Consider the following 115343-nt stretch of genomic DNA (forward strand, 5'->3'; position numbering starts at 1 on the left):
TCGTTGCGACTGCGGGGTTCATCTTCCTTCGCTGACCGGGCGCCCCAACAGGACCTCCCACCAGCTCCGCTTCCCCTTCCGCGCCGCGTTGCCGTCAGCGCGAAAGAGGCGTGATTCTAGGCACGTCTCGCGCCAAGCGCAAGGGGTTTCGCGAAATAAATGTAAAAGCCCCCGTGCGCTGCCGCGCACGGGGGCTTTTACGCTGATGAATCGCGTGCTCGCCCAGTATGACCGTCCGTCAGCGGTGCTTGAACACCGGCTTCCGCTTTTCGACGAACGCAGCCATCCCTTCCTTCTGATCTTCCGTCGCGAACATCGAGTGGAACAGCCGGCGCTCGAAATGCACGCCCTCGGCCAGCGTGGTCTCGTATGCGCGGTTCACCGACTCCTTGACCATCATGACCGCCGGCAATGAATACTCGGCAATCGTCGTCGCAGCCTCGATGGCCTCGTCCAGCAACTTGTCGGCAGGCAGCACCCGAGACACCAGCCCGGCCCGCTCGGCCTCGGCGGCATCCATGAAACGCGCGGTCAGGCACATGTCCATCGCTTTGGCCTTAGACACCGCGCGCGGCAAGCGCTGCGTGCCCCCCGCGCCCGGCATGATGCCGAGCTTGATTTCGGGCTGACCGAACTTCGCCGTGTCCGCCGCGAAGATGATGTCGCACATCATCGCCAGTTCGCAGCCGCCGCCCAGCGCAAACCCCGCGACCGCAGCAATGATCGGCTTGCGGATCTGGCGGATGACTTCCCAGTTCCGCGTGATGTAGTCGCCCTTGTAAACATCCATATAGGAATAGGTCGACATCATGCCGATGTCCGCACCCGCCGCGAACGCCTTCTCGCTGCCCGTCACGACGATCGCGCCGATTCCCTCGTCGGCATCGAATGCCTTGAGCGCCGCGCCCAGCTCATCCATCAGCGCATCGTTCAGCGCATTCAGCGCCTTCGGCCGGTTCAGCGTAATAAGGCCGACGCGGCCTCGGGTCTCCGCCAGGATGTTCTCGTAAGCCATCTATTTCTCCTCGATCAATGAAATGCGAAACGCCTCGCACACGCGAATAGATTGATGCTACCATTCTCCGACCAACCGGTCGGTTAATTAATCGATCCAATTCCCCTTAACGTCCATCAGGCTGCCGCCATGACCCACCCACTGTTCACGAAGCACGAAGACACGCTGAAGCACGCACTCGCCGCCATCGAGAGCCGCGGCTACTGGAGCCCGTTCGTCGAAATGCCCAGTCCCAAAGTGTACGGGGAAAGCGCCAGCGCCGACGGCGAGGCGGCGTTCAAGTCTCACCTCGACAAGACCTTCGCGCTCGACCAGCCCGCGGCCGGCGAAACGGTCGGCGCCGAGCGGTCGCCGTACGGCATCGGACTGGGCGTGCGGTACCCGAAATCGACGCCCGATGCGCTGATCGCCGCGGCGGCGGCGGCCCAGCCCGCGTGGCGCAAGGCCGGACCGACCGCATGGATCGGTGTCTGCATGGAAATCCTCGCGCGCCTGAATCGCGCCAGCTTCGAGATCGCGTACAGCGTGATGCACACCACCGGCCAGGCGTTCATGATGGCGTTCCAGGCCGGCGGCCCGCATGCACAAGACCGCGCGCTCGAGGCCGTCGCGTATGCATGGGACGAACTGCGACGCATCCCGGCCGATGCTCACTGGGAAAAGCCGCAAGGCAAGAACCCGCCGCTCGCGATGCACAAGCGCTACACGATCGTGCCGCGCGGCACCGGGCTCGTGCTCGGCTGCTGCACGTTCCCGACCTGGAACGGCTATCCGGGCCTCTTCGCCGATCTGGCGACGGGCAATACCGTGATCGTCAAACCTCATCCGGGCGCGATCCTGCCCCTGGCGATCACCGTCCGGATCGCACGCGAAGTGCTGCGCGAAGCAGGCTTCGATCCGAACGTCGTCACGCTGCTCGCGACCGAGCCGAACGACGGCGCGCTCGTGCAGGACCTCGCACTCCGCCCGGAAATCAAGCTGATCGACTTCACCGGCAGCACGCAGAACGGCACGTGGCTCGAACGCCATGCCCATCAGGCCCAGGTCTATACCGAGAAGGCCGGCGTCAACCAGATCGTGATCGACTCGGTGGACGACCTGAAGGCCGCAGCCAAGAACATCGCCTTCTCGCTGTCGCTGTACTCCGGCCAGATGTGCACGGCACCGCAGAACATCTACGTGCCGCGCGGCGGCATCCGGACTGCCGACGGGCACGCGAGCTTCGACGAAGTCGCGCAGGCGATCGCCGTCGCGGTGCAGAAACTGACCGGCGACCCGGCACGCTCGGTCGAATTGATCGGCGCGATCCAGAACGACGGCGTCACGGCGCGAATCGACGATGCGCGCAAGCTCGGCCGCGTGCTCGCGGACAGCCAGGCGCTGCAGCACCCCGCCTTCCCCGACGCGCGCGTTCGCACTCCGCTCGTGCTCCAGCTCGACGCCGCCGACCGCGAGAAATTCACGCAGGAATGGTTCGGGCCGATCTCGTTCGTGATCGCGACCGACTCGACGGCCCAGTCGCTCGATCTCGCCGGCGCGATTGCCGCGGAACACGGCGCGCTCACGCTCTCCGCGTACAGCACGGACGATGCCGTGATCGACGCGGCGCACGACGCGGCGGTGCGCGGCGGCGTCGCGCTGTCCATCAACCTGACCGGGGGCGTGTTCGTCAACCAGTCCGCCGCATTCTCGGACTTCCACGGCACGGGCGCGAATCCGGCCGCCAATGCGGCGCTCGCAGATTCGGCATTCGTCGCCAACCGGTTCCGCGTGGTGCAGAGCCGTGTCCATGTTGCGCCGAAGGCCGCGCCTGCGGAAGCCGGCCAAACGGCATAACCCGTACGGCCGACGTGCAAACGCCGCGCCGTCCTCTACCATGAACGAACCCGCCGCCCGGCGCGGCGGGTTCGCTTTCCACCGATACGCCCATGACTGACGCCTACATCTGCGATGCGATTCGCACCCCCATCGGCCGCTACGGCGGCGCCTTGAAAGATGTCCGTGCCGACGATCTCGGCGCGGTACCGATCCGGGCGCTGATCGAGCGCAACCGCGACGTCGACTGGTCGGCGATCGACGACGTAATCTACGGCTGCGCGAATCAGGCGGGCGAGGACAACCGCAACGTCGCGCGCATGTCCGCGCTGCTGGCGGGCCTTCCGACCGCCGTGCCGGGCACGACGCTGAACCGCCTGTGCGGCTCCGGAATGGACGCGGTCGGCTCGGCCGCGCGCGCGATCAAGTCCGGGGAAGCGCGGCTGATGATCGCGGGCGGCGTCGAGAGCATGACCCGCGCGCCGTTCGTGATGGGCAAGTCGGCGAGCGCGTTCGCGCGCCAGGCCGACATCTTCGACACGACGATCGGCTGGCGCTTCATCAATCCGCTGATGAAACAGCAATACGGCGTCGATTCGATGCCGGAAACCGCCGAAAACGTCGCGACCGACTACCAGATCAGCCGCGCCGACCAGGACCTGTTCGCGCTGCGCAGCCAGCAGAAGGCCGCGCGCGCGCAGCAGGACGGCACGCTGGCGGAGGAGATCGTCGCGGTGACGATCCCACAGAAAAAGGGCGACCCGCTCGTCGTATCGCGCGACGAGCATCCGCGCGAGACGTCGCTGGAGACGCTGGCGAAGCTCAAGGGCGTCGTGCGCCCGGACGGCACGGTCACGGCCGGCAACGCGTCGGGCGTCAACGACGGCGCAGCGGCGCTGCTGCTCGCGAATGCCGAAGCGGCCGACCAGTATGGCCTGCGTCGCCGCGCGCGCGTCGTCGGCATGGCGACCGCCGGCGTCGCGCCGCGCGTAATGGGCATCGGCCCGGCGCCGGCCGTGCAAAAGCTGCTGCTTCACCTCGACATGACGATCGACCAGTTCGACGTGATCGAGCTGAACGAGGCGTTCGCGTCGCAGGGGCTCGCGGTGCTGCGGACGCTGGGCGTCGCGGACGACGACCCGCGCGTGAACCCGAATGGCGGCGCGATCGCACTCGGCCATCCGCTCGGCGCATCCGGCGCGCGTCTCGTCACGACGGCGCTTTATCAACTCGAGCGCACCGGCGGTCGTTTCGCGCTCTGCACGATGTGCATCGGCGTCGGACAAGGTATCGCGCTCGCGATCGAGCGGGTGTAACCGAAGCGCGACGCGCCTATAACGAAGTCATCAAGGAGAGACTGCATGTCATATCAAGCGATCCAGCTGGATATCGATCAGGCCACCCGCGTGGCGACGATCACGCTCAACCGTCCGGACAAGCTGAACAGCTTTACGCGGGCGATGCATCGCGAACTGCAGTCGGCGCTTGATGACGTCGAATCCGGCAACGCGCGCGCATTGATCCTGACGGGCGCGGGGCGTGGCTTCTGCGCCGGCCAGGACCTCGCCGATCTCGATTTCACCCCCGGTGCGTCGACCGATCTCGGTGCATTGATCGATGAGCATTTCAATCCGCTGGTCCGGCGTCTGCAGCGCCTGCCGATACCGGTGATCGCCGCCGTCAACGGTACGGCCGCCGGCGCAGGCGCCAACCTCGCGCTCGCATGCGACCTCGTGCTGGCCGCACGTTCGAGCAGCTTCATCCAGGCTTTCGTCAAGATCGGGCTCGTGCCGGACTCCGGCGGCACCTGGTTCCTGCCGCAGCGTATCGGCATGGCGCGCGCGCTCGGGCTCGCGCTGACCGGCGACAAGCTGGGCGCCGAGCAAGCCGAGCAATGGGGACTGATCTGGCGCGCCGTCGACGACGATGCGCTCGCCACGACTGCCCGCCAGCTCGCCGCCCAACTCGCGCAGCAACCGACGCTCGCGATCGCTTCGGTCAAGCAGGCGATGCGCGAAAGCACCACGCATACGCTCGATCAGCAGCTCGACCTGGAACGCGACCTGCAGCGCAAGCTGGGCCAATCGCACGACTACGCGGAAGGCGTGAAGGCGTTCATCGAGAAGCGCGCACCGCGCTTCGAGGGGCGCTGACATGAACGGCTCAGCCGAAACGCGCAGCCCCGACGCGCTCGCACGGGCCACCGCGCAGGCGATGTACGACGCGGATGCGTGCAGCCGCGCATTGGGCATGGAGCTCGCCGAAGTGCGTCCCGGCTACGCGCGCATGCGCATGCCGGTGCGCGCCGACTTCCTGAACGGCCATCAGATCTGTCATGGCGGGCTCATCTTCACGCTCGCCGATTCGACGTTCGCGTTCGCCTGCAATTCGTACAACCTCAACACGGTCGCGGCCGGCTGCTCGATCGAATTCCTGCGCCCGGTGCACGGCGGCGACATACTGACCGCCGAGGCCGTCGAGCAGACGCGCAACGGCCGATACGGCATCTACGATATCCGCGTCACGAATCAGGCCGGCGAAACGGTTGCGATGTTCCGCGGCAAGTCGGCCCAGATCAAGGGCACGGTCATTCCGGACGACCGCTGACGCAACGGCCCGCACATAACAAATACTGGAGACACGCATGACTACCCCGCTACCGCTCGAGCCGATCGAGACCGCGACTCGCGACGAGCTGGCCGCGCTGCAGCTCGAGCGCCTTAAATGGTCGCTCCGGCATGCCTACCTGCATTCCCCGGTCTATCGCCGCAAGTTCGACGAAGCGGGCGTGCATCCGGACGACCTGAAAACGCTGGCCGACCTGGCCCGCTTCCCGTTCACCACCAAGAGCGACCTGCGCGACAGCTATCCGTTCGGCATGTTCGCCGTGCCGCAAGACCGGATCTCGCGCATCCACGCATCGTCGGGCACGACCGGCAAGCCGACGGTGGTCGGCTACACGGCGCGCGACATCGACACCTGGGCCAATCTGGTCGCCCGCTCGATCCGCGCCGCCGGCGCGCGCCAGGGTGACAAGGTGCACATCAGCTACGGTTACGGCCTGTTCACGGGCGGACTCGGCGCGCATTACGGCGCGGAACGCGCCGGGCTGACCGTGATCCCGTTCGGCGGCGGGCAGACCGAGAAGCAGGTGCAACTGATCCAGGATTTCCGTCCGGACATCATCATGGTGACGCCGAGCTACATGCTGTCGATCGCCGACGAGTTCGAGCGGCAAGGCGTCGATCCCGCGCAAAGCTCGCTGCGCATCGGCATCTTCGGCGCGGAGCCGTGGACCAACGACATGCGCACCGCGATCGAGCGCCGCATGGGCATCGACGCGGTCGACATCTACGGGCTGTCCGAAGTGATCGGCCCTGGCGTCGCATCCGAATGCGTCGAGACCAAGGACGGCCCGACGATCTGGGAAGACCATTTCTATCCGGAAGTCATCGATCCGGAGACGGGCGAAGTGCTGCCCGACGGCGAGCTGGGCGAGCTCGTGTTCACGTCGCTGACGAAGGAGGCGCTGCCGATCGTTCGCTACCGGACCCGCGACCTGACGCGCCTGTTGCCCGGCACCGCGCGCACGATGCGCCGGATGGAAAAGATCACCGGGCGCTCGGACGACATGATGATCGTGCGCGGCGTCAACGTGTTCCCGACGCAGATCGAGGAACAGCTGCTCCGGCAGCGCGCGCTCGCGCCGCACTACCAGATCGTGCTGACGAAGGAGGGCCCGCTCGACGTGCTGACGCTGAACGTGGAACCCTGCCCCGAGACCGCGCCGGACACGGCGACGATCAACGCGGCGAAGCAGGCGCTCGCGCACGATATCAAGTCGCTGATCGGCGTGACCGCGGTGGTCAACGTGCTGCCGGTCAACGGCATCGAGCGTTCGGTCGGCAAGGCGCGCCGGGTCGTGGACAAACGCAAGGGTTGACGCGGGCGTCGCCCGCCAATGCAAAAAGCCCGATCGGTTTCGAACCGATCGGGCTTTGTCATCCAGCCTCGTGCATCAAGCAACTTCCGCGAAGCGCCTGCCTGCCGCCTGCATCACGAGTTCGGGAACAGCAGCCACATCCGGCCGATCTGCTTCATCCGCCCCGCCTGGTCGCCGGCATCGTCGCCGAGCCCCCAGAAGTAGTCGGCCCGCACGCCGCCCTTGATCGCGCTGCCCGTATCCTGCGCGAACACGAGGCGATTCATCGGCGTGTTGGTCAACGGACGCGTCGTCTGCAGGAACACCGGCGTGCCAAGCGGAATCGCCGACGGATCGACCGCGATCGAACGCTCGGGCGTCAGCGGCACGCCGAGCGCGCCGACCGGACCGTCCGCGCCGCCGTGCGGCGCCTCTTCCTTCGACGGCATCTCGCGGAAGAACACGAAACGCGGATTCGTGTCGAGCAGCGCGTCGACGCGGGTCGGGTTCGCCTTCGCCCACGCCTTGATGCCCTGCATCGTCGCCTGGGCCGGCGTCAGCTCGCCGCGGTCGATCAGCCACTTGCCGATCGAGCGGTACGGCTGGTTGTTGGTGCCGCCGTAGCCGACCCGCATCACCGAGCCGTCGTCGAGCAACACGCGCCCGGAGCCCTGCACCTGCAGGAAGAACGCCTCGATCGGATCGTCGACCCACACCAGCTCGTTGCCGTTCAGGACGCCTGCGCGCTCGAGCTGCGCCCGCGCCGGCAGCGCGGCGCCCGCGCGATAGCCGGCCGGCCAGCGGTAGAGCGCGGTTTGATACGGCCCGCGCCGCACGCGCGAACCGCGCAGCAGCGGCTCGTAATAGCCGGTGACGAGGCCGTCGAGCGTGCCGTCGCTGTTCGCGAACTGGAACGGCGTGAAATACGTTTCGAAGAATGCACGCGCGCTGCTGACGTCGAGCTCGTCGAGCCGCTCGGCCGCCGCGCACGCACGCTGCCATGCAGCCTGGCGCGCCAGCCGCGCGCAGTTCTGCCGCAGCGCGACCGTCGCGCCGATCAGCGAGTCGTCCTGCCAGCCCGGCACCTGCTGCCAGGCGACCGGCGTCAGCCGCGTGGCTGCGACCTGCCCCGGCACGATCGCCGCGCCGGCCGGCGGCTTCAGGGAAGACGTCCGCGTCGGCGCACCGCCGCACGCTGCAAGCAGCGCCGCCGTCGCGACCGCCGCCGCCCAGCCCGCCAGCCGGGGGCCAAACCACATACAATGTTCGTTCTTGATGGAAACCGCCATGTCAGATCTTCTCGACCAATATCCGATGCTCATCTTCGCGCTGGAAGCCTTCCTCGCGCTCGCCCTGCTGATCTTCATCGTCGCGTGGACAGCCTCGGGCCGGAAGAAGCACGCCCGCAACAACGACCGCCCTTCCCGCTGAGTGCGCCGCGCCGTGCACGCTCAATGAAGCGTGCGCGGCATGTGCAGCGCGAACTCGTCGATCGGCGCGTCGAAGCGCTCGCCGTCCTCGGCAACGCAGAAGTACGAACCGCGCATCGTGCCGACCGGCGTCGCGATCACGGCCCAGCTCGTGTATTCGAACTGCTCGCCCGGCTGCAGCAGCGGCTGGTGGCCGACGACGCCGAGCCCCTTCACTTCCTGCACGTGGCTCTCGCTGTCCGTGATGATCCAGTGACGCGCGATCAGCTGCGCCGCGACCTGCCCGCTGTTGCGGATCGTCAGCGTGTACGCGAATGCGTATTGACGGCGTTCGGGGTCGGATTGTTCCGGCAAGTAGCTGGTTTTCACCGTCACGGTGAACTGATACTGACTCATGGTGATTCCGCTGGGTAGTGACCGGCCCGCGCCTGCATCGTCCGACGCGGGGCCGCGGACGCGCCGCTTTGGTTCGGCATTCTGCTTCATGCGGCACCGGCCCGCAACCGCGCGCGCCGCCGCCCGGCGGTAGAATGACAGTTTTGCGCCGCACCGTCCCCCGCTCCTCAGCCATGACTCAATTCCGCATCGCTCCCAGCATCCTGTCGGCCGACTTCGCACGGCTCGGCGAAGAAGTCCGCAACGTGGTCGCCGCCGGCGCCGACTGGATCCACTTCGACGTGATGGACAACCATTACGTTCCTAACCTGACGATCGGCCCGCTCGTCTGCGAAGCGATCCGTCCGCACGTGCAGGTGCCGATCGACGTGCACCTGATGGTGCGCCCGGTCGACCGGATCGTGCCCGATTTCGCGAAAGCGGGCGCGAACCTGATCAGCTTCCACCCGGAAGGCTCCGATCACATCGACCGCACGCTGTCGCTGATCCGCGACCACGGCTGCAAGGCCGGCCTCGTGTTCAACCCGGCGACGCCGCTGAACTATCTCGACTACGTGATGGACCGTCTCGACTTCGTGCTGCTGATGTCCGTGAACCCGGGCTTCGGCGGCCAGTCGTTCATTCCGGAAACGCTGAACAAGCTGCGCGAGACGCGCGCGCGCATCGACGCCTACACGGAGCGCACCGGCCGCGAGATCCTGCTCGAGGTCGACGGCGGCGTGAAGGCCGACAACATCGCGGAAATCGCGGCGGCCGGCGCGGATACCTTCGTCGCGGGCTCGGCGATCTTCGGCAAGCCCGACTATCGCAAGGTGATCGACGAGATGCGCAGCCAGCTCGCGACAGTCACGCGGAGCTGACGCCGTGAGCGAATCGCCCCTGCCCGAAGCGAAAGCGGCCGCATCTGAGCCGGCCGCGCCTAAGCCGGCCGCGCCGATCCACTTCGCCGCGCCGCGCATCGACGCGGCGCTGATCGACCTCGACGGCACGATGGTCGATACCGCCGACGATTTCACTGCTGGCCTGAACGGCATGCTGGCGACGCTCGGTGCGCCGGCGACGTCGCGCGAAGAAGTGATCGGCTACGTCGGCAAGGGCTCCGAGCATCTGATCCAGAGCGTGCTGAAGCCGCGCTTTTCCGCAGACGAAGCGCATGCGCGCTTCGACGACGCGCTCGCGATCTACCAGGCCGAATACGCGAAGATCAACGGCCGCCACACGCGCCTCTACCCGGACGTCGCGGCCGGTCTCGACGCGCTGCGCGCCGACGGCATCAAGCTCGCGTGCGTGACCAACAAGCCGCACCGCTTCGCGATCGAACTGCTCGAGCAATACGGGCTGATCGACCGCTTCGGCATCGTGCTCGGCGGCGACAGCGTGCCGCGCAAGAAGCCCGACCCGCTGCCGATGCTGACCGCGTGCGATGCGCTCGGCGTCGCGCCGGACGTCGCGGTGGCGATCGGCGACTCGGAAAACGACGCGCTCGCGGGCCGCGCGGCGGGCATGGCGACGCTCACGGTGCCGTACGGCTACAACCATGGCAAAGCTATACAAACGATAAATTCGGATGGTATAGTCGGCTCGTTGCTGGACGCAGCCTGCGCGATCGCCGCGCACAACGCCGGCCGGCCAACCGTCTGATCTAATTCTTCCATCCGCATGTTTCTGAACAAAAAACGGAGTCTGAGCAGCATCGACCGGGGAGCCTGGCCCTGGCGTCGCTGGTCGCGCTAACCTCTTCGATGAGGTGCGCTGAAGCACGTCTTCAGCGCCGTTTTTTGTCTCGCTGCGCATCCGCGCGCCGATCGCCGCACCACCTCGAGTCCTACCGCACCCGAACGCTTGCGTTCAGGGACGGTCGCAGGCTGGCGACGCTCGCGCTCCGGAGCCCGCCCGCCGGCACCAGGCACACCACGATCGACCGCCGTGTCGCCGACAGCAGCCGCGCAGCATCACGTGATCCCCGGCGCATCCCGCCGCTCGTCCAGAACAGGACCGGAACATGACCGAACTCGAATTCCAATCGCTCGCGAACGAAGGCTACAACCGCATTCCGCTGATCGCGGAAGCCCTGGCCGATCTCGAAACGCCGCTGTCCCTCTACCTGAAGCTGGCACAGCCCGAACGCACCGGCGCCAACTCGTTCCTGCTCGAATCGGTGGTCGGCGGCGAACGCTTCGGCCGCTACTCGTTCATCGGCCTGCCGGCCCGCACGCTCGTGCGTGCTCGCGCCGGCATCTGCGAAGTGGTGCGCGACGGCCAGGTCGTCGAGACGCACGACGGCGATCCGTTCGAATTCATCGCCGCGTTCCAGGCACGCTTCAAGGTGGCGCAGCGTCCGGGCCTGCCCCGCTTCTGCGGCGGCCTCGCCGGCTACTTCGGCTACGACGCGGTGCGCTACATCGAGAAGAAGCTCGCGCACACCGCGCCGCGCGACGATCTCGGCCTGCCCGACATCCAGTTGCTGCTGACGGAGGAAGTCGCGGTCATCGACAACCTGGCCGGCAAGCTGTACCTGATCATCTACGCCGATCCGGGCCAGCCCGAGGCGTACGCGAAGGCGAAGCAGCGCCTGCGCGAACTGAAGCAGCGGCTGCGCACGACCGTGCAGCCGCCCGTCACGTCGGCGAGCGTGCGCACCGAGACGTTCCGCGAGTTCAAGAAGGAAGACTATCTGTCCGCCGTGCGCCAGGCGAAGGAATACATCGCGGCCGGCGAGCTGATGCAGATCCAGGTCGGCCAGCGCCTGACGAAGCCGTATCGCGACAACCCGCTGTCGCTGTACCGCGCGCTGCGCTCGCTGAATCCGTCGCCGTACATGTATTACTACAACTTCGGCGATTTCCACGTGGTCGGCGCGTCGCCGGAAATCCTCGTGCGCCAGGAGAAGCGCGGCGACGACCAGATCGTCACGATCCGCCCGCTCGCCGGCACGCGGCCGCGCGGCAACACGCCGGAACGCGACGCGGAACTCGCGACCGAACTGCTCAACGATCCGAAGGAGATCGCCGAGCATGTGATGCTGATCGACCTCGCGCGCAACGACGTGGGCCGCATCGCGGAAATCGGCTCGGTGCAGGTGACCGACAAGATGGTGATCGAGAAATACTCGCACGTGCAGCACATCGTCAGCTCGGTCGAAGGCAAGCTGAAGCCCGGCATGACGAACTACGACGTGCTGCGCGCGACGTTCCCGGCCGGCACGCTGTCGGGCGCGCCGAAGGTGCGCGCGATGGAGCTGATCGACGAGCTCGAGCCGGTCAAGCGCGGGCTGTACGGCGGCGCCGTGGGCTACCTGTCGTTCTCGGGCGAGATGGATCTCGCGATCGCGATCCGCACCGGCCTGATCCACAACGGCAACCTGTACGTGCAAGCGGCGGCCGGCGTCGTCGCGGATTCGGTGCCCGAATCCGAATGGCAAGAGACCGAGAACAAGGCGCGCGCGGTGCTGCGTGCGGCCGAGCAGGTCCAAGACGGCCTCGACAGCGACTTCTGACCGGAGACTGACCATGCTGCTCATGATCGACAACTACGACTCGTTCACCTACAACCTGGTCCAGTACTTCGGCGAACTGGGCGAGGACGTGCGCACCTATCGCAACGACGAGATCACGCTCGACGAGATCGCACGCCTGAATCCGGCCGCGATCTGCCTGTCGCCCGGACCGAGCAATCCGCAGCACGCGGGCATCACGCTCGACGTGCTGCGCGAATTCGCGGGCAAGAAGCCGATCCTCGGCGTGTGCCTCGGCCACCAGGCGATCGGCGAGGCGTTCGGCGGCCGCGTCGTGCGCGCGAAGACCATCATGCACGGCAAGGTGAGCCGGATCGAAACCGACTGCCGCGGCGTGTTCGCGGACCTGCCGAAGCACTTCGACGTCACGCGCTACCACTCGCTCGCGATCGAGCGCGAATCGCTGCCGGACTGCCTCGAAATCTCCGCGTGGACCGACGACGGCGAGATCATGGGCGTGCGCCACAAGACGCTGCCGATCGAAGGCGTACAGTTCCATCCGGAGTCGATCCTGTCCGAGCACGGCCACGCGCTGCTCGAGAACTTCCTGAAAGACGCGCGCGCAGCCGCCGCGCACACTGCCTGACCGGAGCCTCACGATGACGATCACCCCACAGGAGGCGCTGCAGCGCACGATCGAGCACCGCGAGATCTTCCACGACGAGATGCTGCACCTGATGCGGCTCATCATGCGCGGCGACATGTCGCCGGTGATGGCCGCCGCGATCATCACGGGCCTGCGCGTAAAGAAGGAAACGATCGGCGAAATCACCGCCGCCGCGACCGTGATGCGCGAATTCGCGAACCACGTGCAGGTGGCGGACAACTCGAATTTCGTCGACATCGTCGGCACCGGCGGCGACGGCTCGCACACGTTCAACATCTCGACCGCGACGATGTTCGTCACGGCCGCGGCCGGCGCGAAGGTCGCGAAGCACGGCAACCGCGGCGTGTCGAGCAAGTCCGGCAGCGCCGACGTGCTCGAGGCGCTCGGCGTCAACATCGACCTGCAGCCGGACCAGGTGGCCGCGTCGATCGCCGAGACCGGGATGGGCTTCATGTTCGCGCCGAACCACCATCCGGCGATGAAGAACATCGCGGCCGTGCGCCGCGAGCTCGGCGTGCGGACGATCTTCAACATCCTCGGCCCGCTGACCAATCCGGCCGGCGCGCCGAACCAGCTGATGGGCGTGTTCCACCCGGACCTCGTCGGCATCCAGGTGCGCGTGATGCAGCGCCTCGGCGCGCAGCACGTGCTCGTCGTGTACGGCAAGGACGGGATGGACGAAGTGTCGCTCGGCGCCGCGACGCTCGTCGGCGAGCTGCGCGACGGCGAGGTGCACGAGTACGAGATCCATCCGGAGGACTTCGGCCTGCAGATGGTGTCGAACCGCTCGCTGAAGGTGGAAAATGCCGACGAATCGCGCGTGATGCTGCTCGGCGCGCTCGACAACCAGCCAGGCGTCGCGCGCGAGATCGTCACGCTGAATGCGGGCACCGCGCTGTATGCGGCGAACGTCGCCGCGTCGATCGCCGACGGCATCCAGCTCGCCCGCGAGGCAATCGCGAGCGGCAAGGCACGCGCGAAGGTCGACGAGCTGGTGCGCTTCACGCAGCAGTTCAAGCGCTGATCCGCCCTTTCGAACCCGAATCAAGCACGAGACTCCCATGAGCGACATCCTCGAACGAATCATTGCCGTCAAGCGCGAAGAAATCGCGGCGGCCATGCGCAGCACACCGCTCGAAGCGCTGAAGCTGGACGCGTCCGCGCGCGACCTGCGCGACTTCGTCGGCGCGCTGCGCGCGAAGCATGCGGCCGGCCAGCCCGCCGTGATCGCCGAAATCAAGAAGGCCAGCCCGTCGAAGGGCGTGCTGCGCGAGCACTTCGTGCCGGCCGACATCGCGCGGTCGTACGCGACGCACGGCGCCGCCTGCCTGTCGGTACTGACCGACGAGCAGTTCTTCCAGGGCGGCGTCCGCTATCTGGAGGAAGCGCGCGCGGCCTGCACGCTGCCGGTGCTGCGCAAGGACTTCATCGTCGACGCATACCAGATCCTCGAAGCGCGCGCGATGGGCGCCGACGCGATCCTGCTGATCGCCGCCGCGCTCGACACGCCGCTGATGCAGGACCTGGAGGCGTACGCGCACTCGCTCGGTCTCGCGGTGCTGGTCGAAGTGCACGACCGCGACGAAATGGAGCAGGCGCTGACGCTCAAGACGCCGCTCGTCGGCATCAACAACCGCAACCTGCGCACGTTCGAAACGTCGGTCCGGACCACGCTCGACATGCTCGACATGATCCCGCCGGACCGGATCGTCGTGACCGAGTCGGGCATCCTGTCGCGCATCGACGTCGATACGATGCGCGCGGCGAACGTGAACACGTTCCTCGTCGGCGAGGCGTTCATGCGCGCCGAGCAACCGGGCGAAGAGCTCGCACGGATGTTCTTCTGATGGCGATCGAAAAGGAAATCAAGCTCGCGCTGCCGGCCGGACAGGCCGCGGCCGCGCAGCAGTTCTGCGCGACGCTGACCGGCGAGCCCGGCCGCGAGATCGCGCTCGTGAACGTCTACTACGACACGCCGGATCTCGCGCTCGCCCGCTCGAAGAGCGCGGTGCGCGTGCGCCGCACGCCGCACGGCTGGCTGCAGACGTTCAAGACGGTCGGCACCGCGGAAGGCGGGCTGCATCGGCGTCACGAATGGGAACTGCCGGTGGCCGGCGACGCGCTCGAGATCGACGCGCTCGTCGCCGCGTGCGACGTGGCTGAAGCCGCCGACGCACTGCGCAGCGCGGCGCCCGCGCTGCGCGCGCTGTTCCGCACCGATTTCACGCGCACGCTGTGGCGCATCGCGATCGGCGGCGCGACCGTCGAAGCGGCGGTGGATCTCGGCGAGATCGTCGTTCAGACCGAAAGCGAAACGCGCCGCGAACCGATCAGCGAAATCGAACTCGAACTGATCGACGGCCCGGAGTCGGCGCTCGCAACGCTCGCCGCCGAGTTGCAGCAGGTGCTGCCCGGCCTCGCCCCCGAAAACATCAGCAAGGCGCAGCGCGGCTACCGGCTGCGCGCGCAATAATCACGCATGGCAACCCGCAAGACTTCCCGCGCGCCGCAGCAGGCGTCGCTGTTCGACGATCTCGTCACCGATACACCCGCCGGCTCCCCGTCACCCACGGCCGCCGCCCCCGCAGCTCCGGCGCCCGCCTCCTCGGCCGCGCCTGCCGCGACGCCGGGCGACATCCAGCATCTCGCCGCCCAATTCGATGCGCTGCCCGACACGTGGCGCGCGGTCCTCGCGCCGTTCGTCGCCAGCGACGCCTATGGCCCGCTGTGCCGCTTCGTCGACAGCGAACGCGCCGCCGGCAAGACCGTCTATCCGACCGACGTATTCCGCGCGCTGCGGCTCACGAGCCCGGACGACGTGAAAGTCGTGATCCTCGGCCAGGACCCGTATCACGGCGACGACCGCGGCACGCCGCAGGCGCACGGCCTCGCGTTCTCGGTGCCGCCGGCAGTCAAGCCGCCGCCGTCGCTGCGCAACATCTTCAAGGAAATCGCCGCGAACTTCGGCCACGACACGCCGCGTCACGGTTGTCTCGACTCATGGGCGCGCCAGGGCGTGCTGCTGCTCAACACCGTGCTGACGGTCGAGCGCGGCGCGGCAGCCAGCCACGCGAAGCGCGGCTGGGAGCAATGCACGGACACGCTGATCCACGAGCTGGCGAACCGCCATCGCGGGCTGGTGTTCATGCTGTGGGGCGCGCACGCGCAAGCCAAGCGCGCGCTGTTCGACGCCAACGCGCACTGCGTGCTCGAGGCGCCGCATCCGTCGCCGCTGTCCGCGCATCGCGGCTTCCTCGGCTGCCGCCATTTCGCGCTCGCGAACGATTACCTCGCGGCGCACGATCGCGCGCCGATCGACTGGCGCCTGCCGGACGAGGCCGAGACGTTCGCGTAATGCCGCCGCGCTTCCGGTTGTTGCCGGCCCCCATGCAAAAACGCCGCGCACCTTCCGGTGCGCAGCGTTTTTGTTTGCCTTGGCTGACGGACGCGCCGCCACCGGCCTTACACGGCGGCGATCGCTTCGCGTGCGCTGGCGAGCGCCGCACCTTGCGCATCCGGCCCCAGGTTCAGGCCTTCCGCATGAATGAAGTTCACGTCGGTCATGCCCACGAAGCCGAGGAACGTGCGCAGGAACGGGGTCTGGCTGTCGTTCGGCGTACCGAGGTACTTGCCGCCGCGCGCCGTCACCACGTGCACCTTCTTGCCCTTGATCAGGCCTTCCGGGCCGTTCTCGGTGTAGCGGAACGTGACGCCGGCGCGTGCGATCCAGTCGAAGTACGTCTTCAGTTGCGACGAGACGCCGAAGTTGTACATCGGCGCGCCGATCACGATGACGTCCGCGGCTTGCAGCTCGGCGATCAGCGCATCGCTCTTCGCGACGATCGCATTCTGTTCCGCGCTGCGCTGGTCGGCCGGCGTGAAGAACGCGCCGAGCACCGATTCGTCGAGATGCGGCAGCGCATCGGCCAGCAGATCACGGACCACGACCTTCGCGCCGGGGTTCGATTGTTGCAGCTTTGCCGTCAGCTCATTGGCCAGCAGCGTGGACTGCGCGCCTTGCGTACGCGCCGCGGAATTGATTTGCAGAATGGTCGTCATGTCGGGCTCCAGTTGGTTTGCGCTTGTTCAGCGCGAGTGACGCCATTGTGCTCGGCGCCCCCATCCCGAAAAAGCAGGCTCAAGGCGACGGATTGTTGCAGCAGCAGAACAATGCCTGATCGATCCCTCATTGCACCCTGATTGCTGGAGCCCGCCCGCTCAACCCTTCAGCCAGGCTTCCCGCGCGGTGCGCAGCGCCGCCGGTTTCGCCGCGGCGGTGAGCTTGTAGCGCGCGACCTCGGGGCCGTCGAGCTTCAGCTTCGCGGTGCGCAGCTCGTCGCGGCGAAACGCGTGAATCTCGACCTTGTCGCCCGGCCGGTAGCGCGCGAGCAGCGCATCGAGGTTCGTGCCGGTCACGCGCAGCCCGTCGAGCGCGATCAGCGTGTCGCCGGCCGACAGCCCGGCGCGGTGCGCGGCGCCGTCCTCGTAGACCGCCGCCAGCGTGCAGTCCGCGCCGCCGCGCAGGCGCGCGCCGATCGTCGGCTTCGCCTGCGCGCCGTTCGCGCCGAGATCCGGTTCGAGCGTCACGCCGAACGGCGCGAGCAGGTCGGCGAGCGGCAGGTCGCGCGTGCCGTGCACCGCATCGGCGTACAGGCGGCCGAGCGCGACGCCGGTCGCTTCCTCGATCAGAGCCTCGACCTCATCCTCGCCGACGCCGGCCTGCTTGCCGCGATAGAAATCGCGGCCGTAGCGCTGCCACAGCAGTCGCATCACGTCGTCGAGGGACTTGCGCTGGCGAGTCTGCGCGCGGATCGCGAGATCGAACGCGAGCGCGACGAGCGAGCCCTTCGTGTAGTAGCTGACGATCGCATTCGTCGCGTTCTCGTCCTGCCGGTAGTACTTGATCCATGTGTCGAACGAGCTTTCGGCGACGCTCTGCTTCAGGCGGCCGGTGCCGCGCTGCACGCCGCCGATCGTGCGGCCGAGCGTCGCGAAGTATTCGGCCTGCGACATCAGCCCGCTGCGCACCAGCATCAGGTCGTCGTAATACGACGTGAAGCCTTCGAACAGCCACAGCAGCGACGTGTAGTTTTCCTGCGCGAGGTCGTACGGCACGAAAGCCGCCGGCTTGATGCGCTTCACGTTCCACGTATGAAAGTACTCGTGGCTGCACAGGCCGAGATACGTGCGATAGCCTTCCGACGCTTCCGGGCGGCCCTTCACCGGCAGATCGGTGCGGTTGCAGATCAGTGCGGTCGATGCGCGATGCTCGAGACCGCCGTAGCCGTCGCTGACCGCGAGCGTCATGAACACGTAGCGGTCCATCGGCGCCTTCTTCGACTTCGGCTCGAACAGCGCGATCTGCGCGTCGCACACGCGCTTCAGGTCGGTGCGCAGCCGCTCCATGTCGAGCTGCGTCACGCGCCCCGCGACCACGATGTCGTGCGGCACGCCGTGCGCGTCGAACGTGCCGAGCGCAAATTCGCCGATCGTCACCGGATGATCGATGAGTTCGTCATAGTTCGATGCGCGATACGCGCCGAACGCGTAGCGCTTCGTGCCGCGCGCCTCGGGCAGCGCAGTCGCGACGCGCCAGGTGCGGAACGCCGCGCCCGCAGGCTTCGCGATCTCCACCTCGCACGGCGCGTCCTCGCGGCCGACGGCGCCCAGAAACACCGCCGTGCCGTTGAAGAAGCCGCCCGTGTCGTCGAGGTACGCGGAGCGCACCGACAGGTCCCACGCATAGACGTCGTAGCGCAGCGTCAGCGCGCCCTTCACCGGCGCGGCCTGCCAGCTGCGCTTGTCGGTCTTCGCGACACGCACCTTGCGGCCGGCTTCGTTGAACGCCTGCAGCGTCACGATGTTGCGCGCGAACTCGCGCACGAGGTAGCTGCCCGGAATCCACACCGGCAGTGAGAACCGCTGCCCTTCCGGGTCGGGATCGGCGACCGTCACCGATACCTCGAACAGGTGCGCGGCGGGATCTTTCGGGGCAATCGAATAGCGGATCGGCGTTTTCATGGTGGGAATCGGTCGGGGAGGCGGCGTCAGAAACGACGAGAGGCGCCGGGCAGGAAGCCCGTGCGCCCCTCGCCGGCCGGGCCTGGGTGCCCGGCGCATCAAGCGGTTATTTGTTCGAGGCGAGCGCCTGATTCAGCTGCTCGGCGGACACGGCGCCCGGCAGGCGGCGGCCGTCCGGCAGGAAGATCGTCGGCGTGCCGGTGACGTTCATCCCGCGGCCGAGCGCGAGGTTCTTGTCGAGCGCGCTCGTGTCGCAGCTCGCGGCGTTCGTCGGCACGCGATGGTCGAGCATCCAGCCCTCCCACGTCTTCGCGCGGTCGGTCGCGCACCAGATCGCCTTCGACTTCGCGGTCGAATCCGGCGACAGCACCGGGTACAGAAACGTATAGACCGTCACGTTGTCGACCGACTGCAGCGTCGTCTCGAGCTTCTTGCAGTACGGGCAGTTCGGATCGGAGAACACGGCGATCTTGCGCGCGCCGTTGCCCTTCACGACCTTGATCGCATTGGCGAACGGCAGGCTCGCGAAGTCGATCTTGTTGATTTCGGCGAGGCGCGCCTCGGTCAGGTTCTTGCGCGTTTTCGCATCGACGAGATCGCCGAGCAGCACGTAGTCGCCGGACGCGTCGCTGTAGATGATCTGCGAGCCGAGATTCACTTCGTACAGGCCGGCGACCGGCGATTTCGCCACGCTCTTGATCGGCGCGTCGCCGCCGAGACGGGTCTGCAGCGTCGCTTTCAGCTTGTCGGTGGTCTGGTCAGCCTGCGCGGTGCAGCCCAGCGTCGCCGCGGCGACGGCCAGCGCCAGCGAGGCGATGCGGATCGTTTTTTTCATCGAGGTCTTCCTTCAGCTCATTCGGAGTGCACGGCACAGTGTACGCCGTAACGGAACCGACTCCGACCCGGGAAGTGTACGAAGGTTCGCTCAGCCGAGCGCGGCCGACACGAGCCAGCGCTTGACGAGCGGCTGCGCGCCGACGAACGCCATGCCCGCATTGCGCACCGCCTTCGCGAACGGGCCGGGCGCCGCGAACAGCCGCTGCAGGCCGTCGGTCGCGATCATCAGCGCGCGGATGTCCTCGCGGCGCGACCGCTCGTAGCGGCGCAGCAGCACGGTATCGCCGAGGTTGCGGAAGCTCTCCTTGCCTGCGATCGCATCGGCGAGCGCGGCGACGTCGCGCAGCCCGAGGTTCATCCCCTGGCCCGCGAGCGGGTGGATCAGGTGCGCGGCATCGCCGACCAGCGCGACGCGGGGCGCGATCAGCTTGTCGACGGTCTGCAGCGCGAGCGGGAAGCCTGCCGCCGGCGTCACGCATTCGAGCGTGCCGACCTGCCCGTGCGAGACTCGCTCGACTTCGGCCGCGAGCTGCGCGGGATCGAGCGCCAGCAACTGGTCCGCATGCGCGGTGTGCGCCGACCAGACGAGCGACACGTGGCCGTCCGGCAGCGGCAGCAGCGCGACGATCTCGCCGTCGCGGAACCATTGATACGCGGTCTCGCGGTGCGGCAGCGACGTCTTGAAATTCGCGACGACGCCCGTCTGCCGATAGTCGCGCCGCTCCACCTTGGCCCCCATTTGCGAGCGGACCCACGAATGCGCGCCGTCCGCGCCGACGACCAGATCGGCTTCGAGCACCTGCCCCGACGACAGCGTGAGCACGGCCGCGTCGTCGCGCACGTCGAAACCCTGCGCGCGCGCGTCGAACCACGTCAGGTTCGGCTGGAACCGCAGCGCGGCGTCGAGCGAAGTCTCGATCAGCGACGATTCGACGATCCACGCGAGCTGCGGCACCGACGCCTGGTACGCGGAGAAATGGAGTTCGGCGTGCGCATCGCCGTAGACGCGCATGTCGTAGACGGGCGCAAGCCGCGTGTGATCGAGCGCCTGCCAGACGCGCAGCCGTTCGAGCAGCGCCTGCGAGCTGGACGACAGCGCGTAGATGCGCGTGTCGAACGCGAGATCGGCGGGGCGCGGCGTCGCCGGCTGGGCGAGCAATGCGGTCTTGTAGCCGGATTGGGTCAGCGCGAGCGCGGCCGTCTTGCCGACGAGCCCGCCGCCGACCACGGCGACGTCGAAGATGTGGTGGGCAGTCATGGCGGGCATTATAGCCGCGGGGCCAAACCCTTATGCGGCCGGACTTTGCGGGAAATCAGGGGAATCGCTGGATAGCGCCGCCGCGGACGGCCGCGCGGCGTCGTCCGTTCGGCCGACGCCCGGAAACCGGCGCGGCGGCACGGTACAATAGCGCCTTTGAATGCCGGCTCGTCGCGCGACGCGACGGCCGTCCCCTTGTCCCGCGCCGCCGCGCCCCGCCCGGCCGCGCCGCTTCACCCGTTCGAAGGATTCCATGAGCCTCAAATGCGGCATCGTCGGCTTGCCCAACGTCGGCAAGTCCACCCTGTTCAATGCGCTGACCAAGGCCGGCATCGCCGCCGAGAACTATCCGTTCTGCACGATCGAGCCGAACGTCGGCGTCGTCGAAGTGCCGGACACGCGCCTGAAGGCGCTCGCCGAGATCATCAACCCCGAGCGTGTCGTGCCGGCCGTCGTCGAATTCGTCGACATCGCGGGCCTCGTCGCGGGCGCGAGCAAGGGCGAAGGCCTCGGCAACCAGTTCCTCGCGAACATCCGCGAAACCGACGCGATCACGCACGTCGTGCGCTGCTTCGAGGACGAGAACGTCATCCACGTCGCCGGCAAGGTGAGCCCGATCGACGACATCGAGGTGATCAATACCGAACTCGCGCTCGCCGACCTCGGCACCGTCGAGAAGGCGCTCACGCGCTACTCGAAGGCCGCCAAGTCGGGCAACGACAAGGAAGCGGCGAAGCTCGTCGCGGTGCTCGACAAGGTGCGCGCGCAGCTCGACCAGGGCAAGGCCGTGCGCGGCCTCGCGCTGTCCGACGACGAAGCGGCGCTGCTCAAGCCGTTCTGCCTGATCACCGCGAAGCCGGCGATGTACGTCGCGAACGTGAAGGACGACGGCTTCGAGAACAACCCGCACCTCGACGCGGTGCGCAAGTACGCGGAAAGCGAGAATGCGCCGGTCGTCGCGGTGTGCGCGGCGATCGAGGCGGAAATCGCCGATCTCGACGACGCGGACAAGGAAGCGTTCCTCGCCGACATGGGCATGGACGAGCCGGGCCTCGACCGCGTGATCCGTGCGGGCTTCAAGCTGCTCGGCCTGCAGACCTACTTCACCGCGGGCGTGAAGGAAGTGCGCGCGTGGACGATCCACGTCGGCGATACGGCCCCGCAGGCGGCAGGCGTGATCCACACCGACTTCGAGCGCGGCTTCATCCGCGCGCAGACGATCGCGTTCGACGACTTCATCGCGTACAAAGGCGAGCAAGGTGCGAAGGAAGCCGGCAAGATGCGCGCGGAAGGCAAGGAATACGTCGTGCATGACGGCGACGTGATGAACTTCCTGTTCAACGTCTGACGATTTTTGCTGGATCTCGGTGGCGTTCAGTAGCGCTTGGTGGATTGGTCGACCTTTTTTAAATCAATGGGTTGCGTAAACAATACGGCCTACCGAGCGTTCCTATTGTTCATCGAGGTCCAGAAAATTCGGGGGTAGCGTTGGGGGTACTCGTGTTCAACCGTGGGGGTACATCTCCCCGCAGTGGAGTCCAACGATGCCCGAGAATCTACTCACAGACCTCAAGGTCAGGTCGGCCAAATCGACTGATCGAGATTGGAAACTTTCAGACGGCGGGGGCCTGTTCCTGCTGGTCAGGCCCACCGGCGGCAAGCTCTGGCGGTGGAAGTACCGCCTGCAAGGCAGGGAGAACCTCTTTGCCATTGGCGGCTTTCCTCAAGTAAGCCTTGCGGAGGCGCGCGCGGTTCGAGAGAAAGCGCGTGCCTTGGTCAAGCAAGGTATCCACCCTGCGCATGAGCGGCAGCAGGCCAAGCAGCGCAATCTGGAGGCGCTGGAGGAACGCAAACGCGCCAAGGAAAGCTCGTTCGCCAAGGTGGCGCAGGCGTACCTGGCCGAGATCAAGCCTGTCTTTGCGCTCAGCTCCTACCGGACGAAAGAATCCCGTATCAGGAAGTACCTGTCGCCGAAGTTTGATGGGTTGCCGATGAGCGACATTGGCGTGAAGCAGATTCGCCCGCTGCTGGAGGAATGCAAGTCCCACGGAGCCTGGGCGGCCATTCACGTCAAAGGCGATCTGTCGGCGATCTTTGAGTTCGCAGTGGTGCGGGGGCTGGTCGAGGCAAACCCGATTCCCAGCCTGCGCGGGCTGCTGCGCGTGCCGTTCAGCGAGAGCAAGGCGGCGATGACGCGAGAGCAAATCCAGAAGTTCTATCAGGAGTTGCGCGGCTACCGGGGCTACCCGGAAACTTCGTTGTGCCTGCGGCTGATTGCGCTGACCGCCTGCCGTCCAGGGGAAGCGGCGGATGCCGAGTGGGATGAGTTCGACTTTGAGGATGCTCTGTGGCGTCGGCCTGCGGCGAAGATGAAAGCGCGGCGTGACCATGTCAGCCCGTTGTCCACGCAGGCCGTAGCGGTGCTGAAAGACTTGCAGCACATCACGGGCGGCGGGCGCTATCTGTTCCCGCACCGGAGCGGCAAGGGCTTCACCACGCCCAATCGGCTGACCTACGCAATGCGCGACATGAACCTGGGCCGGGGTACGACACCGCATTGCTGGCGGACGACCTTTTCCACCTGGGCCAATGAGAACGGATACCGGCCTGATGCGATTGAGCGGCAGCTTGCCCACGTGGAAAGCAACAAGGTGAGGGCGACGTACAACAAGGCGCTGCTGCTGGATCAGAGAAGGACACTGTTGCAGGACTGGGCGGACTATCTGAGTGCTGCGGAGGGCAGCGGCACAGCATAGAGACGGTTTGGCCGGGTATCGCAGCAGCGAGTGGGCAGAACGGCCTTTTCTTTTCTGGATAGGGCCGTTGTCCCTTGAGTGCCATTCCCTTGCCGTTTGCCTTTGCCCTGAGTTGTGGGCCTGAGAATGGGGTAAACAATGGAGTAAATAGGGTAATTGTGAAATTATTGCCCTTTTAGGCATTTCCTTCCTGGTCGGCCATGCCAGCCCCTCGCGACCGGGCCTACTTTCAGGAAACGGGGTAATCAAACACCTTTAATGAGGTATTTATGGAGACAATGCCCCATTTAAAGGCTATGATTACCCCCTTTACACAGCCTGGACTTACATTTACATGCACTCGCTCACGCCCGAGTACCTTGCCGCGCTTCGCTTCGATGGCACTCAGGCCGCCACGTTGCGCACACTGGGCGAGTACCAGGGCAAGCAGCAACTCTACGCCGCGCAGTCGCCCGAAGCCCTCAAGGGCCTGCGCCAGATCGCGGTGGTGGAGTCCACCGAGTCATCCAACCGGCTGGAAGGCGTTGTCGTCGCACCCTCGCGGTTGAAGTCTCTGGTCATCCGCAATGCAACGCCAAAGAGCCGTTCCGAACAGGAGATCGCCGGCTACCGTGACGCCTTGGCGCTGATCCACGAATCGGCCGCGCACATGCCCTTCAGCGAGGGCGTAGTGCTGCAACTGCACACCCTGCTGTACCGCTATATGCCGCAGGCGGGCGGGCGCTGGAAGGCTACCAACAACGACATCATCGAGCGTCACCCGGATGGCACTTCGCGTCTGCGCTTCCAGCCAGTCGCTGCGCACCTCACGCCCATGGCTATGTCCGATCTGACCGGGCGCTACGCCACCGCGCTGGATCAGCACCTGGCCGACCCGCTGGTACTGGTGCCGCTGGCGATGCTCGACTTCCTGTGCATCCACCCTTTCCCGGACGGCAACGGTCGCATGTCCCGCTTGTTGACCCTGCTGCTGCTCTACCACTTCGACTATGCAGTGGGTCGCTACATCAGCTTGGAACGCATCTTCGAGGACACCAAGGAAGGCTATTACGAGACGCTGGAAGCCAGTTCGCAGGGCTGGCACCAGGGGCAGCACGACGTAAAGCCCTGGCTCGACTACTTCTGGGGTGCCTTGCTACGAGCCTATCGCGAGTTCGAGGAGCGTGTCGGCACCATTGAGCGTGGCCGTGGCAGCAAGGGCGACCGGGTGCGGACGGAAGTTCTGGGGCGCACCCTGCCGTTCTCGATTTCCGAGATTGAAGAGGCCTGCCCGGGCGTGAGCCGGGACATGGTACGGCTGGTATTACGAGCGATGAAGTCAGAGGGACTGATCGAATCGACCGGCAAGGGGCGTGGAGCAAAGTGGCTTCGCATCAATCAAGGCGGTGAGAAATGAAGACTAGAAAAAGTATTTTTAGCCTCGACATCCGCGACGATCACACTTGCGGCAACGTGCCCACGTTCCAGACCGAGGAAATGGCCGCAGATAGCCAACGCTTCCGCATCACCAGGGAGGCTAGGCATGTCTAAATCCGAGGCACAGACACGAGCCGACTTGATTGACCAGCAACTCGCGTTATCAGGCTGGAACGTCAAAGACCCCACCCAGGTTGTCGAGGAATTCGACATCCTCACTGCCTTGCCAGTGGGCGTGGCCGAGCCGCGCACCCCCTACGAGGGCCACCAGTTCAGCGACTACGTCCTGCTCGGCAAAGACCGAAAACCCCTGGCAGTGATCGAGGCCAAGAAGACCAGCCGCGATGCCGCCATTGGCCGCGAGCAGGCCAAGCAATACTGCTACAACATCCAGAAGCAGCTAGGCGGCGAGCTGCCGTTCTGCTTCTACACCAACGGCCACGAGCTCTATTTCTGGGATCTGGAGAACGCGCCACCGCGCAAGGTGGTTGGCTTTCCCACCCGCGATGATCTCGAACGCTTCGCCTACATCCGTCGCAATCGCAAGCCGCTGACGCAGGAATTCATCAACACTTCGATTGCCGGACGTGATTACCAGATTCGCGCGATACGCTCGGTGCTCGAAGGCATCGAACAGAAGAAGCGCGATTTCCTGCTGGTGATGGCCACCGGCACCGGCAAGACCCGCACCTGCATCGCCATGGTCGATGCCTTAATGCGGGCTGGCCATGCAGAAAAAGTGCTGTTCCTCGTGGACCGTATAGCGTTGCGTGAACAGGCACTGGCCGCCTTCAAGGAGCACATGCCCAACGAGCCGCGCTGGCCCAATGTGGGTGAAAAGCTGATCGCGACGGATCGTCGTGTGTATGTTGCCACCTACCCGACGATGCTCAACATTATCCGGGACGAGGCACAGCACCTGTCGTCGCACTTCTTCGATTTCATCGTCGTCGATGAAAGCCATCGCTCCATCTACAACACCTTTGGCGAAGTGCTGGACTACTTCAAGACCATCACACTGGGCCTCACGGCCACACCGACCGACATCATTGACCACAACACCTTCCAGCTTTTTCATTGCGAAGATGGCATTCCCACGTTTGCCTACACCTATGAAGAGGCCGTGAACAACGTGCCGCCCTACCTCTGCAACTTCCAGGTCATGAAGATTCAGACCAAGTTCCAGATGGAGGGCATCAGCAAGCGCACCATTTCGCTGGAAGACCAGAAGAAGCTGATCCTCCAAGGCAAGGAAGTTGAAGACATCAACTTCGAGGGCACTCAGCTTGAAAAGCAGGTGATCAACAAGGGCACCAACACCCTGATCGTCCGCGAATTCATGGAGGAGGCCATCAAGGACGCCAACGGCGTGCTGCCAGGCAAGACCATCTTCTTTTGCGCCACCAAGGCCCATGCCCGGCGCATGGAAGAAATCTTCGACAAGCTCTACCCGCAGTACCACGGTGAGCTTGCAAAGGTGCTTGTGTCGGATGACCCGCGCGTCTACGGCAAAGGTGGGCTGCTCGATCAATTCACCAACAACGACATGCCTCGCATCGCCATCAGCGTGGACATGCTCGACACCGGCATCGATGTGCGCGAAATCGTCAACCTCGTGTTCGCCAAGCCGGTCTACTCGTACACCAAGTTCTGGCAGATGGTCGGGCGCGGCACACGCCTGCTGGAAACCAGCAAGCCCAAGCCTTGGTGCCTTGAGAAAGATGTGTTCCTGATCCTCGACTGCTGGGACAACTTCGAATACTTCAAGCTCAACCCCAAGGGCAAGGAGCTTAAACCGCAGTTGCCGCTCCCGGTGCGGCTGGTGGGCCTGCGCCTCGACAAGATCGAAAAGGCCAATGACAGCGGCCATGCCGACATCGCCACGCGTGAAGTCGCCAAGCTCCGCCTGCAGATTGCCGCGCTACCCAAAGAGTCGGTGGTGATCAAGGAAGCCGCCGCTGCGCTGGCGAAGCTGGACGACGACAACTTCTGGATCAGACTCAGCCACGACCGGCTGGAGTTCCTGCGCGCTGAAATCAAGCCACTGTTCCGCACCGTGTCCGAGGCCGACTTCAAGGCCATGCGCTTAGAGCGCGACCTGCTGGAGTACTCGCTGGCCGTTTTGAGCGAAGAAAAGGAACAGGCTGACACCCTCAAAGAAGGCATTGTCGAGCAGATCAGCGAACTGCCGCTCTCCGTCAGCTTCGTCAAGCAGGAAGAGGCCCTGATCCGCGCCGCGCAAACCAGCCACTACTGGGCCAAGGCGGATGAAGACGCCTTCGACGAACTGGTCGCCAAACTCGGCCCGCTGATGAAATTCCGCGAGCAATCCACCGGCCAGGAACAAACCCACCTCGATCTGGCCGATGAACTGCACAAAAAGGAATGGGTGGAGTTCGGCCCACAGCACGAGGCGGTCAGCATCACCCGCTACCGCGAAATGGTGGAAAACCTGATTGCCGAACTCACCGCGCACAACCTGGTACTGCAGAAGATCAAGAATGGCGAGGTAGTGAGCAGCGAAGAGGCCAACGAACTGGCCGAACTGCTGCACGAAGAACACCCGCACATCACCGAGGATCTGCTGCGTCAGGTCTACAAGAACCGCAAGGCGCGCTTCATCCAGTTCATCCGCCACATCCTGGGTATTGAAGTGCTCAGGAGCTTCCCAGACGAGGTCAGCGCCGCCTTCGACCAGTTCATCCGCGCCCACACCACGCTCAGCAGCCGGCAGATGGAATTCCTCAATCTGCTGAAGGGCTTCATTATCGAGCGCGAAAAGGTGGAGAAGAAAGACCTGATCAACGCCCCCTTCACGGTCATCCATCCGCAAGGCATCCGTGGCGTGTTCAGCCCACTTGAAATCAACGAGATCCTACAGCTGACCGAACGGTTGGCTGCCTAAATAACAGAGCACACCATGCTGCAAAACAACCCCGAACTCAAAAGCAAGATCGACCAGCTCTGGAACAAATTCTGGAGCGGTGGCATCAGCAACCCGCTCACTGCCATCGAGCAGATTACCTACCTACTGTTCATGAAGCGGCTCGACGAACTGGACCAGAAACGCCAAGCCGACGCCGAATGGGCAGGTGAAAAATACATATCCAAGTTCACCGGAACCTGGATTCCACTCGAGGAACGCAACTGGCCAGCGGCGGAACAGCGCCCCATCGACAAACGTACCCTGCGCTGGAGCGAATTCAAACGCATGCAGGCCGAAGAAATGTTGCAGCACGTGCAGGGCAAGGTGTTTCCCTTCCTCAAGGATCTGAACGGCGCAGAAAGCAACTTCACCCACCATATGAAGAACGCCGTGTTCATCATCCCCAAGCCAGCCCTGTTGGTGGAAGCGGTGAAGACCATCGACGACATCTTCGAGGTGATGGAGCGCGACTCGAAAGAAAAAGGCCAGGCCTTTCAGGACATCCAGGGCGATGTCTACGAATTCCTGCTGTCCGAGATCGCCACCGCTGGCAAGAACGGCCAATTCCGCACCCCGCGCCACATCATTAAGCTGATGGCTGACTTGGTGCGACCAGATGTTTCCGCACTCCTCCGTTCAAGTCCTAGTAGGCCTTACAAGGTTGCAGACCCGGCCTGCGGGACTGGAGGCTTTTTGCTGGGCGCCTATCAGTATCTGGTAACGCAGCTCGCAACTGAATCAGGCACGAACGATATTGCTACGGACGAAGACGGATTTAAACGAACGTCAAAGGCCGCAACGCTAACCACCGCTGTGCAAGCCAAGCTTGCCAGCTCACTTTGGGGTTACGACATCGACCAGACCATGGTGCGTCTGGGCCTGATGAACCTGATGATGCACGGCATCGACGAGCCGCACATCGACTACAAGGACACCCTCAGCAAGAGCTACACCGAGGAGTCTGAATACAACATCGTGCTGGCCAACCCGCCGTTCACCGGCAGCATCGACAAGGGCGACATCAACGAAAAACTGCAGTTGGCCACCACCAAAACCGAACTGCTGTTTGTCGAGAACATCTATCGCCTGCTCAAAACGGGCGGCACCGCCTGCGTGATTGTGCCGCAAGGCGTGCTGTTCGGCTCTGGCGGAGCGTTCAAAACGTTGCGCCAGATGTTGGTGGAGCGTTGCGACCTCAAGGCCGTGATCACCCTGCCCAGCGGCGTGTTCAAACCCTATGCCGGGGTCAGCACCGCCATTCTGCTGTTCACCAAGGTCTGGGGGCCGAAAGACAAGGTGAGCAAAGTCGCCACCGAACACGTCTGGTTTTACGAAATGGCCGCCGACGGCTATTCGCTGGACGACAAGCGCAGCAAGCAGGACGGCTATGGCGACTTGCAAGACATCATCGCCCGGTACCACGCCCGCGATGCCGCCACTGACACCGACCGCACCGCCAAGTGCTTCATGGTGCCGCACAGCGAGATTGCCGATGAGAAAAACAACTACGACCTCTCGCTCTCACGGTACAAGCAGGATGTATTCGAAGAAGTGCACTATGACGCGCCGGGCGTGATTCTGGATCGGTTGATTCAAGCCGAGGTGGGCGATGTGGATGAAGCGGACCTCGCCAAGGTGCAAAGCGGCATCGTGCGCGAGCTGCTGGAGTTGAAGGGGGTGGTGGGATGACGCCTCTCTTGCTCGGTAGCTTATTCGAACTCAAGTATGGGAAATCTCTCCGCAAAGACACGCGAAACGAAGGAAGCATTCCCGTCTTTGGATCGAACGGTCAGGTTGACGTCCATAGTGAGAGCTTAGTAAATCATCCGACTATTGTTGTTGGTCGAAAAGGCTCGATTGGGGAAGTTCATCTCGTCAAGACACCCTGCTGGCCCATCGACACAACGTACTTTGTCTCACCTCGTGACGAGCACGAGTTCGACCTTGATTGGTTATATCGCCTCTTGCGCACCTTGCGTCTTCAAGACCTGAATCGATCAGCGGCTATTCCAGGACTTAACAGAGATGATGTCTATCGTATACAGATCCTCTTGCCCCCTATTGAAGACCAAATCCGTATTGCCCACCTGCTCGGCAAAGTGGAAGAGCTGATCGCCCAGCGCAAACAACACCTGCAACAACTGGACGACCTGCTCAAGAGCGTGTTTCTGGAGATGTTTGGCGACCCGATTCTGAATCCTCATGGTTTCCCTGTGAGGAAGCTTTCGGAGTTCTATGTCAATCCGAAAGAGGGCACCAAGTGCGGCCCATTCGGAAGTGCATTGAAGAAGGAGGAGTTGGTCGATGCGGGTGTGCCAGTCTGGAATATGGACAACATTGCCTCAGATGGACGAATGGCGCTTCCGTTTCGCATGTGGATCACCGCTGACAAGTACGACGAGCTCGCGACGTACTCGGTGAAGGATGGCGACATCATAATTTCGCGGGCCGGCACCGTTGGAAAGATGTGTGTCGCTCGCATGAATGGACAGCCTGCGATCATTAGCACTAATCTGATTCGTGTTCGATTAGGCGATGGGTTGCGGCCTCTGCACTTCGTTTCATTGATGCTGTATTGCAAGGGACGCGTAGGGCGCTTGAAGACAGGAGCAGACGGCGCTTTCACCCACATGAACACCGGAGTTCTCGATTCACTGGAATTTCCATATCCACCTATCGAACTTCAAGTCCAATTCGCCGCCATCGTTGAAAAAGTCGAAGCCCTCAAATCTCGCTACCAACAAAGCCTCACGGACATCGAAGCCCTTTACGGTGCCCTAAGTCAGCAGGCCTTCAAGGGCGAGTTGGATTTGTCGCGGGTGGCTTCGCCTGCCGCCCCCATCGAAGGAGAAAGGCCGGTAGCCTCTGCCGTACCTGCGCCCATCACCACGCCGGTGATCGAGCTGCCCGAAACCGATTTGCTGCCGCCCGCACTGCAAGACCGCACACAGCTGGCGCCGCTGCTGCGCTTCTGGCTGGAGGCCTATCGCACGCAGTTGGGCTATACGGCTTTCTCCCTCGAACGCTTCATCGCCGCCGCGCAAACCCGGCTGGCGGAACTTCACCCGGACAACGATTTCGAATGGGCTGCCAGCGACTACGAGTCCATCAAGGCCTGGGTGTTCGACGCCTTGGCCGCTGGTGCCCTGACGCAGGGGTTTGACGACGACGACAACCGCGTCGAGCTCAAGTCCGCCGCCGAGCAAGGCCTGGCATGAAGCTGCTGCGTCTCAAGATTACAGACCCCAAAGGTTTTCGCAGCCTGCCCTGCGGGTTTGAGCACCATTTCCGCACCGAGTGGAGCTTGCAGGACGAGCTGGCGCAAGCGAACGACTTTGCGCCCTTCGTTTGCGCTGGGCTCAATGGCAGCGGCAAATCCAACCTGCTCGAAGCGCTGGCGGCGATCTTTTTCCAGCTGGAAGTGCTGCGCGTACGCCGCAGCTTTCTGCCGGAGGCCTTGCAGGACGAGGTGCCGGATGTTTCGCCCGTCGCCTTCGAGCTGGATTACCTGATCCGCGTGCCCGCCGAGTACCGCAGCCCCGATAGCCCGCCGTGGGCGAAAGTGGGTGTGTGGAAGAAGGCCGGTGAATCGGTGCGATTTCTTTGGGACAACCAGGGCGACTTCAGCACCGATGTGTCCGAGGCGTTCAAGGGCGGACACGCCGATATCCTGCTGCCGCAGTACGTGCTGGGTTATTCCTCGGGCGAGAACGAGATCCTCAGTCTGCCCTTCTTCAAGATGCGTTTCGTGCAGTTCGACGAGTACTGGAATGCACTGACTCGGCAACTGAGCTACCCCGGCCATCCGGAAACACGGCTGGCCTACCTGGACAGCGGATTCAGCCAGGCCATCTTGTTGTGCAACCTGCTGTTTCAGGACGAGAGCACACTCCAGCCTTTCCGCGAGGATGTGGGTATCGACGCATTGCGGGAATTCCGTATCATCCTGCGCCGCCGAATTCCCATCGAGGCAGTGCAACTGGAAGCCTTCGATCCCGCTGATGAAGATCAGAAGCGCGAGCGACGAAATCGAATACAGGCGGAAGCTCGAACACGCGGACTCTCAGAGTCTGAGATTAGCCAATCAGTTGATGATTGGGTTCGCCGCGAGATCATCAAGGGCAATCCCGCGCTCTCGGAAACTGATGAGCTAGGAAGTACTCGCTATCGCCTGAACTTGCTGCAGTTGCTGGAGGGTGACGAGAAGTCCTCGCTGGTGGTGAGCGCCCTCAAGCGTTGTGCCACGCTCAATTACGTCGACGACGCCACCGATACGCTGGTGCTCGACTACTGGGTCAATGAGGCGACCCGGCAGGCATTCCGCGAGAACTTCGATGGTTCGGCGCTGGCGCTGTTCCAGGCGTTTCAGGTGCTGTTGACGCTCAACCTGTATGCCGTCAGCGATGTGCTGAAGACCGATCTCTATACCTCGACCAGCCACTACGTCAGCGAGACGGTGCCAACCCTGGCATCCGACCAGCGCATCATGCGCTTCAAGTTCGTGCGCTTCACCAAGCAGGGGGTGGCCGAGCCGATGATGCTCAAGGAGTTGTCGGACGGCGAGCACCAGTTGCTGCACAGCCTCGGCCTGTGCCTGCTGTTTCGGGAGACCAACAGCCTGTTCCTTCTCGACGAACCCGAAACGCACTTTAACCCCGACTGGCGCGCCAACTTCATCAGCCGTTTGCGCCAGTGCCTGACGGGCCAGGGTGAATTCGCGCAGGAAATGCTGATCACCACCCACACACCATTTCTGATCTCCGACAGCAAGCCGGACAAGGTGCTGGTGTTTGCCAAGGACAAAGCCAGCGGTAAGGTCAGCATCAGCCACCCGCCGTACAACACGCTGGGTGCTTCGATCAACAAAATCACACATGAAACTTTCGGTAAACGCGAAACTATTGGAGGCGGGGCTCAACAAGTGCTGGAGCAATTACTGGCTGACCCTATATCGAAAGCCGACCCCCATGGCCTTGCTCGCAGGATCATGGATACCATGGGCGATTCTGTGGAACGCACGTTAGCCGTGCATGCCTTGCTACAGACGCCAGGAGCCGACAAGGAGCCGGGCTGATGCTATTTCCCTATAAACGGCCTCGTCACCCGATGCGGGCCATGCACGGTTTCGTCACTTATGTCTTTGCCAAGGTCTGGTGCCGTGCGCCAAATGAAGAATACAGCCTCGAACTGTTCAAGGGGTTGCCACCCCTATATGCCATCATGGATGAATTACATCGGGCGGATTTGGCTGGCACAGAGAAGGGAGCAGGAGCGTTCTTTTATCGCTACGTCAACCAAATATTCCAAGAGTTCAAGCAGCTTGCTCCCGAGGACATCCACTCTTATCGAAAAATGTTCAGGGACAACAATGATATCCAGGCGCTTTGCGAGGGAAAAAAGGAACCCAGCCGCTACATCGCGGGTACTCAGAATGCACTGATGAAAACGATAGAAGCCTTTTTCAGCAAACTCTACAGCTGCGGCTTCTTTGAGCTGGCAATAGTCAAGGAAAATATTGGTGCTGGCTTAAAAGAGCACTACAAGGAATTTTCCTCTCTGAACGACATGCCTTGCTGCCCATTTTGTGGCCTTTTACCGATGGATTCCGAATATGACCCGACTCGGGAGGCTTATGATCATTATTTGCCGGCTAGCAAGTATCCATTCAATTCTGTGAATTTAAGAAATTTGGCGCCTGCGTGCTATAAATGCAACTCGCAAAACAAAGGTGCAAAAGACCCTCTGCAAGATGAAGCTGGGATCAAGAGAAAAGCCTTTTATCCATATGCCGCTGACAGCTATAAAATTCAAGTGTCCGTGCATTTCAAATCAGCTGCCCAGCTCCCGGAAAAAGAGCAGGATATTCTTATTTCCCTAAGCTGTGCAGGGTATGATGAGGAGATCGAAACCTGGGATCGGCTTTACAAAATACGCGAGCGTTATGCTGCCAAATGCCTGTCTTCTTCGGGTGCGAAATACTGGTTGCAGCGTGTGCTGGATGAAAATAAAAATTACCATCAGTTATCTCAGGATGCTTTAAATAAAGAGCTGGAGCAATGTGAGAGCTTTCCTTGGCATGAGAGCAATTTTCTTAAAGGTGCCTTTTTCGACACCTGCCGACAGGTCGGTATGGTTTGATGGCTTATTAGCGCTGACAAGCTGGCGGCGGGATTCCAGAGCCGCGAGTTTGGATACAGTAGCAGGTCCGGCAAAGTAAACCTCAGCTTCCCAGATAGATTGCTGTCACTTCCATCCTCTCATGCCCAAGTTCACGACTGATCTGCTGCCGGACTTGTTGGTCGGCCAGGCGTCGTGATAGGCCGAGTTGAGCCGTGCTAAGTCCGCCTGCTGCCGGTGACTTCCACCCCGTCAATGTTTCATATCGCATCTGTGCATACCGATGCCGCAGTCCATGCATATTGCTCAAGCCCGCCGCCTTGCACTGTCCATCGTAGACGTGCCTTTGCTGTATGTAGGTCTTGTTTGCTGGTACCAATGACCCTGTGCCCGCCAGGCGGTGTGCTGCGTGAAGCGCGTCGCGTTGCTCTGTCGTGGTGATGGGCACAGTTCGCTCCCGACCGCCCTTGGTCCACGATCCTTTGAGGGCAATGTGGTCACCCCGATCCGCGTAACTGGGCTGGAACTTGATCGCTTCCTCCCGACGCAATCCGAAGGCGGCCTGCAGCTGAAGGCTCATGCGCACGTGGCCATCGGTGATCTGTTCAAGACCTGTGCCCAGTTCCTGGGCCTTGCTGATGTTGGTCACATAGCGGCGTTCGGGCACGCCAAGCTGTGTGTTGTCCGCCGGCAAGATGCCAGCCTTGCCGATCTTTTCGGCCCACCAGCGCAGGTGAGAGAGCCGATTCTTGATGGTGCCAGACGACAAGCCTTCTCCCTGCCAGCGTTCTAGCAGCGCCTGGACGTGCTTTCCCTTGAGCGACGAGGCTTTCATCTGCCGGAAACCGGCCTCGCGCAGTTGCCGCGCGGCCAGCGACAGCGAACGCATCCGGTCGGCCTGTGTGTTGTAGCTACCGTCACGATTGCGCTGGCAAAGCTGCCGCAGGGTGTAGGTCAAGTCGTCCATTTTCCGGCCTCCATGCAAAGCGCCGTAAGTAAGCGCCCGAGCAGCACCGTAGTGCAGGTTGTTGACCGCGGAGATCCGCGACGCTATCGGATGGGCTCGACGCGAGCAGTAGACGGCAGCGACGGCGCCACATGCCACGGCAGCAGCTCATCGACGCGGTTGGCCGGATGGTCGGCGATGCGCTCAAGCACGTAGGCGAGGTACGCCTCGGGATCGAGGCCGTTCAAGCGCGCCGTGCCGATCAGGCTATACATCGCAGCCGCGCGTTCGCCGCCAGTGTCGGCGCCGGCGAACAAGTAGTTGCGCCTCCCGATCGCGACGCCACGCAGCGCTCGCTCAGCGATCAGGTTGTCGATCTCTGCGCGCCCGTCGCTGCAGTAGTAGATCAGCGACGGCCAGCGGTTCAGCGCATACTGGATCGCCTTGGTCGTGTCCGACTTCGCGGAGAGCTTGGTAAGTGTCGCGTCGAACCACCGCTTCATGTCGTCGAGCAGCGGCACCGCTCGCGCCTGGCGCATGCTGTGCCGTTCGTCGGGTGGCTTGCCGCGGATCTGCTCTTCGATCTCGTAGAGCGCACCGATCCGACGCAGCGCTTCCTCCGTCACCGCGTTGGGTCGCACGGCATGCAGGTCGTGTATCTTCCGACGCGCGTGTGCCATACAGGCCGCTTCCTGGATGGTGCCGCCGCGATACAGCTCGGCGTAGCCAGCGAACGCGTCGGCCTGCAGCACGCCAACGAACTCGGCGAGATGCTGCTGCGGATGCTCGCCGCGTCGATCGGGCGTGTAGGCAAACCAGACCGCCGCCGGCTCTTCGCAGGCGCTGGGCCGGTCATCTCGCACATAAACCCACAGACGTCCTGTCTTCGTGCGGCCGTTACCCGGCGCCAGTACCGGCAGCGGTGTATCGTCCGCGTGAACCTTGCCGCCGGCCAACGCATAGCGGCGCACGGCGTCGACCAACGGCGCGAGCAACGCCGTAATGCCGCCCATCCAATACCCCATTGCGCCCGGATCGATCTCGACGCCATCGCGCGCATACATGACTGCCTGGCGGTGCAGCGGGATGTGGTAAGCGAACTTCGACACGGCAATGTGCGCAAGCAGCGCCGGACCCGGGATGCCGCGGTCGATCGGGCGACTCGGTGACGCCGCCTGCACGATGCGATCGCAGCACGCGCAGGCCAGCTTCGGACGGTGATGACGGATTACGCGGAAGTGCGCTCGTACATACTCGAGTTGCTCTGCGACGTCTTCGCCCAGCGGCTTGAGCCGCCCACCGCAATCCGGGCAGTCATCGCCGGCTGGCAGATGGACGCGCTCTTCGCGCTCAAGGTGATCGGGAAGCGGCTTGCGGCCGGCGTTTTCGCGACGCGGACGCCTCGCCTCGGGGGCGGCCGCCATATCCGAGGCGCCTTCGTCGGCCTGCAGGTCTTCCAGCCGCAATTCAAGTTGCTCGATCTGGAGATCCAGCTTCTCTGACTTCCGGCCGAACTGCATGCGGCGCAGTTTCGCGATCGTGAGCTTCAGGTGCTCGATCTCAAGTGATCGCGACGAGAGCTGTTGGCGCAGCTCGGCGACCTGAGCATCACGCTCAAGCAGCAACGCTTTCAGTGCGTTGATGTCGTCGGGCAGCGCAGTCGAGGTCGATTCCATGAGGACAGTTTACGACTGCCCACGATCACGCGAACACCAGTTAACAATGGTTTACAGCGCGCTGCGCGGGCGCACGGTTTCGACTGGCTGCCGCCAATCGAAACCCTCAAGCAACAGCGCGAGCTGTGCGGTTGTCAGCGCGACCACGCCAGAGTCGGCGCGTGGCCATGCGAAGCGTCCTTTCTCAAGACGCTTCGAGAGCAGGCAGAGGCCGCCATCGCACCACCACAAGCACTTCAGCAAGTCACCGCGCTTGCCCCGGAACACGAACACGTGCCCGCTGTAGGGATCTTTCTCCAGCACGGCTTGCACCTTCGCGGCCAGCGAGTTGAAGCCAGAACGCATGTCCGTGACGCCCGCCGCGATCCAGATTCGCGTGTTCGGTGGAATCACTTCAGGCAGTCTCGCAGAAACTGTTCGGCGAATTCCTGCGACATCCCGCTGATGCGAATGCGTCGTTTGCCGACCTCAATCTCGATCTCGCAATTCAGCGACGTCGCGGCGCTCGCCCGCACTTTCTGTTCTTGCGGTGGGGTGTGGCTCGCCGTGCTTTCCGCAGGCAGTTCGATCACATCAACGGGCAGCAGTGTCACGCAAGGTGCTGGCGTGGCCTGTTGTGCTTCCAGCGATCTTCGTCGCCATTGGGCGACCATATTGGCATTCAAGCCATGCCTGCGAGCTACCTCGGCAATCGAGCGATTCGGATCGCTCGCCTCAGTAACGACCGCTTCTCGAAACTCCTTCGTGTAGTTCCTCGATCCCAGTTGCCGCCCATGTGCCGTTGGCTTCATCAATCTGATTCCCATTACATCTGATGGGAATCAGATTGCCTACGTCGCCCTCTCCCGAACAGACGGTACTGATCGAGTGCTTACCGCCGTAATGCGTTGTCCTGAAATTCATTGGTTAGTGTTAGTGCCAACTCGCCAAGGCGAGATCCCGTGAGGGCAAGGGCATGGTGTTCAGGAGACACCAGAGCCTCGAATGAGGCGTCCGTCTTGCTCCCTGTTGGAAGTCCAGACGGAGGTAATGCAAGACGAAAGTGTTGTGAACGTGGACGAGTCCTCCTATGAGGTGAGTGGGATGAGACATGCAGCGGGAACCCTGTGCGTCGCGCACAGGCAATTGCTGCAAAGGACAGTGCGCCAGACGGCGCGGTAGGGATGAGTTCAAACAGACGAAGAAGGCTCCGCCCTTGGGTAGGGCCGGTATGCGGTCGGAGCCTGGGCATACCTGGGGTGGCTCCACCCTGCTGGGCCAGCGCTTGCAGGAACCTGCGCTGTTGGGGGGGCCGATGTACGAAGCCCATCGGTCTTGGCAACTGCCCGGTCAATTTAGTGCGGACATCATCATGTAGGCCGCACGCAATAGGAACTGGCTTTCGCCCGCATTGTTTGCGGTGTTACGCGGGTCGTCACTGCGGCGTGCAGTGACGACCCGTTTCGCGGCAGCATTTGCTACGCAGGATGCGGCTGCCATCCCCTGGCCTGCATTGCCTGCGCTGCGATGTTCCCAGCGTTCGTCGAGGTGTTCATGATTTTGCGGATGTTAGCGATGTGCGCCAGGGCGGTTTCACGCGATGCCGGTTGCGCCGTCGGTTCTGGGCGGTCTGCGGTGCGCGGCGGAGCTGTAGGTCGATTCTCGGCAGGCCGTGGGGTGGTGGACGTCTCCTTGCGACCTGCCCATAAGCGGAACTCGCCCGCAAAGACGCGCTTCACCAAGGCGAAGAAGTAGGCCACGACATTGCGCACGGTGCCGCTCTGGCTGCGTGCCTGCAACTCGTCGAGCACTTCCTGGCGATGCTGCGGTGGCAGCCGCCGCAAGGCAGCCTGCACGTCCTTTTGCTGGTCTGCCTGGGCATTGCTCAGGCAAGGTGGCAAGCTCACCGACTGCGATGCCGGGTCGCCGTCGCCTTCGCGCGCGCGGTACGTACGTTCTTTTTTATACATATACGTCTTATACGTACTGCCTTGCTCAGTCGTCATGTGGCGAGCATGCCCGGTCTGTTGCGGAACAAGCGTGCTGCCAGCGGAATCGCCAGGCAATGGCAGTGGGGCGGCTGCCTCGTTCGCCTGCGGCGGCGGCGTCGGGGGCAAATCATCGTCATCGTCGAGCTGATCGTGGGCCGCAATGGAAGCAGCTTCAGGTGCCTGCGCCAGCATTGCCTGAGTGTGAACGGCTACCCGATCCACCTGGTTGTTTTCATGGCCGATAGAAGCTTGCAGAAGCGCGGGCAGGCTGGCATCGAGCGTGCAAGCCTGCTGGAAGTGCAGGGCGCTTTCGTGAACCTGATACAGCTCGCTGAGCACATGGCCGGTCAGAGGATCACGTTGCTGGCCCACCAGACTGATCCACCCCGTCAGCCGAAGCACGACGAGAACGCGCCGGGCCGTCTCGTACCCGGCCCTCTGCCCCAGCGGGGTAGAGGTGAGATAGCGGCGCAACTGCCCCAGATTCGCCAGCGGGCTGATGCCTTCCGTAGAGCGCAGCATGCGCAGAACTTGCCAACCATTGCGCTCCAGCGGCGTGAGGCGGGCATCGAGCATGAGCGAGGCCGGCGTGGCGAACAGGGCGTCTTGCCCCAGCGGGTTGTGGTGGGTGTGGTGGTCTGCCATGAGAGTTCTCCAAGGTCTGGGCCAAAGCGGCCCGTTCCCCTGCATCTCATCGCGTACTGTTCCAGGCGTCAGCCAACAATGCGGTCTGCGCCGTAACCGTTTTATCCGGCAGGCGCAGCGCTGGCACCCGCATCCAGACTGATCTATCATCCCGATACCCCCTTGGGGGTACAACTGGGGGTACTTCCAGCGATTCCCGCAAAGGCCGTGGCCCGATTTCCCCGCGAAACCTAATGTTCACGGCCCTTTGCCGACCGATCAACGTTTAAACGTGTGATCAACGTCTGAGCACCGCCCCGCGCCAGCCGGCGCGTCTGCGCAAGCCCGCGCACCGTTGAGGTCGCGGGCTTTTTCATGGCCGCGCCCGACCGCATGCCGGACGTGCGGCACTCAAAATATCTTCTTCCACGAGGGCTTGCCGGCGTCCCGGTCGACGAGATCCGCATCGGGAACGGCAACCGCATTGCCGGGCAGCGAAGCATCGCGCGGAACGGCGGCAGTCACGACGCCCCCGACGGCGCTTGCCCCGGATTGGTCAGTGATGTGGACCTGGAGCCTGTCGCCGGATTCCGGTGGTTCGCGCCGGACGTAGATGTTATACGGAGGCCGGCGATCGCTCGTATCCAGGAAGCGGACTTCCGCGTCCGGAGAGGCTGCTTTCAGCTGCGCCGCCATTTCCTTCCGGGTGCTGCATTCCGACTTCTCCGTACGCTCCTTGATGTCCGCAATCGGTCCCGCCACCACGAACGTCTTGCAGTCTTCCGCGCCTATCGCGTTCGACAAGGCTTTCATGTCCTCGCGCTTGAGCCCCTCGGGCGTGGTCAAATGCCCGCCGCGAAGGCTGCCTCGCCTGGACAGCCCTGTCACCGTCAGGCACGAGCTGATATTGGGGTAGCAGAGGTTCGCGTCGGGACGCGCGCCGAGATCATGGGAGATCCTGCCGAAACTGTTCTCGGCAACGACAGCGCCCGCCTCGGTTACCTGGCTCTTGAAAGCAGTCGTACCGCTGAAGCGAAAAGGGGATCGCTCCAATTGCGCGAGTATCGCCGGCGTCGAGCGTGGTGTGTGCGTGCCGGTCGCCGGCGCGGGAGGCTGCACCGGGGCAGCATCAGTCATCTGCTGCTGTACAGCGGATAGTCCTTTGACTTCGAGAGGCATCAGACGCATATAGACCGCTCCCGATCCAGCAGGATGGCGCGCAACGTGTTCCGGGCCGGAGGCTGGCTCATGACTCGGGCAAGCGCAAATTCCACCCGCCCATGCAGCCCCACCCTGTCGTCGCGCTCGACGCCTGCGTGACCTTTCGACGGCCTATCCCTTAGTGAGAGTCATCCGCCACGCGACACGCGCCGATCCGTCGATGCGGGCCCCGTGCCTGCGTGGTCCGTTCGAGGGGAAATCGCCCGTATCGCACACGGACGCCTCGCCCCAGGCAATTCACACCTGCAATCCGGAGTCTTCAGCAAGTCCGGCAAATCTGTCCGACAACCTGCGAAAACATCGCCGATCATCCGAATGCTTGCCCGCACACGTCCCTGTGTGTCGGAGCCGGGCGCCCGGGATCGGCGCCCGACTATCTCGCCATATCCGAATCGTCATTTCTCGCGCCATCTATTTATATTTTTAAAACTATGGTGCTATCAAAACGATCGACTCAATTGGAAAAAATCAGACATTTAAAACATAATCCGCCAGCACAATAACTCGCCTCCCGCGCATGCATAAATATCGGAGGCAATGAAGTCGCTTTATACGATCAAGCATCAATCATATAAGGGGCTGCCAAATGAAAAATCATCGCAACCTGTTCCGAGGCGTTTCCGTCGCACTGGCCGTGTTGTGCATGCCTACGGGGTCGCTATACGCGCAATCCCTCCCCGGGATTCCCGATCCCGCGGCCGTCGGGCTCACCCCGGGCGTCGGGCAAAACGGTGCGCCGACCGTGTCCGCGTGTTTATACAATTACCGCACCGGCGTCATCCCCGGCTTTCCCACCCAGATCGCATCGGGCTGGATCGAAACCAATCAGCTCAATAATCCACAATGCATTCCGCCCGGCGGACTCCCGAGTCCCAATTGGCAGGAAATGACGTATTTCAATAACATGCCCGTGGGATCGACCATCTCCGCCTGCTGGAATTTCTCATGGCCGGCCAACTGGCAGCCCATTGGCTATGCCACCGATCCGTCGAAGTGCGGCTACTATCCGAGCGGCCCCATGCCGGGCGCGCAGCCCAATGTCGTATTCCTGAAACGGATGCAATGACGCCCAAGGCAGCAGGACGCGAGGCATTCGCGCCGTCCGTCCTGCTGCCCCGCATGACCTGCCCCGGCTCCCGCCGGGGCTGCGCCTCTTACCGCAGGCTCGCCGACACCGTCCCCGCCGGTTCGCGCGCCACCCGCGCCCGCCGGTTGAGCCACGACGCGGCCAGCACGATCAGCGCAAGCACTGCCGTCGCGCCCACTTCCATCCGGTGATCCTCGCTCACCAGCATCACGGTCAGCGTGCCGCAGATGAACACGATCACCGCCCACGTGAGCCACGGGAACATCCACATCCTCAGCGTCAGGTTCGCGCCGCTGACGTCGAGAATCCGGCGCATCCGCAACTGCGAGATCGCGATCACGAGATACACGAGCAGCGCGATCGCGCCCGACGTCGCGAGCAGGAAGCCGAACACGTGCTCCGGCATCAGGTAGTTCGCGATCACGGTCAGGAAGCCGAACGCGGTCGACGCCAGCACCGCCGCGCGCGGCGTGCCGGTCGAATCGGTGCGATGCAGGAACGCGGGAGCATCCCGGCGCTTCGACAGCGAGAACAGCATCCGCGATGCGGTGTACAGCGCCGAGTTCAGGCAGCTCGCGACCGATACCAGCACGATCACGTCGATGATCGCCTTCGCATGCGGAATACCGATCAGCTCCATCGCGCGCTGATACGAACCGTGCGTCGGCAGCAGCGGGTCGTTCCACGGCACGATCGCCGCGACGACGAGGATCGAGCCGAGGTAGAACAGCGTGATGCGCCAGATCACCGAATTGGTGGCACGCACGATCTGGCGCTGCGGGTTGTCCGATTCGGCGGCCGCGATCGTGACGATCTCGGTGCCGAGGAACGAGAACATCGTCGTCAGCATCGCCGCGAGCACCGCGCCGGCGCCCTTCGGCATGAAGCCCTGGTGCGCGAACAGGTTCGATACGCCCGATACGCTCGGCACCGGCAGCAGCCCGGCGATCGCCGCGCCGCCGATCGCGAGGAACACGACGATCGCGACGACCTTGATCAGCGCGAACCAGAATTCGAACTCGCCGTAATGCTTGACGGAGAAGAGGTTGGTGAGGGTCAGCACGGACGTGATGCCGAGCGCGAAGACCCACGTGGCGACGCCCGGGAACCAGGCATTGAGAATGGTCGCGGCGGCGGTCGCCTCGATCGGGATCACGAGCACCCAGAACCACCAGTACAGCCAGCCGATCGTGAAGCCCGCCCAGTGGCCGATCGCGCGATCGGCGTAGGTCGAGAACGAGCCGCTGTCCGGATGCGCGACGGCCATTTCGCCCAGCATCCGCATCACCAGCACGACCAGCACGCCCGCGATCGCGTACGCGAGGATCGATGCCGGGCCGGCTTCCGCGATCGCGTGGCCGGAGCCGACGAACAACCCCGCGCCGATCACGCCCGCAATCGACAGCATCGTCACGTGGCGTTGCTTCAGGCCGGTGCCGAGCCCTGACTTGCTTCCATTCATGTGTCTCTCTCCAAAAAACGGTTCCGGCATGGCCGGGTATCGCTTGAAGGCGGCGCTGGGGATTTGTTCTCGATCCGGACTCGGCGCGGCGTGCGGCGCACGTCGGCCCGAGGCCGGATTCCCGGCCGCTCGGTCAGGGTGCGCCACGCAGGTCTGCGAAACTGCGGGTGCGATGCGTATCGACACATCGCGGCGCCCTTCCGTCGGCATTGTGTTCAGCCGCCTTCGAAGCGATGGAGTGTAAGCATCAAACGGTTCGCGACTAAGAACCAATTGATGAATTTCGATGGAACCACTTGTTGCATCGACGGGAACCGATGCAACAGACGCGCCGTCCGGCTAACATGCTGGCGCGCGCGGCCCGCCGCCATCGCGCCCGATACCAAGAACCGAGAGAGACCATGCCCTTGCCCGCCTTGCACACCACGCACGCCACACGGCTCGCGCGACTGTCGATCGCGCTGCTGATCGCGTGCGCCGCCGTCGCCCCGCACCATGCGCTCGCCTATCGCGCACCGCAGACCTACGGCAACGAAGCCGACCTCGACCGCCACGACACGTACCGGAACCGCGACGGCGAAACCGTGCATGCGCCGGCGCGCTCGAAATCGGGCCGCGCTCCCGAGGGCGCGAGCGCGCGCTGCCGCGACGGCACGTACAGCTTCAGCCGCCATCGGCGCGGCACGTGCTCGGGGCACGGCGGCGTCGCCGCCTGGCTCTGACCTCGCGCAACGGCCGCGCCGCGCCAGCGCCGGCCGGCGGCGAAGTACAATAGCCGCTCTCGTCGCCGACATGCGGCGACACCGGGCGACACCGCCGCACATCACGCGGCACGCTCCGTACCGAATCACCCGACGCCGCCACGCGAGTTCGCCGAGCGGCGGTCCCAACTTCTGACTCTCACACCCACATGGCCCAATACGTTTTCACGATGAACCGGGTCGGCAAGATCGTGCCGCCCAAGCGCCAGATCCTGAAGGACATCTCGCTGTCGTTCTTTCCCGGCGCGAAGATCGGCGTGCTCGGCCTGAACGGCTCGGGCAAGTCGACGCTGATCCGCATCATGGCGGGCGTCGACAAGGACATCGAAGGCGAAGCGACGCCGATGCCGAACCTGAACATCGGCTACCTGCCGCAGGAACCGCAGCTCGACCCGAGCAAGACCGTGCGCGAAGCGGTCGAGGAAGGCCTCGGCGACCTGTTCCAGGCCAACAAGAAGCTCGAAGAGATCTACGCGGCGTACGCCGAGCCGGACGCCGACTTCGACGCGCTCGCGGCCGAACAGGCGAAGTACGAGGCGATCCTCGCATCGAGCGACGGCGGCAGCCCCGAGCAGCAGCTCGAAGTGGCCGCGGACGCGCTGCGCCTGCCGGCCTGGGACGCGAAGATCGAGCACCTGTCGGGCGGCGAGAAGCGCCGCGTCGCGCTGTGCAAGCTGCTGCTCGAGAAGCCCGACATGCTGCTGCTCGACGAACCGACCAACCACCTCGACGCCGAATCGGTCGACTGGCTCGAGCAGTTCCTGGTGCGCTTCCCGGGCACCGTCGTCGCCGTCACGCACGATCGCTACTTCCTCGACAACGCGGCCGAGTGGATTCTCGAGCTCGACCGCGGCCACGGCATTCCGTGGAAGGGCAACTACAGCAGCTGGCTCGACCAGAAGGAAGAGCGCCTGAAGCAGGAAGAAGCGTCGGAATCGGCGCGCCAGAAGGCGATCAAGAAGGAGCTGGAGTGGGTGCGCCAGAACCCGAAGGGCCGCCAGGCGAAGTCGAAGGCGCGTATCGCGCGCTTCGAGGAGCTGAGCAGCCAGGAATACCAGAAGCGCAACGAGACGCAGGAAATCTTCATTCCGGTCGGCGACCGCCTCGGCAATGAAGTGATCGAGTTCAAGAACGTCAGCAAGGCGTACGGCGATCGCCTGCTGATCGACAACCTGAACTTCAAGATCCCGGCCGGCGCGATCGTCGGCATCATCGGCCCGAACGGCGCCGGCAAGTCGACGCTGTTCCGGATGCTGACGGGCAAGGAGCAGCCGGATTCGGGCGAGATCGTGATGGGCCCGACGGTGAAGCTCGCCTATGTCGACCAGAGCCGCGATGCGCTCGACGGCACGAAGTCGGTGTTCGAGGAAATCTCGGGCGGCGCCGACGTGCTGACGGTCGGCAAGTACGAAACGCCGTCGCGCGCGTACATCGGCCGCTTCAACTTCAAGGGCGGCGACCAGCAGAAGATCGTCGGCAACCTGTCCGGCGGCGAACGCGGCCGCCTGCACCTCGCGAAGACGCTGATCGCCGGCGGCAACGTGCTGCTGCTCGACGAACCGTCGAACGACCTCGACGTCGAAACGCTGCGCGCGCTGGAAGACGCGCTGCTCGAATTCGCGGGCTCGGTGATGGTGATCTCGCACGACCGCTGGTTCCTCGACCGGATCGCGACGCACATCCTGTCGTTCGAAGGCGACTCGCAGGTGACGTTCTTCGACGGCAACTACCAGGAGTACGAAGCCGACAAGCGCGCGCGCCTCGGCGAGGAAGCCGCGAAGCCGCACCGCCTCCGCTACAAGCCGATCAGCCGCTGACCGGGCGGCCGGGGGTTACGGCTCCCGGATCGGCAAAACGAAAAAGCGGGCCATGCGCCCGCTTTTTTTGTCCGACAGCCGTGCGCCCGCCGCTTACGCGAGCGCGCCCAGTTCGCGCAGCCGCGCCTCGGTGGCCGCGCCGCTCGTGTGGTGAATGCCGTGCCAGCCGAGCGCCGTCGCGGCGGCGGCGTTGTTCGCGTTGTCGTCGATGAACGCCAGCTCGTGCGGCGCGATGCCCGGCAGATGCGGGTCGATCCGTGCCTGCATCTCGCGGTAGATCGCCGGGTCGGGCTTCACGAGCTTCACGCGGCCCGACACGACGATGTCCTTGAAGCGCCGCAATACCGGGAAGTGCTCCCACGCATACGGGAACGTCTGCGCCGACCAGTTCGTCAGCCCGAAGATCGGCATGCCCTGCGCGTCGAGCCGGTCGACGAGCGCAACGCCCTCCGCGAGCGCGCCGCCGATCATCTCGTGCCAGCGCGCATAGAACGCGCGGATCAGCGCCTCGTGCTCCGGAAACTGCGCGATGCGTTCAGCCGTACCTTCCTCGATCGTCTGTCCGCCGTCCTGCCTGATCACCCAGTCCATCCCGCACACGTGCGTCAGGAACCGGCGGCGCTCGGCGTCGTCCGGGATCAGCTGCTTGTACAGATACTCCGGGCTCCAGTCGATCAGCACTCCGCCGAAATCGAATACGACTGCCTTGATCGTCATGCAAACTCCGTGGCGAGCACGTCGGCGAGCGTGCGCGGCGTCACCGCGTTGCCCGACAACGAGTTGTTGTTCCAGATGAAGTGGTGGTGCGCGACGATCTGCGCGGCCGTCAGGTGCGCGCGCTCGTTCGTCGTATGCAGGTCGGACACGACCGTCGTCCGGTAGCCGAGCAGCGCCGCGCGGCGGGCCGCCGAATCGACGCAGAACTCGGTCGCATAGCCGCAGATCAGCACCGAACGGATGCCGTGACGGTCGAGCTGCGCCGCGAGCGGCGTCTCATGAAACGAATCGCCGACACACTTGCGAATGCGCCAGTCGCCGTCCGCGGTCGCGAGATCCGCATGCAGCTCCCAGCCGGGCGTGCCGGGCACGATGTCGTCGTCCGCGTCGCCGTCGTGCTGCACGAAGCAGACGGGCGCGCCCGCGGCGCGCGCCGCCGCCGTCAACCGGTTGATGCCTGCCACCACGTCGTCGAGCCGGTAGGCGGGCCTTGCCCGCTGTACCAGCCCGCGCTGCATGTCGATCACCAGGACTGCCGTGTCCGCCATCTTTCGCCCTCGATGTGAGTGTCGTTCGAACCGAAACCGCGCACGCCGCGCGTCAGATCGGCTGCGTGCGCGCCTCGAGCCATGCCTTCGCGTCGCCGCTCACGTGCCGGCCGACGCGCTCGCGCACCGTCGCATGGTACGCGTTGAGCCACGCGCGCTCTTCCTCGTGCAGCATTTCGACGAGCACGCAACGCGTGTCGATCGGACACAGCGTCAGCGTCTCGAACGCGAGGAAATCGCCGAACTCGGTCTGCCCCGCCGCGCGGTTGACGACCAGATTCTCGATCCGGACGCCCCACTTGCCGGGCCGGTACAGGCCCGGCTCGATCGACGTGATCATCCCCTCTTCCATCGCGGTGTACGGCTCGGCCGGCGCGTAATGCGAGATCACCTGCGGACCCTCGTGCACGTTCAGGAAATAGCCGACGCCGTGACCGGTGCCGTGGCCGTAGTCGAGCCCGGCCGCCCACATCGGCGCGCGCGCGATCGCGTCGAGCATCGGCGAACGGATGCCGCGCGGGAAACGCGCGCGCGACAGCGCCATCATCGACTTCAGCACGATCGTGAAGTCGCGCCGCTGCAGGTCGCCGACCATGCCGACCGGCACGACGCGCGTGATGTCGGTCGTGCCGCTCACGTACTGGCCGCCCGAATCGATCAGCAGCAGGCCGTCGCCGACGATCGTCGCGTGCGATTCCGGCGTCGCGCGGTAATGCGGCATCGCGCCGTTCGCGTTGAAGCCGGCGATCGTCGCGAAGCTCCGCGACACGTAGCCCGGACGGCGCGCGCGCGCCGCCGTGAGCTGCTCGTCGATCGTCAGCTCGGTGATCGTGTCGCGGTTCAGCGCCTGCTCGAACCACGCGAAGAACTCCGCGAGCGCCGCGCCGTCGTGCTCCATCGTCACGCGCACGTGCTCGATCTCGGCGGACGTCTTGCGCGATTTAGCGAAGGTCGACGGATTCACCGCCTCGACGAGCTTCACGCCGGCCGGCACCGCCTCGAGGGTGCCGTAGGTCACGCGGCGCGGGTCGATCAGCAGCGTCGCGCCGTCGGGCAGCGCCGCGAGCGCCGCGCGCGCGGCGTCGTACGCCCGCACGTCGACGCCGTCCTGCGCGAGCGATGCGGCAAGCGCCGGCGACACTTTGCCGCCGGCGACGAACAGCGTCGCGCGCTCGGCGCCGATCAGTGCGTGCGCAACGAATACCGGGTTGAAGCTGACGTCCGCGCCGCGCAGGTTGAAGAGCCACGCGAGATCGTCGAGCGTCGACACGAAATGCCACTGCGCGCCCTGCGCGCGCATCGCGCGGCGCACGTCGGCGAGCTTGCTCGCGCGCGTCGTGTCGGCCTGCGGCGCGGCGTGCTCGAACACCGCATCGTCGGGCAACCCCGGCCGCTCGGGCCAGATCGCGTCGAGCAGGTCGAGATCGGTGCGCAGCGCGATGCCGCGCGCGCTCAGCGCGGCGGACAGCGCACGCGCCGCCGCCATGCCGAGCACCGCGCCGTCGACGCCGACGGTCGCGCCGGACGGCACGTTCTGCGCGAGCCAGTCGACGTGCGGCGCGCTCTGCTGGCCGCCCGTCATCTTCATCAACTGCACGCCGCTGCCGGCCAGCTCCGCGTCGGCCTGCACCCAATAGCGGCTGTCGACCCACAGCCCCGCGAAATCGGCGGTGACGACGAGCGTGCCGACCGAGCCCGTGAAGCCCGACAGCCAGCGGCGCGCCTGCCAGCGCTCGGGCAGGTATTCGGACAGGTGGGGATCGGCGGACGGCACGAGATACGCGGCCAGGTTCTCGCGGGCCATCGCGCCGCGCAACAGTGCGAGACGCGCCGGCGCCGACGAGTCTTCGGGAAAACGGGCATTCATGATTTCACCTGCAGGCATTCAGCGACGAGCCGCCAGCGCGACCGTCAAGGCCACGGCGACGAACGCAACGCCGGTGCAGACCGGCCATTCGAGCGTCTCGCCGTCGTAAAAGAGTCCCGAGAGATTGCCGGCCATCTTGGCGGCGGCCGCGCCGGCGATGCCGACGAGCGCCACGACCCACCACGCGGGCCGGCCGGTGCGCCGCATCGGGTGCAGCCCCCGGCCGAACAACCCGACGGCCGTTCCCAGAACGATGATTCCAAACCAGTTCATTCAACGCCCCCAGCAATTTCAGATTCGTCCCATAGGCGTGAACGACTCCTGCGGCTAGCATCGACCCATCCATCGAACCCGAGATCAGCAGGGTACTTGCCGCGCAACATTCGAGTTTAGGGGCCTACCCGACGCCATGGCAAGCGCTCACCGGCTGTCGTAATGAAGAAATTCCCATGCGAATCGCTCTGATCGATCCGGATGCGCGTCATTCAGCGCTGATGAATCGCCTCCTCTTCGCGGGCGGACACCTCTGTCACCCGTTCCCTTCGAGCGCGCGGTGCCTCGAGTGGCTCGCCACCGAAACCTGCGACCTGCTGATCACCGGCGACTGGGCCGGCGACCAGCCCGCCGAGGAAGTCATTCCCCGTGCACGCGCGCTCCTGCCCGGCCTGCCCGCGATCGCCGTGATGCGCATGCCGCGCGAAAGCGAGATCGTGTCGTGCCTGCACGCGGGTGCCGACGACTGCATCGCACGGCCGGTAAGCGGCCCCGAACTCCTCGCGCGCGTCAACGCGCTGATGCGGCGCGCGGGCGTCCGGCGCCCGCCGAACCGCTCGCGCGATATGTATGGAGAATACGCATTCGACGCCACGCACTGCCTCGTGCGCTTCGGCGACGAGGTCGTGTCGCTGACGCCGAAGGAATTCCGCTTCGCGCTGCTGCTGTTCGCGAACCTGTCCCGCCCGGTGTCGCGTGCCCATATCCTCGAAACGGTCTGGGCGCGCCGGCGCGACACAAGGTCGCGCACCCTCGACACCCACGCATCCCGGCTGCGCAGCAAGCTGCGGCTGCTTCCGGAGCACGGCTACCGGCTGCTGCCGCTCTACGGCTACGGCTATCAGCTCGACCAGGTGCCGATCGAACCCCCGAATCTCCGCCCGAGTCTCGCGGACGCCCGGTACGCATCGAGTGAGGAAATCGCTGAAACGCTATAATATGGGGCTAAACGATAGCCCTTGATATGCAACTCCTCACGATCGGAATCAATCACCACACTGCGCCTGTCGCCCTGCGCGAACGCGTGGCGTTTCCGCTCGAACAGATCAAGCCGGCTCTCGCGACGTTCAAGAGCGTGTTCCTCGGCCCCCAGGCGCCCAACACGCCCGAAGCGGCGATCCTCTCCACCTGCAACCGCACCGAACTCTATTGCGCGACCGACGACCGTGCGGCGCGCGAGGGCGCGGTGCGCTGGCTGTCGGAGTATCACCGGATTCCGGTCGACGAACTCGCGCCGCACCTGTACGCACTGCCGCAGTCGGAAGCGGTCCGGCACGCATTCCGCGTCGCGTCGGGCCTCGACTCGATGGTGCTCGGCGAAACCCAGATCCTCGGCCAGCTGAAGGACGCGGTGCGCACCGCGTCGGAAGCCGGCGCGCTCGGCACCTACCTGAACCAGCTGTTCCAGCGCACCTTCGCGGTCGCGAAGGAAGTGCGCGGCACGACCGAGATCGGCGCGCAGTCGGTGTCGATGGCGGCCGCCGCGGTGCGCCTCGCGCAGCGCATCTTCGAAAACGTGGCCGACCAGCGCGTGCTGTTCATCGGCGCCGGCGAAATGATCGAGCTGTGCGCGACGCACTTCGCCGCGCAAGGCCCGCGCGAACTGGTGGTCGCGAACCGCACCGCCGAGCGCGGCCAGAAGCTCGCCGAACGCTTCAACGGCCGCGCGATGCCGCTGTCGGACCTGCCGGTGCGGATGCACGAATTCGACATCATCGTGTCGTGCACCGCGTCGACGCTGCCGATCATCGGCCTCGGCGCGGTCGAGCGCGCGGTCAAGGCGCGCCGCCACCGGCCGATCTTCATGGTCGACCTGGCCGTGCCGCGCGACATCGAGCCCGAAGTCGGCAAGCTGAAGGACGTGTTCCTCTACACGGTCGACGATCTCGGCGCGATCGTGCGCGAAGGCAACGCATCGCGCCAGGCCGCGGTCGCGCAGGCCGAGGCGATCATCGAGACACGCGTGCAGAATTTCATGCAGTGGCTCGACACGCGCAGCGTCGTGCCGGTGATCCGCCACATGCATACGCAGGCCGACGCGCTGCGCCGCGCCGAAGTCGAGAAGGCCCAGAAGATGCTCACGCGCGGCGACGATCCGGCCGCGGTGCTCGAAGCGCTGTCGCAGGCGCTGACCAACAAGCTGATCCACGGCCCGACGAGCGCGCTGAACCGCGTGAACGGCGCCGACCGCGATTCGCTGATCGACCTGATGCGCGGCTTCTACCAGCACGCGCCGCGCTCGAACGACCAGTCAGGCCACTAGCGCCGACCGATCGCCGCGCCGCCGGCTCGCCAGCCGGCCTATCCTTTCCGAATACCTTGCCCGGGAGCGCCGCTCCACATCATGAAGACGAGCATGCAACGCAAGCTCGACCAGCTTTCCACACGGCTGGCCGAACTGAACGACCTGCTGAGCCGTGAGAACGTCACGGCCGATCTCGACCAGTACCGCAAGCTGACCCGCGAGCACGCGGAACTCGACCCGGTCGTCGGGCAATACGCGCTGTGGCGCCAGTCGCTCAGCGACGAAGCGGCGGCGCAGGAGCTGCTCGGCGATGCGTCGATGCGCGACTTCGCCGAGGACGAGATCCGCAGCGCGCGCGACCGGATGGTCCAGCTCGAAGTCGAGCTGCAGAAGATGCTGCTGCCGAAGGACCCGAACGACGACCGCAACATCTTCCTCGAAATCCGCGCGGGCACCGGCGGCGACGAGTCGGCGCTGTTCGCGGGCGACCTGCTGCGCATGTACCTGCGCTTCGCGGAGCGCCAGCGCTGGCAGGTCGAGATGATGTCGGAGAGCGCGTCGGATCTCGGCGGCTACAAGGAAGTGATCGTGCGGATCGCGGGCCAGGGCGCGTACTCGCGCCTGAAGTTCGAATCGGGCGGCCATCGCGTGCAGCGCGTGCCGGCGACCGAGACGCAGGGGCGCATCCACACGTCCGCGTGCACGGTCGCGGTGATGCCGGAAGCCGACGAGATCGGCGAGGTCGAGATCAATCCCGCCGACTTGCGGATCGACACGTTCCGCGCGTCCGGCGCGGGCGGCCAGCACATCAACAAGACCGATTCGGCGGTGCGCGTCACGCACCTGCCGACCGGCATCGTCGTCGAGTGCCAGGACGACCGTTCGCAGCACAAGAACAAGGATCGCGCGCTGAAGGTGCTCGCCGCGCGGATCAAGGACAAGCAGTATCACGAGCAGCACGCGAAGGAAGCCGCGACGCGCAAGAGCCTGATCGGCTCGGGCGACCGCTCCGAACGGATCCGCACGTACAACTTCCCGCAGGGCCGGATGACCGATCACCGGATCAACCTGACGCTCTACAGGCTCGAAGCGATCATGGACGGCGACCTCGACGAACTGATCGCCGCGCTCGTCAGCGAGCACCAGGCCGAGCAGCTCGCGTCGCTCGGCGACGCCGACTGAGGCCGCGATGCGCGCCACGACCACCGCCCTCGACCTGCTGCGCGCGTCGCCGCTCGACCCGGTCGACGCGCGCGTGCTGCTCGCCTACGCGCTCGGCTGGACGCGCACGCAGCTGATCACGCGCGGCGACGAGCCGCTCGACGCGGCCGCCGTCGAACGCTATCTCGCGCTCGAGGCGCGCCGCGCCGCCGGCGAGCCGGTCGCACAGCTGGTCGGCATGCGCGAGTTCTTCGGGCGGCCGTTCGACGTCACGCCCGACGTGCTGATTCCGCGCCCGGAAACCGAATTGCTCGTCGAAGCGGCGCTCGATGCGATCGACGGGATCCCGCATCCGGCCGTCCTCGACCTCGGCACCGGCAGCGGCGCGATCGCGGTGTCGATCGCGGCCGAGCGGCCCGATGCGCGCGTATGGGCGCTCGACCGCTCGGGCGAAGCGCTCGCCGTCGCGCGGCGCAACGCGGACAAGCTGCTCGACGCGCACCGCCCCGGCGGGCCGCTGCATTGGCTGCAGAGCGACTGGTACGCGGCGCTCGATCCGGCGCTCGCGTTCGACGCGATCGTCAGCAACCCGCCGTACATCGCGCAGCACGACCCGCACCTGTCGCAGGGCGACCTGCGCTTCGAGCCGCGCGGCGCGCTCACCGACGACGCGGACGGCCTCACCGCGATCCGCGCGATCGTCGCCGGCGCCGGCGCGCGCCTGAAGCCGGGCGGCTCGATATGGATCGAGCATGGCTACGACCAGGCCGAAGCGGTGCGCGCGCTGCTTGCCGCGCATGGCTTCGTTGCAGTCGAATCGCTCGCCGATCTCGCCGCGATCGAGCGCACGACCGGCGGCCGGTTGCCCGGCTGATGCGCGCCCAGGCCCGGCCCGCCCGGTTGAAATCCGCTATCATTTCCTTCTAACGCCCCGCTAACGCAAGGTCAGTCATGGACACCCAACAACGTATCAAGCAAATCGTCGACGAAAACCAGGTCGTGCTCTTCATGAAGGGCACCGCGCAATTCCCGATGTGCGGCTTCTCGGGCCGCGCAGTCCAGGTGCTGAAGGCCTGCGGCGTCGACCAGTTCAAGACGGTCAACGTCCTCGAAGATGACGAAATCCGCCAGGGCATCAAGGAATTCTCGAACTGGCCGACCATCCCGCAGCTGTACGTGAAGGGCGAGTTCGTCGGCGGCTCGGACATCATGATGGAGATGTACCAGTCGGGCGAGCTGCAGCAACTGTTCGCCGCCGCGTAATCCCCCTCCCCCCGATGGAACCCCGCAGCGCGCCGCCGCGCCGCCTGATCGTCGCGATCACCGGCGCCACCGGCGCGATCTACGGCGTGCGGCTGCTCGACATGCTGCGCGCCGCCGGCGGCGTCGAAACGCATCTGCTGATTTCGAGCGCCGGCTGGCTGAACATCCAGCACGAACTGAAGCTGTCGAAGGCCGACGTCGAACGGCGCGCGGATGTCGTGCACTCGGTGCGCGACGTCGGCGCGACGATCGCGTCCGGCTCGTTCGCGACCGACGGCATGGTGATCGCGCCGTGCTCGATGAAGACGCTCGCGAGCGTCGCGCACGGGCTGTCGGACAATCTGATCACCCGCGCCGCCGACGTCACGCTGAAAGAACGCCGCCGCCTCGTGCTGATGGTGCGCGAGACGCCGTTCAACCTCGCGCATCTGCGCAACATGACCGCCGTCACCGAGATGGGCGGCATCGTCTTTCCGCCGCTGCCGGCCTTCTACGCGATGCCGAACACGATCGAGGAGCTCGTCGACCAGACGGTCGCGCGCGTGCTCGACCTGTTCGCGCTCAGCGCGCCGCTGACGACGCCCTGGGAAGGCATCCGGCACGCGCAGTAACGGCGCGCGTTTCATGGCGTGCAAGGCGCGCCGATTATCAACAAACGAGAGCGAATCAAATTCGCAGGCGCGGATTTATAAACGGCAGGTGTGAGCCTATAGTCACAGGCAACCTCATCGCAGGGCCACCACCATGAACCGCTTGCCTTCGCTTTACCTGTCCCACGGCGCGCCGACGCTGCCGATCGATCCGACGTTGCCGTCCGGCGCGTTCACGCGCCTCGGCGCCGAGTTGCCGCGCCCGCACGCGGTGCTGATGCTGTCCGCGCACTGGGGCACGCAGCAGCCGGTCGCGAGCACCGCACGGCAGCCGGAAACGATCCACGACTTCTACGGCTTTCCGCGCGCGCTGTACGAGATCCAGTATCCGGCGCCGGGTGCGCCGGACGTCGCAGAACGCGCGGCCGACCTGCTGAACGCGGCCGGCATCGCGACCCAAACGGTCGAGCACGGGCTCGATCACGGCGCGTGGGTGCCGATGCTGCTGATGTTCCCGGACGCCGATGTGCCGGTCGCGCAGCTGTCGATCCAGCCGCGCGCGGATGCCGCGCATCACTTCGCGCTCGGCCGCGCGTTGCGGCCGCTGCGCGACGAAGGCATGATGGTGATCGGCTCCGGCCAGATCACGCACAACCTGCGCGCGGCGGATTTCGGCGCGGCGCCCGAGGATGCCGACCCGCGCGTCGCCGAGTTCACCGACTGGTTCGAGGCGAGGCTGGCCGCGCGCGACCTCGACGCGCTGCTCGACTATCGCCGCCAGGCGCCGCACGCGGTGCTGATGCATCCGACCGACGAGCACCTGCTGCCGGTGTTCGCGGCGCTCGGCGCGGCGGACGACGATTACCGGCTCGGCATCCAGTCGCTCGGCACCTACCAGCGCGTACTGGCGATGACGAACTACGTGTTCGCCGGCGCGAACGACTGAGCCGCGCCCGCCCAAACAAAAAGCCCGTTCGAGCCAGGCTCGAACGGGCTTTTTTCCGTGCCCTGCCGCCGCCGATTCCGGCGGCAGGCCGGCATGCGTCAGGCGCCGACCCCTTCGAGGATCTCGTCGCTCGCTTCGCGCTCGTCGAGATACTCGGTGCGGTAGCCCGTGTTCACGCCCCAGAAGTAGAACACCAGCGAGATCGCCGCCACGATGAGCATGTCCCAGCCGTACGGCAGCACACCATGACCGCCGAACTCCTTGCTGCCGATCAGCGACAGCACGGCCATCGTCGGCAGGTAGGCGACGAGCCACCATGCGGCCTTCAGGTCGCGGCCCCAGCCGCTCCAGCCCGCCTTGGCCTGGAAGTAGAAGTACACCGGCAGCGCGACGATCATCAGCAGGATGATTTCGCCGGTCAGCGGCCACTTCGCCCAGTACAGGATCAGCGACGCGCAGACGAACGCGAACGGCGCGATCAGCTTCATCAGCGGGATCGTCAGCGGACGCTCGATGTCGGTCGCCGCGCGGCGCAGCGCCATCAGGCTGATCGGGCCGGTCAGGTACGAGATCACCGTCGCGACCGAGATCACCGCCGCGAGCGAGCTCCAGCCGCGGAAGAAGAACAGGAAGATGAACGAGACCAGCAGGTTGAACCACATCGCCTGGCGCGGCACGCCGTAGAGCGGGTGCACGTTGCCGAACATCTTCGGCATCGTGTTGTTGCGCTCCATCGCATAGATCATGCGGGTCGTGGTCGCCATGTAGGTCGTGCCGGTGCCGCTCGGGCTGATGAACGCATCGACGTACAGCAGGATCGCGAGCCAGTTCAGGTTCAGCGCGATCGCGAGTTCCGCGAACGGCGACGAGAAGTTGAAGTGCGCCCAGCCCTTCGCGACGTCGGCCGGGTTCACCGAGCCGATGTACGCAACCTGCAGCAGCACGTAGATCACGAGCGCGATCAGGATCGACGAGATCACCGCGAACGGCACGCTGCGCGACGGATTGCGCGCTTCGCCCGCGAGGTTCACCGGGCTCTGGAAGCCGTTGAACGCGAACACGATGCCGCTCGTCGCGACCGCGGTCAGCACCGCCGACCAGCCGTACGGCGCGAACGCCTCGTTCGACGTGGTGCCCAGGTTGTCCGCATGGAAGCTCGACAGCATCAGGCCGGCGATCGTCAGGCCGGGGATCAGGAACTTGAAGATCGTGATCGCCGTGTTCGCGCGCGCGAACGCCTTCACGCCCCAGTAGTTCAGCAGGAAGTAGATGACGACGAGCACGGCCGACAGCAGCAGGCCCGGTGTCGTCAGCTCGCCGTTCACGAACAGGCTGTGCGCCCAGTCATACGGCCAGGTGCTCATGTACTGGATCGACGCCTCGGCCTCGATCGGAATCACCGATACGATCGCGATCCAGTTCGCCCATGCGCTGATGAAGCCCACCAGCGACCCGTGCGAGTAGCGCGCGTAGCGCACCATGCCGCCCGACTCAGGGAACATCGCGCCCAGTTCGGCGTACGTCAGCGCAATCGCGAGAATCACGACCGCGCCGATGATCCATGCGCAGATCGCTGCCGGACCGGCGATCTTCGCGGCTTTCCAGGCGCCGAACAGCCAGCCCGAGCCGATAATCGAACCCAGCCCCGTCAGCATCAGTGCAAACGGGCCGATGTTCCGTTGAATAGAACTCTTCACATCCTCTCCTATGTCTCAAAAAGCATGGTCGGCCCGCAGCCCGGGATCGGCTCGAACTGCACCGCGCACGCATTCTTGGGGGGACGGATCACTCGGTCGGAGCAACCCGGTCCACGCGGCGCGTAGTTTAACGGTTGCACCTGGACATTTGCGCCAAAATCGATCATCCCCTACAAAAAATCCGTGAAATCTGCAATGTTTGTAAGCTCTAAATTCGTAATAACCCTGAGTACATGGAAATCCGGTTGACCGCGACGCGAATTAGCCGTATAAAGATCCACGCAGGATTTCAAGCGGCGAGTGAATTGGTTCTTTCGTAGTTCGCCCATCAACGGTACTCCGGTTGGTCCCATTACCCCTTCCTTGAATTTCCGCGCCCAATGGGCTTCGGCCCCGTTTTATCTTTTTAGGAACAAGTAACATGGCAACCGGTACCGTCAAGTGGTTCAATGACGCTAAGGGCTTCGGCTTCATCACCCCGGAAGGCGGCGGCGACGATCTGTTCGCGCACTTCTCGGAAATCCGCGTCGAAGGCTTCAAGACGCTGCAAGAAAACCAGAAGGTCGAATTCGAAGTGAAGACGGGCCCGAAGGGTCTGCAAGCTGCGAACATCCGCCCGCTGTAAGTTCAGCGCGAGATTTCGTCTGAAAGAAAAAGCCCCGCTTCGGCGGGGCTTTTTTTGTTTCGTCGCCGGCGGCGCTCAGCCGAACAGGCGCTGCGCGTGGATGCCGAGACCGGTCGCCACGCTGGCCAGCCGGTCGCCGAACACCGGCTGCGCATCCGCGAACGCCGCCGCGAGCGCGCCCGACAGGAACGCCAGCCCGGTCGAGCCGCCCGTGAAGTACAGCGCGCCGACGTCGCGCGGCGCCACACCGGCGAGCCGCACCGTCTCGCGCGCGGCGTCGACGATCCGTGCGGTGTCGTCGCGGCTCGCATCGACCAGCCGGTCCGCGTCGAACGCGATCTGCAGGTCCTCCTCGACGTCGTTCAGGTCGATCATCGTCTCCCCGCCCGCCGCGACGCCGATCTTCGCTTCTTCCGCGCGCGCCATCAGCGCATGGCCGAGCCGCAGCTCGACCACCCGCGCGAGCCGCTCGAACTGCCGCGCGTCGACGTACAGATGCTTCATCAGCTTCAGTTCGCCGAGCCGCTTCGGCGTATAGACCGTGTTGATCAGGTGCCAGGTCGCGAGATCGAAATAGGTCCGGTTCGGCAGCTCGCGCCCTTCCGGGTCGAGCGAGCGGTAGCCGAACGCCGGCAGGATCGCGGACAGCTCGACGCGGCGGTCGTAGTCGGTGCCGGCGACGTGCACGCCGTGGTGCGCGAGCACGTCGTCCTTGCGCTCGAGGCGCGCCATCCGCTGCGGGCCGACCCGCACCAGCGAGAAGTCGGACGTGCCGCCGCCGATGTCGGCGACGAGCACGAGCCGCTCGTCGCTTTGGCGCGACTCGTAGTCGAACGCGGCGGCGATCGGCTCGTACTGGAAATGCACGTCGGCAAAGCCGACCGCGCGCGCGGCCGCTTCGAGCTGGTCCTGCGCGAGACGGTCGGCGCGCGGATCGTCGTCGACGAAGAACACCGGCCGGCCGAGCACCGCGCGGCCGATCGGCGCGCCCGAGCGGGCCTCCGCCTTGCGCTTCAGGTGCGTGAGGAAGCGCGCGATGATCTCCGTGTACGCGATCGCGGAGCCGTCGCCGAGATCGGTCGTCGTCTCCGCGAGCGGCGAACCGAGGATGCTCTTCATCGAGCGCATCAGGCGGCCGTCGAAGCCGTCGATGTAGGACGCGAGCGCCGCGCGGCCGTATTCGACCGCCCCCTCGTCGTTGTTGAAGAAAATGGCGGTCGGCAGCGTCAGGTGGTCGCCCTCGACGGGCGCGAGCCGCATGCCGTCGCCGTCGGGCAGCGCCACAGCGGAATTGGACGTGCCGAAGTCGATCGCGCAGTAAGTCATGGGAAGGTGCCGCCGCATGGCCGGCGCGAAAACGGAAAGGACGGGCTTTTTAACATGAAGCCCGCGGGATCACAACCGCAAGCGGCAAGTGACACCGGGCCGTGCCGGCTCGATGAATTCGGGGCCACAACGCCCGGCGGGCGGGCGTCGCGAGCCCTTGCCAGGCTTGCCCGGGCCGACGCTCGAGCGTGAGCTTCGACCCGGCCGACAAGTCTTCGCGTCAGGCCGCCGTCTCGAAGGCCTTCTTCCACGCGCCCGCGTACACCACGTCGCCGATCGGATGGCGCGTGCGCGGCGCCTTCTCGCGATCGCGCAGCACCGGATCGAGCTTGTCGGCGTCGCCATAGTGGCCGATCGAGATCAGCGCCGGAATCGCGACATCGTCGGGAATCGCGAACGCGTCGCGGAACGCATTGGCGTCGAAGCCGCTCATCTGGTGCGCCGCGAGGCCCAGCGCATGCGCCTGCAGCACCAGCGACAGCGCGGCCGCGCCCGCGTCGTACAGCGCGGTCGGTGCGGGCTCGCCCTTCTGCGTGAGCGTATGCGCGGTCACCGCGATCAGCACCGGCGCCGGCGCATTCCAGCCCTGGTTGAACGGCACCAGCGTCGCGAACGCGCGCTTGAACGCAACCTCGTCGTGCGTGCGATCGAACACGATGAAGCGCCACGGCTGCGCGTTGTAGGCCGACGGCGCCCAGCGCGCCGCCTCGAGCACCGCGTGCAGGTGCTCGGCGCTGACCGGCGCGTTCGAATAGGCGCGCGGGCTCCAGCGGCCCGCGATCAGTTCGTGAATCGAAACGGTGGTAGGAGCAGGTTTGACCGACATGCGGATCCTCGCTGATATCGATGAAAGGGCGCGAACGCCCGGCGAACCGCAAGCATAACCGGTTGCGCGCCGGCGCGCCCGCCGCTGCCGATCAATGCAAATCGCCAGACCTGCGTTGGCCCCGGACGCATCGTCCGGGGCCGACGTCAGACCGGTTGCGCCGCCGCGGGCGCCGTGCCGCGGTTGATGCGCAGCACGATCAGCGCGCCGACGATGCACAGCGCGCCGGAGACCATCGACGCGACCGTATAGGTGCCGAGGCTCGCGCGCAGCATCCCCGCGCCGAGCGCCGCGAACGCCGCGCCGAGCTGGTGGCCGGCGACGATCCAGCCGAACACGACCGGCGCGGCCGCCTTGCCGAACACGTCGGTCGCGAGCCGCACGGTCGGCGGCACCGTCGCGATCCAGTCGAGCCCGTAGAACATCGCGAACAGCGGCAGCCCGAAGAAGTCGATGCCGAACGCATGCGGCAGGTAAATCAGCGACAGCCCGCGCAGCCCGTAGTACCAGAACAGCAGCACGCGGTTGTCGTAGCGGTCCGACAGCCAGCCCGACAGCGTCGTGCCGAACAGGTCGAACACGCCCATCGCGGCGAGCAGCGACGCGCCCTGCACTTCGGTCATCCCGTAGTCGCTGCACATCGCGATCAGATGGGTGCCGACGTAGCCGTTGGTGCTCGCGCCGCAGATGAAGAAGCTGAAGAACAGCAGCCAGAAGTCGCGCGAACGGCTCGCGGTCAGCAGCGTGCGGAGCGCGACGGTGAGCGGGTTCTCCTTCGTCGCCTCGGCGGCCGGCGGCGCATCGGCCGGCTCGCCGTACGGACGCAGCCGCACGTCGGCCGGGCGCTCGGGCAGCAGGAACGCGACCAGCGGAATCACGATCGCCGCCGCCACCGCGACGACCAGCACGACCGGCCGCCAGCCGTGATGCTGCGCGATCGCCGCGAGCATCGGCAGGAACACGAGCTGGCCGGTCGCCGTGCTCGCGGTCAGCACCCCCATCACGAGGCCGCGCCGCGCGTGGAACCAGCGCGTGACGAAGGTCGCCGACAGCGTCAGCGCGACGACGCCCGTCGAGCTGCCGACCATCAGGCCCCAGATCAGCACCATCTGCCAGCTCTGCGTCATCATCGACGACAGCGCGACGCCTGCGCTCATCGTCGCGAGCGCGGTGAGGATCGTCGGCCGCAGCCCGAAGCGCTGCATCGCCGCCGCCGCGAACGGGCCGGTCAGCCCGTACAGCGCGATGTTCACCGAAATCGCCAGCGAGATTGCCGCGCGACTCCAGCCGAGCTCCCGTTCGAGCGGGACCATCAGCACGCTCGGCGTCGCGCGCGTGCCGGCCGCCGCCAGCAGGATCAGGAATACCACCGCCGCCGCGAGCCATCCGTAGTGGAAACGCCCGCCGATTCGTCTTGCTGCCCAGTTCATGTCCGATTTCTCCTGATGACCGGATCCAGTGCTTGTTCCGGTCCCATGCAAAACGGGCCACCTCCGCCGCACGCCACGTCGGCCGGCCCGGGCCGACGTCTGGCAGTTGTCATCGATCCGATCGCATTGTTACCGATCGGTCACAAGTGTGTTGCGATCGTAGTTACCAGTCGGTAACATGTCAAGCATTCAATTTAGACATCGAGGGCAACATGTCCGACATCGAGGCCGCCAAGCCCGCGTCGCGACGCGGGCGACAGGCGATCCCGGGCGCCGCCGCGCAGGAGCACCTGCTGCGCGCCGCCGAGGAGCTGTTTTACAAGGAAGGGGTGCGCGCGGTCGGCATCGAGGCCGTCGTGGAACGCGCGGGCGTCAACAAGATGAGCCTGTACCGCCAGTTCTCGTCGAAGGACGAGCTGGTGCTCGCGTACCTGGAGCGGATGGATGCGTGCTTTTTCGAGCGCTTCGACGCGAGCGTCGCGAAGCATCCCGGCCAGCCGAAGGCGCAGCTGGTCCAGTATTTCGTCGATCTCGCCGAGCGCGCGTCGCAGAAGGACTACCGCGGCTGCCCGTTCGTGAACGTCGCGGCGGAATTCCCGGACGCGTCGCATCCGGCGCGCGAACGCGTCGCGCAGAACAAGGAACAGCTGATGGCCCGGCTCGTGGCGCTGTGCGAAAGCGCCGGCGCGCGCGCGCCGGCGAAGCTCGCCGATTCGCTCGCGCTCGTGATCGAGGGGATCTATGCGGCAAGCCAGACGTATCGGCACGGCGCAACGCCGATCGGCATAGCGCCCGAGCTCGTCACGCAGCTGATCGAGGCCGCTTGCGCGTGATCAACGGCGAACGGGCCGCGCGGCACGCTGGGCCGCGCGGCCGCCCGCTACAATGCGACTCCCGCCGCCCCACCCCGCACCGCCATGACCGACGCCCGCTCCGATTCACACGACTCGCACGACGAGATCCTCGCCGCCACCCGGCACTGGCTCGCGCGCGCGGTGATCGGGCTCAATCTGTGCCCGTTCGCGAAGAGCGTGTACGTGAAGGATCAGGTGCGCTATGCGATCAGCGAGGCCACGACGCTCGAGGACGCGCTCGCCGATCTCGAGACCGAGCTGCGCGGGCTCGACGCCGCCGACCCGCAGCAGGTCGACACGACGCTCGTGATCTACCCGCATGCGTTCGCGGAATTCCTCGACTACAACGATGCGCTGTTCTTCGCAGACCGGCTCGTCCGGCAGCTGAAGCTCGACGGCGTGCTGCAGATCGCGAGCTTCCATCCGCGCTACCAGTTCGACGGCACGGAGCCGGACGACATCGAGAACTATACGAACCGCGCGCCGTATCCGATCCTGCACCTGCTGCGCGAGGACAGCATCGCGCGCGCGGCCGACGCGTTCCCGGACGCGTCCGCGATCTACGAAAAGAACCAGGAAACCCTGCGCCGCCTCGGTCATGACGGCTGGCGCGACTGGATGAGCCGCCCCGGCGACGACGTCTGAGCAGTAATTGCGTCGGCGCGCCGCGCCGGAGGAACGCTCGACCGCCGCGCCCCGGCCTAACGTGATTCAGCGGCTCACTGTGCGGCCGGCGCCGTTTCCTCGCCGCCCTGCGGCACGAAGAACCGCTCGCGCAGCTCCGCCAGCCCGAACATGTCGAGAATCTCGTTCAGCCGCTCGCTCGGCCGCCGGCGCGGCAGGTTCTTGTACTGCGCGATGATCAGCTCGTTCTTCATCGAATGCTCCCAGCCGACCAGCTCGGTCACGCTGACCTGATAGCCGTGCGCTTCGAGTTGCAGGCAGCGCAGCACGTTGGTGATCTGGCTGCCGAACTCGCGCGTGTGCAGCGGATGCCGCCACACCTCCGTCAGCGCGCTCGCGAGCGACTTGCCCTTGTTCCGGCGCAGCACGCCCGCGATTTCCGCCTGGCAGCACGGCACCAGCACGATGTGCCGCGCGCGCTTCGCGAGCGCGAAGCGGATCGCGTCGTCGGTCGCCGTGTCGCACGCGTGCAGCGCGGTGACGACGTCGACCGTCTCGGGCAGCTGCGGCGACGTGATCGAATCGGCGACCGACAGGTTCAGGAACGACATCCCGCCGAACCCCAGCCGCGCAGCGAGCTCGGTCGAGCGCGCGACCAGCTCCTCGCGCGTCTCGATCCCGTAGATGTGCGACGCGAACGCCGGCGTGCCGTGCCCCGGCTGCTGCTTGAAGAACAGGTCGTACAGGATGAAGCCGAGATACGACTTGCCCGCGCCGTGGTCGACGAGCGTCACGGCGCCCCGGTCGGCCTGCACGCCGGCGAGCAGCGGCTCGATGAACTGGAACAGGTGATAGACCTGCTTCAGCTTGCGGCGGCTGTCCTGGTTCAGCTTGCCGTCGCGGGTCAGGATGTGCAGTTCCTTCAGCAGCTCGACGGACTGCTCGGGACGGATTTCGTGGGTCTTGTTCGACATCGGGAAGCGGCGCCGGGCCGCGTGCGAACGATGCGCGCGGCCCGACGGCGAAAAAAAAACGTGAGGAATGGCGACAGTTTACCGAAAACGCGCGCTCAGCTCCGCGCGCCGAGCCGCCACAGCGACGTCACCTCGGCGCGCCGCGCCGCGTAGAGCGGATCGTCGGCGTCGGCCGCCTTCGGATGCGCAGGGCGGATGTCGTCGCGGCCGAGCACGACGAGGCCGGCGGCGTCGATCCACTGCAGCAGCGTGTCGCGCGGCCGCAGGCCGAGATGCTCGGCGAAATCGGACAGGATCAGCCAGCCCTCGCCGCCCGGCGCCAGATGCGCGGCGAGCCCGGCGAGGAAGCCGCGCAGCATGCGGCTGTCCGGATCGTAGACCGCGTATTCGATCGGCGCGCTCGGCCGGGCCGGCACCCACGGCGGGTTGCAGACCACGAGCGGCGCGCGGCCGGCCGGAAACAGGTCGGCCTCGACGACGTCGACCTGCGCCGCGCAGCCGAGCCGCTCGACGTTTTCTCGCGCGCACGCGAGCGCCCGCGGGTCCTGGTCGGTCGCGACGACGCGCTTGACGCCGCGCGCGGCGAGCACCGCGGCCAGCACGCCGGTGCCGGTGCCGACGTCGAACGCCAGCGTGTCGGCCGGCAGCGGCGCGCGCGCGACGAGCTCGACGTACTCGCCGCGCACCGGCGAAAACACGCCGTAGTGCGGGTGGATCGCCGCGCCGCCGAGCGCCGGAATCGGCACGCCCTTCTTGCGCCATTCATGCGCGCCGACGAGGCCGAGCAGCTCGCGCAGCGACACGACCGACGGCGCGCCGCCGGGGCCGTACGCTTCCTCGCATGCGGCACGCACGTCGGGCGCGCGGCGCAGCGGGATCGTGTAGTCGGCGTCGAGCGGAATCAGCAGCATCCCGAGCGTGCGGGCGCGCTGCGACTGCGCGAGGCGATGCAGGTTGAACGCGTCGACGCCGGCCGCGGCCTTCGCCTTCTTCGGCTTGCGGTCGACGCGGCGCGCCATCGCCTGCACGAGCTGGCGCGCATTCTGGAAGTCGCCCTGCCAGACGAGCGCGGTGCCCTCGCACGCGAGGCGGTAGGCGGCGTCGGCGTTGATGCGGTCGTCGGCCGGCACCGCGCGCTTGGGCGGCGCCACGCCGGCTTCGGAGCGCCAGCGCACGGCATGATCGACGCCGGCGGCGTCGGTCCAGTGGAAAACGGGAAAATCGGTCACGCGAATTCGGAACGGTTGACTTCAACAGGCGGCGGAAATGCGCCGTGCGGACGACACCTTACCCTGCTTTGCGTAACGGGCAAAGCGCGGGCGCATGCTGCAGCGCGTCGCGGCGATGCGTCACCCGCCCGACGCCGGCAGCGCCGGCAGGCGCAGCGTGCCCGCATCGGAAAAGTGCACGGCGCCGAGCGCGCCGCCCGCGAGCCGGCCGCGCAGCGCGTACGGCAGCTCGCCCGCCGACGCGGCGCCGGCCAGGCCCCACACCTGCCGCGCCGCCGCGAACGCGGACACGGATACCGGCACGTCGAGCACCGCCTCGCCGAAGCGCGGCACGACGCCCGCGCGATCGCTGACGCCGCTCGCGAACGGCTGGCCGTTCAGCTCCAGCGCCACCGCGATGCCGTCGTACTCGATCGGCGCGTCGTTCGGGTTCTGCACGCGCAGCTTCAGCATGAAGCGCATCTCGAGCCCCTGCCCGACGAGCGGATCGAGCCCGGCGACCGACACGCGCACCTGATCGCGCATCAGGCTCGCGCACCCGCCGAGCAGCAGCACGGCGACGAGGAACGACAGCACGGCGCGCAGCGGCGCGGCACGAAACGAAACAGGCGGCATCAGCGGACTCCTCGCGACAAACGATCCTCGCTGCATTGTACCGGGCACCCGCCGGCGCACCGGATTTCGTAGTCCGCGCGCATGCCCAATATGGTTAATACATTAAAACTACGAGTTTCCCGGCAAAACGGAAAAGCAAACCCTTAACTTTTATCGTGCAATGCAACACAGAAATTTGAATCAATGCAGATTCTAAATTTTTCGTTTCCTTTACTCAAAACCATCAAGTATATTGACCCATCCTTCGAGCAAGCTGACGAACCTTGTAGCTGCATGACGGCGATTTTACGGAACGGCGCACGCGCGTTCCGGTCCCGCAGCGCAAGGCCGACCGGCTTCGTGGGTCGTCGATTCGATGGGGTTGCGCGTGCGCCCGGGAAAATCGAACCGGCAAGTCAACCGACAAACGAGAATCAATAGGGGGCAACAAACCATGATTATCTTCACGTAGTCATCCGGCCGTATTTTCGAATAATCCGCCATTGGCGTTTCGCATCGCTGTTGATTAACGGCGGGGGAATGCTTTTGCCGGGCGTTTTCGCAGCACTGAACGATTCTTTCAATAACGAGGATTCAGTATGTGGATGAACATTCGCAAGATGCGTTATCTGCCGATGGTCGCCGCGCTCGCGCTCGCCGGATGCGGCGGCGATGACGGCGGCGTCGGCTCGGCGTCCGCGCTGGGCGCGGCCGGCAAACCGAACGGCGCGTCGACGCCCTCGGCATCTCAGCCGGCGGCGTCCAATGTCGACAAGAGCGTGCACCCGGTCGAGCTGCCCGACACCGTGGTGCCGGTGAACTACCGGCTGTGGTTCCGCCCGAACGACGCGCTGAACGCGTTCGACGGCCGCGCCGACGTCGAGATCAAGGTGCTCAAGCCGGTGTCGTCGATCGTGGTCGCCGGCCACCGGATCAAGTTCACGAACGGCCGCGTCACGCTGCAGCCCGGCAACATCCAGCTGATCGCGACGCCGCAGGACAAGGGCGACTTCTACCAGCTGCGCCCGGCGAGCGGCACGATCGCGCCCGGCAGCTACTCGCTGCACATGGAGTGGTCGGGCATCATCAACTTCAAGACCTACGACGATCCGGTCAACCACACGGGCGGCAGCTGCGGCGACGATCCGTATCCGGGCTGCTCGGCCGCCGAAGGGGTGTTCCGCGTCGACCTGAAGGCGACCGACGGCACGACGAGCGGCGCGATCCTCACGCAGGGCGAAACCAACCTGTCGCGCCAGTGGTTCCCCGGCTGGGACGAGCCGGCGTTCCGCCCGACCTATGAAGTGACCGCCGAAGTGCCGCAGAACTGGCGCGTCGTGTCGAACGGCGCCGAAAAGCCGTCGACGAACGTCGGCGGCGGCTACAAGCTCGTGTCGTTCGAGAAGACTCCGCCGATGCCGCAGTACCTGGTGTTCTTCGGCGGCGGCCTGTTCGACACCTACGAGGACGACTTCTCGAGCCCGCTGCCGGACGGCCGCGGCCTGCACCTGCGCGTGTTCACGCCGCCGGGCATGCGCGACTGGGCGCAGCCGGCGATGCAGCGGACCAAGCAGGCGCTCGATTTCTACTATCGCTACACGGGCATTCCGCTGCCGCTGAAGAAGTTCGACACGGTCGCCGCGAACGACGCGTTCAAGGCCGAGAAGAACCTGAACTTCGGCGGGATGGAGAACTGGGGCTCGATCCTCGAGTTCGCGGACGACATCCTGCCCGAGCCGGGCAAGCCGATGTCGCGCTACGGCAACCAGGTGCTGACGCATGAAGTCGCGCACCAGTGGTTCGGCGATCTCGTCACCACCGACTGGTGGGACAACGTGTGGCTGAACGAGTCGTTCGCGCGGTTCTTCGAAGTGAAGACGACGATCCAGTTCTTCCCGGACGAGTTCAGCTGGCTCGACCAGGTGACGAACAAGTATCGCGTGATCAACCGCGACATCGGCCCGAACGCGTTCCCGGTCGCGCCGAACTTCAACGGGTGGGCCTCGAACGACTTCGTGGTGAGCGCGAGCGCGTTCGTCTACAACAAGGGCGCCCACGTGCTGAAGACGATCGAGAACTTCGTCGGCGAGCAGCCGCTGCGTCAGGGCCTGCAGCAGTACCTGACCGACTACTCGTTCGGCAACGGCACGCCGAAGCGCCTGTGGGATGCGGTGTCGAAGTCGACCGGCCAGGCCGTCGGCCCGATCGGCGACAGCTACACGCGCCAGACCGGCGTGCCGCTGGTGTCGCTCGACACGCAGTGCGACCTGACGAAGAACCAGACCATCGTCACGCTGAAGCAGCAGCCGTTCCCGAACAAGAACCCGTATCCGGGCACGCAGTGGACGGTGCCGATCACGCTCGCGTATGGCCAGGGTCTCGCCAATCGCACGACTTACGCGCTGAAGGATGCGCAGGCGCAGATCCGGATCGACGGCTGCACGGGCGTGGTGGCGGACCCGAGCGGGCTCGACTACTACGTCGTGAACTATAGCGACGTGGCTTGGAGCGGGCTGCTCACGCAGGTCAACCGCTCGACCGATCCGGTGCTGCTCGCGAACCTGAAGAGCGAAGCCGCGCTGCTGGTCGCGAACAACCTCGCGCCGGCCTCGCGCTCGACGTCGATCGGCTCGGTCGCTTCGCCGGCCGCGACGCTCCTGCGCATGACGCCGCGGACCAACGAGCTCACGACGCCGCAGGAACGTCCGGCATTGCGCTATCAGGGCACGTTCGCGCCGCGCAAGGCGCTCACGCAGTAACGCCTGTCCGTCCGGCGCCGCGCAGCCTGCGGCGCTGGCCGGCCAACGCGCTTCCCGCTGCTTCGACGGGCCTCGCATGCGAGGCCCATTTTCATTGGCGGCCGTCCGTCATGCCCGGGCGGCGGCCGTTGCGGCTTGCGAGACGGGCCTCTCGCGTTCCGTTTGGGCTGCATGACAGCCCCGTGACGAAGCCTCAACGTTTCGCAGCGGCTGCCGATATCCCTCGGAGCGGGCGCCGAAATCGCGGCCCCCGTAGGCCACGCGCGCAGGCAGGCCGCGCGCGCATGGCGGGATAATCGCAACCGAATGGAATCGCCAGATGAAAATGAAGTGGGCAGGTTATTTGGTCATACTAATGAGTTTCGCGGCGCAGCCGGCGTGCGCGGATGAAATCTACGGCGGCGTGGCGACGGACGGGATCGGACTGGGATACGGCCACGCCGTGACGCGCTATGCGAACCTGCGCGCGGAATTCGACGGTTTCGCGTTGTCGCGCTCGTTCAACGCGGGCGACCTGCGCTACGACGCCCATCTGGACCTGTATCACGGCGGGCTGTTCGCCGACCTGTTCCCCGCGCCGTCGGTCGTGCCGTTCCATCTGACGGCGGGCCTGATCATCGGCGGCGACAACATCGACGCGACCGCGACGAGCATGACGGGCACCTACCGAATCAACGGCGTGACCGTGCCGACCGGCGGCGAGACGATTCACGCGAAGGCGAAGTTTCCGGTCGTGCGCCCGTACTTCGGGCTCGGCTTCGGCCACAACCCGAGCCATCGCGGGCTGTCGGCGTTCTTCGACGCGGGCGTCGCGTTCGGCAAGCCTCACGTGGACTTCGACGTGCCGCAGAACATCGTGGCCGCAGCGGGACAGTCGAACGTCGACGCGGAGGAGGCGAACCTGCGCGACAAGGCCAACCGGCTGCGCTTCTATCCGATCGTCAAGGTCGGGGCGACCTACCGCTTCTGAGCGGCGCGCGACGCGGGCGGCCGCCGCGCCCCCGCGTCGCCCCCCGTATTGCGCTACCGTATTGCGCCCCCGTATTGCGCCCCCGTATTGCGCTACCGTTCGCCGCCGCGCCGCCAGAACGCCCACCACGCGGCGAGCCCCGTGAAGCCGGCGACGAGCAGCACCATCAGCCAGAAGCCGTGCTTGTTCTCCGAGAACGGAATCCCGCCGACGTTCATCCCGAAGAAGCCCGCGACGATGTTGATCGGCAGCGCGATCACGGTCACGAGCGTCAGCGTGAACAGCGTGCGGTTGTTCTGCTCGTCGAGGCGCGAGCCGATTTCTTCCTGCAGCAGCTTGATCCGCTCGACGAGCCCGGCGAGATCGGCGAGCACCAGCGAGAACTCCTCGGTCGACTCGCGCAGCTCCTGCACGTCCTCCGCATGCAGCCACGCGGGCGGCTTCGCGAGCAGCCGGAAGATCGAGCCCGGCTCCGGCGCGAGCATGCGCTGCAGCCGCGTCAGCGTGCGGCGCATCGCGCCCAGCTCGACGCGGCTCGCGGTCAGGCGCTGCGACAGGAAGCGATCCTCGATGCGGTCGACGTCGACGCTTGTGCGCCGCACGATCCGGATCAGCAGGTCGGCCTGGTCGCGCAGCAGATGCACGAGCAGCTCCGCGGGCGAACGGAAGCGCTCGCCGTCCCGCACGCTCGCGCGCAGCGTGTCGACCGAGCGCAGCGGCTTGAGCCGCGCGGTGACCATGATGCGCCGCTCGACGTGGACGAACAGCGTCGCGATCTCCGACGGCGTCAGTTCGAGATTGAACATCACGTCGTTGACGATCGCGCGCAGCGCGCCGTCTTCCTGTTCAATGCGGGTCGAGCGCGATCCTTCGTGCAGGAATTCGAAGAAACTGTCGGGCAGCCCGAGGTGCGTGCGCATCCAGCGCTCGCTCGCGCCGTGCGCGAGGTTGAAGTGCAGCCAGACGAACGCCTCGTCCGGCGCAGCGGCGCGGTGCCCGCGCAGCCAGTCGGCGGCGGCCTCGGTGTCGAGCATCGCCCCCGGCTCGCCGGGCGTGAACCTGAACCCGCACACCATGCCGGAGGTATCCGCGCCGTAAGTCTGTACGATCATGTCGAAGGTCGTGCGGCGCGCGGCGGACGGGCATCATCGGCGGGCGCGCCGCACGCGCCCGGACGCCGCGCAGGGAAAGGAACCACGACGTATGCCCGACCGGCGTGACGTTTTCGTGACGACGTCACGAACGGTGGCACGGCGTCGAAAGCAACGCGCCGCCCGGCGGGCGGCGCAAGCATCGGCAACGGGGGCGGCTTACTGGCGGTTCTGCGACTGCGCGGCGGACGGGCACGCGGGGTCCGCGCCCCAGTGGCCGTCGCACACGCGCCACCGGCACAGCTGATCCTCGAAGAAGCCGCGTTCCGAACACTCCTTCACGCGCGCGGCGAGCGTCGCGCCACCCGCCGTCGCGGAGGTCTTGGTCGGCGCAGCCTGCGCGGCCGTCGCCGCGGGTTTCTTGTCGGCCGGCTTCGTGCGCGCGACAAGCGCCGCGAGCAGGTCCGCATCCGGATCGTCCTTTGCACTCGCCGTGCGCGTCGACGCGTCGCGACGCTTCTTCGCCTGCGCGACTTCGGCCTGCTGCTCCTTGCGACGCTTTTTGGCCTCGGCCTTTGCTTCGGCTTTTGCGTCGGCCTTCGCGCGCGCGGCGTCGGTCTTGCTGCGGGCGGCGACCGTGGCGGCCGAGGTCGCCTTGGCCGCCGGTTTCGCGCCCTTCGCGACGTCGGCTTTGGTTGCCGCGGCCGGCGCGGCGACGCCCGACGCAGCGGCACCCGACGCAGCGGCGCCCGACGCATCATCGGCGCCGCTCGCGAGCGCGCGCGACAGGCGGCCGTTGTCCGCGGCGGGCGCGGACGATGCGGATGCAACGGTTCGGGAAGCTGCGTCGTCGTTGACGATCGTGGCGGGCTGCGGCGCGCTCGCGGCATGCGCTACCTGCGGCGCAACGGCGCTGGCGGGCGCGGCCTTCGCCGGCACCGGCGCGGCAGGCGCGGCGGGTGCCACAGGTGCGGCAGCCACTGCCGTGGTGGTATCGTCCGCCTGCTGCATGCGCCACGCGCCCCAGCCGCCGACCGCGACCACGAGCGCGACGACGGCTGCGATCGGCGCCTTCAGCGAACGGCGCGGCGGTTCGGGCTGCGGTGCGACGCGTCCCTCCAGGTCCGCGAGAATCCGCGACTGCTGGGACCCGTCGGCCTGTTTCGTGTCGGACAGCAGGCTGGGCGGAGTTTTTGAATTCGAATTGTCCGGCGCACTCATTCAGTGTCTCATTGAATCCTGGTTTAATTCGCCGCGATAATATAGCCCGGCCTCTCAGAGCAGGCCTGATTCTAAGAGCAAGCATTGCAAAACACAATCAATTCCAATTTCCGGGGATTTCGTTGATTGCCGTCGCACTCGTCGCCTATTTCGCCCTTGCAGTCGCCATCGCGGCGCTGCTGCTTTTACCCGGCGTCCGGGCCACCGTTTTTGAATCGGTCGCCCAGTTTCACGGCCGTCTCACGCGCCGTGCGAGCGATCGCGCCAGTCGCACCCGCAGTCAGATTGTTAAATCGGCAAGCGTTACCCGGGGTGCTTTAAACGATGTGCAAAATTTACTTGTCCGGCGACGCTTGCTGATTATGGTGTCGACAGGTATTCTTGCGACGCCGCCATTGGTCGCCATTGCGTTGCGCGGCCGGCAATTATTCCAATTCGACGACACGGCGCGCGCGCCTGACGAGAAGATCGCCGCCCTGCTGGAGGGCGAGCAGCTCGTGCCGCCCCCGCCGTTGCCGCCGGAAGTCTTTGCCACCAAGGAAGTCGAGCAGGTGCGGCCGGCGCTGAAAGACGCCAGCCGCGACTGGAACCTGCTGGACCCGGATTTCCGCACGCGCTTGCTGCTGGTCTACAAGATCATGCGCGAGCAGCACGGTTACGAAATGGCATTGCTGGAAGGTTACCGGAGCCCGGAACGGCAAAACCGGCTGGCGCAAATGGGCAGCAGCGTGACCAATGCGGCGGCGTTCCAGAGTTATCACCAATTCGGGCTGGCGTCCGACAACGCGTTCCTGCGCGACGGCAAGCTGGTCATTTCCGAGAAAGATCCGTGGGCGATGCGCGGCTACCAGTTATACGGACAGACCGCCGAACAGGTCGGCCTGACCTGGGGCGGACGCTGGAAAATGATGGATCTGGGGCACGTTGAATACCATAAACCCGGTTTTAAGCTGGGACGCGGCAGCTAGCCAGGGCTGCCGGACAGGAAATAATGAGGGCGGCATGGGGCTTTTTAATATCCCGGCAGGAAACGATATGGGCTGTGCAAGCAGTCGTGCATTCCGGTGCGCGATTTTCTCGGGCCGCCGGTCCCGTTTTAAATCTCACAGCGTCCTTTCGTTAATGCGCGCGCCTTCTCCGATGCCGCGGACGCATTGATGCCGGCCTCCTTCACCCCGTTTGACAGCATGGCGACACGTCGCGGCGCCACCCTTGCCGCTCGACGCGCCTGCGTCGCCTCATCGAATCGCACCGGAACCTGAACGTCCTATGCAACGCATCCTCAACGTGCTGACTCACCCGCGTACGCTCTCGATCGTCGGGATCGTCGCGCTCGCGGCGATCCTCTTCATCGCCGCCGATACGCTGCAGCTGCCGCTCCTGTGGGCGGCGCTCGCCTTCGCGGCGATCCTCGCGCTGTGGCTCGGCGTCGCGTTGTGGCGCCGCTGGCGCGTGAAGCGCGCGAACCGCCAGCTCGGCGAGATGCTCGAGGAGCAGGCGGAAACCGGCAAGATCGCCGCGCCGGCCGCCGCCGCGGCCGCGACGGACGCGAAGACGGCCGACCTCGACGTGCTGCGCACGCGCCTGTCCGACGCGGTGAAGACGATCAAGACCTCGAAGATCGGCCAGGTGTCCGGCGGCTCCGCGCTGTACGAGCTGCCGTGGTACATCGTGATCGGCAACCCGGCCGCGGGCAAGAGCAGCGCGGTGATCAATTCCGGCCTGCAGTTCCCGTTCGCGGACAAGAACAGCGCGGTGATCCACGGCATCGGCGGCACCCGCAACTGCGACTGGTTCTTCACGACCGAAGGCATCCTGCTCGACACCGCGGGCCGCTACTCGGTGCACGAGGAAGACCGCAGCGAGTGGCTCGGCTTCCTCGGCCTGCTCAAGCGCTACCGCCCGAAGGCTCCGATCAACGGCATCATCGTCACCGCGAGCATCGCCGAACTCACCGGCAACCGCCCCGAATTCGCGATCAACCTCGCGAAAAACCTGCGCCAGCGCGTGCAGGAGCTGACCGAGAAGCTCGAAGTGTTCGCGCCGGTCTACGTGATGTTCACCAAGGCCGACCTGATCACCGGCTTCACCGAATTCTTCAGCAGCAGCGACAAGCACGAATACGACCGCGTGTGGGGCGCCACCCTGCCCTACGAGCCGGACGAGAAGCGCGACGTCGTCGCGCTGTTCGACGAGCGCTTCGAGGAGCTGTACGACGGGCTGAAGGAGATCAGCGTCGCGCAGCTGTCGCTGTCGCGCGGCAACCTGGCGTCGCCGGGCCAGCTGAGCTTCCCGCTCGAGTTCTCGACGATCAAGCCGGCGCTGCGCGCGTTCCTCGCGACGCTGTTCGAGAACAACCCGTTCCAGTACAAGCCGATCTTCCGCGGCTTCTACTTCACCAGCGCGCTGCAGGAAGGCGAGACCAGCAGCGCCGCCGCGCAGCGCATCGCGCACCGCTTCGGCCTCGACGCGAGCGCGCTGCCGAAGCCGCACAGCGCGTTCTCGAAGAACGGCTTCTTCCTGCGCGACCTGTTCTCGAAGGTGGTCTTCGCGGACCGCCAGACGGTGCGCCAGTTCGCGAGCCCGACCAAGACGCGCCTGCGCTACGCGACCTTCTTCGGCTTCGTCGCGGCGCTCGCGCTCGCGCTCGGCGGCTGGACCTGGTCGACGATCGGCAACCAGCAGCTGGTCGCGAACGTGCAGGCCGACCTCGACAACGTCTCGCGCATGCAGCAGGGCCGCAACGACCTGCAGTCGCGCCTGCAGGCGATGGACATCCTCGAGGACCGCATCGAGCAGCTCGAGCAGTTCCGCCGCGACAAGCCGGTGTCGGTGTCGCTCGGCCTCTACCAGGGCGACCGCCTCGAGCAGCACCTGCTGACCGAGTACTACAACGGCGTGCGGCAGATCCTGCTGAGCCCGGTGTCGCAGAACCTCGCGTCGTTCCTGAAGGACGTGAACGCGCATCCGGACCAGCTCGTGCCGATGACGCGCCCGCCGGAGTCCGGCGCGGTGCAGGGCGGCGCCATCCCGGTGTCGACCAGCCCGGCCGGGGCCGCACCGCAGGCCGCCGCCGCGCAGCCGGCCGCAGCCCCGCAGGGCGGCCTGTACAGCGACGCGTCGCCGACCAACGTGCAGGACGCGTACAACGCGCTGAAGACCTACCTGATGCTGTCCGACAAGCGCCACGTCGAGCAGGCGCACCTGACCGACCAGGTCGCGCGCTTCTGGCGCGGCTGGCTGGAGACGAATCGCGGCAACATGCCGCGCGACGAGATGATCCGGAGCGCCGAGCGCATGATCTCGTTCTACCTCGCGCGCGTGAACGACAACGACTGGCCGATGATCGAAGCGAACCTCTCGCTCGTCGACCAGACCCGCGAGAACCTGCGCCGCGTCGTGCGCGGGATGCCGGCCCGCCAGCGCGTGTACGAGGAAATCAAGGCGCGCGCGTCGACCCGCTTCGCGCCGATGACCATCGCGCGCATCGTCGGCGACGGCAACGGCGGCCTGATCGCCGGCAGCTACGCGATCCCCGGCACGTTCACGCGCGACGCGTGGTTCGAATACGTGCAGCCGGCGATCCGCGATGCCGCGACCAAGGAGCTGCAGGCGAAGGACTGGGTGCTGAACACGTCGACGCAGGACGACCTGACGCTCGAGGGCAGCCCCGAGCAGATCCAGAAGACGCTGGTCGGCATGTACAAGACCGAGTACGCGCAGCACTGGCAGAAGTTCATGCAGGGCATCGCCGTGCAGGGCTTCAGCAGCTTCGGGCAGGCGGTCGACGGGATGAACCGTCTGGGCGACCCGCAGGATTCGCCGATCCGCAAGGTGCTCGAGACCGCGTACGACCAGACCTCGTGGGACAACCCGTCGCTCGCGAACGCGACGATCAAGAAGGCGCAGACGGGCGTCGTGAACTGGTTCAAGCAGCTGTTCACGCGCACGAAGGCGGGCCAGGTGACGGCCGCCAACATCGACATCAACGGCAATCCGGCGGACGTGCCGATGGGCCCGGTCGGCCAGGAGTTCGTCGGCCTCGCGCGGATCGTCGCGACGCATGAGGGCACGTCGCTGCTGAAGGGCTACATGGACACGCTGTCGAAGGTCCGCACGCGCTTCAACGTGATCAAGAACCAGGGCGACCCGGGCCCGGGCGCGCGCCAGCTGATGCAGCAGACGCTCGACGGCAACGGCTCGGAACTGGCCGATTCGCTGAAGTTCGTCGACGAGCAGATGCTGACCGGCCTGACCGACACGCAACGCAAGTCGCTGCGCCCGCTGCTGGTGCGGCCGCTGATGCAGGCGTTCTCGGTCGTGATCCAGCCCGCCAGCGCGGAAGTCAACAAGGTGTGGAACGCGCAGGTCTACCAGCCGTTCCAGGGCTCGCTCGCGACCAAGTACCCGTTCGCGGCGAGCGCGAAGGTCGAGGCCGGCGCCAGCGAGATCGCGCAGGTGTTCGGTCCGGACGGCTCGATCGCGAAGTTCGTCGGCACGACGCTCGGGCCCCTCGCGGTGCGCCGCGGCGACACGCTCGCGGCCCGCACCTGGGGCGACATGGGCCTCGCGCTCGCGCCGGACTTCACGAACGGCTTCGCGCGCTGGGTCGCGCCGCTCTCCGGCGGCGCGGCGGGCGCCGGCGGCGGCGGTGCGTCGTCGGAACCGCAGACCGTGTTCCAGATCCTGCCGCAGCCGAGCAGCGGCACGACCGAGTACACGGTCGCGATCGACGGCCAGCAGCTGCGCTACCGCAACACGCCGCCGCAGTGGACCAACTTCGTGTGGCCGAACCCGCAGGGCTCGCCGGGCGCGACGCTGTCGGCGACCACCTTCGACGGCCGCACGATCCAGCTCGTCAACGAGCCGGGCCGCTACGGTCTCGAGAAGCTGATCAACTCCGCGCAGCGCAAGCGCCGCCCGGACGGCACCTTCGACCTCACGTGGACGCAGGGCAACGTGAACGTGTCGGTCACGATGCGCATCATCAGCACGTCGCAGCCGACGGGCGGCGGCGGCGACCAGCCGCAGCAGCAGAGCCTGCGCGGCCTGCGCCTGCCGTCGTCGGTCGCCGACGTCGGCGCGGGCTCGGCCGTCAACGCTACCGCCCAGCCGGGCGCGGGCGCGTCGGGTGCAGTCCCGGCCGCGGCGGCCGTTGCGGCCACCGCATCGAATGCACAGGGGGCGCAATGACGCAAACCGTTCAGGCGCAGATCGCCTACTTCGGCAAGATCCCGTCGCGCGGCGATTTCGTCAAAAGCCCGCACAACCCGCAGTTGCTGCAGACGCTCGACCGCTGGATCGCGCAGGCGCTCGAGCTGCTCGCCGAGGACCCGCGCTGGAAGATCGTCTACGAAGACGCGCAGCCGATGCATTTCGCGTTCCTCGGCTCGCGCAGCCGGCTCGCGATCGCCGGGCACATGGTCGCGAGCCACGACGTGTCGATGCGCCGCTTCCCGTTCCTCGGCGCGACCGCGCTCGAAGTCGAGCGGCCCGTCGCGTTCCTCGCGCGCAGCCCGCTCGCGTTCGCGCGGCTGTGGTCGCGCGTCGCGCAGCAGATCCCGCCGCTGCTCGGCAAGGAGGAGCCGCCCGGCGCGCTGCAGGCGCTCGGCGACACGCAGGTGCCGATCGAGGTCGGCAGCGGCCCCGGCAACGCGCACGACGGCACGTTCAACGATTTCATCGAGCACCAGTCGCTGTACGGCCTCGAGCAGATGCTGCTCGCGAGCGGCCATCCGGTGCGGCTGCGCGGCGCGATGCTCGCGCTCGGCTCGCTGCTGCGCCCGGTGATGCAGAGCGGCTCGTCGCACATCGAGCGCGGCCTCACGCTGCCGCTGCCGGTCGACCCGTTCTACCGCAGCCTCGTCGCGGCGTTCTGGCTCGAACTGATCGCGCCGTTCGTCGCGCAGGCCGACTTCGAGCTCGCGATCTTCATGGGCTCGATCGCCGAACGCGAACGGCTCATCATCGGCTTCAACGGCGCTTCGGCGAAAACGCTGCTGAGCGTCGTCGACCCGCAGACCTACGCCGCCCACAACATCGACATCGACGATCCGGAGTGGATCGACGCCCATGCGCAAAACGATCAACAGATCAGCAAGCTCGTCAGCTACCTCGACCAACCGCAACTGTCGCTGCGCTTCGCGATCGACGCGTTCCGCGAAGCGTTCATCGGAGGCTGACAGCATGCGCAACACGAATCACGTCCGCCGCGCGCGCTTCTCGCCCGTCATCGCCGCCCTCCTCGCCGCCGGCCTGCTCGCCGCCGGCGCCAGCAGCTTCGCGCAGAACAGCGGCGCGACCGTCACGCCGGTCGGCAACGGCAACGTACAGACGAGCGCGCTGCCGGCGACCGCCGCGCCCGCGCCGCTGACGTCCGGCACGGCCGCGCCGCCGGCCGCCGCGACGACGACACAGGCCCCGCCGCCCGCGAACGCGACGCCCGGCCAGGTCGTCGCCGGCGGCAAGGTGCCCGACGAGGCGACCAAGGCCGCCGTGCTGCAGAAGCTGCGCGACACCTATGGCGCCGCGAACGTCGTCGACCAGATTGAGATCGGCGACGTCGCGACGCCGCCGAACTGGAGCGCGAACGTGCAGAAGCTGATCGGCCCGCAGCTCAAGCAGATCAGCAAGGGACAGCTGAAGATCAACGGCACGCAGATCGACGTGAAGGGCGAGGTGCGCAACGAGGCGCAGCGCCAGCAGCTCGCGAGCGACATGGCGAACACGCTGAACCCGACGTACACGATCAAGAACGGGCTGCGCGTGTCGGCGTCGGAGCAGGGGCTGCTCGACCAGACGCTCGCGAACCGCACGATCGAGTTCGAGACCGGCAGCGCGACGCTCACGCCGCAAGGCAAGGTGGTGCTCGACCAGATGGCCGCGGCGCTCTCGAAGATGCCGAACCGCACGGTCGATCTCATCGGGCATACCGACAATTCGGGCAACCGCGCGTCGAACATCGCGCTGAGCCAGGCGCGCGCGGATGCGGTGAAGGGCTATCTGATCACGAAGGGGATCGCGTCGCAGCAGATGACGACGACGGGCGTGGGCCCGGATCAGCCGATCGCGCCGAATGATACGGCCGATGGGCGGGCGAGGAATCGACGGATCGATTTCCGGGTGGGGCAGTAGGCGAAGTTCGATGTTCCGGAAAGCGGGGCCGCCTGCTGCCGTCGGATGTGATCTGCGCGTTGCGCCGGCGGCTTCCTCTTCCGATGCCGTCAGGTTGACGCTGCGACCGCCTTGTAGACCCTGGGGATTTGCGTGAAATTCGCGCTGCGCTGCCTGCGATCGGCCGTCCTCTTGCTCACCGGTGCGTTCTTCCTGCTGGGGAGCGCGATCTCCGTTGTCGATTCTGCCGTCCTCCTTCGCGCGCAGGCTTGGCCTCGCGTATCGGCCGCTGTCGAACGATGCGACCTGACCCTGCGGTACGGCAAGCACGACGTGACATGGGAAGCCCACGCGGTATTCCGCTACGGATCAGGACAGTCGGCGGAATATGACACGACGTGGCAACCGACCGGGGCGCCGGTTTATTCACGCTCGCCGGACCCCAAGCTCAATCACGAGCAGATTGCCGCGTTGACAAAAACCTATTGCGACGCTGCGGCCAACGACGGGCTGCGCGTTTCGCCGATGTTCCCGGGAATTGCCCGCCGCAATGAAGCTGTCGTTACCGGAACATGGAAAAGTGAACTCGGGTTCGGTACGTTCTCGCTGCTCATTGGGTTGATGGTGAGTGCGGGAAGCATTTCGATGCTGCCTTGGGTCGAGGACCGAAAGAAGCGATCGACGAAACGAAGAGCCCGGCCGGGACTATGACCGAACATCTTTCGGGCCGCTGCAATATCAACGTCCCGAGTCTTCGAGGGTCCTCCAGACAACATCAACATCGTCAGAAATAACGACGCATGCCGCCCAACCGCATGTAATCGATCATCGATCAAAGATCACCTTCTTGCCCGTCTCACGCTCGAGTTTGAGTGGCAGGTAGATTTGAAAATAGGCAAACCGCACAAAAATTTTGCTCACGAGCCAGCAAGTAATGGGGAGACTAAAAGCCGAAAGAATGATGAACACCCCATGCGGCCCGCCGGTCTTTTCGAACACGCGGCCGGACAGCATCGCATAGCCGATGAGGATCGGCCCCACGGTGGAGACTAGCCAATATGGAACGGTGATCGACGCGCCAGGCCTTTCAACGGTGCCGATTACAGTGTCCGACTCGACCGGGTAAACAATGCGATCTGATTCCACTCTGAAGAGGCGCTCAGTCAATCCAAGCCGCCGCGTCTCACGGCCGTAAATATGCCACGTCAGCCACGCCCATCCTATCGCCGCAGCGAAGCATACAGGAAGTGCGACTGCGCGAATCGTGGAAGGCATCGGCGCCCAACAGAAATAAAACAGCCAATACGATCCCAGCAATAACCACACGAAAAAAACCGATGCATACTGACGCGCCTGCCCAGACCAGGCGCTTTGCTCGTCGATTCAGGAAATAATGCATGTACGCAAAAATTGGGCAGATAATCTCAATTGCCAACGCACACATCCATGGAAATCCGGATGATCCGAATGCGCGAAATGCAAACCAATAGAACACGACCGGAACGATCCCGATGCATGCGAACATCTTTGCGCCCAGTAGATGGCCGTCGATTCGAGTCTTTTCTATTTTTCCGCTCCGCTTTGGTGTTGTGTCGAGGCTGGCCTCACGGTATGGCTCCTGTCGAAATCCTTTGCCACGTTGATACCGAGCCGCTGCGTCTCGCTGCCTGCCTCGACAGCCTCGTCTCTCACTACAGGCGATCTATCGTTCACGGGCCAAGAATAACTTTTTTGCCGGTCTGCCGTTCCAGTCTCCGAGCGAGGTAGACATGAAAAAAGAAAGTTCGCACAAGCAGCTTACCGAACAACCAGCATGTGGCCGGAAGTGCAAACATGGATAACAAAATGAGCGGCACGTGCAGGCTGCCATTGCTGTCGCCTATATGAATAGACCATATTGCAAAACCACCCCCAACCGGACCCAGTATCGAAATGACCCACATCGGAATTACCCAGGAGCGTCCCGGTCCCTCAAGTTCAGCAGCTTCCGCATCAGAAGCACCTGCCGGATAGACAATCCTGTCATCCATCTCAATATAGAATTTTTCAGTCAAATTGAATCGAGCGGTTGCGCGTTGATAACCCCACCATGAAAGCAATACCCACCATGCGACAATCAACAGGCATGTCGAGAAACCGAGATATCGCAACCAAGTTGGCAAAGGAGCAAATCCAAAATAGAAAAAGCACCATGACCCAAACATCAACCACATCGGCCCGAACATGCCAATGCATGTCGCAATACCCGCCCACACAAGCCGCCTCGACTGACGATTGAAAGCATAATTCGCAAACAACACTAGCGAGGAAATAACCAGAATCGAAAACGCAATCCTCCACGACTGAAATGGTGATCCGACGTCTCCGAACATAACCCAATAGATACCAACAGGACCAATGCCGATCATAAAACCAAGCATCGACATCTTAAGGCTATCGTCAATCCTCGTTCTTTCCACACTTTCTCCATTGAGTCGCCCTTCCCGCACATCTTGATTCACAACATCACTCCATCGGGAATACTACCCATGACGACCCAGAGTATGAATTCCCATAATCAGCGGGAATTTGTTGCTCCAGCAGCTTTCCCGCCTCACGAATGAGATTCGACACGTATCGGTTCAACTTCTCCATGGCTTCACGAGGATTCCGGATCACCGACGTCAGCTCACTGGTCACTTCAAAATGATTGAACGCCATGGCGACACCTATGCCGAATACCCAGGTCACCGCCAACAATCCAAGGGCAATAACCGTGACTGGAAGGGCGATGGCTGTCCCGGTTGCGACGAACGCCAAGACTACGGCATACGCAATCGTTGCGAATATCGTCGTAAGTATGGCCTGCAACCCATCGGATATCAGAATTGCCAGCAAGTCCGCGAAGTCTTTATGCGCCGGACTGCCAACCGGCTCGAACCAGTAATCGTGACACCAGGCAGCCGTATCCATTGCGAGGGCAAAATAGAACATCCTGCCCGTAAGCGTCTTGAAACTAAAACCTCCTTTTACGCCTTCCCACGCAGCCCGAAACGGCGCAGATAGAGAGCCCGTACCTGCCGCCAGCGTCATGACGCGAACGTCGTGTGCCCGTGCCTGATAGGTAGTCAGGAGGTAGCCAAGGAGCTTGCGCTCCTTCGCCGAGGTCGAGAACAGCAGAGAAAATTCGCCGGCCGAATTTCTATGCATCAAGAACTTGCGGTTCCAGAATTCCCTCAATGGCCCATTCGGCCCGAATGCATCCCATGCGTATCCGATCCCGGCCGCTCCGGTGACCATCCCGACAATCCAATTCCGCGAAAGCGTACCGGTAGGATCCCAGTCGAACACTCGCGCACCACTCTTGAAAAATGCGGAAATCTCCTCTGGAACACCCGGACCGCTGGTCTGCGTGACCTTAAATGCATGGATGGTTGGCAGACCTCCTCTGGGCTTGGTCGCCTTCGCTTCCGAACGCGGGACAGGTGCAGATGCAAATTTAGTCTTGCTTACCACCAGGGCCGTGTCTTTCAGACCCGATTGCCCCGCTCGGGACTGTTCAAGCGCCTTCGAAGGCACGGGATGTTGCCCAACTGCGGGAGTCCCGCCAAGCCCCTCCAAGTCTTTCGCTAGCGCCTGACCGGCCTGACTGTCGTGCAAGATGATCAACAAAGGCGCCGGCTTATCCTTCGGATCGTCCGTACAACCCGTCGTACAGTCCATCTTGGCAATCGGATAGTGCCCCAGCACCTTTTCACCCTGCTTGAGAATCAGACTCCCCTCGAAAGTACGGCCGATCCAGAGGCAGCATCGCTCGCCATCCTTGAACGTGGTCCGGCCGGTATTCACTTTCCGCTTCGTGTCATAAAAGCGCCCGTTGGGTTGATCGGGGTGCGTCGTGGTGATGGTATAGGTCGCGCCGGCGTGAAGTTTGACGTCGAACACCACGTCCCGATGCTTGCGCAACAGCACTGTCAGTTCCGTCTCGGCCCTGCAGTTGACCGCCTCCCCCGGCAGATCGATACAAACGTTATGTTGAACAAGTGGCCTGCCCATTATCACTCTCCCGTTCGCTTGACCTGATTGGCCACGAACTCGTCAAAATCGATGTTCTTCAATTCAGCCTTGCCTTCGGCGTCGAGCGCGACGCTATGCTCGGTCCCATCCTCAGTCGTGAACTTGATCGGCTCCCCATGCGGCACATTCCCGTCCGCATCGACGTAGCGAATCCGCATATCCGCCTTCTTGCCTTCCATCTTGAACGTCTTGTGGAGGCTCGTCGGCCCGCTGAACGCGTGCTCGCCCCCCTTCACGTCGACCTTGCCCGGCGCGTGAATCTCGACGTTGCCGTCCTTGATCCGGATATACGCGCCGCCCGACGTCAGCAGGATTTCCTGCTTCGCGACGCCTTCGAGCGTCGCAGTCGCCGACAGCAGCTTGACGGTCTTCTGCGCAAGCATCTCGATGTTGTCGTTCTGCGCCTGTATCTCGACGTCGCCCTTTGCGGCAAAGAGCTTCATGCCCGCGTTCTGCACGAACAGACTGAGCTTCTGCTTGACGCTCGCCACCAGCGACTTGCCGCTGGCGATATGCATGCTCTGACCGCTGACAAGATTGACGTGCTGGTCCGCAGCCACGTGCGTACTCTGCTGCGTGGACAGCGCAATGCCCGCCGGACTGCCGAACAGCATCACGGGTTCCTTGAACGCATTCGCGCTGCCTGTGCCGCCGCCCGCGGTCCTGCCTCCCGACGACGAACCCTGCACGCTGTTCTGCGTCGCGCCGGTGAAGGCCTTTAGCGCGTCGTGACCGTCGCCGAGGCTTTCCGCCTGATGCATCTGGCTCGCCTGCGACATTGCCTCGATCAACCCCTCGGCATTGACGAGCTGCTGCTGCGTATCGCGGACGTCGAGCGGCTGACTGTTCGACTGCTTCGGATGCGTCGTGACATAAAGCCCCTGCCCGGCACGCACCGCGCCGTATGCATCCGTGCGCAGGTCGAAGCCCGTGCCGAGATACGCACCGCGCGTATTGCCGTTCTGTTCGATCAGGTAGCCGACGTGGAGCAGCGAATTCGCGCTGCTGCTGAACAGGCGCACGCGGTTCTGGCCAGTCGCGTCGTCGAGCACCATTTCGTTATAGCCGGCTCCCGAATACTCTTTCGATCGGTAGCCCGACAAGATCCCGTCGCTATGCCATTGCGGCTTCACCGCCCCGTTGTAGATGCGGTGCAGGACGATCGGCCTGTCGCAGTCCCCGCCGAGATAACCGACGAGCACTTCTTCGCCGACTCGCGGAACGTGTACGCTCCCGTAGCCGCCGCCGGTATCCGACTGCGCGACGCGCACCCAGCATGATGCGCGTTCGTTGCCCGGATTCTGCCGATCCCAGATGAACATCACCTTGATCCGGTTCAGTTCGTCCGTGTAGACCTCTTCGCCTTTCGGGCCGACCACGATCGCCGTCTCGAGCTGCATCACCGGCTTCGTGTGCTCGAACGGGCTGCGGTACGGCACCGTCGTGCGCTGCGCTTCGACTTCGACGAGATAGAAACCCGCCGAGCCGTCCTCATGCGCGACCCTGAACGCGGCCTCGTCCGCGCAACCGGCTTTGGCCTGTGCCAGCCGGTCCTGCAAGCTATGCGGGAAGCCCGCTTCCTGAGCCGACAGCGGCAGGTTGTTCTCGATATACCGCGAGACCTTGATGGCCGCGAATTCCCGTTCGCGGTCCGGATCGCGGTCATGCTCCGGATGGTCGGTCAGCACGAAGCGCCGTCCGGCATCGATTCCCCGAACGCCGCCCACGCCGAAGAATCGCTTCGCACGCGATTCCCATTCCTCCAGGCGAATCTTCGACAGGTGCTCGCCGCGATCCTGATCCAGATACGTGTAAGCGCCGGTGTACTCGTAAACTTCGGCCTGCTCGGGCAGATTGCCTTGATCGGCCTTCGTCGGCAACGTCGTCCCTTTCGGATTCAACGGTGCGGAGGGCGCCTTGTAGTCGAACGTGCGCGTCGTGTGCAGCGCGCTCTGCAGGGTCCGCGAACCTGCCCACTGCGTGAAGGCGTCGGTTTCGCTGCCAGTTCCCGCCCGATAGAATCCAACGGACTTCGGCGACATGTCGTCGACCGCATACAGGTCGTCGGTCACGACGAGCGTGTGCGCGCTGCCGTCCTCGTCATGCCGCCAGAAGCCGAACAGTCCCTCGTCTTCCATCAGGCGATGCACGAAGTTCCAGTCGGTTTCGCTTTGGCGGCAATAGGAGCGCGAAGGCAGCGGCTTCGACAGCGCAAACCGGAACCGCCCTTTGGCCTGCGGATGCGCGTTGAAAACGTCCGCGATGATGGCATCGACAGGCATGTCCTGCCAGTACCGCATGTCGCTGCGGAATTTGAGGAAGTGCAGCCACGACGCGAAAGTCAGCTGATAGCTCGACAGGCTGCCATCCGCGCCGAGCCTGCGGGCCGTATGAATGTAACCGTTGATCGGCAGATACGACTTGTTCGCCTGCTGAATCCAGAGCGTGATCGGCTGGGCGATCAGCTTCTTGAGTTCGATATCGCCGGCGGTCGACACCATGTCGAGCGTGACGCTGAAGTCGCGGCCCAGTTCGGAATGGGTCACGGCCCGTCGCGGCACGAGTGCATTGCCCGGCAACGACGGAATGTCCGTCTTCAGCAAACGATCCTGCTGGATCAGGCCGCCGCGAATCGCCTGAATCAATTCGGTGATGTTCATACGTCGTCCATCTGCTTGTTCGTCGCAATCCCGCGCTGCCTCCCGCTCTCTCGGGAACGGTTCATCACGTACACCGCCACGCCGGGGGCATCATCGATGCGTGCGGCGTGCGCCGCCGGACGCTCCCCGGGCTTACGACTCGTCCGGCTTCACCCCCAGCAGCTCATGAATATGCGACAGCGACCCGCTGTCCTTCACCACGCTCTCGAGCCACTTGTGCAGCGGCATGTCGGCCCACTCGGCCGCCTTGTCCGCGAGATACGCAACCGGGCTGTGCGGCTCGGTCTGCCGGAAATAGCGGGCGACCGCGCGCAGCTGGTCGACCGCCTGCGCACGGTTCTGAATGCCGGCGATCATCTGCGGTGCCGGACGCAAAACGGGCTGCTGCTGCACGTGGGTCTCCTCCGTGTAATGCGGGGCGCCGAAACTCGGCTCGATGCGCTCCTGCGCCGCCGGGGGCGCCGCTTGCGACTGCGCCCGCTGCTGCGCGCCCGTATAGCCCTGCTCGCGCGCGAAGCGCTCGGTGAGCCGGTACACGGTCTCGAACGCGTCGCGCGCCTGGCGGAAGCTCGGCGCCGCATCGCCCGCGCGCGCGTCGAGCGTCTCCTCGAACGCGTCGAGCGCAAATTCGAACGCCTTCAGGTTCCCGAGCAGCGCCGAATAGAACGCAAGCGACGTCACGCGCCGCGACGCGTCGATCTGCTCGACCGACGGCTTGCCGCGCGCGATGTCGTTCGCGTGCTCCGGGTCGCGCTTCACCGCCTGCGCGACGTGCTGCGCGACTTCCCAGTCGAGCGTGCTGAACGCGTTCGACGCGCCGTCCGTCACCGGCACCGCGCGCAGCAGCTCGGCGGTGCGCCCGGCGAGCCACGCGACGTTGCCGAGCCGGTATTCGGTGTCGTCGCCTTCAGGCAGCGGATGCACGGTGTCCCAGTACTGGCGGCACAGCCCTTCGAGCAACGCGTAGCCGTCGGTGAGGCCCGTGATGCCGTCCTCGAGCGCGAGCGCCTCGGTCAGCCACACGGCCAGCCGCAGGTCCTTCGTCTGCGTGCGCAGCAGCTCGCTCGAGCGCGCGACGACGAAGCTCCAGTCGGCTTCCTTGATCTCGGTCACCCATTCGCCCTGGTCCAGCGACGGGTCGTCGAAGCGCCGCGCCTCCTGGATCGCGTCGAAATCGTTCGAGAACAGCAGGTCGTCGCCGCACGGCGACGCATCGCTGATCGGCGTCAGCAAGTCGGGGAGATTGATCGGCATGGTTCAGTGAATCCGTTGATGCATGAGGTTTCGCGCGGTGCTCGTCCGAGCGCTCATTCGACCGTGTATTCGAACGCGCCCGCGTCGTCCGCGCGCACCGCGATGCGCGCGATGGCCTCGCCGTCGGCGATCCGGCCCAGCACGTGGCCGGCGATCTCCGGCAGCAGCGTGCCGTTCAGGATGTGATCGACGTTGCGGGCGCCCGAATCGACCTCGGTGCAGCGCGCGAGCACCGCGTCGACCAGCGACTCGTCCCACTCGAACACGGCCTTGTGGTTCGCGTCGATCCGGCGGCGGATGCGGTCGAGCTTCAGTTCGATGATCTCGGCGAGCACGTCGTCGGAGATCGGGTAGTACGGCACGACCTTCATGCGGCCGAGGAACGCGGGCTTGAACGTCTTGTACAGCTGCGGGCGCAGCGCTTCGGCGAGCGCGTCCGGATCGGGCAGCTCCTCGGCCGGCTTGTTCAGGCAGGCCTGCATCACGGCCGACGAGCCGACGTTCGACGTCAGGATGATCAGCGTGTTGCGGAAATCGATCTCGCGCCCTTCCGCGTCGTCCATCGCGCCCTTGTCGAACACCTGGAAGAACATCTCGAGCACGTCCGGGTGCGCCTTCTCGACCTCGTCGAGCAGCACGACCGAGTACGGATTGCGCCGCACCGCCTCGGTGAGCACGCCGCCCTCGCCGTAGCCGACGTAGCCCGGCGGCGAGCCCTTCAGGCCCGACACGCTGTGCGCCTCCTGGTACTCGCTCATGTTGATCGTGACCATCTTGCGCTCGCCGCCGTACAGGATGTCGGCCAGCGCCAGCGCCGTTTCGGTCTTGCCGACGCCCGACGGCCCGACGAACATGAACACGCCGCGCGGCTTGTTCGGGTCCTCGAGGCTCGCCGACGCGGTGCGCACGCGCTGCGCGATCGCCTCCAGCGCGTGGTCCTGGCCGATCACGCGCGCAGCGAGCAGCGGATGCAGGTTCAGCACCGTGCCGATCTCGTCCTTCACCATCCGGCCAAGCGGGATGCCCGTCCACGACGCGACGATCTCGGCCACCACGTGGCCGTCGACTTGCAGCGGCACCATCGGCTCGCCGCCCTGCAGCGCATGCAGCGCCGCGACGCGCTCGGCGAGCTTGTCGCGGGTGGCCGGCACGTCGACCGGCTCGCCGTCCTCCGACGGGCCGCGCGCGCGGTCGAGCGCCGCGCGCAATTCGGTGATCTCGGCGACGATCGCGCGCTCGCCTTCGTAACGGGCTTCGTCCGCCGCGAGCTGTTCGAGCGCCGCGTCGCGCGCGCCGCGCAGCTCGCCGAGCCGCTCGTCGTGTGACGCGCCGCCCGCCGCCTCGCGCTCGAGCGACGCGATCTCCGCGTCGATCCGCTCGATGCGCTTCTTGGTGTCGTCGATCGCGGCCGGCGTCGCGCTCTGCGCGAGCGCGACCTTCGCGCACGCGGTGTCGAGCACGCTGATCGCCTTGTCCGGCAGCTGACGGCCGCTGATGTAGCGGTGCGACAGGCGCACGGCCTCGGTGATCGCGTCGTCGAGAATCCGCACGTTGAAGTGCGTCTCCATCAGGCCCGCCATCCCGCGCAGCATCGCGGCCGCGAGCGGCTCGCTCGGCTCCTCGACCTTCACGACCTGGAAGCGCCGCGCGAGCGCCGCGTCCTTCTCGAAGTACTTCTTGTATTCGCTCCACGTCGTCGCGGCGATCGTGCGCAGCTCGCCGCGCGCGAGCGCCGGCTTCAGCAGGTTCGCCGCGTCGTTCTGGCCGGCCTGGCCGCCCGCGCCGATGATCGTGTGCGCCTCGTCGATGAACAGGATGATCGGATGCGCGCTCTTCTTCACCTCGTCGATCACGCTCTTCAGCCGGTTCTCGAACTCGCCCTTCACGCTCGCGCCGGCCTGCAGCAGGCCCATGTCGAGCACGTGCAGCGCGACGCCGCGCAACGGCGGCGGCACGTCGTCGGCGGCGATGCGCAGCGCGAGCCCCTCGACCACGGCCGTTTTGCCGACGCCCGCCTCGCCCGTCATGATCGGGTTGTTCTGGCGGCGCCGCATCAGGATGTCGATCGCCTGGCGGATCTCCGCCTCGCGGCCGATCACCGGATCGATCTTGCCGTCGCGCGCGCGCTGCGTGAGGTTGGTCGTGTAGGTGTCGAGCGCGGGCGTCTTCGACGGGCCGCCTGCGGGCGCCGCGTCGAGCGCCGGCGCGTCGTCGCCGTCGCTCGCTTCCGCCTGCCGCGGCTCGGCTTCGCTCGACCCGGCGGTGATCTCGTCGAACTTGTGCTTCAGGTCCGTCACGCGGATCTCGGCGAACTGCGCGGACATCCGCTGCGCGAATTGCGCGAGGTCCGGCGCGGTCAGCAGCGCGAGCAACAGATGCCCAGAGCGGATGCGGCCGAGCTGCGAATCGAGCGACGCGATCAGCCACGCCTGCTCGAACAGCGCGATCAGGTGCACGGAGAACACCGGCGTGCGCGTGTTGCCGGTCTTCAGGCGCGTCAGCTCGCGCTCGAGGTCCGCGCGCAGCGCGTGCGGATCGATGCGGCTCGCGCGCAGCGCCAGCGGCAGGTCGCCGGCCGGCTCGTCGAGCAGCGCGAGGAACAGGTGCTCCAGATCGACCTCGTAGTGGCCGCGCGCGAGGCACGCGCTCGCGGCGTGCTGCGCCGCCTGCCGGCACAGCGGATTCAGTTTCGTGATCAGGGTCTTCAGGGGCGTGCTCATGGCGTCGATCTCAGGTTCGTTTGCGTCGCGTGTTGTTGTGTTCGGGTATTTCAGTGGATCACGTGCAGTTCGTAGCGCGCATCCGCGCGGTCGTGCAGCGCGTCGCGGGTGCAGAGGAACGCGTCCCAGCCGAGCCGCGCGCCCGCGCCGAGCCGGCTCGGGCCGACCTCGGTGCGCTTCAGCACGAGCGACACCTCGTATTCGAGCGTGACGCCCGCGAGCAGCGTCAGCATCCGTTCGAGGCCGACCGCCCGCGGGCCGCCGGGCAGGAACGCCTCGTAGTCGCGCTTCGCCAGCGGGCCGACCACGATCCGCGCGCGCATGTCGCGCTGCCACACGCGCTCGCCGACCAGCGCGGTCCCGCCGAGCACCGCGTTGACCTCGCCGAGCACGCTCAACTGGTCGGCCGGCACGTCGTACCACTTGCCGACGAACTGGTCGATCTTCACCGGCACGCGGAAGTAGTCGGACAGCGTGCGCTGCAGGTACGCGGCCGACATCGGCCGGTGCCGCGCGGCCAGCGCATAGCCGGCCACCGCCTCGTCGAGCACGCCGCCCGCGCCCGCCTGCAGGCTGTCGCGCACCTCGTCGCTCGTCACGCCCGCGATCGAGAGCAAGAGCGGCAGGTAGCGCTCGTCGCGGTCGAGCTCGTAATGGAACGGCAGCCGGTATTTCTTCCACGCGGCGTAGAACAGCGCGGTCGCGCGGTTCGAGAACACGTCGAAGAACGCGCGCGCCGCGTGGTCGCGCTTCAGGTACTCGCGCGCGCCGATCTGCTCGGTGTAGTACAGCGGCAGCGCGCCCTGCCCGCCGAGCAGCCCGAAGAACGCGGGCGTCAGCTCGACGCGGCCGAGCTCCCCGGCCGCGAGCGCCGCGTCGCGCGCATCGTCGGCGTCGAGCGGCGCGCCGTCGTCGTCGAACGACCGCAGGCGCTCGATCTCGCTCGCCGGAAAACCGAGCGACAGCGTGTTGCGGAACGCGATGCGCTGCGCGACGACGTCGCCGTGCCGCCACGCGCCGGGCGCATCGGTTGCCTGCCGCGCGAACAGCCCTTCGAGCACGCGCACCGCCTGGAAGAACTCGAAGCGGTGCGGCTCGTCGAGCAGCACACTGACTACGCCAGGATCGATTCGCCGGTCCGGGGCTTGCATCGGATGATCTCCTCGCCGGTGCGCTTCGACACGACGACTAGTTGAACGAAACTGTTGAGGTGGACGTACAGCCCGAAGAAGCTGTCGAGCACGCGCACGAACGACGCGAGGCTCGAGCCGACGAAATGCTCCTCGTCGACCGTCACGCGGATCTCGATGCCGCGCACGAAGGTCGCGAACGGCTTGCCGGGCAGCCATTGCACGGCGCCGCGCTGCTCGATGCCCGCCAGCCCGTCGATCTGCCGCATCGACACCGCGGTGCGCCGCAGGTCGTACAGCGTCAGCATTTCCTTCAGCGGCGCGAGGCCGTGATCGACGAGCGACACGTGGTTGAGCGCCAGATGCGACACGAGCCGCCAGTGCGCGGAGCGGCCGCGCTCGAAGCGCACGCTCGGCGTCGGGCGGCGCAGCAGCGCGATGCTGCTCGTCTGCGCGCCGCCTTCCTGGAACAGGTCGCCGCCCTCGAGCCCGAACGCCAGCATCGCCGGCAGGTCGCGGTTCGTGCAGGTCAGGTCGAGGCTCAGCGTGTCGGTCTGCGGCGACGTCGGCTCGAAATCGATGTCGACGATCGAGATCTCGGTCTCGTAGCCGGGGCTCTTCTGCGCGACCCAGTCGTTGCGGCGCGCGAACCAGTAATGGCCGACCCGCGCCGATTCGCCGTGGTGCAGCGAATAGAACGGCCGGAACTCGATCACCGATTCCTCGTGCGCCTGCTGGCGCACGAGCTTCACCGAGTCGATCGAATACACCTCGTATGCGAACGCGCGGCGCGCCTCGGCGATCACCGGGTACGACACCGCTCGGTGCGTGATGCGGATCGGCTCGCCGTGCTGGCGGAACAGGTTGACGATCGGCGTGCAGAACAGCCGGAAATGGTTCGCGCTCAGCAGTTCGAGCAGGCGCGCGACGTGCGAATCGCCGCGCACGTCCTGCAGCACCAGATGCAGCGTCGAGCGCTGGCAGCGGCCCGACGCGCGCGCGATCGCGGCGAGGTCGAAATCGACGAAGTCGAACTTGTCGGGGAACGCGAAATACTCGGTCAGCAGCCGGTACGCCGGATGCGATTTCGCCGGGTAGTCGATCAGCGCGTCGCGCTCGTCGAAGCCCGCCTGCGCGATCGGCAGCTTGCGCAGCGCGGTCCAGCGGCCGTTGCGCTCCGGCTCGACGTACGCGGCGAGCACGTTGACGAACAGGCAATCGGTGAGCGCCGCGACGAACGACTGCTCGCCGTGCAGGTGCGCGCGAAGCGTCGGCAGCTTCAGCGCGCCGAGGTCGAGCTGCGCCGCGAGCGATTCGAACGTGATCGAGATCACGCCGGTCGCGTTGGGCGGCAGCACCGTCGCGCTCGGCGCGAGCGCGACCGGCGTGTAGCGCGCCTCGGAAATGCGGATCGGCGCGAGCGTCACGTCGTAGGCGGTGCGGAACCGGCACTGCACGCCGCGGATCGGGCGGCTCTTCAGCTCGGTGCCGCGCTCGATGACCACCGGCTCGGTCTGCTGGCCCGGCGCGCCGAGCGCGAACTGCGTGATCGAGCACGACGGGAACGGCCGCAGGTAGTGCGGATACAGCACTTCCAGCAGCGCTTCGGTGAATTCAGGGTAGTCGTCGTCGAGCTTCTTGTTGATCCGCGCGCCGAGCAGCGCGAACGACTCGATCATCCGCTCGACGTGCGGATCCTCGCAATGCTCGCCGGAGAGCGCGAGACGCGCCGCGATCTTCGGGTAGCGCTCGGCGAAATCGCGCGAATAGCGCCGCAAAAACGATAATTCGCGCTCGTAATACGGCAGCAATTCTTCCATCGACGACCCCGAACCTCTTTCATTGCGTGCCGCGCCGGACGGTCCGGCCCGCGCGGCGGCGTAAGTTACTGCGCTTTCGCGGCGCGCGCGCGTGTGACCGAATACTGCAGCGTCGACGGCTGCAGCATCGCATCGAAATTGACCGGCTCTTCGGCCGGATGCACGACGAGCAGCGCCTGGATCGCGAAATAGAGCGCGTTGGTCGACTGCTCGTTGAGCTCGAACGTCACCTGCACCTGCTGCAGCCGCGGCTCATGGCGCGCGATCGCCTGCTGGATCGACTTGCAGATGTAGGTGCGGTCGTAATGGCTCGCGAGGCTCAGGCCCGCGAAATCGTTCAGCCCGTAGGTCAGCACCGACTTCTGGCATTCCGGCAGCGTCGCCAGCTCGTGATCGGTGTGCGCGATACGGGTATTGAGGATCGCCTCGACATCGCGGGCGACCGTGTTCTTCAGCTCTTCCAGCGACAATTGCCGCATCGCCGCGGAAGCCGGCAGGTGCGGTTCATCGTCGAACAGCTTGTCGAGAAAGCTCGGTTCGAATCGTTTCATCAGGCCGGCATACGCTACGAAAACGGCAACGGGACGCGACGCCCCGTTGCCGCAACCGACCTTAGACCGCGTAGGTCTTGTCGTTCTTCGTCAGGCTCCAGGCGCCCTGCGTGTTGCCGCCCTGGTTGCCGCCGATCTTCTGCTGCGTCTGCTTCCACTGCACGGCAGCGTACTTCAGCGAGAAAGTCTCGTGCGGCAGGCCTTCCTTCTGCACGCTCGGCGTGACGCTCGAGATGATCACGTACTTCAGCTTGACCTCGAGGTACTTGACGCGCTGGCCTTCGCCGTCCGAACGCATGAAGTCGATCGTGACTTCATCGAACGTCGTGCCGCCCGACGCGTGCTGGTACAGCAGCGGGCTCGACGAATCGATTTCCTTCGTGAACACCATGTCGCCGTGCTCGCAACGCTCCGACGTATGGCCGCCGGCCGTCGACGCAGTCGCCGAACGCGGCTGGATGATGGAATGGTCCCACGATTTCAGTTCAATCCAGGCATCGTGGTCTTTGTCCGCAGACTCGCCCTTGATGGCCGGATTACCGAACTTCAGATACATGTCTAACATGGCCTTCGACTCCCCAAAGAGGTGGTTTTAACGTCCTACCCAGGCGGCCCGCCCGGGCGATTCTTCGCTTATGAATTTGCCGGTTTGGGCAGATCAGCGACAAGCCGCAGAGAAATCGAGAGTTCGTCGAGCTGAAAGTGCGGGCGCAGGAACGCGACCGAACGATACGAGCCCGGCTTGCCCGGAATCTCTGACACTTGTACGGATGCCTCGCGCAGCGGGAATTGCGCCTTCTGCTCCTGCGTCGCGTTGTCGTCGAGCAGGACGTATTGCGAAATCCACCGGTTGAGGAACGTCTCGACGTTCTGTGCCGATGCGAAGCTGCCGATCTTGTCCCGCATCATCGCCTTCAGGTAGTGCGCAACGCGCGATACCGAGAAGATGTATTGAAGCTGGGCGGACAGGACGGCGTTCGCGTTCGCGCTGTCGGTGCTGTATTTCTTCGGCTTCTGCACCGATTGCGCGGCAAAGAACGCGGCGTAGTCGGAATTCTTGCAATGGACGAGCGGGATGAAGCCGAGGTCGCTCAGCTCCTTCTCGCGGCGATCGGTGATCGCGATCTCGGTCGGGCACTTCAGCGCGACCTCGCCGTCGTCGGTCTTGAACGTGTGGGTCGGCAGATCCTGGACGAGGCCGCCGCCTTCGACGCCGCGGATCGCCGCGCACCAGCCGAAGTCGTCGAACGCCGCCGTCAGGCGCGCGGCGAATGCCCATGCCGCGTTGCACCACAGGTACTTGTCGTGGTCGGTGCCGTCGACGTCCTCGACGAAGTTGAAGCTTTCGGCGATCTGGCCGTCCTTCGGATTGAACGGCAGGCGGCCGAGGAAGCGCGGCAGCGTCAGGCCGACGTAGCGCGAATCCTCGGAATCGCGGAACGACTTCCACTTCGTGTATTCGACCGTGTCGAACACCTTGCCCAGATCGCGCGGCCGGCCGAGGTCGGAGAACGTCTCGAGGCCGAGCAGCTCCGGCGCCGCCGACGCGATGAACGGCGCGTGCGCGGCCGCCGCGACGTGCGACATCTGCTCGATGAAGTACATGTCTTCCGGCTGGCGGGAGATCTCGTAGTCGCCGATCAGCGTGCCGAACGGCGAGCCGCCGAACGTGCCGAATTCCTCTTCGTAGACCTTCTTGAACAGCGCGCTCTGGTCGAACTCGCTCGCGCTCTTGAAGTCGCGCACGAGCTCGCGCTTCGGCGCGTGCAGCGCCTTGATCTTGATCGTCTGGCCCGTGTTGCTTTCCTTGACCAGGTAGTCGAGGCCGCGCCACGTACCTTCGAGGCGCTGGAATTCCGGCGCGTGCATCACGGCCGAAAGCTGCGCGGAGATCAGGCTGTCGAGCTCCGCGACGCGCGCGTCGATCGTCGCCGACAGGTTGTCCGACACGATCACCGTGCCGTCGAGCACCTGGTGCACGAGTTCGCCGATCAGGTCCTTCGCGCGTGCATGCTCGGAATCGGATTTCGCGACCTTGCTCTTCTCGACGATCTCGTCGAGCAGCGAAGTCCCGGCGGCGTATTCCGCGCCGCTCGTCTGGGCCGCAGCCGTTTGCTGGTTCATCTCAACACCCCGTCGTCATTCGCCGTCTTTGTCGCCGTCTTTGCCGCCCTCGGCGCCCTTCGCGAGCTCCTGCAGCTGCTGCGTGTTCTGCAGCACCTCGGAGAGCAGGTCCTCGAGCTTGTCGTTGCCGGCGAGCTTGTTGCGCAGGTCGGCGAGCTTCGAGCGCGCCTCGAGCAGGCGGCGCAGCGGCTCGACCTGCTGGACCACGTCGTCCGGGCTGAAATCCGACAGCGCGCGGAACTTCAGGTCGACCGCGAACTTGCCGCCGCCTTCGCTCAGGCGGTTTTCCACCTGGAACACGGCGCGCGGCTCGATCGCCTTCATCACGTCGTCGAAGTTGTCACGATCGATATTGACGAACTTGCGGTCGCGCAGCTTCGGCTGCTCGATTTCCGACTGGCCCGCCAGATCGCCGACCACCCCGACGACGAACGGCAGTTCCTTCACCTCGATCGCGTCGCCCTTCTCGACCTCGTAGGTCAGCTGGACGCGCGGCGGCCGTATTTTCTGCAGGCGCTTCTGAATGCTCTCGTTCTTGGCCATCGACGGCTCCCAGGTTCAGTTTGTCATGTAGTTGTCGTGCCGATCAGCGCAGCGCGCTGAACGGGTCCGCCCCGCCACTCTTCTGCGGCGGGGTGGCGGCCGCGGCCGGCGCGGCCGGCGCGGTCGGCGCCGCGGCTTCGGCGGCCGGCGCGGCCGCGCCCTTCGCCCGGTGAACCGTGCGGCGCGTCTGCCGCACCTTCCCGCCGCGCTGCTCCGGCGGGAACAGCGAGGATTCGCCGAGCGTGTCGCGCAGCTGCTTCGCGAGCTGCTGCGCGTCCGACTTCGCGTCGCCCGCGAGCGACGAATCCTGGCGCAGCTCGCCGAGCGATTGCGTCGCGATCCGCAGGCCGGCGACGGCCAGCACGCTCTTCGCCTGACGGTCGGTCTTGTCGCGCTCCAGCGCTTCCTGCGCGGCGACGATCGCCTGGCCGTAATGGTTTTGCGCGAACTGGATCTGCGCGATGCGCGACCACGGCTCCTCGCGCGTCGGGTCCGCCTTCGCCAGCGCCTGGTACAGGCCCAGCGCGCGTTCCTGGTCGCCCGACTTCGCCACGGCGTCCGCGTCGGCCAGCGACTTGTTGAACACCTCGGCGCTCGGCGGCGTGGGCGTGCTTGCACAGCCGGCGATCACGCCGCAAGCCACCACGACCCCAGAAAGTTTTGCGAAGAGACGGTCTTTCATCGTTATATCCACCGGCGCGTGAGTTTTAAATCGTTGAGAATCTGGTTCTTTTGCTTTGCGAGAAGCGCGCGGGTATAGTACCGATCAATTTTTCATAATTCAATCGTCGCGTGCAGAGTAACTCGTTTTAAAACCGCGCGTACCACCTCGCATGACGCCGCGCGTCAGAGTGGGAAGCGTTCGCCCGGATCGGGCGCGCAAGTTTTACTCATCCCGCGGCGCGCGACCCGGAATACGGAAAAATTTGCCGGGCGACCGCCGCGGCGGATGCGCGCCTTGCTTAATAGCTGAACGATGAAATTCCGCCATTCCGACGGATGCGGCAACGGCTGATAGAAAGGCTGGTAGTTTTGACAGGGAGTAAAAGGCGGCAAGCCGGAAACAACGATGAAATCGCTCATGATTCGCTATGCGCTGCCGCTGGCCGCCTGCGCACTTCTGGCCGGATGCGTGGCCGCCCCGCTCATCGGCTCGGCCGCGAGCGCCGTGATGCAGGCCGCCGGCGTCGGCAAGCCCGAGCTGCCCGATTCGCAGAAGCCGCCGCGCAACGTCGGCATCACGCTCGCCGCGGCCTCGAACCTGAACGCCGCGAACGACAACAAGCCGCTCGCGCTCGTCGTGCGCCTCTATGCGCTGAAGGACCCGACCTCGTTCCAGCAGGCGCCGTTCGACAGTTTTACCGATCCGGACAAGGAAAAGGCCACATTGGGCGCCGACCTGCTGAACGTGCGTGAAATCACGCTGATTCCGGGCCAGCGCTATACGGCGACCGAAAAGGTGTCGCGCGAAGCGCAGGCGTTCGGCATCGTCGCGCTGTTCCGCGACCCGGCGCTGCAGCGCTGGAAATTGACATTCGATCCGGCGAAGTCGGAGAAATCCGGCATAATCATCGGCCTGCATAATTGCGCGATGACCGTCACCGGGGGTGTCGTCATCGCGCCGCAACAAGGCGCGCCTTCGCAACCGCTGAATTTGCTTTCGTCGGTCCGCTGCGGTTAAGCATGACGCATGAATGTCAATTAACAAGAGTTAACAAATTGGCGATTTAATTCGGGCGCGACCAATCGATTACTTCGCATCACGACATTAACCGGGTTTGACATGAGTTATTCGGCCAAGGTGCTATGGGGAGAGGGGCTGTTCCTCCGGCCTCAACACTTCCAGCGACAGGATGCGTACCATGAGGCGCGCCTGTTCGAATCCATCCAGGCGATCCAGCCGTACAACTGGGGCGTGCGCACGGTGCGCTTCGACCGCGACGCGCTCGGCAGCAACGTGCTGCGCCTGGCCGAGCTGTCGCTCGTGTTCCCGGACGGCGTGCTGTACGCGGCGCCGCAGGCGGACGACCTGCCGCCGCCGGTCGCGCTCGACACGCTGCCGGAGGGCATCAACGAGTTCGTGTTCTACCTCGCGCTGCATCCGCTGCGCGAGAACGGCGCGAACTACAACGACGATCCGGCGACCGGCTTCACGACGCGCTTCGTCAGCGAGCAGACGAGCGTCGCCGACAACTTCACCGACGCGGCCGAGGCCGACGTCACGTTCCTGAAGACGCAGGTCAAGCTGATCGCGCACAGCGAGCCGCGCGACCAGCTGCTGTCGGTGCCGCTCGTGCGCGTGCGCCGCACCGCGACGTCCGGCTTCGAGATCGACGACAGCTTCGTGCCGCCGTGCCTCGCGATCGAGGCGTCGCCGATCCTGCACCAGCGGCTGCGCCAGCTGATCGACGCGCTGCAGGCGAAGGTGAACGCGCTGTACGGCTTTCACCGCGAGCCGTCGAAGAACATCATCGAATTCCGCTCGGGCGACATCGCGTCGTTCTGGCTCCTGCACACCGCGAACGCCGCGTTCGCGACGCTCGCGCACCTGCACCAGCATGCCGCGCTGCATCCGGAGCGGCTGTTCCAGGAACTGCTGCGCCTGGCCGGCCAGCTGATGACGTTCTCGAAGGGCTACACGCTCGCCGACCTGCCCGCGTACCGCCACGACGACCCGGGCCCGGGCTTCGCGCGCCTCGACCTGATCCTGCGCGAGCTGCTCGACACCGTGATCTCGACGCGCTACTTCGCGATCACGCTCGACGAGGTGCGTCCGTCGTTCCATCTCGGCCGGCTCGATTCCGGCAAGATCGACGAGAAGACCGCGTTCTACCTCGCGGTGTCCGCGGACCTGCCGAGCGTCGAGCTCGTCGAGGCCGTGCCGGCCCGCTTCAAGGTCGGCGCGCCCGACGACGTCGACAAGCTCGTGCTGTCGGCGATGCCCGGCGTGCGGCTGTCGTATACGCCGCAAGTGCCGCCCGCGATTCCCGTTCGGCCGGGCGCGTGCTACTTCGCGCTCGATACGCGCGGCGCGCTGTACGAGCGCATGCTGCAGGCCCAGTCCGCGATGATCTACGCGCCGACTGGCATCAATGACCTGAAGTTCGAACTGATCGCGGTCACATCATGAGCTACGCGCCTTCCCTGTTCGGCGACAACGCGCCGCCTCCCATCGCCCCGGCATCGACCGATTCCGCGTTCCAGGCGCGCTCGCTGCTCGACCTGCTGTACGACGGCTTCTACATGCTGTTCCTGCTCAAGAACGGCCGCGAGCCGGAGAGCGCGAGCGAGTTCAGCACGCGCATCCAGGAATTCCTCGCCGACTACGAGCGCGGCGCGAAGAAGCTGAACATCTCGGCCGAGGACGTGTACAGCGCGAAATTCGCGTTCTGCGCGGCGGTCGACGAGACGGTGCTGTCGTCGCAGTACAAGATCCGCCCGGACTGGGAGCGGCGGCCGCTGCAGCTCGCGCTGTTCGGCGAGCAGCTCGCGGGCGAGAAGTTCTTCCAGCATCTCGAGGATTGCCGCGCGAAGGGCGCGGCGCGGCTGCAGTCGCTCGAGGTGTTCCACATGTGCCTGCTGCTCGGCTTCCAGGGCAAGTACCTGCTCGAAGGGCCGGAGAAGCTCGCGTACCTGACCGCCCGCATCGGCGACGAGATCGCGCACATGAAGGGCAAGCGCGCGCCGTTCGCGCCGCACTGGACGCTGCCGGACCAGATCGCGCACCGGCTGAAGCGCGAAGTGCCGGTGTGGGTGATCGGCGCGGTGTTCGGGCTCGTCGCGCTGCTCGCGTATCTCGGGCTGAACACGTATCTGAAGGACAAGACGCTGCAGGCGCTCGCGCCGTATTCGCAGGTCATCAAGGTCGGGCCGGAATCGGCGAATTTGACGATTTCGTTGCCCTGAGGGTGACGCGCGAGGTTGCGCTGGAGGGTAAAAAGGACCGCTTTCTTTGCGGTCCTTTTTTGTTGCGGTTCGCACGCGCTGCGAACCCGACTATGCGGCTCCGTCGTCGGGTCCCACGATGTCACAGGAGAATGAACGCGTCGTTCTCCACGTAGAAGACAAATGCGTCGAGCAGTTGCGAGAGGCTCGGATCGTCCACCTGCTCGTGCGCGTTGATCACGATGTCCTCGATCGTCGCGCTGTCGAGCGTGATGCGCCAGCCCGGTTGCTTCGCGATGTCGGGCACCGTGTCCTCGTCCGGGTCCGTCGAGTCGGGCGCGAACGCGCCGACCGTGTCCAGCGTCCACGGCGCCGGGGGCAGGTAAAGCCGGCCGGAGAAGTCGCCGGGCTGTTCCAGAATACGTTTCAGCGAGACTTCGGTCGCCGGTGAAGTCGAGGTAAGCATCGTTGCCGCAGAAATAAGCCAAAGGATCGATCAGGCCGCAGAGCGTCGCGGCGGGCCGTGATTATGCCAATGAATCGCGGCATGCGGCGACGGACGGCATGAATGCGCGAGCCGATCGAATCCAACACCTTGCGGTGTCCGGCGTCACCCACCGTCAGCCAGTCTGCAGCGCAGGCATGCGACCTTCCTCCAGCTTGAACTCGCCGACCGTCTCCGCGAGCTTGCCTGCCTGCTCGCGCAACAGCGTCGCGGCGGCGGCCGACTGCTCGACGAGCGCCGCGTTTTGCTGCGTCGCGTTATCGAGCTGCGATACGGCCTGATTCACCTGCGCGAGTCCCGTGCTCTGCTCCGTCGCCGCGACCGTGATTTCGGCAATCACGCTCGTGATGCTGCGCACACTCTCGACGATTTCGTCCATCGTCGCGCCGGCCGTCTGCACGAGGCCGGAGCCGCCCTCGATCTTCTCGACCGACGAGTGGATCAGCTGCTTGATCTCCTTGGCCGCTTGCGCGCTGCGCTGCGCGAGCGCGCGCACCTCGCCCGCCACGACTGCGAAGCCGCGGCCGTGCTCGTTCGCGCGCGCGGCTTCGACCGCCGCATTGAGTGCGAGGATGTTGGTCTGGAACGCAATGCCGTCGATCACGCCGATGATGTTGGCGATCTCCGTCGACGCTTGCGTGATGTCGTGCATCGTCGAGACGACCTCGCCGACGACCGCGCCGCCGCGCACTGCCACATCCGACGCCGAATCCGCCAGCCGGCTCACCTGGGTCACCGCATCGGCCGAGTTACGGGCCGTGCCGGCGATTTCCTCGAGGGCCGCGGCCGTTTCCTGAAGGCTCGACGCGGCATGCTCGGTTCGGCTCGAAAGATCCTGGTTGCCTTGCGCGATCTCGGCGCTCGCCACGTTGACCGATTCACTGAACTCCCGAATCTGCAGCAGGATCGTGCTGATTTTTTCGGCGAACAGGTTGAATGCATGCGCGATCTGCGCGGCTTCGTCTTCGCCGCCGGCGGGCAGGCGCTTCGTCAGGTCGCCGCTGCCGCTGGCGACGTCGGTGAGCGCGTCGCGCACCAGCAGGATGCGCTTGAAGGCTGCGTTCGTCAGCGCGCCGACGAGCGCCGCCGCGATGAAGGCGACGATCAGGATCGCGATGAGCGTCGTCGTCGCCACCGCGCGCATGCCGGTCGTCACGTCCGACTTGTCGAGCGCGAGCACGAGGGACCAGTCGGTGCCGGCGATCGGCTGGGCGCGCAGCAGCTTGGTCGCGCCGTCGATGTCCACGGCCACAGGCTCGGACGCCGCCTTCAGCGCTTCGAGGTGCCCGGAATCCAGCGCCGGCGACAGTTCGGTCGCCTGCTTCATGATCAGATCGGTTTTCGGCGCGGCGATCACGCGTCCGCTCTTGTCCACCAGGAACGCGAAGCTCGACGGCGTCGGGTGCACGGCGGTCACGATGGCACTCACGCTCTGCATGAAGAGGCTTGCTGCCATGACGCCCTTGACGGCGCCATCGCGCACGATGGGCACCGCGAAGGCGAAGGCCGGCTTGCCGCTCGACGCGTCGCGGTAAAGCGCCGTCGCGACCAGATGGCCGGCGCCGAGTGCCTGCTGGTACCACGGGCGCGCGGTCGGGTCGTAGCCGGGTGCGAGCGGGACATTCGAGAAGGCCGTCTTGTCCGGCAGACCGAGCGTCAGTACCTCGAAGCCGCCCGACTTGCCCAGCAGCTTCAGCGCCGGCAGCGGATCGCCTTCGCCGATCGCGATCGTGTCCGCCAGCGCCTGGGTTTCCCTGCTCCGGCTCGCGACCCACTCGTCGATCGCGAGCGCGTGCCCGGTGAGGATCGACTTGTGGTTCTGGTCGATTGCGTCGTCGTTGTGATGCTTCACGACGTAATAGATCAGGCCGCCCGTGGCGGCCAGCGCCGTGACCACGATGGCGACGCAGGTCGCGAGAATCCGTGTGCGAATCGATGACAGCATGATGACTTCGATCTCCCCTTTGCCGCTTGATATGGAATGGGTCGCCGAATCGGCGGGCAACGCCATGTTTAACGACCGCTGTCGGGGGATCTTAAGGCCTGACTGGTCAGACCAGTTGGTGGCGTGTCGACGGGCTACCGCAGTTGCGGCAGTACCGAACGGCGTCTCCGCTTATCTCGTCAAATCGTCGATGCTGGCGAACCCTTCACGCACGACGAACTCGACCGCGCGGCGCAATTCCGAAAAATCGGCCCGCAAGTTAGTCATCAAAGCCAACGTTGAAACGGCCATTCGTCTTCTTGATAAAGCACGCCCTGGTCGCAGGCTCACCGCCAATCTCGTAGCGTTGATTGACCCAGACGCCACGCTTGCCGCCCAGTTTGCCGGATATTTTTCCAAGGTCGATGCGCTGCTCGGCCATTTCATCCCCGTCAGGCATCCGCAGCCGTTTCGTCGAAATACCACGCCAGGAATGCCGTGAACGTTGCCCATCGCGCGTCGGTCTCGCCGGCGATAAAGCGTGCGTGGTCGCGCAATTCGTAATCGTAGACTGTGCCGTCTCGCGTGTCGTACAGGAACATTCCCTCGCTTTCGTCCGAGGTCAGCGGAACCACTTGCGCTGGAAACCCGTAGCGGTCCCGTACGTAGTCGAGCGCGCCGGCAATGCCGGAATAGTCGGTCAGGTCGAATAATTCCGCGACAGGACGCAGGCCGACGAACGGCCCTTGATACGTGAGGTAGAACTGCGCGAAGCCGGTGTCGTGTGCGATGCCCAGACGATCGAGTGCGTCGAGTGCGGCGTGCCGGTCTTCTCGCCGTACGTCGCCGGTCGCTTTCGACAGGTATGTGTGGACGTTTGCGGGAATCGTCATCGGTATCTCCATGAACGGCGCGTTGCCGCATGCGGCCCGGGATCTAGTTTTCGATGTACTTGAAATGCATCGCCAACCCGTTCGCGTCTTCGGTGAATTCGGCATGCAGTATCGGCTCCGCGCGCTTCCCGCCATGCCAGAGCCGGCATTCCAGTCCCCAGACACCCGCCTCGTGCATTTCGTAAAGGTCGAAACCCGGCGCGTCAGCCCCACCGGCATTGCCTCTGTCTGGTGGCGGAGACCAGGCCGGAATTCCGTCGAAGTAACCGGACAGCGCGTCGATCACTTCGTCGTAGATCGCATGCCCGATACCGAAATCGTGCGCCAATCCGACCGCATCGCGCGCGTTCACCTGATCCAGAAAGCGTGCCACGCACTCGTACGCGAGACTTGCTCGCTCGTTCATCGACATTGCCGACCTCTGTTTCTCGACTGGCGCCACCACCTTTAAAGCGCGCAAACCGGCAACGATGCCTGCTCGCGTCGCCGCGTACGTCACGTGACCTGTACAAAGAAAAGACCCTTGCCGGATTTCGTTGCGACGAACAGGTAGCCCAGTGCGTCGCTCAATCCGAAGATGTCCGTCCATCCGTCAGGAAAGTCGCCCGAGTACAACTGGATGGCAAATTCGAAATCCTGCGGGAGAGACAGGTCCTCATCTTGCAGCAGCCCCGGGTGGCCGCCGATCCCGCTACCGTGGAACGGATCAGGGACTTCGTCGCGCACGCGCAATGTTCGCGCCGGAATCACGTGTGCGCCAAACATCTCGGTCCCTTTCGCGTGAAAGATCACACGCGTCGTTTGGTCCCTTGTGATTATCTCCATCTCACCGGAATCGCCGTGGTACGTTACCCGGTCCAGAAAATACTCGCTCGCCGAATAAAGCGAGAACACCGACACGTATTCGTATCCGCATCCGGCGATACCCAGGAACGCGGCCGGCAACGACGCGATCAGGTGAAGCGCCTCTCCCGAAGACGACGTTGGCCAGCTTTCGACGCCGCCAATCAACGCGCCGCCGCCAATTCTCGGCTCGAGCGCATCGTGAGACGTCTCATCGAAGTCGATCTCGTTCATGTTGTCCATCTGTGTCGGATGAGGGTACGTCTTGCTCGCCAGGATCTACGTGCCGCACCGCCTCATCTCATATAGACAGTCTTGACCAATTGCCTGGTCTCGATCGCGTACACGTAAGTCACGCCGCGACCGTGCAGGTACATTCCTCGGCTGGCGATCTCGAACGGGACGCCGTTGATCTCGTACGCCGGATTCGGCATGAGCGAGACGGCAATAACACGCCCTTCGCTGCCGACATTGATGGACATCGTGTAGTTGCTCAACGACCACTGTCCTTTCGACAGCGCCTCGAACTCACGCAGCGCCGCACCCAGTACCTCGAGACAGGCACCGTCAAGCGAAATGTCGTCGGGATATCTCGTCAACACATCGAGGACGTCGTCTTCGCTGAAATTCATATCTGATCCGTTCGCTGGCGTACTGCCAGAAAAGTATCCACAAGCGCCACTTTTCCTTTCGGCTGATCGAACTGGCGGAACTCGGGGGTCGAGAAGCCGCCCATTCCGTTCAATTCGGCAAGCTTGTGCAATGCGTAGTCGCACGCGTCGCGCGACAGAACGAACGCGATGCCGTCTTTCCGGTATTCAACCTGATCGTCGTTGCCGAAGCCGAACCGTAACGTCACGACCTTGTTCGAACGGCAATCGAGTGCTTCGAGGTCAATCGACGCATGTTCGAGCCACGTTCCTATCGCGGCGAGAAAGCGAGTCCCCTCCTGAACGTCGAAAACGAAGGAGAGGCCGCCACGATCCCGGATGACTTCAACCATCGCGCGCACCGTATCGATCATCGCCAGATCGAATGCCTGCGCCAACCGCAAAGGTCGTGCGCGGCACCTGGACTACGGGTCGGCGGCGGTTGAGATGTCGCGCCGACTCGTTGCTGCGCCGCTGCCGCAATGGAATGAGTTGCACCGATTCGTGTCGCAATCGCCAACTCACAGCGTCATGTCGCGGGCAATGTCCGTGAGACGCGATGCGAGCTCGTACAACCTCGCTGCCATCTGCTCGTTGCCAAGTTCTTCCCGGTGGCGCGTTCCGCTGGAGATCAAGCTAGACTGCAGATCGATCCGCACATTGACCACGGCCATCGGCACGCCGGCTTTCACCTTGTAGTCGTTTCGCAGGATCGACATGCTTTCGATCGCTGCGCGCGCCTCGTCGTCCGACACGCCGGCATTCGTGCGTGCGTTCGTTGCCAACGACAGCATGTCGTCGATCCAGTTTTCAGCCGTGTCGTTCATCTCGTCAGCTCGCCGATACACACCACACCGCGACGAACCGGCCAGTTGCCTGTTGCGTCTCGCCGCTCAAACCGACCGCCCGAAATATACGATCTCGAACGCTTCGGTCCATGGTTGGAACGCTTCCGGCAGCACCTTAAGCAAGTCGCCCTTTCCACCGATTCTTGCGTCGCACGCGAATACGACCGCATCGACCTTCGACTCACCGGAAATGGTCAGCACGACGAGGCTGCCGCCGCTCCCCGCGAACGCCGCACGCCGGCAATACCCGGGATCCTCGATGTCGTCGAAGAATTCGACACCCGACGCGGCCAAGTCCGCCTCCCGGCATTTGATGTATCCCCAGTCTGCAATCCGGACCGGATGATCCCGGAAAGCGGCTTCGAGGGTTGGGTAGTGAGTCGTCATATATCGAAGGCCTGCCTGTTCGATCCGGCCATATTGGTGATTGCGATGTCTCACAGATCTTTTCAATTCTTGCTTCAACCACAACGCCCTCCTCGCGCCCTGATTTCGCTGATCGCTGACAAAGCGATCCGCAGAGGCTCGGTCAGATCGGCCAAACAACCGATTAACCGTATCGATCAATTCGCCTTCCACTACAACGAAAACTGCAAACCGCTCATCTGGACTGCTTCAGCCGATTTCATCCTTGAAAAGCTGTACAGACTTTGATCGCGAATCAGCGGAACGGGACACTAGCAGTTCTTCATTCAACGTTTTATCAAGTTCGCGTACAAGTCAACCTCACGATTATTGACAACATGAAATTTGACGCCACGGCCAATCGCATAGCAGTCACCGAACTGCCGAACCTCTTCGATTGACTTCGGATCCCCTGCTTCCCCGTATACACCGTCGACATCCATGCACCACAAGTCACCAAACCTCATCAGGTGCACGCCAGTACAAATCGAGTTTGGCCAATCCCCCTTCCAGCGCGCGTTAAATTCCACAATGTCTTTCACGATGATCGCAACGGTATCCCATTGATTACCCGGAACCGAATGGTTCTTCGCGTAAAAAATGCCTTGGGCTGCAGGCGACTCTCCTATTGGATAGAAGAAACCGAACGACACAACAAGACCATCGTCGAAATTATGGTAGTCGTGCAGCAGTTCGCTCACGTTTTCAGACATCTTAGCCTCTCACTGTCAACAAGGGCTACTCAGCGGCCTTTTTCTAGCTTTAAAGATAGTCAGATTCGGCTCGCGAAGTGCCTAAGAATTTCTGCTACTTCCAACGCCTCCGACTCAGACAGCTCAATCGGATCATTCTCTTTTGCAACCACCTTGATATGAATGGACGAACCTTGTTCGATCCATATTCGAACGGCCCATCGCTCGCTTCAAAATAATCTTGGCTCGATATACCTTGCATTGCTATTCATCTGTAGTAGGGAAGTGCGGATTTCCGTCAGCCGCCGGACCGGATCGTATCGATAACCAGTCCCGCCCTTACGGCTATCCTCGCTCCGAGCCAATTGCCCCACCGCGTCGTAGCGATACCGCCGCTCGGACATCGGCGCGGGCGCCGTCGTCCGCTGGATCGTCTGCTGCAACGCTCGTCCGGTCGGGTCGTACATCGTGCGCGGCCCGACCTTGCTCGACAGCATCCGCACCGTCTCCCGATGCAGGTCGTCGCGCACGATCTGCACGCGCTTCTCGCTATCCAGCAGCATTCCGTGCACATGACCGGAGCCATACATCAGCCAGTCGATCGCATGCCCGTCCGGGCGCACGGTGGTCCGACGCCGGTTGCCCAGTTCATCGTATGTCGGTTTGGCGTCAACCGGCCGGTGGGATACCAGCAGTGAACCTGACTCCTTTCTTCGTGGCGCACAATACACCATCGGCCAGTTGATCCCCGACGACGATGTATGTCGGGGAATCGTATTGCCGACCGATGCCATTGGCCGGGAAATCGGGACGCAAGACCATCTTTTTGAAACCGACCTTGGCGTCGGGAAATCCCGAGATTTTCACCACTATCGACTCGGAGGCGTCGTGATCAACCACGTCAACCTTCCTCGTCGGGTTGAGAAGGAAGTACGAGCCATCAATAGCCCCTCCGTCCGATTCAATAACTGCCGGAATGAACTGAACATCACCGTCATTCGCCAGATCTTCAATCACAACACGCACCGCTTCACTTACGAGCGGAATCAAGATATCTGACCAGATGACGCCATAGTCTCGAATCTTTGATAGCCCTCTTTTGGGAAACTCGAATAACAAGGGGGCGGGTCTTACGAGGGACTTTGCCGCCTGCAGCTCGAAGCGATCCACCCCACTTTTTGCCTCGTCGTAGAGTGCCATCCGACTTTCCGGATAGTCCACCTCCGTGGTCCAGATTTTCGCCATACTTCCTCGCTCAGTTTGCGACACGCCCATGGTCGATGGCTCTTGTTGAGCATCCGATGACCTGCCGACACCAAGAGTCGCGACAGCGGCCCTTGATGTTTAATGCCGCCAGGCCCATCTCAAGCCTCAGAATTTCCTGCAAATTACCAGGACCGCCGTATCCGATAAACGCGGCGAGGCGTGTAAGCCTGTGGTCCGCATGTCGCGCTACCCCATCCCAAAAAGCGACTCGATGACGTTCTTGATCCACGCCTTGACGTCGCCCCAGGTGATCTTTTTCCGCCTCAAAACTCTTCTCAGAAAAATCACTGATCACGCGACGGCAATGCCTATGGCGACACACATACTTAAAAATGAAAATTCACTCACTAGAATTAATGAGCCAAATTTCCCCCAAGAATTTTAAGCACCTTTTCTTACCCGCCACATTTTTCTTTGCAAACCCCAATGGCGACACCCCTCACCCCAACCAACTCATACGCACCCAAAAATCCTACCCAATGTCGTTAATCCAATTTTCAATCAACTCACCAACCCCCTCATCCAACCGTGCCGTCGACACCTTATTCAGAAACCAAATAGCCCTCGACTTCAGCGATTCATCATGAATCGCACATATAGAAATGAGATCAATGCAGTTAAGGACCTCATCCATATTCTCGCTTTCGATAAAATGAAAATACAGAGATACACCCCTTGAAATCTCGCAAAGACATGCCAAACGGAAATCCTCGTCGGGATGTCCATCCTCCTTTACGCTAGCCAAACCTATCTGAGCGAGAATCTCAAGCAGCCTTGCCCGAGACACTTCCGTTGCACCTTGAATTGCATCAATCACACACGGAATCGTCGGCAGGGCGGACGGATACAGGCTTCCCTGCAAGATTACAACATTGTCGATCTTCCAATAATAATCATCCGCCTCATCTTCACTTTTAGCACTTCCGAGCCCGATGATTGCCGCAGGCACATCCACCGCACTCCCATTAGCGGTCGAGTATTCGGCCCAATTAAACCTATCGAGATCCCACGACATAACGCCCTCTATTCCTCAAATTCCGTGCCAGGCTCATGGAATTGGCATCGACTATATTTCCCCTGACACCTCTTACACACCGGCACCTGCCTAAGTACCGGAGCCTTTCGCGGCCTTACCGCCTTCGTGAACACTACCTTCTCTCGGTCGCCGCCTAGAGCTGCGACAACATGGTCCTCCGCACATAATCCACCGCCAGACCCCCTGGCGGCAACCTCCCCTGTTTCAATGTGATACCCCGCTGTTACCGTTGCAGGACGATTTTTGGCGACCGCCCCGAGTTCTCCCGCCAATTTATCTCGTGCGGCAACGGCTTCCTGCAACTTATCGACATTGCTAAGCCCGAGCGGATCAATCCACCCGATTGGGTTGGGAGCATATGCAAATGTATTAACTCCACCACTGAGCCCAATCGGATCATTACTGACAAAGCGCCCCAATCGCGGATCGTAGTACCGATGCCGGTTGTAATGCAGCCCCGTCTCCTCATCAACCTGCTGCCCCTGAAACCTCAGCAGATTCCGCGGCGTGATCCCCGCCGCCTTCGACGCCCGCGCAATCACCTCCCGCGCTTCGCCCCACGCCTTGTACGAAGCCTCCCAAACCACGTCACCCAGTTCGTCAGTCATCAGCAGCGGCGTGCCAATCTGGTCACAGTGGTAATAGAACGCGTGCGCTTCGCCGACTCGCTCCGGCACGCGCTGCAGCGGATCATCCTCCGGCGTGTATCGGTCCACCTCCGTCCGTTCCGGCGTCTCGATCCCTGCGACCGGCGCACTCACGTACTGCGCCAGCGGCACGAACGAATCCGCCTCATAGACGTAATGGGTACTGCCTTGCGTTTCGCTCTCGTACGCCAGCCGATCGCCATCCCACCCGAACGTGGTCCGCTCGCCGTCCACCTCCTTGGCGATCCGCCGACCCAGCGCATCGTAGTAATACCGCGACGCACTCCTTCGCGACGCCTCTTCCACCCGCGCCGCCCGCAGCCGGTTAAACGCATCCCACTCGTAATGCTGCTCGCCCGCCGGAGACGTTCGATGAACGAGGTTCCCGCGCGCGTCATACTCGAAACGCTGTCCTGCATACCGCTTCAACAGGTTGCCGAGTACCTTCGGCACCTCGGCCGGCAACGTGCTTTCCGGACGCACCGGACTCGAGCGTGTCGCCGTACGTGCTGCTTCCGGATGCCCCGGATCCACGATATTGCTCGCCGGATCAAACGCAAACCGCTCCTTGCCTGCCGGTCCGATCGATTCGATCAGCCGACCGACCGGATCGTAGCGATAGTCCGTCAGTCCCCGGCGGCTGTCCTCGATCTGCGTGAGTTGTCCCGCCCCGTCGTAACGATAACGGCGCTCCGCCAACGGCGCGGGCGCATTCGCGCGCTTCACCGTCCGTTGCAGCAATCGCCCTGCAGGATCGTACACGGTACGTTGATCGATCTTGCTCGCCAGCGTGCGCAACGTCTCCCGATGCAGATCATCCCGCTCGATCTGCACCCGTTCCTTGCCGTCCAGCATCATTCCGTGCACGTGCCCGGAGCCGTAGGTCAGCCAGTCGATCGTGTGACCATCCGGTCGAACCGTCCTGATCCGATTGCCGAGTTCGTCGTAATCGTGATGCCACACGAAACTCCTGCGCTCGCCAAATACGTCGTACGCGTGATGCTCACGCACCAGATTGCCGACCGGATCGAAAAACCGATGGATGCGGCTGTGTCGATTGCTTGCTTCGATCAAGCGCCCTAAAGGATCGTAAGCGAAGCGCTCCTCTTGATCCTCAACCGAACGCCCATTGAGCCGACCGCCGCGGTCATGGGACATCCGCACGACCAGACCTGCCTCATCGACCGATTCAAGACGGCTGCTCGCCTCGTCATATGCGTAGCGCGTCGCCTTTCCGTCGAAGTCGATCTCCTCGATCAACCTGCCGGCCGCGTCATATTGAAATGCATAAGTCGCATGATTCGGATCGGTCAGCGCGACAAGACGCCCCAGCCGGTCATAACGGTATGAGAGCACCTGACCGAGCGCATCGGTCCGGATGTTGATACGCCCCGCTGCGTCGTACCCGTAACGCGTCACTCGGCTCAACGGATCGGTACGAGTCAGCAGACGTCCTTCCGCGTCGTAGCTCAATTGTTCTCGGCCCGCCGGCGAGACCAGTTCGACCAATTGCCCGTTCACGCCATAGCGGAACGTCGTCGTACCGCCCGCCGGATCTTTCGCCGCGACCAGCCGGCCCTGTCCGTCATACGTCCATTGTGTCGTCTTGCCCGAGCAGTCGGTATGGCTCGTCAGCTGTCCGGCTTCGTCGTATTTCAACGACTTTGCGCCACCCTTCGCGTCCTTGATCTGCGTGACGAGCCCTTTCCCGTCATACGCAAACTCTGTCTTGCGGCCAAGCGGATCGATCTGCGCGACCAAGTTGCCCGCGTCGTCGTATTCGCGCAGCCACGGATGCCCGAGCGGATCGGTAACGCGAACGAGTTGATCCTTCTCGTCGTATGCCATCTCGACTACGCTGCCGTCGGCACGCTGGTGACGCACGAAATTGCCACGCGCGTCATACGACAAGTGTTCGACAGTGCCGTCGCGATGGATGAACTGGACGAGATTGTCATTCGCATCGCGATACATCCATTCCTCGCTGCCATCCGGATGGATCACGCGGAACGAGAAACCCTTGACGTCGTAGTAGTGACGCGTGACGTTGCCGAGCGCATCGGTCACGCTGACCATCCGGAAGTCCGGATGCCACGCGAGCCGCACTTCGTCGCTGCCGTCGTCGGCGTATTCGCGAACGCATTTGGCCGTCGGGCCGGTGCCGCTCCATTCGAGATTGACGCCGCGGCCGGTCCGATCGGTGTAACGCGTGACGAGGTGGTCGCGATAACGGTATTCGCGCCGGTTGCCGTAGCGATCGGCCGCGGAAATCAAATCGTTGTCGCGATCATATTCGTAGGTCGCGAGCGTGCCGAGGCGTTCGCCCTCAGCGTCATGGTGTGCGATTTCGATGATGCGTCCGTGCGCATCATGGCGAAACGCGACCTGCGCGTGCGGCGTGATCAGTCGATACAGCCGGCCCTGTTCGCCATAATCGAGCGTGACCTGGTTGCCCGCGCGATCCTTGATGAACGCAAGGCGGAATACGTTGCCATGCCGCTCGTACGCCTCGAGCAGCATGTGTCCGCGCGTCAGCGTCAACCACCGATCGTCGAGACGCAGCAGCGTGAGGTCTTCGGCAAGATCGTCGTGGGCGCTGCCTGCGGCAAGCAGCGGATAGTCGAGACTGCGGCCTTCCGCGTCGTGATAGACCAGCTTCGAATCGACGATATCGATGCGTGTCGTGTAAGGCGTGATCCAGCGCGCGCCAAGCTCGCCGCGTTCATCGTTCGCGCCGAAGAACGAGCGATAAGTACGCTGCCACGCGATCGGCAACGGACCATCGATCGTGAAATCGTCGTGGACGATCCATTCATCACCGAACGCGAAGCCGATCGACCTTTTGGTTCGTTCCGGCGGGGTCTTCACCGGCGGACATTTCCGCTTGCACTGCGCACCGCCCGGCCGCTGAGCTTCAGTCGTCGCGCGCACCTCCTCCAGCCGATGCTCCGCCTTTTGCTCGACGACCTTCGTCGTCCCGTGCGCTTGCACCCCCGTCGAATGCGGCTTCGGATTCCGCTTTCGCCAGCTCCGCATGCCGTCCTCGCCGATCGTGATCAGCCAGCCGATCTTGCCCGCATCGTTACCGTCCAGCTCGCGAATACGCTTCTGGATCGTCGGAATGCGCTTGTAGATATCGTCCGCGAAAAGCTGCAGTTTTTTCGTCGAATTCGGATCAATCAGTTCACCGGCCGAGGTCGCCACGTTGATAACGGCCTTCCCCTCGACCTTCCAGATGTCCGTGAGAAACCCACCGAAGTTGCTGAGGACCTTCCTGCCGTCGTACGCAACGATAGCCTCCCCAGCGCCCTTCAAATGCGACCCAGCCGACTTCACGTTGTGTCCGACTTCGTACTTCTTCCCCGCCGCATGCGCGAACAGGTCGGCGATCGCCTTCATCAGATCGCCGATGAATTTCGCACAATGGTCAAGCACCTCCTTGAGCCCATCGCGCATCACCTTCAGGAACTTCTCGATCTCGCCCGCATAACGTTCCTGCACGTTCGCGATGATCGCCGCGATGATCGCGTCGCGCAGCACCTGCAACGCGGCGTCGCCGACTGCCTTCCCGCTCTTGACGATCTCCTGCCGGATCAACTTCAGGACCGGGCGCGCGCCCATCCGGATTTCTGCCGTGCCCGGCGGCAACGGCACGACGCCGATGAGATCGAGGCCGAGGTTGACCCAGTCGAACGCATCGATCGGCTTGTCGCCGTGCTCGATCATCGCCTTGACGTCGAGCACCGCATCGACCGCCGCGAAGATGTTGGCGAGAACCGGCACGTTCTCCGCGACCATTTTCAGTCGACCGACGTTGACGCCGCCGCCGCTGACCTTGATCAGCCATTTGTCGAACACTTCGATGCCGGCCTTTGCGTCGGCCTCCGTGATCTTCATGATCGGCGACACGAACACGTCGGTCGGTTTGGGTTGAATGACGCCCGAAGCGGTCATGATGTTCTTATTCCCGGAATGGTGGATGGGGCGACACTCAGATCGTTTTCAGTGCGGCGGCCGCACTGCGCGCCGATTGCGCGAGGCCGCCAACCTGTTGCGCGGCGGCGCTCAACTGGCCCGCTTGCGACAGTGCTGCCTGCGCACCGGCCGGCAACACGCTGCCGGCGGCCTGTGTGGCGATGCCGAGGCCCTGGCCGGCGACGGCCTTCGCGAGCGCGGCCGCGCCCTGCGACGCCGAGCCGGTCAGTCCCGCGAGCGTGCTCGCCGCGCCGACGACATTCGACGCTCCGGCCGGCAACATGCCGCCGAGCGCCTGCTGAGCCATGCCCATACCTTGGCCTGGGGCGGTTTTCGCAAGTGCGGCGCCGCCTTGCATCGCAGAGCTCGCCAGTCCTGCCAGCCCACCCGCGGCGGCGCCCGCCGACGGAAGGAACGAACCGAGCTGCGCGTGCGCGGCGGCCTCGGCGCCGCCGGCCGGCGCGGGATTCGGCGGCCACGGCGCGACCTTGAACAAGCTCGACGCCTGATCTTGCGAACGCGGATCCTCGCCGAACTTCACCTGCGCGGCGCCCGGCGGCAGACCGCTCACGATCATGTGCCCGTTATTGTCAAGCGCCCCTTTCTTCAGCAGGCCGCCGTTGCCGTCGAACACCGAGAACATGCCGCCTTTCACCGGCTCGCCATTCCCGTATGTGTGCAGCAACTCCAGCTGCCCCGGCTGATCCGGCCGCGGGCTCGGCAGCGGATACCCCATGCTCGCCGGCCCGCTGAACGCATGCGACGCGCCTTTCACGTCGACTTTCCCCGGCGCATGGATCTCGATGTTCCCGCCGGCGATGCGGATATACCCGCCGCCGCTCGTCAGCAGGATGCCCTGGTCGGCTGCGATCTCGATCCTGTCGGTCGCCGACAGCACCTTCACCGTCTTCTGCGCAGTCACTTCGATGCTGTCCGACTGCGCCTGGATCTCGACCTTGCCTTTACCGGCGAACAGCTTGATCCCCGCGTTTTGCACGAACAGGCTCAGCTTCTGCCCGATGCTCGCGAGCAGCGACTTGCCCGCCGCAACGTGCACGCTCCGTCCGCTGGCGATATTCACGTGATCGTTCGCCGCCACGTGCACCGACTGCTGTGTCGACATCGCGATGCCCGACGGGCTGCCGAACAGCATCACCGGCTCCTTGAACGCGTTCGCGTTGCCGGTGCCGCCGCCCGCCGTGCGTCCGCCCGACGCGCTGCCCGGCACGCTGTCCTGCGTCGCATCGGTGAACGCGCGCAGCGTATCGTGCGCGTCCTTCAGGTTCTCGGCCTGATGCTGTTCGCTGACGCCCGACAGCGCTTCAACAAGGCTCTCCGCGTTCACCAATTGCTGCTGCGCTTCCTTCACGTCGAGCGGCTGGCTGTTCGGCGCTTTCGGGTGCGTCGTTACGTACAGGCCCTGGCTCGCGCGCACCGCGCCATGCGCATCCGAACGCAGATCGAACCCGCTGCCGAGATACGCCCCGCGCGCATTGCCGTTCTGATCGATCAGATAACCGAGATGCAGCAGGCTGTTCGCGCTGCTGCTCATCAGCTGCACGCGGTTCTGCCCGGTCGCGTCGTCCATCACGAGCTGGTTGTAGCCGCTGCCCGAATACTCTTTCGACCGGTACCCGGACAGAATGCCGTCGCTATGCCATTGCGGCTTGGCTGCGCCGTTATAGACGCGGCCCACGGCCAACGGCCGATCGCAGTCACCGCCAACGTAGTCGATCAGCACTTCCTCGCCGATGCGCGGGATGTGCACGCCGCCATAGCCGCCGCCGGTATCCGACTGCACGACGCGCACCCAGCACGACGCTTTCTCGTCGCCCGGATTCACGCGATCCCAGACGAACTGCACGCGGATGCGATTCAGCTCGTCGGTATAGACTTCCTCGCCCTGCGGCCCGACGACGATCGCCGTCTCCAGATGCATTGCCGGCTTGTGATGCTCGAACGGGCTGCGGTACGGGATGCTCGCGCGCTGCGCTTCGACCTCGACGAGGTAGAAGCCGACCGAGCCGTCGCCGTGCGGCACGCGACATGCCGGATCGGCGGCGCAGCCGGCCTGCGCCTGCATCAGCGCCTCGCTCAGGCTGTGCGGAAAACTCGCGCCGCCGCTCGACACCGGCAGGTTGTTCTCGATCCACCACGCGACCTCGATCGCCGCGAATTCGCGCTGGTCGGCCGGGTCGCGATCGTGCTCCGGATGATCCGACAGCGTGAAGCGCCGTCCCGCATCGATGCCGCGCACACCGCCCGCGGCGCGAAAGCGCTTCGCCTCGGATTCCCACGCCTCCATCCGGACCTTCGTCAGGTGGTCGCCGCGCGACTGGTCCAGATACGTGTAAGCGCCGGTGTACTCGTACACCTCGA

The 115343-nt window shown here is 64.7% G+C and carries 100 protein-coding genes and 2 pseudogenes (1 of these 102 running past the window's edge); 46 read left to right on the top strand and 56 right to left on the bottom strand.

What is annotated here, in order from left to right:
* Positions 1-238: 238 nt before the first annotated feature.
* Positions 239-1015 carry an enoyl-CoA hydratase gene (locus tag HWX31_RS32395; protein ID WP_174959587.1) on the bottom strand — a complete coding sequence of 259 codons (777 nt, stop codon included), beginning with the start codon at positions 1013-1015 and terminating at the stop codon, positions 239-241.
* Positions 1016-1144: 129 nt separating this feature from the next.
* Here HWX31_RS32395 and paaN point away from each other — a divergent pair, with 129 nt between their 5' ends.
* From paaN to paaK, 5 genes are all read left to right on the top strand, one after another.
* Entirely contained in the window at positions 1145-2851 is a 1707-nt protein-coding gene (gene paaN / locus HWX31_RS32400; RefSeq protein ID WP_174959585.1) for a phenylacetic acid degradation protein PaaN, read from the top strand.
* Between the two features lie 92 nt (positions 2852-2943).
* Positions 2944-4146, top strand: a complete 1203-nt coding sequence (pcaF, locus tag HWX31_RS32405; protein ID WP_174959583.1) for a 3-oxoadipyl-CoA thiolase — start codon at positions 2944-2946, stop codon at positions 4144-4146.
* A 45-nt stretch (positions 4147-4191) separates the two neighbouring features.
* The gene (gene paaG, locus HWX31_RS32410; RefSeq protein WP_174959581.1) at positions 4192-4983 is read left to right on the top strand and encodes a 2-(1,2-epoxy-1,2-dihydrophenyl)acetyl-CoA isomerase PaaG; all 792 of its coding nucleotides are present in this window, start codon (positions 4192-4194) and stop codon (positions 4981-4983) included.
* A gap of 1 nt (position 4984) precedes the next feature.
* The gene (gene paaI / locus HWX31_RS32415; RefSeq protein WP_059612194.1) at positions 4985-5437 is read left to right on the top strand and encodes a hydroxyphenylacetyl-CoA thioesterase PaaI; all 453 of its coding nucleotides are present in this window, start codon (positions 4985-4987) and stop codon (positions 5435-5437) included.
* Between the two features lie 37 nt (positions 5438-5474).
* Complete coding sequence (gene paaK, locus HWX31_RS32420) at positions 5475-6773, top strand: phenylacetate--CoA ligase PaaK (RefSeq protein ID WP_174959579.1); 1299 nt, start codon at positions 5475-5477, stop codon at positions 6771-6773.
* Between the two features lie 113 nt (positions 6774-6886).
* Here the strand turns inward: paaK and mltA are convergent, their stop codons facing one another.
* Both mltA and apaG read right to left on the bottom strand, forming a co-directional pair.
* Positions 6887-8119: a murein transglycosylase A gene (gene mltA, locus HWX31_RS32425; RefSeq protein WP_080406037.1), complete on the bottom strand. Its 1233-nt coding sequence runs from the start codon at positions 8117-8119 to the stop codon at positions 6887-6889.
* 84 nt (positions 8120-8203) lie between these two features.
* Positions 8204-8578, bottom strand: coding sequence for a Co2+/Mg2+ efflux protein ApaG (gene apaG, locus HWX31_RS32430; RefSeq protein ID WP_017333705.1), 375 nt, complete (start codon positions 8576-8578; stop codon positions 8204-8206).
* 173 nt (positions 8579-8751) lie between these two features.
* On the opposite strand from apaG, the gene rpe reads away from it, so the two are divergent.
* From rpe to HWX31_RS32470, 8 genes are all read left to right on the top strand, one after another.
* A complete protein-coding gene (rpe, locus tag HWX31_RS32435; protein ID WP_010092804.1) occupies positions 8752-9438 on the top strand; it encodes a ribulose-phosphate 3-epimerase in 687 nt (228 codons plus the stop codon).
* Between the two features lie 19 nt (positions 9439-9457).
* Positions 9458-10219 carry a phosphoglycolate phosphatase gene (locus tag HWX31_RS32440; RefSeq protein ID WP_174959600.1) on the top strand — a complete coding sequence of 254 codons (762 nt, stop codon included), beginning with the start codon at positions 9458-9460 and terminating at the stop codon, positions 10217-10219.
* A gap of 361 nt (positions 10220-10580) precedes the next feature.
* Positions 10581-12074, top strand: a complete 1494-nt coding sequence (gene trpE, locus HWX31_RS32445) for an anthranilate synthase component I (RefSeq protein WP_174959577.1) — start codon at positions 10581-10583, stop codon at positions 12072-12074.
* Between the two features lie 13 nt (positions 12075-12087).
* Positions 12088-12678 (top strand): aminodeoxychorismate/anthranilate synthase component II, encoded by a 591-nt coding sequence (locus tag HWX31_RS32450; protein WP_042583028.1) that lies wholly within the window; start codon positions 12088-12090, stop codon positions 12676-12678.
* A gap of 13 nt (positions 12679-12691) precedes the next feature.
* Positions 12692-13723, top strand: a complete 1032-nt coding sequence (gene trpD, locus HWX31_RS32455) for an anthranilate phosphoribosyltransferase (RefSeq protein WP_059612173.1) — start codon at positions 12692-12694, stop codon at positions 13721-13723.
* 37 nt (positions 13724-13760) lie between these two features.
* Positions 13761-14546 carry an indole-3-glycerol phosphate synthase TrpC gene (trpC, locus tag HWX31_RS32460; RefSeq protein WP_174959575.1) on the top strand — a complete coding sequence of 262 codons (786 nt, stop codon included), beginning with the start codon at positions 13761-13763 and terminating at the stop codon, positions 14544-14546.
* Positions 14546-15172, top strand: a complete 627-nt coding sequence (locus HWX31_RS32465; RefSeq protein WP_174959573.1) for a CYTH domain-containing protein — start codon at positions 14546-14548, stop codon at positions 15170-15172. The genes trpC and HWX31_RS32465 overlap by 1 nt, the downstream gene beginning before the upstream one ends.
* A 6-nt stretch (positions 15173-15178) precedes the next feature.
* The gene (locus tag HWX31_RS32470) at positions 15179-16054 is read left to right on the top strand and encodes a uracil-DNA glycosylase (RefSeq protein ID WP_174959571.1); all 876 of its coding nucleotides are present in this window, start codon (positions 15179-15181) and stop codon (positions 16052-16054) included.
* Positions 16055-16161: 107 nt separating this feature from the next.
* Here HWX31_RS32470 and HWX31_RS32475 read toward each other — a convergent pair whose 3' ends face one another.
* The 4 genes from HWX31_RS32475 to HWX31_RS32490 form a co-directional block, all read right to left on the bottom strand.
* Positions 16162-16758 (bottom strand): FMN-dependent NADH-azoreductase, encoded by a 597-nt coding sequence (locus HWX31_RS32475; protein ID WP_059612165.1) that lies wholly within the window; start codon positions 16756-16758, stop codon positions 16162-16164.
* Between the two features lie 159 nt (positions 16759-16917).
* Positions 16918-18720 (bottom strand): M61 family metallopeptidase, encoded by a 1803-nt coding sequence (locus HWX31_RS32480; RefSeq protein WP_174959569.1) that lies wholly within the window; start codon positions 18718-18720, stop codon positions 16918-16920.
* A gap of 106 nt (positions 18721-18826) precedes the next feature.
* A complete protein-coding gene (locus HWX31_RS32485) occupies positions 18827-19555 on the bottom strand; it encodes a DsbC family protein (RefSeq protein ID WP_174959567.1) in 729 nt (242 codons plus the stop codon).
* Positions 19556-19645: 90 nt separating this feature from the next.
* A complete protein-coding gene (locus HWX31_RS32490) occupies positions 19646-20824 on the bottom strand; it encodes a UbiH/UbiF family hydroxylase (RefSeq protein WP_174959565.1) in 1179 nt (392 codons plus the stop codon).
* Positions 20825-21068: 244 nt separating this feature from the next.
* Here HWX31_RS32490 and ychF point away from each other — a divergent pair, with 244 nt between their 5' ends.
* From ychF to HWX31_RS32530, 8 genes are all read left to right on the top strand, one after another.
* Positions 21069-22163, top strand: a complete 1095-nt coding sequence (ychF, locus tag HWX31_RS32495) for a redox-regulated ATPase YchF (RefSeq protein WP_059612157.1) — start codon at positions 21069-21071, stop codon at positions 22161-22163.
* Between the two features lie 196 nt (positions 22164-22359).
* Positions 22360-23571 (top strand): tyrosine-type recombinase/integrase, encoded by a 1212-nt coding sequence (locus HWX31_RS32500; RefSeq protein ID WP_174959563.1) that lies wholly within the window; start codon positions 22360-22362, stop codon positions 23569-23571.
* Between the two features lie 334 nt (positions 23572-23905).
* The gene (locus tag HWX31_RS32505) at positions 23906-24967 is read left to right on the top strand and encodes a Fic family protein (protein ID WP_174959560.1); all 1062 of its coding nucleotides are present in this window, start codon (positions 23906-23908) and stop codon (positions 24965-24967) included.
* Between the two features lie 126 nt (positions 24968-25093).
* Positions 25094-27892, top strand: a complete 2799-nt coding sequence (locus HWX31_RS32510; RefSeq protein WP_174959558.1) for a type I restriction endonuclease subunit R — start codon at positions 25094-25096, stop codon at positions 27890-27892.
* 15 nt (positions 27893-27907) lie between these two features.
* The gene (locus tag HWX31_RS32515) at positions 27908-29602 is read left to right on the top strand and encodes a type I restriction-modification system subunit M (protein WP_174959556.1); all 1695 of its coding nucleotides are present in this window, start codon (positions 27908-27910) and stop codon (positions 29600-29602) included.
* Positions 29599-31131 carry a restriction endonuclease subunit S gene (locus HWX31_RS32520; protein WP_174959554.1) on the top strand — a complete coding sequence of 511 codons (1533 nt, stop codon included), beginning with the start codon at positions 29599-29601 and terminating at the stop codon, positions 31129-31131. Before HWX31_RS32515 ends, HWX31_RS32520 begins: the two co-directional genes overlap by 4 nt.
* Complete coding sequence (locus tag HWX31_RS32525) at positions 31128-32987, top strand: restriction system-associated AAA family ATPase (RefSeq protein WP_124492136.1); 1860 nt, start codon at positions 31128-31130, stop codon at positions 32985-32987. The genes HWX31_RS32520 and HWX31_RS32525 overlap by 4 nt, the downstream gene beginning before the upstream one ends.
* On the top strand, positions 32987-34051 hold the full coding sequence (locus HWX31_RS32530) for a BAR domain-containing protein (protein WP_124492137.1): 1065 nt from the start codon (positions 32987-32989) through the stop codon (positions 34049-34051). The genes HWX31_RS32525 and HWX31_RS32530 overlap by 1 nt, the downstream gene beginning before the upstream one ends.
* A gap of 82 nt (positions 34052-34133) precedes the next feature.
* Here the strand turns inward: HWX31_RS32530 and HWX31_RS32535 are convergent, their stop codons facing one another.
* From HWX31_RS32535 to HWX31_RS32560, 6 genes are all read right to left on the bottom strand, one after another.
* The gene (locus HWX31_RS32535; RefSeq protein ID WP_174959552.1) at positions 34134-34997 is read right to left on the bottom strand and encodes a phage integrase N-terminal domain-containing protein; all 864 of its coding nucleotides are present in this window, start codon (positions 34995-34997) and stop codon (positions 34134-34136) included.
* Positions 34998-35080: 83 nt separating this feature from the next.
* Complete coding sequence (gene tnpC / locus HWX31_RS32540) at positions 35081-36652, bottom strand: IS66 family transposase (protein ID WP_174959550.1); 1572 nt, start codon at positions 36650-36652, stop codon at positions 35081-35083.
* 51 nt (positions 36653-36703) lie between these two features.
* Complete coding sequence (gene tnpB, locus HWX31_RS32545) at positions 36704-37045, bottom strand: IS66 family insertion sequence element accessory protein TnpB (protein WP_367649315.1); 342 nt, start codon at positions 37043-37045, stop codon at positions 36704-36706.
* The gene (gene tnpA / locus HWX31_RS32550; protein ID WP_174959548.1) at positions 37042-37443 is read right to left on the bottom strand and encodes an IS66-like element accessory protein TnpA; all 402 of its coding nucleotides are present in this window, start codon (positions 37441-37443) and stop codon (positions 37042-37044) included. Before tnpA ends, tnpB begins: the two co-directional genes overlap by 4 nt.
* A gap of 666 nt (positions 37444-38109) precedes the next feature.
* A complete protein-coding gene (locus tag HWX31_RS32555) occupies positions 38110-39267 on the bottom strand; it encodes an STY4528 family pathogenicity island replication protein (RefSeq protein WP_174959546.1) in 1158 nt (385 codons plus the stop codon).
* 390 nt (positions 39268-39657) lie between these two features.
* Positions 39658-40434, bottom strand: a complete 777-nt coding sequence (locus tag HWX31_RS32560; RefSeq protein WP_244143903.1) for a hypothetical protein — start codon at positions 40432-40434, stop codon at positions 39658-39660.
* 619 nt (positions 40435-41053) lie between these two features.
* Here HWX31_RS32560 and HWX31_RS32565 point away from each other — a divergent pair.
* The gene (locus HWX31_RS32565) at positions 41054-41533 is read left to right on the top strand and encodes a hypothetical protein (protein WP_174959544.1); all 480 of its coding nucleotides are present in this window, start codon (positions 41054-41056) and stop codon (positions 41531-41533) included.
* Between the two features lie 88 nt (positions 41534-41621).
* Here HWX31_RS32565 and gabP read toward each other — a convergent pair whose 3' ends face one another.
* The gene (gene gabP / locus HWX31_RS32570) at positions 41622-43016 is read right to left on the bottom strand and encodes a GABA permease (protein ID WP_174959542.1); all 1395 of its coding nucleotides are present in this window, start codon (positions 43014-43016) and stop codon (positions 41622-41624) included.
* Between the two features lie 401 nt (positions 43017-43417).
* Here gabP and HWX31_RS32575 point away from each other — a divergent pair, with 401 nt between their 5' ends.
* The gene (locus tag HWX31_RS32575; protein ID WP_059612154.1) at positions 43418-43738 is read left to right on the top strand and encodes a DUF3761 domain-containing protein; all 321 of its coding nucleotides are present in this window, start codon (positions 43418-43420) and stop codon (positions 43736-43738) included.
* A 188-nt stretch (positions 43739-43926) separates the two neighbouring features.
* A complete protein-coding gene (gene ettA, locus HWX31_RS32580; protein ID WP_059612152.1) occupies positions 43927-45594 on the top strand; it encodes an energy-dependent translational throttle protein EttA in 1668 nt (555 codons plus the stop codon).
* 93 nt (positions 45595-45687) lie between these two features.
* Here the strand turns inward: ettA and HWX31_RS32585 are convergent, their stop codons facing one another.
* From HWX31_RS32585 to HWX31_RS32600, 4 genes are read right to left on the bottom strand one after another with little or no spacing between them, the layout of a single operon-like run.
* Positions 45688-46311 (bottom strand): HAD family hydrolase, encoded by a 624-nt coding sequence (locus HWX31_RS32585; RefSeq protein WP_059659313.1) that lies wholly within the window; start codon positions 46309-46311, stop codon positions 45688-45690.
* Entirely contained in the window at positions 46308-46859 is a 552-nt protein-coding gene (locus HWX31_RS32590) for a cysteine hydrolase family protein (protein WP_059612148.1), read from the bottom strand. The genes HWX31_RS32585 and HWX31_RS32590 overlap by 4 nt, the downstream gene beginning before the upstream one ends.
* Before the next feature lie 52 nt (positions 46860-46911).
* Positions 46912-48726, bottom strand: a complete 1815-nt coding sequence (locus HWX31_RS32595) for an aminopeptidase P family protein (RefSeq protein WP_174959540.1) — start codon at positions 48724-48726, stop codon at positions 46912-46914.
* Between the two features lie 18 nt (positions 48727-48744).
* Positions 48745-48999 carry a hypothetical protein gene (locus HWX31_RS32600; RefSeq protein WP_059614007.1) on the bottom strand — a complete coding sequence of 85 codons (255 nt, stop codon included), beginning with the start codon at positions 48997-48999 and terminating at the stop codon, positions 48745-48747.
* 176 nt (positions 49000-49175) lie between these two features.
* On the opposite strand from HWX31_RS32600, the gene HWX31_RS32605 reads away from it, so the two are divergent.
* From HWX31_RS32605 to HWX31_RS32635, 7 genes are all read left to right on the top strand, one after another.
* A complete protein-coding gene (locus HWX31_RS32605; RefSeq protein ID WP_059612143.1) occupies positions 49176-49937 on the top strand; it encodes a response regulator transcription factor in 762 nt (253 codons plus the stop codon).
* A gap of 26 nt (positions 49938-49963) precedes the next feature.
* Positions 49964-51262 carry a glutamyl-tRNA reductase gene (gene hemA / locus HWX31_RS32610; protein WP_059612141.1) on the top strand — a complete coding sequence of 433 codons (1299 nt, stop codon included), beginning with the start codon at positions 49964-49966 and terminating at the stop codon, positions 51260-51262.
* 81 nt (positions 51263-51343) lie between these two features.
* A complete protein-coding gene (gene prfA / locus HWX31_RS32615; protein WP_010092831.1) occupies positions 51344-52426 on the top strand; it encodes a peptide chain release factor 1 in 1083 nt (360 codons plus the stop codon).
* A gap of 7 nt (positions 52427-52433) precedes the next feature.
* Positions 52434-53279, top strand: coding sequence for a peptide chain release factor N(5)-glutamine methyltransferase (gene prmC, locus HWX31_RS32620; protein WP_174959538.1), 846 nt, complete (start codon positions 52434-52436; stop codon positions 53277-53279).
* 77 nt (positions 53280-53356) lie between these two features.
* Positions 53357-53668: a Grx4 family monothiol glutaredoxin gene (gene grxD, locus HWX31_RS32625; protein WP_045566745.1), complete on the top strand. Its 312-nt coding sequence runs from the start codon at positions 53357-53359 to the stop codon at positions 53666-53668.
* Between the two features lie 14 nt (positions 53669-53682).
* Positions 53683-54279: a UbiX family flavin prenyltransferase gene (locus HWX31_RS32630; RefSeq protein WP_059612137.1), complete on the top strand. Its 597-nt coding sequence runs from the start codon at positions 53683-53685 to the stop codon at positions 54277-54279.
* A 133-nt stretch (positions 54280-54412) separates the two neighbouring features.
* Entirely contained in the window at positions 54413-55204 is a 792-nt protein-coding gene (locus tag HWX31_RS32635; RefSeq protein WP_174959536.1) for a DODA-type extradiol aromatic ring-opening family dioxygenase, read from the top strand.
* Between the two features lie 98 nt (positions 55205-55302).
* Here HWX31_RS32635 and HWX31_RS32640 read toward each other — a convergent pair whose 3' ends face one another.
* Positions 55303-56901 (bottom strand): APC family permease, encoded by a 1599-nt coding sequence (locus tag HWX31_RS32640; protein ID WP_174959534.1) that lies wholly within the window; start codon positions 56899-56901, stop codon positions 55303-55305.
* Positions 56902-57322: 421 nt separating this feature from the next.
* Here HWX31_RS32640 and HWX31_RS32645 point away from each other — a divergent pair, with 421 nt between their 5' ends.
* Complete coding sequence (locus HWX31_RS32645; RefSeq protein WP_006400508.1) at positions 57323-57526, top strand: cold-shock protein; 204 nt, start codon at positions 57323-57325, stop codon at positions 57524-57526.
* Between the two features lie 75 nt (positions 57527-57601).
* Here the strand turns inward: HWX31_RS32645 and HWX31_RS32650 are convergent, their stop codons facing one another.
* The 3 genes from HWX31_RS32650 to HWX31_RS32660 form a co-directional block, all read right to left on the bottom strand.
* On the bottom strand, positions 57602-58852 hold the full coding sequence (locus tag HWX31_RS32650; protein WP_174959532.1) for an Hsp70 family protein: 1251 nt from the start codon (positions 58850-58852) through the stop codon (positions 57602-57604).
* A 220-nt stretch (positions 58853-59072) separates the two neighbouring features.
* Positions 59073-59678, bottom strand: a complete 606-nt coding sequence (locus tag HWX31_RS32655) for a nitroreductase family protein (protein ID WP_174959531.1) — start codon at positions 59676-59678, stop codon at positions 59073-59075.
* Positions 59679-59824: 146 nt separating this feature from the next.
* Positions 59825-61108, bottom strand: a complete 1284-nt coding sequence (locus HWX31_RS32660; protein ID WP_174959529.1) for an MFS transporter — start codon at positions 61106-61108, stop codon at positions 59825-59827.
* Between the two features lie 212 nt (positions 61109-61320).
* On the opposite strand from HWX31_RS32660, the gene HWX31_RS32665 reads away from it, so the two are divergent.
* Both HWX31_RS32665 and HWX31_RS32670 read left to right on the top strand, forming a co-directional pair.
* Positions 61321-61941, top strand: coding sequence for a TetR/AcrR family transcriptional regulator (locus HWX31_RS32665; protein WP_174959527.1), 621 nt, complete (start codon positions 61321-61323; stop codon positions 61939-61941).
* A gap of 84 nt (positions 61942-62025) precedes the next feature.
* Positions 62026-62607: a DUF1415 domain-containing protein gene (locus tag HWX31_RS32670; RefSeq protein ID WP_059654310.1), complete on the top strand. Its 582-nt coding sequence runs from the start codon at positions 62026-62028 to the stop codon at positions 62605-62607.
* A 74-nt stretch (positions 62608-62681) separates the two neighbouring features.
* Here the strand turns inward: HWX31_RS32670 and HWX31_RS32675 are convergent, their stop codons facing one another.
* The 3 genes from HWX31_RS32675 to HWX31_RS32685 all read right to left on the bottom strand — a co-directional run bounded on the left by HWX31_RS32675 (position 62682) and on the right by HWX31_RS32685 (position 65404).
* Positions 62682-63560, bottom strand: a complete 879-nt coding sequence (locus HWX31_RS32675) for a class I SAM-dependent methyltransferase (protein ID WP_174959525.1) — start codon at positions 63558-63560, stop codon at positions 62682-62684.
* A 95-nt stretch (positions 63561-63655) separates the two neighbouring features.
* Positions 63656-64789 carry a methyltransferase gene (locus HWX31_RS32680; RefSeq protein ID WP_059612119.1) on the bottom strand — a complete coding sequence of 378 codons (1134 nt, stop codon included), beginning with the start codon at positions 64787-64789 and terminating at the stop codon, positions 63656-63658.
* A 120-nt stretch (positions 64790-64909) separates the two neighbouring features.
* Positions 64910-65404 (bottom strand): LEA/WHy family protein, encoded by a 495-nt coding sequence (locus HWX31_RS32685; RefSeq protein WP_174959523.1) that lies wholly within the window; start codon positions 65402-65404, stop codon positions 64910-64912.
* 578 nt (positions 65405-65982) lie between these two features.
* Here HWX31_RS32685 and HWX31_RS32690 point away from each other — a divergent pair.
* Positions 65983-68142, top strand: a complete 2160-nt coding sequence (locus HWX31_RS32690; protein ID WP_174959521.1) for a M1 family metallopeptidase — start codon at positions 65983-65985, stop codon at positions 68140-68142.
* 319 nt (positions 68143-68461) lie between these two features.
* Positions 68462-69112, top strand: coding sequence for a hypothetical protein (locus HWX31_RS32695; protein ID WP_244143904.1), 651 nt, complete (start codon positions 68462-68464; stop codon positions 69110-69112).
* A 92-nt stretch (positions 69113-69204) separates the two neighbouring features.
* On the opposite strand, the gene HWX31_RS32700 is transcribed toward HWX31_RS32695, so the two are convergent.
* Both HWX31_RS32700 and HWX31_RS32705 read right to left on the bottom strand, forming a co-directional pair.
* The gene (locus tag HWX31_RS32700; RefSeq protein WP_174959519.1) at positions 69205-70224 is read right to left on the bottom strand and encodes a transporter; all 1020 of its coding nucleotides are present in this window, start codon (positions 70222-70224) and stop codon (positions 69205-69207) included.
* 198 nt (positions 70225-70422) lie between these two features.
* On the bottom strand, positions 70423-71424 hold the full coding sequence (locus HWX31_RS32705) for a phage tail protein (RefSeq protein ID WP_174959517.1): 1002 nt from the start codon (positions 71422-71424) through the stop codon (positions 70423-70425).
* Between the two features lie 122 nt (positions 71425-71546).
* Between HWX31_RS32705 and HWX31_RS32710 the strand changes: the two genes are divergently transcribed.
* The 5 genes from HWX31_RS32710 to HWX31_RS32730 all read left to right on the top strand — a co-directional run bounded on the left by HWX31_RS32710 (position 71547) and on the right by HWX31_RS32730 (position 79248).
* Positions 71547-72392 carry a M15 family metallopeptidase gene (locus HWX31_RS32710; RefSeq protein ID WP_010092851.1) on the top strand — a complete coding sequence of 282 codons (846 nt, stop codon included), beginning with the start codon at positions 71547-71549 and terminating at the stop codon, positions 72390-72392.
* Between the two features lie 301 nt (positions 72393-72693).
* Positions 72694-76617, top strand: a complete 3924-nt coding sequence (tssM, locus tag HWX31_RS32715; protein ID WP_174959515.1) for a type VI secretion system membrane subunit TssM — start codon at positions 72694-72696, stop codon at positions 76615-76617.
* A complete protein-coding gene (gene tagF, locus HWX31_RS32720; protein WP_042582994.1) occupies positions 76614-77606 on the top strand; it encodes a type VI secretion system-associated protein TagF in 993 nt (330 codons plus the stop codon). The genes tssM and tagF overlap by 4 nt, the downstream gene beginning before the upstream one ends.
* Positions 77607-77610: 4 nt before the next feature.
* The gene (locus HWX31_RS32725) at positions 77611-78558 is read left to right on the top strand and encodes an OmpA family protein (RefSeq protein WP_174959513.1); all 948 of its coding nucleotides are present in this window, start codon (positions 77611-77613) and stop codon (positions 78556-78558) included.
* A gap of 132 nt (positions 78559-78690) precedes the next feature.
* On the top strand, positions 78691-79248 hold the full coding sequence (locus tag HWX31_RS32730) for a DUF3592 domain-containing protein (RefSeq protein ID WP_174959511.1): 558 nt from the start codon (positions 78691-78693) through the stop codon (positions 79246-79248).
* A gap of 114 nt (positions 79249-79362) precedes the next feature.
* On the opposite strand, the gene HWX31_RS32735 is transcribed toward HWX31_RS32730, so the two are convergent.
* From HWX31_RS32735 to HWX31_RS32800, 14 genes are all read right to left on the bottom strand, one after another.
* Positions 79363-79863, bottom strand: a complete 501-nt coding sequence (locus tag HWX31_RS32735; protein ID WP_244143905.1) for a hypothetical protein — start codon at positions 79861-79863, stop codon at positions 79363-79365.
* 383 nt (positions 79864-80246) lie between these two features.
* Positions 80247-81038 carry a hypothetical protein gene (locus HWX31_RS32740; RefSeq protein ID WP_174959509.1) on the bottom strand — a complete coding sequence of 264 codons (792 nt, stop codon included), beginning with the start codon at positions 81036-81038 and terminating at the stop codon, positions 80247-80249.
* 4 nt (positions 81039-81042) lie between these two features.
* Positions 81043-82572 carry a hypothetical protein gene (locus HWX31_RS32745; RefSeq protein ID WP_174959507.1) on the bottom strand — a complete coding sequence of 510 codons (1530 nt, stop codon included), beginning with the start codon at positions 82570-82572 and terminating at the stop codon, positions 81043-81045.
* 2 nt (positions 82573-82574) lie between these two features.
* A complete protein-coding gene (locus HWX31_RS32750; protein ID WP_174959505.1) occupies positions 82575-85253 on the bottom strand; it encodes a type VI secretion system Vgr family protein in 2679 nt (892 codons plus the stop codon).
* A 132-nt stretch (positions 85254-85385) separates the two neighbouring features.
* Positions 85386-86507: a type VI secretion system protein TssA gene (gene tssA / locus HWX31_RS32755; protein WP_174959503.1), complete on the bottom strand. Its 1122-nt coding sequence runs from the start codon at positions 86505-86507 to the stop codon at positions 85386-85388.
* Positions 86508-86560: 53 nt separating this feature from the next.
* The gene (gene tssH, locus HWX31_RS32760; protein ID WP_174959501.1) at positions 86561-89227 is read right to left on the bottom strand and encodes a type VI secretion system ATPase TssH; all 2667 of its coding nucleotides are present in this window, start codon (positions 89225-89227) and stop codon (positions 86561-86563) included.
* Between the two features lie 50 nt (positions 89228-89277).
* On the bottom strand, positions 89278-90378 hold the full coding sequence (gene tssG / locus HWX31_RS32765) for a type VI secretion system baseplate subunit TssG (RefSeq protein ID WP_174959499.1): 1101 nt from the start codon (positions 90376-90378) through the stop codon (positions 89278-89280).
* Positions 90342-92177 carry a type VI secretion system baseplate subunit TssF gene (gene tssF / locus HWX31_RS32770; protein ID WP_174959497.1) on the bottom strand — a complete coding sequence of 612 codons (1836 nt, stop codon included), beginning with the start codon at positions 92175-92177 and terminating at the stop codon, positions 90342-90344. The genes tssG and tssF overlap by 37 nt, the downstream gene beginning before the upstream one ends.
* Before the next feature lie 65 nt (positions 92178-92242).
* Positions 92243-92728 carry a type VI secretion system baseplate subunit TssE gene (gene tssE / locus HWX31_RS32775; protein ID WP_042582988.1) on the bottom strand — a complete coding sequence of 162 codons (486 nt, stop codon included), beginning with the start codon at positions 92726-92728 and terminating at the stop codon, positions 92243-92245.
* A gap of 61 nt (positions 92729-92789) precedes the next feature.
* Positions 92790-93293, bottom strand: a complete 504-nt coding sequence (locus HWX31_RS32780; protein WP_010096526.1) for an Hcp family type VI secretion system effector — start codon at positions 93291-93293, stop codon at positions 92790-92792.
* 68 nt (positions 93294-93361) lie between these two features.
* On the bottom strand, positions 93362-94852 hold the full coding sequence (tssC, locus tag HWX31_RS32785) for a type VI secretion system contractile sheath large subunit (RefSeq protein ID WP_059536578.1): 1491 nt from the start codon (positions 94850-94852) through the stop codon (positions 93362-93364).
* A 15-nt stretch (positions 94853-94867) separates the two neighbouring features.
* Positions 94868-95395 carry a type VI secretion system contractile sheath small subunit gene (gene tssB, locus HWX31_RS32790; protein ID WP_042582986.1) on the bottom strand — a complete coding sequence of 176 codons (528 nt, stop codon included), beginning with the start codon at positions 95393-95395 and terminating at the stop codon, positions 94868-94870.
* Between the two features lie 43 nt (positions 95396-95438).
* Entirely contained in the window at positions 95439-96077 is a 639-nt protein-coding gene (locus HWX31_RS32795; RefSeq protein ID WP_174959495.1) for a tetratricopeptide repeat protein, read from the bottom strand.
* Positions 96078-96241: 164 nt separating this feature from the next.
* The gene (locus HWX31_RS32800) at positions 96242-96478 is read right to left on the bottom strand and encodes a hypothetical protein (RefSeq protein ID WP_174959493.1); all 237 of its coding nucleotides are present in this window, start codon (positions 96476-96478) and stop codon (positions 96242-96244) included.
* Between HWX31_RS32800 and tssJ the strand changes: the two genes are divergently transcribed.
* The 3 genes from tssJ to HWX31_RS32815 all read left to right on the top strand — a co-directional run bounded on the left by tssJ (position 96477) and on the right by HWX31_RS32815 (position 99301).
* Positions 96477-97076: a type VI secretion system lipoprotein TssJ gene (tssJ, locus tag HWX31_RS32805; RefSeq protein ID WP_415493238.1), complete on the top strand. Its 600-nt coding sequence runs from the start codon at positions 96477-96479 to the stop codon at positions 97074-97076. The two genes, HWX31_RS32800 and tssJ, sit on opposite strands and share 2 nt — an antisense overlap.
* 102 nt (positions 97077-97178) lie before the next feature.
* Positions 97179-98525 (top strand): type VI secretion system baseplate subunit TssK, encoded by a 1347-nt coding sequence (gene tssK, locus HWX31_RS32810; RefSeq protein ID WP_174959489.1) that lies wholly within the window; start codon positions 97179-97181, stop codon positions 98523-98525.
* Complete coding sequence (locus HWX31_RS32815; protein WP_174959487.1) at positions 98522-99301, top strand: DotU family type IV/VI secretion system protein; 780 nt, start codon at positions 98522-98524, stop codon at positions 99299-99301. The genes tssK and HWX31_RS32815 overlap by 4 nt, the downstream gene beginning before the upstream one ends.
* A 121-nt stretch (positions 99302-99422) precedes the next feature.
* Here the strand turns inward: HWX31_RS32815 and HWX31_RS32820 are convergent, their stop codons facing one another.
* Together HWX31_RS32820 and HWX31_RS32825 are read right to left on the bottom strand one after the other, a co-directional pair.
* Positions 99423-99746: a DUF7716 domain-containing protein gene (locus HWX31_RS32820; protein WP_059612080.1), complete on the bottom strand. Its 324-nt coding sequence runs from the start codon at positions 99744-99746 to the stop codon at positions 99423-99425.
* A 154-nt stretch (positions 99747-99900) separates the two neighbouring features.
* A complete protein-coding gene (locus tag HWX31_RS32825) occupies positions 99901-101730 on the bottom strand; it encodes a methyl-accepting chemotaxis protein (protein WP_174959485.1) in 1830 nt (609 codons plus the stop codon).
* On the opposite strand from HWX31_RS32825, the gene HWX31_RS32830 reads away from it, so the two are divergent.
* Positions 101729-102211 (top strand): hypothetical protein, encoded by a 483-nt coding sequence (locus HWX31_RS32830; protein ID WP_174959483.1) that lies wholly within the window; start codon positions 101729-101731, stop codon positions 102209-102211. The genes HWX31_RS32825 and HWX31_RS32830 overlap by 2 nt on opposite strands.
* Here the strand turns inward: HWX31_RS32830 and HWX31_RS32835 are convergent.
* From HWX31_RS32835 to HWX31_RS32865, 7 genes are all read right to left on the bottom strand, one after another.
* Positions 102162-102602: an SMI1/KNR4 family protein gene (locus HWX31_RS32835; protein ID WP_174959375.1), complete on the bottom strand. Its 441-nt coding sequence runs from the start codon at positions 102600-102602 to the stop codon at positions 102162-102164. The two genes, HWX31_RS32830 and HWX31_RS32835, sit on opposite strands and share 50 nt — an antisense overlap.
* 43 nt (positions 102603-102645) lie before the next feature.
* On the bottom strand, positions 102646-103014 hold the full coding sequence (locus HWX31_RS32840) for a hypothetical protein (RefSeq protein WP_174959482.1): 369 nt from the start codon (positions 103012-103014) through the stop codon (positions 102646-102648).
* Positions 103015-103097: 83 nt separating this feature from the next.
* Complete coding sequence (locus HWX31_RS32845) at positions 103098-103679, bottom strand: hypothetical protein (RefSeq protein WP_174959480.1); 582 nt, start codon at positions 103677-103679, stop codon at positions 103098-103100.
* A gap of 62 nt (positions 103680-103741) precedes the next feature.
* Positions 103742-104077, bottom strand: a complete 336-nt coding sequence (locus HWX31_RS32850) for a hypothetical protein (RefSeq protein WP_059613958.1) — start codon at positions 104075-104077, stop codon at positions 103742-103744.
* The gene (locus HWX31_RS32855) at positions 104074-104493 is read right to left on the bottom strand and encodes a hypothetical protein (protein ID WP_174959478.1); all 420 of its coding nucleotides are present in this window, start codon (positions 104491-104493) and stop codon (positions 104074-104076) included. Before HWX31_RS32855 ends, HWX31_RS32850 begins: the two co-directional genes overlap by 4 nt.
* Before the next feature lie 123 nt (positions 104494-104616).
* Positions 104617-104922, bottom strand: coding sequence for a hypothetical protein (locus HWX31_RS32860; protein WP_174959476.1), 306 nt, complete (start codon positions 104920-104922; stop codon positions 104617-104619).
* 66 nt (positions 104923-104988) lie between these two features.
* Positions 104989-105330, bottom strand: coding sequence for a hypothetical protein (locus HWX31_RS32865; protein WP_174959474.1), 342 nt, complete (start codon positions 105328-105330; stop codon positions 104989-104991).
* A gap of 105 nt (positions 105331-105435) precedes the next feature.
* On the opposite strand from HWX31_RS32865, the pseudogene HWX31_RS35095 reads away from it, so the two are divergent.
* A pseudogene (locus HWX31_RS35095) lies at positions 105436-105597 on the top strand (IS630 family transposase); the annotation flags it as partial.
* 38 nt (positions 105598-105635) lie between these two features.
* On the opposite strand, the gene HWX31_RS32870 reads toward HWX31_RS35095, so the two are convergent.
* The 6 genes and pseudogenes from HWX31_RS32870 to HWX31_RS32895 form a co-directional block, all read right to left on the bottom strand.
* Positions 105636-106049, bottom strand: coding sequence for a hypothetical protein (locus tag HWX31_RS32870; RefSeq protein WP_174959472.1), 414 nt, complete (start codon positions 106047-106049; stop codon positions 105636-105638).
* Positions 106050-106333: 284 nt separating this feature from the next.
* Positions 106334-106696: pseudogene (locus HWX31_RS32875) on the bottom strand (RHS repeat-associated core domain-containing protein); the annotation flags it as partial.
* A 13-nt stretch (positions 106697-106709) separates the two neighbouring features.
* Positions 106710-107240, bottom strand: coding sequence for an imm11 family protein (locus HWX31_RS32880; protein WP_244143906.1), 531 nt, complete (start codon positions 107238-107240; stop codon positions 106710-106712).
* Positions 107241-107778: 538 nt separating this feature from the next.
* Entirely contained in the window at positions 107779-108321 is a 543-nt protein-coding gene (locus tag HWX31_RS32885) for a hypothetical protein (protein ID WP_174959468.1), read from the bottom strand.
* Positions 108322-108329: 8 nt separating this feature from the next.
* On the bottom strand, positions 108330-112943 hold the full coding sequence (locus HWX31_RS32890) for an RHS repeat-associated core domain-containing protein (protein ID WP_244143907.1): 4614 nt from the start codon (positions 112941-112943) through the stop codon (positions 108330-108332).
* Between the two features lie 37 nt (positions 112944-112980).
* Positions 112981-115343, bottom strand: the 3' portion of a protein-coding gene (locus HWX31_RS32895) for a type VI secretion system Vgr family protein (RefSeq protein WP_174959466.1). 811 nt of this gene lie beyond the right edge of the window; the window shows 2363 of its 3174 coding nt (coding positions 812-3174); the start codon falls outside the window, past its right edge; it ends in the stop codon at positions 112981-112983.

The organism is Burkholderia ubonensis, from assembly GCF_902833085.1.
GTDB classification, from domain to species: Bacteria; Pseudomonadota; Gammaproteobacteria; order Burkholderiales; family Burkholderiaceae; genus Burkholderia; species Burkholderia ubonensis.

Excerpts from the sequence above, each read along its gene's own strand:
- ettA (WP_059612152.1), top strand. The coding sequence starts at position 43,927 with ATGGCCCAATACGTTTTCACGATGAACCGGGTCGGCAAGATCGTGCCG.
- HWX31_RS32880 (WP_244143906.1), bottom strand. The coding sequence starts at position 107,240 with ATGGCACTCTACGACGAGGCAAAAAGTGGGGTGGATCGCTTCGAGCTG.
- HWX31_RS32820 (WP_059612080.1), bottom strand. The coding sequence starts at position 99,746 with ATGCTTACCTCGACTTCACCGGCGACCGAAGTCTCGCTGAAACGTATT.
- trpE (WP_174959577.1), top strand. The coding sequence starts at position 10,581 with ATGACCGAACTCGAATTCCAATCGCTCGCGAACGAAGGCTACAACCGC.
- HWX31_RS32565 (WP_174959544.1), top strand. The coding sequence starts at position 41,054 with ATGAAAAATCATCGCAACCTGTTCCGAGGCGTTTCCGTCGCACTGGCC.
- HWX31_RS32560 (WP_244143903.1), bottom strand. The coding sequence starts at position 40,434 with ATGCGTCTGATGCCTCTCGAAGTCAAAGGACTATCCGCTGTACAGCAG.
- HWX31_RS32500 (WP_174959563.1), top strand. The coding sequence starts at position 22,360 with ATGCCCGAGAATCTACTCACAGACCTCAAGGTCAGGTCGGCCAAATCG.
- tssE (WP_042582988.1), bottom strand. The coding sequence starts at position 92,728 with ATGAAACGATTCGAACCGAGCTTTCTCGACAAGCTGTTCGACGATGAA.
- pcaF (WP_174959583.1), top strand. The coding sequence starts at position 2,944 with ATGACTGACGCCTACATCTGCGATGCGATTCGCACCCCCATCGGCCGC.
- HWX31_RS32665 (WP_174959527.1), top strand. The coding sequence starts at position 61,321 with ATGTCCGACATCGAGGCCGCCAAGCCCGCGTCGCGACGCGGGCGACAG.
- HWX31_RS32695 (WP_244143904.1), top strand. The coding sequence starts at position 68,462 with ATGAAAATGAAGTGGGCAGGTTATTTGGTCATACTAATGAGTTTCGCG.
- paaI (WP_059612194.1), top strand. The coding sequence starts at position 4,985 with ATGAACGGCTCAGCCGAAACGCGCAGCCCCGACGCGCTCGCACGGGCC.
- HWX31_RS32605 (WP_059612143.1), top strand. The coding sequence starts at position 49,176 with ATGCGAATCGCTCTGATCGATCCGGATGCGCGTCATTCAGCGCTGATG.
- tssB (WP_042582986.1), bottom strand. The coding sequence starts at position 95,395 with ATGGCCAAGAACGAGAGCATTCAGAAGCGCCTGCAGAAAATACGGCCG.
- HWX31_RS32395 (WP_174959587.1), bottom strand. The coding sequence starts at position 1,015 with ATGGCTTACGAGAACATCCTGGCGGAGACCCGAGGCCGCGTCGGCCTT.
- HWX31_RS32485 (WP_174959567.1), bottom strand. The coding sequence starts at position 19,555 with ATGAAAAAAACGATCCGCATCGCCTCGCTGGCGCTGGCCGTCGCCGCG.
- HWX31_RS32480 (WP_174959569.1), bottom strand. The coding sequence starts at position 18,720 with ATGAAAACGCCGATCCGCTATTCGATTGCCCCGAAAGATCCCGCCGCG.
- HWX31_RS32825 (WP_174959485.1), bottom strand. The coding sequence starts at position 101,730 with ATGCTGTCATCGATTCGCACACGGATTCTCGCGACCTGCGTCGCCATC.
- tssF (WP_174959497.1), bottom strand. The coding sequence starts at position 92,177 with ATGGAAGAATTGCTGCCGTATTACGAGCGCGAATTATCGTTTTTGCGG.
- tssM (WP_174959515.1), top strand. The coding sequence starts at position 72,694 with ATGCAACGCATCCTCAACGTGCTGACTCACCCGCGTACGCTCTCGATC.
- HWX31_RS32525 (WP_124492136.1), top strand. The coding sequence starts at position 31,128 with ATGAAGCTGCTGCGTCTCAAGATTACAGACCCCAAAGGTTTTCGCAGC.
- HWX31_RS32555 (WP_174959546.1), bottom strand. The coding sequence starts at position 39,267 with ATGGCAGACCACCACACCCACCACAACCCGCTGGGGCAAGACGCCCTG.
- HWX31_RS32475 (WP_059612165.1), bottom strand. The coding sequence starts at position 16,758 with ATGACGACCATTCTGCAAATCAATTCCGCGGCGCGTACGCAAGGCGCG.
- HWX31_RS32705 (WP_174959517.1), bottom strand. The coding sequence starts at position 71,424 with ATGAGTGCGCCGGACAATTCGAATTCAAAAACTCCGCCCAGCCTGCTG.
- tssK (WP_174959489.1), top strand. The coding sequence starts at position 97,179 with ATGAGTTATTCGGCCAAGGTGCTATGGGGAGAGGGGCTGTTCCTCCGG.
- hemA (WP_059612141.1), top strand. The coding sequence starts at position 49,964 with ATGCAACTCCTCACGATCGGAATCAATCACCACACTGCGCCTGTCGCC.
- trpD (WP_059612173.1), top strand. The coding sequence starts at position 12,692 with ATGACGATCACCCCACAGGAGGCGCTGCAGCGCACGATCGAGCACCGC.
- trpC (WP_174959575.1), top strand. The coding sequence starts at position 13,761 with ATGAGCGACATCCTCGAACGAATCATTGCCGTCAAGCGCGAAGAAATC.
- prmC (WP_174959538.1), top strand. The coding sequence starts at position 52,434 with ATGCGCGCCACGACCACCGCCCTCGACCTGCTGCGCGCGTCGCCGCTC.
- HWX31_RS32860 (WP_174959476.1), bottom strand. The coding sequence starts at position 104,922 with ATGAACGACACGGCTGAAAACTGGATCGACGACATGCTGTCGTTGGCA.
- HWX31_RS32700 (WP_174959519.1), bottom strand. The coding sequence starts at position 70,224 with ATGATCGTACAGACTTACGGCGCGGATACCTCCGGCATGGTGTGCGGG.
- HWX31_RS32630 (WP_059612137.1), top strand. The coding sequence starts at position 53,683 with ATGGAACCCCGCAGCGCGCCGCCGCGCCGCCTGATCGTCGCGATCACC.
- HWX31_RS32590 (WP_059612148.1), bottom strand. The coding sequence starts at position 46,859 with ATGGCGGACACGGCAGTCCTGGTGATCGACATGCAGCGCGGGCTGGTA.
- HWX31_RS32815 (WP_174959487.1), top strand. The coding sequence starts at position 98,522 with ATGAGCTACGCGCCTTCCCTGTTCGGCGACAACGCGCCGCCTCCCATC.
- HWX31_RS32530 (WP_124492137.1), top strand. The coding sequence starts at position 32,987 with ATGCTATTTCCCTATAAACGGCCTCGTCACCCGATGCGGGCCATGCAC.
- HWX31_RS32575 (WP_059612154.1), top strand. The coding sequence starts at position 43,418 with ATGCCCTTGCCCGCCTTGCACACCACGCACGCCACACGGCTCGCGCGA.
- HWX31_RS32830 (WP_174959483.1), top strand. The coding sequence starts at position 101,729 with ATGATGACTTCGATCTCCCCTTTGCCGCTTGATATGGAATGGGTCGCC.
- HWX31_RS32745 (WP_174959507.1), bottom strand. The coding sequence starts at position 82,572 with ATGGGCAGGCCACTTGTTCAACATAACGTTTGTATCGATCTGCCGGGG.
- paaG (WP_174959581.1), top strand. The coding sequence starts at position 4,192 with ATGTCATATCAAGCGATCCAGCTGGATATCGATCAGGCCACCCGCGTG.
- HWX31_RS32535 (WP_174959552.1), bottom strand. The coding sequence starts at position 34,997 with ATGGACGACTTGACCTACACCCTGCGGCAGCTTTGCCAGCGCAATCGT.
- mltA (WP_080406037.1), bottom strand. The coding sequence starts at position 8,119 with ATGAAGATCAGCAGGGCGAGCGCGAGGAAGGCTTCCAGCGCGAAGATG.
- prfA (WP_010092831.1), top strand. The coding sequence starts at position 51,344 with ATGAAGACGAGCATGCAACGCAAGCTCGACCAGCTTTCCACACGGCTG.
- tssG (WP_174959499.1), bottom strand. The coding sequence starts at position 90,378 with ATGCAAGCCCCGGACCGGCGAATCGATCCTGGCGTAGTCAGTGTGCTG.
- HWX31_RS32510 (WP_174959558.1), top strand. The coding sequence starts at position 25,094 with ATGTCTAAATCCGAGGCACAGACACGAGCCGACTTGATTGACCAGCAA.
- tssA (WP_174959503.1), bottom strand. The coding sequence starts at position 86,507 with ATGCCGATCAATCTCCCCGACTTGCTGACGCCGATCAGCGATGCGTCG.
- grxD (WP_045566745.1), top strand. The coding sequence starts at position 53,357 with ATGGACACCCAACAACGTATCAAGCAAATCGTCGACGAAAACCAGGTC.
- tssC (WP_059536578.1), bottom strand. The coding sequence starts at position 94,852 with ATGAACCAGCAAACGGCTGCGGCCCAGACGAGCGGCGCGGAATACGCC.
- HWX31_RS32670 (WP_059654310.1), top strand. The coding sequence starts at position 62,026 with ATGACCGACGCCCGCTCCGATTCACACGACTCGCACGACGAGATCCTC.
- HWX31_RS32600 (WP_059614007.1), bottom strand. The coding sequence starts at position 48,999 with ATGAACTGGTTTGGAATCATCGTTCTGGGAACGGCCGTCGGGTTGTTC.
- HWX31_RS32725 (WP_174959513.1), top strand. The coding sequence starts at position 77,611 with ATGCGCAACACGAATCACGTCCGCCGCGCGCGCTTCTCGCCCGTCATC.
- HWX31_RS32890 (WP_244143907.1), bottom strand. The coding sequence starts at position 112,943 with ATGACCGCTTCGGGCGTCATTCAACCCAAACCGACCGACGTGTTCGTG.
- paaK (WP_174959579.1), top strand. The coding sequence starts at position 5,475 with ATGACTACCCCGCTACCGCTCGAGCCGATCGAGACCGCGACTCGCGAC.
- paaN (WP_174959585.1), top strand. The coding sequence starts at position 1,145 with ATGACCCACCCACTGTTCACGAAGCACGAAGACACGCTGAAGCACGCA.
- HWX31_RS32490 (WP_174959565.1), bottom strand. The coding sequence starts at position 20,824 with ATGCCCGCCATGACTGCCCACCACATCTTCGACGTCGCCGTGGTCGGC.
- HWX31_RS32650 (WP_174959532.1), bottom strand. The coding sequence starts at position 58,852 with ATGACTTACTGCGCGATCGACTTCGGCACGTCCAATTCCGCTGTGGCG.
- HWX31_RS32520 (WP_174959554.1), top strand. The coding sequence starts at position 29,599 with ATGACGCCTCTCTTGCTCGGTAGCTTATTCGAACTCAAGTATGGGAAA.
- HWX31_RS32850 (WP_059613958.1), bottom strand. The coding sequence starts at position 104,077 with ATGAATTTCAGCGAAGACGACGTCCTCGATGTGTTGACGAGATATCCC.
- ychF (WP_059612157.1), top strand. The coding sequence starts at position 21,069 with ATGAGCCTCAAATGCGGCATCGTCGGCTTGCCCAACGTCGGCAAGTCC.
- HWX31_RS32515 (WP_174959556.1), top strand. The coding sequence starts at position 27,908 with ATGCTGCAAAACAACCCCGAACTCAAAAGCAAGATCGACCAGCTCTGG.
- HWX31_RS32660 (WP_174959529.1), bottom strand. The coding sequence starts at position 61,108 with ATGAACTGGGCAGCAAGACGAATCGGCGGGCGTTTCCACTACGGATGG.
- tnpC (WP_174959550.1), bottom strand. The coding sequence starts at position 36,652 with ATGGAATCGACCTCGACTGCGCTGCCCGACGACATCAACGCACTGAAA.
- HWX31_RS32865 (WP_174959474.1), bottom strand. The coding sequence starts at position 105,330 with ATGACGACTCACTACCCAACCCTCGAAGCCGCTTTCCGGGATCATCCG.
- HWX31_RS32690 (WP_174959521.1), top strand. The coding sequence starts at position 65,983 with ATGTGGATGAACATTCGCAAGATGCGTTATCTGCCGATGGTCGCCGCG.
- HWX31_RS32465 (WP_174959573.1), top strand. The coding sequence starts at position 14,546 with ATGGCGATCGAAAAGGAAATCAAGCTCGCGCTGCCGGCCGGACAGGCC.
- apaG (WP_017333705.1), bottom strand. The coding sequence starts at position 8,578 with ATGAGTCAGTATCAGTTCACCGTGACGGTGAAAACCAGCTACTTGCCG.
- HWX31_RS32645 (WP_006400508.1), top strand. The coding sequence starts at position 57,323 with ATGGCAACCGGTACCGTCAAGTGGTTCAATGACGCTAAGGGCTTCGGC.
- tagF (WP_042582994.1), top strand. The coding sequence starts at position 76,614 with ATGACGCAAACCGTTCAGGCGCAGATCGCCTACTTCGGCAAGATCCCG.
- HWX31_RS32800 (WP_174959493.1), bottom strand. The coding sequence starts at position 96,478 with ATGAGCGATTTCATCGTTGTTTCCGGCTTGCCGCCTTTTACTCCCTGT.
- HWX31_RS32780 (WP_010096526.1), bottom strand. The coding sequence starts at position 93,293 with ATGTTAGACATGTATCTGAAGTTCGGTAATCCGGCCATCAAGGGCGAG.
- tssH (WP_174959501.1), bottom strand. The coding sequence starts at position 89,227 with ATGAGCACGCCCCTGAAGACCCTGATCACGAAACTGAATCCGCTGTGC.
- HWX31_RS32885 (WP_174959468.1), bottom strand. The coding sequence starts at position 108,321 with ATGTCGTGGGATCTCGATAGGTTTAATTGGGCCGAATACTCGACCGCT.
- tnpA (WP_174959548.1), bottom strand. The coding sequence starts at position 37,443 with ATGAAGCCAACGGCACATGGGCGGCAACTGGGATCGAGGAACTACACG.
- HWX31_RS32675 (WP_174959525.1), bottom strand. The coding sequence starts at position 63,560 with ATGTCGAACAAGACCCACGAAATCCGTCCCGAGCAGTCCGTCGAGCTG.
- HWX31_RS32655 (WP_174959531.1), bottom strand. The coding sequence starts at position 59,678 with ATGTCGGTCAAACCTGCTCCTACCACCGTTTCGATTCACGAACTGATC.
- tssJ (WP_415493238.1), top strand. The coding sequence starts at position 96,477 with ATGATTCGCTATGCGCTGCCGCTGGCCGCCTGCGCACTTCTGGCCGGA.
- HWX31_RS32635 (WP_174959536.1), top strand. The coding sequence starts at position 54,413 with ATGAACCGCTTGCCTTCGCTTTACCTGTCCCACGGCGCGCCGACGCTG.
- HWX31_RS32845 (WP_174959480.1), bottom strand. The coding sequence starts at position 103,679 with ATGAACGAGATCGACTTCGATGAGACGTCTCACGATGCGCTCGAGCCG.
- gabP (WP_174959542.1), bottom strand. The coding sequence starts at position 43,016 with ATGAATGGAAGCAAGTCAGGGCTCGGCACCGGCCTGAAGCAACGCCAC.
- HWX31_RS32470 (WP_174959571.1), top strand. The coding sequence starts at position 15,179 with ATGGCAACCCGCAAGACTTCCCGCGCGCCGCAGCAGGCGTCGCTGTTC.
- HWX31_RS32595 (WP_174959540.1), bottom strand. The coding sequence starts at position 48,726 with ATGAATGCCCGTTTTCCCGAAGACTCGTCGGCGCCGGCGCGTCTCGCA.
- HWX31_RS32840 (WP_174959482.1), bottom strand. The coding sequence starts at position 103,014 with ATGTCGATGAACGAGCGAGCAAGTCTCGCGTACGAGTGCGTGGCACGC.
- HWX31_RS32505 (WP_174959560.1), top strand. The coding sequence starts at position 23,906 with ATGCACTCGCTCACGCCCGAGTACCTTGCCGCGCTTCGCTTCGATGGC.
- HWX31_RS32585 (WP_059659313.1), bottom strand. The coding sequence starts at position 46,311 with ATGACGATCAAGGCAGTCGTATTCGATTTCGGCGGAGTGCTGATCGAC.
- HWX31_RS32685 (WP_174959523.1), bottom strand. The coding sequence starts at position 65,404 with ATGCCGCCTGTTTCGTTTCGTGCCGCGCCGCTGCGCGCCGTGCTGTCG.
- HWX31_RS32450 (WP_042583028.1), top strand. The coding sequence starts at position 12,088 with ATGCTGCTCATGATCGACAACTACGACTCGTTCACCTACAACCTGGTC.
- HWX31_RS32835 (WP_174959375.1), bottom strand. The coding sequence starts at position 102,602 with ATGACGATTCCCGCAAACGTCCACACATACCTGTCGAAAGCGACCGGC.
- rpe (WP_010092804.1), top strand. The coding sequence starts at position 8,752 with ATGACTCAATTCCGCATCGCTCCCAGCATCCTGTCGGCCGACTTCGCA.
- HWX31_RS32795 (WP_174959495.1), bottom strand. The coding sequence starts at position 96,077 with ATGAAAGACCGTCTCTTCGCAAAACTTTCTGGGGTCGTGGTGGCTTGC.
- HWX31_RS32750 (WP_174959505.1), bottom strand. The coding sequence starts at position 85,253 with ATGAACATCACCGAATTGATTCAGGCGATTCGCGGCGGCCTGATCCAG.